The 115,105-nt window shown below is 68.0% G+C and carries 96 protein-coding genes, 3 tRNA genes and 2 riboswitches (2 of these 101 cut by a window edge); of the genes, 37 read left to right on the top strand and 62 right to left on the bottom strand.

All coding sequences use genetic code 11. From position 1 onward, the window contains the following. From J2X01_RS03395 to rpsB, 5 genes are all read right to left on the bottom strand, one after another. Positions 1-17, bottom strand: partial view of a phosphatidate cytidylyltransferase gene (locus J2X01_RS03395; protein WP_310050566.1) — the start only. The gene continues 904 nt to the left of window position 1, outside the view; the window shows 17 of its 921 coding nt (coding positions 1-17); the start codon lies at positions 15-17; its stop codon lies off the left edge, out of view. Continuing rightward, positions 17-574 carry a ribosome recycling factor gene (gene frr / locus J2X01_RS03390; protein WP_310050565.1) on the bottom strand — a complete coding sequence of 186 codons (558 nt, stop codon included), beginning with the start codon at positions 572-574 and terminating at the stop codon, positions 17-19. The genes J2X01_RS03395 and frr overlap by 1 nt, the downstream gene beginning before the upstream one ends. A gap of 109 nt (positions 575-683) precedes the next feature. Beyond that, entirely contained in the window at positions 684-1,421 is a 738-nt protein-coding gene (gene pyrH, locus J2X01_RS03385) for a UMP kinase (RefSeq protein ID WP_310050562.1), read from the bottom strand. A 184-nt stretch (positions 1,422-1,605) separates the two neighbouring features. Further along, positions 1,606-2,442: a translation elongation factor Ts gene (gene tsf / locus J2X01_RS03380; protein WP_310050560.1), complete on the bottom strand. Its 837-nt coding sequence runs from the start codon at positions 2,440-2,442 to the stop codon at positions 1,606-1,608. A gap of 160 nt (positions 2,443-2,602) precedes the next feature. Then, on the bottom strand, positions 2,603-3,502 hold the full coding sequence (gene rpsB / locus J2X01_RS03375; RefSeq protein ID WP_310050558.1) for a 30S ribosomal protein S2: 900 nt from the start codon (positions 3,500-3,502) through the stop codon (positions 2,603-2,605). A gap of 528 nt (positions 3,503-4,030) precedes the next feature. Here rpsB and J2X01_RS03370 point away from each other — a divergent pair. Further along, complete coding sequence (locus J2X01_RS03370) at positions 4,031-4,687, top strand: M23 family metallopeptidase (RefSeq protein WP_310050556.1); 657 nt, start codon at positions 4,031-4,033, stop codon at positions 4,685-4,687. Between the two features lie 97 nt (positions 4,688-4,784). On the opposite strand, the gene J2X01_RS03365 is transcribed toward J2X01_RS03370, so the two are convergent. The 6 genes from J2X01_RS03365 to J2X01_RS03340 all read right to left on the bottom strand — a co-directional run bounded on the left by J2X01_RS03365 (position 4,785) and on the right by J2X01_RS03340 (position 10,122). After that, positions 4,785-5,975, bottom strand: coding sequence for an acyl-CoA dehydrogenase family protein (locus tag J2X01_RS03365; RefSeq protein WP_310050554.1), 1,191 nt, complete (start codon positions 5,973-5,975; stop codon positions 4,785-4,787). A 207-nt stretch (positions 5,976-6,182) separates the two neighbouring features. Then, positions 6,183-6,256 (bottom strand) — tRNA-Ile (locus J2X01_RS03360). Between the two features lie 81 nt (positions 6,257-6,337). Continuing rightward, entirely contained in the window at positions 6,338-7,534 is a 1,197-nt protein-coding gene (locus tag J2X01_RS03355) for a glycosyltransferase (RefSeq protein WP_310050553.1), read from the bottom strand. A 95-nt stretch (positions 7,535-7,629) separates the two neighbouring features. Further along, the gene (locus J2X01_RS03350) at positions 7,630-8,535 is read right to left on the bottom strand and encodes a DMT family transporter (protein WP_310050551.1); all 906 of its coding nucleotides are present in this window, start codon (positions 8,533-8,535) and stop codon (positions 7,630-7,632) included. Further along, complete coding sequence (locus J2X01_RS03345) at positions 8,535-9,170, bottom strand: CDP-alcohol phosphatidyltransferase family protein (RefSeq protein WP_310050549.1); 636 nt, start codon at positions 9,168-9,170, stop codon at positions 8,535-8,537. Before J2X01_RS03345 ends, J2X01_RS03350 begins: the two co-directional genes overlap by 1 nt. A 55-nt stretch (positions 9,171-9,225) precedes the next feature. After that, entirely contained in the window at positions 9,226-10,122 is an 897-nt protein-coding gene (locus J2X01_RS03340; protein ID WP_310050546.1) for a phage holin family protein, read from the bottom strand. A 203-nt stretch (positions 10,123-10,325) separates the two neighbouring features. Here J2X01_RS03340 and J2X01_RS03335 point away from each other — a divergent pair, with 203 nt between their 5' ends. Then, positions 10,326-11,549 (top strand): multidrug effflux MFS transporter, encoded by a 1,224-nt coding sequence (locus tag J2X01_RS03335; RefSeq protein ID WP_310050545.1) that lies wholly within the window; start codon positions 10,326-10,328, stop codon positions 11,547-11,549. Between the two features lie 337 nt (positions 11,550-11,886). Next, complete coding sequence (locus tag J2X01_RS03330) at positions 11,887-12,294, top strand: hypothetical protein (protein ID WP_310050543.1); 408 nt, start codon at positions 11,887-11,889, stop codon at positions 12,292-12,294. 76 nt (positions 12,295-12,370) lie between these two features. Here the strand turns inward: J2X01_RS03330 and J2X01_RS03325 are convergent. The 7 genes from J2X01_RS03325 to J2X01_RS03295 form a co-directional block, all read right to left on the bottom strand. Beyond that, positions 12,371-12,443: transfer RNA gene (locus J2X01_RS03325), tRNA-Asn, on the bottom strand. 135 nt (positions 12,444-12,578) lie between these two features. Next, positions 12,579-12,651 (bottom strand) — tRNA-Asn (locus J2X01_RS03320). A 122-nt stretch (positions 12,652-12,773) separates the two neighbouring features. Beyond that, positions 12,774-14,735: a DNA primase gene (gene dnaG, locus J2X01_RS03315; protein WP_310050541.1), complete on the bottom strand. Its 1,962-nt coding sequence runs from the start codon at positions 14,733-14,735 to the stop codon at positions 12,774-12,776. A 73-nt stretch (positions 14,736-14,808) separates the two neighbouring features. After that, a complete protein-coding gene (locus J2X01_RS03310) occupies positions 14,809-16,098 on the bottom strand; it encodes a deoxyguanosinetriphosphate triphosphohydrolase (RefSeq protein WP_310050539.1) in 1,290 nt (429 codons plus the stop codon). Next, positions 16,091-17,269: a tRNA dihydrouridine synthase DusB gene (dusB, locus tag J2X01_RS03305; protein ID WP_310050537.1), complete on the bottom strand. Its 1,179-nt coding sequence runs from the start codon at positions 17,267-17,269 to the stop codon at positions 16,091-16,093. The genes J2X01_RS03310 and dusB overlap by 8 nt, the downstream gene beginning before the upstream one ends. Positions 17,270-17,333: 64 nt before the next feature. Next, positions 17,334-18,713 (bottom strand): YibE/F family protein, encoded by a 1,380-nt coding sequence (locus J2X01_RS03300; RefSeq protein ID WP_310050535.1) that lies wholly within the window; start codon positions 18,711-18,713, stop codon positions 17,334-17,336. Between the two features lie 144 nt (positions 18,714-18,857). Beyond that, the gene (locus tag J2X01_RS03295; RefSeq protein WP_310050532.1) at positions 18,858-20,231 is read right to left on the bottom strand and encodes an FAD-binding oxidoreductase; all 1,374 of its coding nucleotides are present in this window, start codon (positions 20,229-20,231) and stop codon (positions 18,858-18,860) included. Between the two features lie 250 nt (positions 20,232-20,481). Here J2X01_RS03295 and J2X01_RS03290 point away from each other — a divergent pair, with 250 nt between their 5' ends. Next, the gene (locus tag J2X01_RS03290; RefSeq protein WP_310050530.1) at positions 20,482-21,240 is read left to right on the top strand and encodes an alpha/beta hydrolase; all 759 of its coding nucleotides are present in this window, start codon (positions 20,482-20,484) and stop codon (positions 21,238-21,240) included. Beyond that, positions 21,240-22,079: a DUF1295 domain-containing protein gene (locus J2X01_RS03285; protein WP_310050528.1), complete on the top strand. Its 840-nt coding sequence runs from the start codon at positions 21,240-21,242 to the stop codon at positions 22,077-22,079. Before J2X01_RS03290 ends, J2X01_RS03285 begins: the two co-directional genes overlap by 1 nt. A gap of 89 nt (positions 22,080-22,168) precedes the next feature. Here the strand turns inward: J2X01_RS03285 and J2X01_RS03280 are convergent, their stop codons facing one another. The 3 genes from J2X01_RS03280 to J2X01_RS03270 all read right to left on the bottom strand — a co-directional run bounded on the left by J2X01_RS03280 (position 22,169) and on the right by J2X01_RS03270 (position 25,759). Further along, positions 22,169-23,188 carry a GNAT family N-acetyltransferase gene (locus J2X01_RS03280; RefSeq protein WP_310050526.1) on the bottom strand — a complete coding sequence of 340 codons (1,020 nt, stop codon included), beginning with the start codon at positions 23,186-23,188 and terminating at the stop codon, positions 22,169-22,171. A gap of 2 nt (positions 23,189-23,190) precedes the next feature. Further along, complete coding sequence (locus J2X01_RS03275) at positions 23,191-24,576, bottom strand: glycine--tRNA ligase (protein WP_310050524.1); 1,386 nt, start codon at positions 24,574-24,576, stop codon at positions 23,191-23,193. 208 nt (positions 24,577-24,784) lie between these two features. Beyond that, on the bottom strand, positions 24,785-25,759 hold the full coding sequence (locus tag J2X01_RS03270; RefSeq protein ID WP_310050522.1) for a DMT family transporter: 975 nt from the start codon (positions 25,757-25,759) through the stop codon (positions 24,785-24,787). A 33-nt stretch (positions 25,760-25,792) separates the two neighbouring features. Between J2X01_RS03270 and J2X01_RS03265 the strand changes: the two genes are divergently transcribed. Then, positions 25,793-26,029, top strand: a complete 237-nt coding sequence (locus tag J2X01_RS03265; protein ID WP_310050520.1) for an RNA-binding S4 domain-containing protein — start codon at positions 25,793-25,795, stop codon at positions 26,027-26,029. A 45-nt stretch (positions 26,030-26,074) separates the two neighbouring features. Here the strand turns inward: J2X01_RS03265 and J2X01_RS03260 are convergent, their stop codons facing one another. Continuing rightward, positions 26,075-26,734: an alpha/beta hydrolase gene (locus J2X01_RS03260; RefSeq protein ID WP_310050518.1), complete on the bottom strand. Its 660-nt coding sequence runs from the start codon at positions 26,732-26,734 to the stop codon at positions 26,075-26,077. A 70-nt stretch (positions 26,735-26,804) separates the two neighbouring features. Between J2X01_RS03260 and J2X01_RS03255 the strand changes: the two genes are divergently transcribed. The 3 genes from J2X01_RS03255 (at position 26,805) to J2X01_RS03245 (ending at position 29,421) form a co-directional block, all read left to right on the top strand. Then, a complete protein-coding gene (locus J2X01_RS03255; protein ID WP_374724923.1) occupies positions 26,805-27,680 on the top strand; it encodes an SGNH/GDSL hydrolase family protein in 876 nt (291 codons plus the stop codon). A gap of 27 nt (positions 27,681-27,707) precedes the next feature. Continuing rightward, positions 27,708-28,829: a winged helix DNA-binding domain-containing protein gene (locus J2X01_RS03250; RefSeq protein ID WP_310050516.1), complete on the top strand. Its 1,122-nt coding sequence runs from the start codon at positions 27,708-27,710 to the stop codon at positions 28,827-28,829. A 100-nt stretch (positions 28,830-28,929) separates the two neighbouring features. After that, positions 28,930-29,421 carry a hypothetical protein gene (locus J2X01_RS03245; RefSeq protein WP_310050514.1) on the top strand — a complete coding sequence of 164 codons (492 nt, stop codon included), beginning with the start codon at positions 28,930-28,932 and terminating at the stop codon, positions 29,419-29,421. A gap of 93 nt (positions 29,422-29,514) precedes the next feature. Here J2X01_RS03245 and J2X01_RS03240 read toward each other — a convergent pair whose 3' ends face one another. Further along, complete coding sequence (locus J2X01_RS03240) at positions 29,515-30,999, bottom strand: CoA-acylating methylmalonate-semialdehyde dehydrogenase (protein ID WP_310050513.1); 1,485 nt, start codon at positions 30,997-30,999, stop codon at positions 29,515-29,517. Between the two features lie 93 nt (positions 31,000-31,092). Continuing rightward, positions 31,093-31,995, bottom strand: a complete 903-nt coding sequence (gene mmsB, locus J2X01_RS03235; protein ID WP_310050511.1) for a 3-hydroxyisobutyrate dehydrogenase — start codon at positions 31,993-31,995, stop codon at positions 31,093-31,095. 165 nt (positions 31,996-32,160) lie between these two features. On the opposite strand from mmsB, the gene J2X01_RS03230 reads away from it, so the two are divergent. Further along, positions 32,161-33,060 (top strand): LysR family transcriptional regulator, encoded by a 900-nt coding sequence (locus J2X01_RS03230; protein ID WP_310050932.1) that lies wholly within the window; start codon positions 32,161-32,163, stop codon positions 33,058-33,060. A 114-nt stretch (positions 33,061-33,174) separates the two neighbouring features. Here the strand turns inward: J2X01_RS03230 and J2X01_RS03225 are convergent, their stop codons facing one another. From J2X01_RS03225 to J2X01_RS03215, 3 genes are all read right to left on the bottom strand, one after another. Next, positions 33,175-34,554 (bottom strand): MFS transporter, encoded by a 1,380-nt coding sequence (locus J2X01_RS03225; protein ID WP_310050509.1) that lies wholly within the window; start codon positions 34,552-34,554, stop codon positions 33,175-33,177. 181 nt (positions 34,555-34,735) lie between these two features. After that, positions 34,736-35,905 (bottom strand): homoserine O-acetyltransferase MetX, encoded by a 1,170-nt coding sequence (metX, locus tag J2X01_RS03220; RefSeq protein WP_310050508.1) that lies wholly within the window; start codon positions 35,903-35,905, stop codon positions 34,736-34,738. Positions 35,906-35,915: 10 nt separating this feature from the next. Beyond that, a riboswitch (SAM riboswitch) is annotated at positions 35,916-36,031 on the bottom strand. A gap of 122 nt (positions 36,032-36,153) precedes the next feature. Then, complete coding sequence (locus J2X01_RS03215) at positions 36,154-37,470, bottom strand: bifunctional o-acetylhomoserine/o-acetylserine sulfhydrylase (RefSeq protein WP_310050507.1); 1,317 nt, start codon at positions 37,468-37,470, stop codon at positions 36,154-36,156. A gap of 64 nt (positions 37,471-37,534) precedes the next feature. Further along, positions 37,535-37,650, bottom strand: a riboswitch (SAM riboswitch). 199 nt (positions 37,651-37,849) lie between these two features. Here J2X01_RS03215 and J2X01_RS03210 point away from each other — a divergent pair. Beyond that, positions 37,850-38,488 (top strand): VOC family protein, encoded by a 639-nt coding sequence (locus J2X01_RS03210; protein WP_310050505.1) that lies wholly within the window; start codon positions 37,850-37,852, stop codon positions 38,486-38,488. Between the two features lie 112 nt (positions 38,489-38,600). On the opposite strand, the gene J2X01_RS03205 is transcribed toward J2X01_RS03210, so the two are convergent. Further along, on the bottom strand, positions 38,601-39,374 hold the full coding sequence (locus tag J2X01_RS03205; RefSeq protein WP_310050504.1) for a CPBP family intramembrane glutamic endopeptidase: 774 nt from the start codon (positions 39,372-39,374) through the stop codon (positions 38,601-38,603). 41 nt (positions 39,375-39,415) lie between these two features. On the opposite strand from J2X01_RS03205, the gene J2X01_RS03200 reads away from it, so the two are divergent. Further along, the gene (locus J2X01_RS03200; RefSeq protein WP_310050503.1) at positions 39,416-40,096 is read left to right on the top strand and encodes a histidine phosphatase family protein; all 681 of its coding nucleotides are present in this window, start codon (positions 39,416-39,418) and stop codon (positions 40,094-40,096) included. An 8-nt stretch (positions 40,097-40,104) separates the two neighbouring features. Here the strand turns inward: J2X01_RS03200 and J2X01_RS03195 are convergent, their stop codons facing one another. The 6 genes from J2X01_RS03195 to tdh all read right to left on the bottom strand — a co-directional run bounded on the left by J2X01_RS03195 (position 40,105) and on the right by tdh (position 48,513). Next, complete coding sequence (locus tag J2X01_RS03195; RefSeq protein ID WP_310050501.1) at positions 40,105-41,541, bottom strand: DUF2252 domain-containing protein; 1,437 nt, start codon at positions 41,539-41,541, stop codon at positions 40,105-40,107. 258 nt (positions 41,542-41,799) lie between these two features. Beyond that, positions 41,800-43,773, bottom strand: a complete 1,974-nt coding sequence (locus J2X01_RS03190) for a phenylacetate--CoA ligase family protein (protein ID WP_310050500.1) — start codon at positions 43,771-43,773, stop codon at positions 41,800-41,802. Between the two features lie 67 nt (positions 43,774-43,840). Further along, positions 43,841-45,052 carry an imidazolonepropionase gene (hutI, locus tag J2X01_RS03185; RefSeq protein ID WP_310050499.1) on the bottom strand — a complete coding sequence of 404 codons (1,212 nt, stop codon included), beginning with the start codon at positions 45,050-45,052 and terminating at the stop codon, positions 43,841-43,843. Between the two features lie 11 nt (positions 45,053-45,063). After that, complete coding sequence (locus tag J2X01_RS03180; RefSeq protein WP_310050498.1) at positions 45,064-46,176, bottom strand: NAD(P)/FAD-dependent oxidoreductase; 1,113 nt, start codon at positions 46,174-46,176, stop codon at positions 45,064-45,066. Positions 46,177-46,209: 33 nt separating this feature from the next. Then, positions 46,210-47,418, bottom strand: coding sequence for a glycine C-acetyltransferase (locus tag J2X01_RS03175; RefSeq protein ID WP_310050497.1), 1,209 nt, complete (start codon positions 47,416-47,418; stop codon positions 46,210-46,212). Between the two features lie 48 nt (positions 47,419-47,466). Next, on the bottom strand, positions 47,467-48,513 hold the full coding sequence (tdh, locus tag J2X01_RS03170) for an L-threonine 3-dehydrogenase (RefSeq protein WP_310050496.1): 1,047 nt from the start codon (positions 48,511-48,513) through the stop codon (positions 47,467-47,469). A 161-nt stretch (positions 48,514-48,674) separates the two neighbouring features. On the opposite strand from tdh, the gene J2X01_RS03165 reads away from it, so the two are divergent. Then, positions 48,675-49,583 carry a LysR family transcriptional regulator gene (locus tag J2X01_RS03165; RefSeq protein ID WP_310050495.1) on the top strand — a complete coding sequence of 303 codons (909 nt, stop codon included), beginning with the start codon at positions 48,675-48,677 and terminating at the stop codon, positions 49,581-49,583. A gap of 3 nt (positions 49,584-49,586) precedes the next feature. On the opposite strand, the gene gatB is transcribed toward J2X01_RS03165, so the two are convergent. The 4 genes from gatB to J2X01_RS03145 form a co-directional block, all read right to left on the bottom strand. Continuing rightward, the gene (gene gatB / locus J2X01_RS03160) at positions 49,587-51,092 is read right to left on the bottom strand and encodes an Asp-tRNA(Asn)/Glu-tRNA(Gln) amidotransferase subunit GatB (RefSeq protein ID WP_310050494.1); all 1,506 of its coding nucleotides are present in this window, start codon (positions 51,090-51,092) and stop codon (positions 49,587-49,589) included. Continuing rightward, a complete protein-coding gene (gatA, locus tag J2X01_RS03155) occupies positions 51,092-52,666 on the bottom strand; it encodes an Asp-tRNA(Asn)/Glu-tRNA(Gln) amidotransferase subunit GatA (protein WP_310050493.1) in 1,575 nt (524 codons plus the stop codon). Before gatA ends, gatB begins: the two co-directional genes overlap by 1 nt. A gap of 4 nt (positions 52,667-52,670) precedes the next feature. Beyond that, entirely contained in the window at positions 52,671-52,967 is a 297-nt protein-coding gene (gene gatC, locus J2X01_RS03150; protein WP_310050491.1) for an Asp-tRNA(Asn)/Glu-tRNA(Gln) amidotransferase subunit GatC, read from the bottom strand. A gap of 160 nt (positions 52,968-53,127) precedes the next feature. Continuing rightward, the gene (locus J2X01_RS03145; protein WP_310050490.1) at positions 53,128-54,591 is read right to left on the bottom strand and encodes a CitMHS family transporter; all 1,464 of its coding nucleotides are present in this window, start codon (positions 54,589-54,591) and stop codon (positions 53,128-53,130) included. A 157-nt stretch (positions 54,592-54,748) separates the two neighbouring features. On the opposite strand from J2X01_RS03145, the gene J2X01_RS03140 reads away from it, so the two are divergent. Beyond that, on the top strand, positions 54,749-56,470 hold the full coding sequence (locus J2X01_RS03140) for a sensor histidine kinase (protein WP_310050488.1): 1,722 nt from the start codon (positions 54,749-54,751) through the stop codon (positions 56,468-56,470). Then, positions 56,463-57,134, top strand: a complete 672-nt coding sequence (locus J2X01_RS03135) for a response regulator (protein ID WP_310050487.1) — start codon at positions 56,463-56,465, stop codon at positions 57,132-57,134. Before J2X01_RS03140 ends, J2X01_RS03135 begins: the two co-directional genes overlap by 8 nt. 89 nt (positions 57,135-57,223) lie before the next feature. Here the strand turns inward: J2X01_RS03135 and J2X01_RS03130 are convergent, their stop codons facing one another. The 12 genes from J2X01_RS03130 to J2X01_RS03075 all read right to left on the bottom strand — a co-directional run bounded on the left by J2X01_RS03130 (position 57,224) and on the right by J2X01_RS03075 (position 68,470). Continuing rightward, positions 57,224-57,607 carry a RidA family protein gene (locus J2X01_RS03130; RefSeq protein WP_310050486.1) on the bottom strand — a complete coding sequence of 128 codons (384 nt, stop codon included), beginning with the start codon at positions 57,605-57,607 and terminating at the stop codon, positions 57,224-57,226. 102 nt (positions 57,608-57,709) lie between these two features. Continuing rightward, positions 57,710-58,231: a hypothetical protein gene (locus J2X01_RS03125; protein ID WP_310050485.1), complete on the bottom strand. Its 522-nt coding sequence runs from the start codon at positions 58,229-58,231 to the stop codon at positions 57,710-57,712. A gap of 89 nt (positions 58,232-58,320) precedes the next feature. After that, on the bottom strand, positions 58,321-58,824 hold the full coding sequence (locus J2X01_RS03120) for a GNAT family N-acetyltransferase (RefSeq protein ID WP_310050484.1): 504 nt from the start codon (positions 58,822-58,824) through the stop codon (positions 58,321-58,323). Between the two features lie 106 nt (positions 58,825-58,930). Then, positions 58,931-59,767, bottom strand: a complete 837-nt coding sequence (locus J2X01_RS03115; RefSeq protein WP_310050483.1) for an inositol monophosphatase family protein — start codon at positions 59,765-59,767, stop codon at positions 58,931-58,933. Continuing rightward, a complete protein-coding gene (gene ligA / locus J2X01_RS03110) occupies positions 59,764-62,061 on the bottom strand; it encodes an NAD-dependent DNA ligase LigA (RefSeq protein ID WP_310050482.1) in 2,298 nt (765 codons plus the stop codon). Before ligA ends, J2X01_RS03115 begins: the two co-directional genes overlap by 4 nt. 105 nt (positions 62,062-62,166) lie before the next feature. Next, on the bottom strand, positions 62,167-63,120 hold the full coding sequence (locus J2X01_RS03105; RefSeq protein WP_310050480.1) for a zinc-binding dehydrogenase: 954 nt from the start codon (positions 63,118-63,120) through the stop codon (positions 62,167-62,169). A gap of 255 nt (positions 63,121-63,375) precedes the next feature. Continuing rightward, entirely contained in the window at positions 63,376-64,368 is a 993-nt protein-coding gene (locus J2X01_RS03100) for a PP2C family protein-serine/threonine phosphatase (RefSeq protein ID WP_310050479.1), read from the bottom strand. Beyond that, positions 64,365-64,490, bottom strand: coding sequence for a hypothetical protein (locus J2X01_RS03095; protein ID WP_310050478.1), 126 nt, complete (start codon positions 64,488-64,490; stop codon positions 64,365-64,367). Before J2X01_RS03095 ends, J2X01_RS03100 begins: the two co-directional genes overlap by 4 nt. Positions 64,491-64,601: 111 nt before the next feature. Next, entirely contained in the window at positions 64,602-65,978 is a 1,377-nt protein-coding gene (locus tag J2X01_RS03090; RefSeq protein ID WP_310050476.1) for an adenylate/guanylate cyclase domain-containing protein, read from the bottom strand. Then, positions 65,968-66,576 carry a PH domain-containing protein gene (locus J2X01_RS03085; protein WP_310050475.1) on the bottom strand — a complete coding sequence of 203 codons (609 nt, stop codon included), beginning with the start codon at positions 66,574-66,576 and terminating at the stop codon, positions 65,968-65,970. Before J2X01_RS03085 ends, J2X01_RS03090 begins: the two co-directional genes overlap by 11 nt. Beyond that, on the bottom strand, positions 66,569-67,507 hold the full coding sequence (locus tag J2X01_RS03080) for a biotin--[acetyl-CoA-carboxylase] ligase (RefSeq protein ID WP_310050474.1): 939 nt from the start codon (positions 67,505-67,507) through the stop codon (positions 66,569-66,571). The genes J2X01_RS03085 and J2X01_RS03080 overlap by 8 nt, the downstream gene beginning before the upstream one ends. A gap of 72 nt (positions 67,508-67,579) precedes the next feature. Continuing rightward, complete coding sequence (locus J2X01_RS03075; protein WP_310050472.1) at positions 67,580-68,470, bottom strand: SDR family oxidoreductase; 891 nt, start codon at positions 68,468-68,470, stop codon at positions 67,580-67,582. A gap of 269 nt (positions 68,471-68,739) precedes the next feature. Here J2X01_RS03075 and J2X01_RS03070 point away from each other — a divergent pair, with 269 nt between their 5' ends. The 4 genes from J2X01_RS03070 to J2X01_RS03055 all read left to right on the top strand — a co-directional run bounded on the left by J2X01_RS03070 (position 68,740) and on the right by J2X01_RS03055 (position 74,133). Then, entirely contained in the window at positions 68,740-70,323 is a 1,584-nt protein-coding gene (locus J2X01_RS03070; RefSeq protein WP_310050471.1) for an acyl-CoA carboxylase subunit beta, read from the top strand. Further along, positions 70,320-70,565: an acyl-CoA carboxylase subunit epsilon gene (locus J2X01_RS03065; protein WP_310050468.1), complete on the top strand. Its 246-nt coding sequence runs from the start codon at positions 70,320-70,322 to the stop codon at positions 70,563-70,565. Before J2X01_RS03070 ends, J2X01_RS03065 begins: the two co-directional genes overlap by 4 nt. A gap of 116 nt (positions 70,566-70,681) precedes the next feature. Next, positions 70,682-72,376, top strand: a complete 1,695-nt coding sequence (locus tag J2X01_RS03060) for a DUF885 domain-containing protein (protein WP_310050467.1) — start codon at positions 70,682-70,684, stop codon at positions 72,374-72,376. Positions 72,377-72,654: 278 nt separating this feature from the next. Then, positions 72,655-74,133 (top strand): dicarboxylate/amino acid:cation symporter, encoded by a 1,479-nt coding sequence (locus tag J2X01_RS03055; RefSeq protein WP_310050465.1) that lies wholly within the window; start codon positions 72,655-72,657, stop codon positions 74,131-74,133. A 104-nt stretch (positions 74,134-74,237) separates the two neighbouring features. On the opposite strand, the gene J2X01_RS03050 is transcribed toward J2X01_RS03055, so the two are convergent. After that, complete coding sequence (locus J2X01_RS03050; protein WP_310050463.1) at positions 74,238-74,798, bottom strand: hypothetical protein; 561 nt, start codon at positions 74,796-74,798, stop codon at positions 74,238-74,240. Positions 74,799-74,973: 175 nt separating this feature from the next. Here J2X01_RS03050 and J2X01_RS03045 point away from each other — a divergent pair, with 175 nt between their 5' ends. Then, entirely contained in the window at positions 74,974-75,711 is a 738-nt protein-coding gene (locus J2X01_RS03045) for a TetR/AcrR family transcriptional regulator (RefSeq protein ID WP_374724922.1), read from the top strand. Between the two features lies 1 nt (position 75,712). Next, positions 75,713-78,253, top strand: coding sequence for an MMPL family transporter (locus J2X01_RS03040; protein WP_310050461.1), 2,541 nt, complete (start codon positions 75,713-75,715; stop codon positions 78,251-78,253). A 139-nt stretch (positions 78,254-78,392) separates the two neighbouring features. Here the strand turns inward: J2X01_RS03040 and J2X01_RS03035 are convergent, their stop codons facing one another. Then, positions 78,393-79,850, bottom strand: coding sequence for an HNH endonuclease (locus J2X01_RS03035; protein ID WP_374724921.1), 1,458 nt, complete (start codon positions 79,848-79,850; stop codon positions 78,393-78,395). Between the two features lie 368 nt (positions 79,851-80,218). Between J2X01_RS03035 and J2X01_RS03030 the strand changes: the two genes are divergently transcribed. The 3 genes from J2X01_RS03030 to J2X01_RS03020 all read left to right on the top strand — a co-directional run bounded on the left by J2X01_RS03030 (position 80,219) and on the right by J2X01_RS03020 (position 83,675). Further along, positions 80,219-80,896: a Maf family protein gene (locus tag J2X01_RS03030; RefSeq protein WP_310050458.1), complete on the top strand. Its 678-nt coding sequence runs from the start codon at positions 80,219-80,221 to the stop codon at positions 80,894-80,896. 124 nt (positions 80,897-81,020) lie between these two features. Then, entirely contained in the window at positions 81,021-82,874 is a 1,854-nt protein-coding gene (locus tag J2X01_RS03025; protein ID WP_374724920.1) for an acetyl/propionyl/methylcrotonyl-CoA carboxylase subunit alpha, read from the top strand. A 69-nt stretch (positions 82,875-82,943) separates the two neighbouring features. Continuing rightward, entirely contained in the window at positions 82,944-83,675 is a 732-nt protein-coding gene (locus J2X01_RS03020) for a glutamine amidotransferase (RefSeq protein ID WP_310050456.1), read from the top strand. A gap of 161 nt (positions 83,676-83,836) precedes the next feature. On the opposite strand, the gene J2X01_RS03015 is transcribed toward J2X01_RS03020, so the two are convergent. Beyond that, positions 83,837-85,249, bottom strand: coding sequence for an MFS transporter (locus J2X01_RS03015; protein ID WP_310050454.1), 1,413 nt, complete (start codon positions 85,247-85,249; stop codon positions 83,837-83,839). Between the two features lie 336 nt (positions 85,250-85,585). Here J2X01_RS03015 and J2X01_RS03010 point away from each other — a divergent pair, with 336 nt between their 5' ends. From J2X01_RS03010 to J2X01_RS03000, 3 genes are read left to right on the top strand one after another with little or no spacing between them, the layout of a single operon-like run. Beyond that, positions 85,586-86,974: an MFS transporter gene (locus J2X01_RS03010; RefSeq protein WP_310050923.1), complete on the top strand. Its 1,389-nt coding sequence runs from the start codon at positions 85,586-85,588 to the stop codon at positions 86,972-86,974. 1 nt (position 86,975) lies between these two features. Further along, positions 86,976-89,204 carry a molybdopterin oxidoreductase family protein gene (locus J2X01_RS03005; RefSeq protein ID WP_310050452.1) on the top strand — a complete coding sequence of 743 codons (2,229 nt, stop codon included), beginning with the start codon at positions 86,976-86,978 and terminating at the stop codon, positions 89,202-89,204. Next, positions 89,201-90,757, top strand: coding sequence for an FAD-dependent oxidoreductase (locus J2X01_RS03000; protein WP_310050450.1), 1,557 nt, complete (start codon positions 89,201-89,203; stop codon positions 90,755-90,757). The genes J2X01_RS03005 and J2X01_RS03000 overlap by 4 nt, the downstream gene beginning before the upstream one ends. A gap of 657 nt (positions 90,758-91,414) precedes the next feature. On the opposite strand, the gene J2X01_RS02995 is transcribed toward J2X01_RS03000, so the two are convergent. Continuing rightward, positions 91,415-91,768, bottom strand: a complete 354-nt coding sequence (locus J2X01_RS02995; protein WP_310050448.1) for a hypothetical protein — start codon at positions 91,766-91,768, stop codon at positions 91,415-91,417. Between the two features lie 163 nt (positions 91,769-91,931). Here J2X01_RS02995 and J2X01_RS02990 point away from each other — a divergent pair, with 163 nt between their 5' ends. Together J2X01_RS02990 and J2X01_RS02985 are read left to right on the top strand one after the other, a co-directional pair. Continuing rightward, complete coding sequence (locus J2X01_RS02990; RefSeq protein WP_310050447.1) at positions 91,932-92,585, top strand: hypothetical protein; 654 nt, start codon at positions 91,932-91,934, stop codon at positions 92,583-92,585. Positions 92,586-92,627: 42 nt separating this feature from the next. Continuing rightward, positions 92,628-93,320: a hypothetical protein gene (locus tag J2X01_RS02985; protein WP_310050446.1), complete on the top strand. Its 693-nt coding sequence runs from the start codon at positions 92,628-92,630 to the stop codon at positions 93,318-93,320. A gap of 27 nt (positions 93,321-93,347) precedes the next feature. Here J2X01_RS02985 and J2X01_RS02980 read toward each other — a convergent pair whose 3' ends face one another. The 3 genes from J2X01_RS02980 to J2X01_RS02970 all read right to left on the bottom strand — a co-directional run bounded on the left by J2X01_RS02980 (position 93,348) and on the right by J2X01_RS02970 (position 96,157). Then, positions 93,348-93,887: a flavodoxin domain-containing protein gene (locus J2X01_RS02980; protein WP_310050444.1), complete on the bottom strand. Its 540-nt coding sequence runs from the start codon at positions 93,885-93,887 to the stop codon at positions 93,348-93,350. Between the two features lie 110 nt (positions 93,888-93,997). Further along, entirely contained in the window at positions 93,998-94,723 is a 726-nt protein-coding gene (locus tag J2X01_RS02975) for a hypothetical protein (RefSeq protein ID WP_310050443.1), read from the bottom strand. A gap of 18 nt (positions 94,724-94,741) precedes the next feature. Further along, positions 94,742-96,157: an NAD(P)H-quinone dehydrogenase gene (locus J2X01_RS02970; protein WP_310050442.1), complete on the bottom strand. Its 1,416-nt coding sequence runs from the start codon at positions 96,155-96,157 to the stop codon at positions 94,742-94,744. A gap of 105 nt (positions 96,158-96,262) precedes the next feature. Between J2X01_RS02970 and J2X01_RS02965 the strand changes: the two genes are divergently transcribed. After that, complete coding sequence (locus tag J2X01_RS02965; protein ID WP_310050440.1) at positions 96,263-97,081, top strand: purine-nucleoside phosphorylase; 819 nt, start codon at positions 96,263-96,265, stop codon at positions 97,079-97,081. A gap of 20 nt (positions 97,082-97,101) precedes the next feature. On the opposite strand, the gene J2X01_RS02960 is transcribed toward J2X01_RS02965, so the two are convergent. After that, complete coding sequence (locus tag J2X01_RS02960; protein WP_310050438.1) at positions 97,102-97,584, bottom strand: RrF2 family transcriptional regulator; 483 nt, start codon at positions 97,582-97,584, stop codon at positions 97,102-97,104. Between the two features lie 129 nt (positions 97,585-97,713). On the opposite strand from J2X01_RS02960, the gene J2X01_RS02955 reads away from it, so the two are divergent. Next, the gene (locus J2X01_RS02955) at positions 97,714-99,459 is read left to right on the top strand and encodes a phospho-sugar mutase (protein ID WP_310050436.1); all 1,746 of its coding nucleotides are present in this window, start codon (positions 97,714-97,716) and stop codon (positions 99,457-99,459) included. Between the two features lie 18 nt (positions 99,460-99,477). Here J2X01_RS02955 and nirD read toward each other — a convergent pair whose 3' ends face one another. Beyond that, positions 99,478-99,855: a nitrite reductase small subunit NirD gene (gene nirD, locus J2X01_RS02950; RefSeq protein ID WP_310050434.1), complete on the bottom strand. Its 378-nt coding sequence runs from the start codon at positions 99,853-99,855 to the stop codon at positions 99,478-99,480. A gap of 269 nt (positions 99,856-100,124) precedes the next feature. Between nirD and nirB the strand changes: the two genes are divergently transcribed. The 6 genes from nirB (at position 100,125) to J2X01_RS02920 (ending at position 107,148) form a co-directional block, all read left to right on the top strand. Next, positions 100,125-102,827, top strand: a complete 2,703-nt coding sequence (gene nirB, locus J2X01_RS02945; RefSeq protein ID WP_310050433.1) for a nitrite reductase large subunit NirB — start codon at positions 100,125-100,127, stop codon at positions 102,825-102,827. A 2-nt stretch (positions 102,828-102,829) separates the two neighbouring features. Further along, positions 102,830-103,864 carry a uroporphyrinogen-III C-methyltransferase gene (gene cobA / locus J2X01_RS02940; protein ID WP_310050432.1) on the top strand — a complete coding sequence of 345 codons (1,035 nt, stop codon included), beginning with the start codon at positions 102,830-102,832 and terminating at the stop codon, positions 103,862-103,864. 5 nt (positions 103,865-103,869) lie between these two features. Further along, positions 103,870-105,039, top strand: coding sequence for a uroporphyrinogen-III synthase (locus tag J2X01_RS02935; RefSeq protein ID WP_374724931.1), 1,170 nt, complete (start codon positions 103,870-103,872; stop codon positions 105,037-105,039). A 148-nt stretch (positions 105,040-105,187) separates the two neighbouring features. Beyond that, on the top strand, positions 105,188-106,048 hold the full coding sequence (locus J2X01_RS02930) for an FAD-dependent oxidoreductase (protein WP_310050431.1): 861 nt from the start codon (positions 105,188-105,190) through the stop codon (positions 106,046-106,048). A gap of 87 nt (positions 106,049-106,135) precedes the next feature. Continuing rightward, positions 106,136-106,864: a deoxyribose-phosphate aldolase gene (deoC, locus tag J2X01_RS02925; protein ID WP_310050430.1), complete on the top strand. Its 729-nt coding sequence runs from the start codon at positions 106,136-106,138 to the stop codon at positions 106,862-106,864. Positions 106,865-106,917: 53 nt separating this feature from the next. After that, positions 106,918-107,148 carry a hypothetical protein gene (locus J2X01_RS02920; RefSeq protein ID WP_310050428.1) on the top strand — a complete coding sequence of 77 codons (231 nt, stop codon included), beginning with the start codon at positions 106,918-106,920 and terminating at the stop codon, positions 107,146-107,148. 52 nt (positions 107,149-107,200) lie between these two features. Here J2X01_RS02920 and J2X01_RS02915 read toward each other — a convergent pair whose 3' ends face one another. The 3 genes from J2X01_RS02915 to J2X01_RS02905 all read right to left on the bottom strand — a co-directional run. Beyond that, positions 107,201-108,037 (bottom strand): metal-dependent hydrolase, encoded by an 837-nt coding sequence (locus J2X01_RS02915; protein ID WP_310050427.1) that lies wholly within the window; start codon positions 108,035-108,037, stop codon positions 107,201-107,203. Between the two features lie 3 nt (positions 108,038-108,040). After that, the gene (mfd, locus tag J2X01_RS02910; RefSeq protein WP_310050425.1) at positions 108,041-111,715 is read right to left on the bottom strand and encodes a transcription-repair coupling factor; all 3,675 of its coding nucleotides are present in this window, start codon (positions 111,713-111,715) and stop codon (positions 108,041-108,043) included. 191 nt (positions 111,716-111,906) lie between these two features. After that, positions 111,907-115,105, bottom strand: the 3' portion of a protein-coding gene (locus J2X01_RS02905; protein ID WP_310050423.1) for a peroxidase family protein. It continues 1,853 nt past the right edge of the window; only the last 3,199 of its 5,052 coding nucleotides appear in the window; its start codon lies beyond the right edge, outside the window; the stop codon is at positions 111,907-111,909.

Below are 115,105 nucleotides of genomic sequence, written 5' to 3'. Positions count from 1 at the left end.
CCCTGTTCGTGCGTCATCAGACCTCGAGCAGCTCGGCTTCCTTGCGCTTGAGCAGCTCGTCGATCCCGTCGACGTGGGCCTTGGTCATGGCGTCCAGTTCCTTTTCGCCACGGCTGCCCTCGTCCTCGCCTGCTTCGCCGTCCTTGACCAGCTTGTCCAGGGCTTCCTTGGCCTTGCGGCGGATGTTGCGGATGGAGATCTTGGCATCCTCGCCCTTGGTCTTGACGATCTTGACGTATTCCTTGCGGCGCTCCTGCGTGAGGTCCGGGATGGTGATCCGGATGACGTTGCCGTCGTTGGAAGGGTTGGCCCCCACCTCGGAGTCGCTGAGGGCACGTTCGATGTCGCGCAGCGCGGTCTTGTCGAACGGCGTGATGAGGATGGTGCGCGCGTCCGGGATGGCAAACGAGGCCAGCTGCTGCAGCGGCGTCGGCGAACCGTAGTAGTCCACCAGGACTTTGTTGTAGAGGCCCGGGTTGGCGCGGCCGGTACGGATCGAGGCGAAGTCTTCCTTGGCTACTTCAACCGCCTTGTCCATCTTGTCCCCGGCTTCGAGCAAGGTTTCTTCGATCACGGTCTCTCCTCAGAAATTGGTGCACGCGCTGGCGGGCACGGTCATGGTTGCGTTCCGCCGGGTCCCGGCTTCGGGGTGCGGAACTGTCCTGAAAACATCCTAGCCGCTGCTAAGGGGTGACGACGGTGCCCAGGTCCTCGCCCCGGATGGCCCGGGTGACGTTGCCTTCGCCTTCCATGCCGAACACCACCATGGTGAGGTTGTTGTCCTTGCACATGGTCATGGCGGTCTGGTCCATCACCCGGATGTCGCGGCGGAGGGCCTCGTCGTAGCTGAGGTGGTGCAGCTTCTCCGCGTTGGGATCCAGCTTCGGGTCGGCTGTGTAGACGCCGTCGACCCCGCTCTTGGCCATCAGGACGACGTCGGCGTGGACCTCCATGGCGCGCTGGGCGGCCACCGTGTCCGTGGAAAAGTACGGCAATCCGGCTCCGGCGCCGAAGATGACGACGCGGCCCTTTTCCATGTGCCGGATGGCGCGGCGCGGAATGTACGCCTCTGCGACCTGGCCCATGGTGATGGCACTCTGGACGCGGGTTTCGACGCCGGCCTGTTCCAGGAAGTCCTGGAGGGCCAGGCAGTTCATGACGGTTCCGAGCATGCCCATGTAGTCGGCGCGGGAACGGTCCATGCCGCTCTGCGACAGCTCGGCGCCGCGGAAGAAGTTTCCGCCGCCGACGACGATCGCAACCTCGACGTCGGGGACTGCTGCGGCGATCTGCTTGGCCACGCCGCGGACGGTATCAGGGTCAACGCCCAGTTTCCCGCCGCCGAAGACCTCGCCTGAGAGCTTCAGCAGAACTCGGCGCCGGCTCTTCTTTGGCTGGGCTGAAGTGGTGACGGTTTCCATGGTGCCTTCCCGTTGGTGAACTCTGAGCTAGGTTATCGTGCCTGGGACCAAAGGCGTCATTCCGCCCGGCCCCGGGTCAGCCCCGGGAACATACCCCGGCGCCGGCCCGCGTGCATGCAAAAGGGGCGGCCACCGCAGTGACCACCCCCTTAGCGTGCCTGACTACTGTCTGACTGGTGCCTGACTAGGAACCGACGCGGAAACGCGTGAATGCGGTACCCGTGACGCCGGCCTCTTTGAGGACCTGCGCGACCGACTTCTTGGCATCCTTGGCGAATGCCTGGTCGAGGAGAACCTCACCCTTGTAGAAGCCCGTGACACGGCCTTCCACAATCTTGGTCATTGCTGCTTCGGGCTTGTTTTCAGCCTTGGCGGTTTCCTCCGCGATGCGGCGCTCGGACTCGACGAGCTCGGCCGGAACGTCCTCACGGGAGAGGTAGTTCGGCGACATCGCAGCGATGTGGACGGCGACGTCGTGGGCTGCGGTGGCAGCCGCTTCGCCTTCGCCGTCAACAGCGAAGAGCACACCGACCTGGGCCGGGAGATCCTTGGAGGTCTTGTGCAGGTAAGCGTCGACCGTTGCACCCTCGATGCGGGAGATGCGGCGGACAACAACTTTCTCGCCCAGTACGGCGCCCTCTTCGACGACGACCTCGGACAGCGGCTTGCCGTCGACCTCGGTGGCCAGCAGGGTCTCGAGATCGGCAGCGCCGGACTCGACTGCAACGGCCAGGACCTTGTCGGCGAGCTGGATGAACTTGTCAGCCTTTGCGACGAAGTCCGTCTCGCAGTTGACTTCAATCATCACGCCAACGCCGCCGTCGACCTTGGCAGCAACCAGGCCTTCTGCGGTGGAGCGGCCTTCGCGCTTGGTGGCGCCCTTGAGACCCTTGATGCGGATGATTTCGATGGCCTTCTCGGCGTCACCGTTGGCTTCGTCAAGAGCCTTCTTGACATCCATCATGCCGGCGCCCGTGCGCTCGCGCAGAGCCTTGATATCAGCGGCAGTGTAGTTCGCCATGTGAACCCCTCTGTCTAGAAAATTTATGTGGTGTACGGACCGACAGGACGGCCAGCTCACCGGCGTGAGCGGCCATCCTGTCAGTTCCCCTGCACTGCGTTGAGCGTGCGGGGAGATCCGGATTTATTTGTCAGCTGAGAAAAGCAGACCTACGGTCTGACTACTTTGCTTCGCCGGCGGCGTCGTCGGCAGCCGGGGCAGCCTCGGCAGCTGCCGGAGCTTCCTCTGCAGCGGCGGGTGGTTCAACAGCCGCCGGAGCAGCCTCAGCGGCGGGAGCTGCAGCAGCTTCAGCCTTGCTGCCTTCGAGGAGCTCGCGCTCCCACTCGGCGAGCGGCTCTTCCGGAGCTTCCGTGGTGCCGGTGGCGCGCTGGTTGCGGGCAATGAGGCCCTCAGCAACGGCGTCAGCGACAACGCGGGTCAGCAGGTTGACGGAGCGGATGGCGTCGTCGTTACCCGGGATCGGGAAGTCGACTTCGTCCGGATCGCAGTTGGTGTCCAGGATGGCCACAACCGGGATGTTCAGCTTCTTGGCTTCGTCGACAGCAAGGTGTTCCTTCTTGGTGTCAACGATCCACAGCGCGGACGGCGCCTTGGTCAGGTTGCGGATACCACCGAGGTTGGTTTCCAGCTTGGTGAGTTCGCGGCGAAGGAGCAGCAGTTCCTTCTTGGTGTAAGCCGAACCGGCGACGTCGTCGAAGTCGATCTCTTCGAGTTCCTTCATGCGCTGGATGCGCTTGGAGACCGTCTGGAAGTTGGTCAGCATACCGCCGAGCCAACGCTGGTTGACGTACGGCTGGCCGACGCGGGTGGCCTGCTCGGCGATGGATTCCTGCGCCTGCTTCTTGGTGCCGACGAAGAGTACGGTGCCGCCGTGGGCAACGGTGGCCTTCACGAACTCGAAGGCGCGGTCGATGTAGGACAGCGACTGCTGCAGGTCAATGATGTAGATACCGTTGCGCTCCGTGAAGATGAAACGCTTCATCTTCGGGTTCCAACGGCGGGTCTGGTGTCCAAAGTGGACGCCGCTGTCAAGCAGCTGGCGCATAGTTACGACGGGCATGCCGACGCTCCTTCCGGCAGGTCATTCATGAGACAGCCCATGGACTGTCTTACCCTGCCAATAGTTGACGGTTGATTAGCAACACCCAGGCGGGCGATGCTCCTGGCATCCACTGCGCTTCTTCACCGCACCATAGGTCCGGACCGAAAGAGGCGCAGTCCTCCCACTCTGAAGAGTTGAAGCTTCGAATGAGGAGGGCTGGATACGCGTAGTCAGCCGCTGCTCCCCCGCACCCCTGAATGAGGCGTGCCGGCTTAGACAATTACCTTGCTCGCACAAAGACAGTGATCAAGCGTGAGGGCACAGCAAACTGCTCCACCCAGTGTACTACAGGGCCCGTGCCGGAATGCACGGATTCCGGGAGCCACCGGAGGGGCCCGCCAGGGCTTTTTGGGTGCCCGTACCGACGGCTTTGCGGGAGTGGCCACCCGGGCCGCGAACCCGGGCTCCGTCCCCCGCTGCCCACGGCTATCCACATAGCCCGGGGCGATGCTTCCGACGATCCGGCGACGGCGGCAGGCTGGGTCCATGAAGTCTTTGGCGTCGATTTCCACCCTTGTTGGCGCGCTGCTCCTGGCACTCGCCCCCGTCACGGCGTCCGCCGGTCCCGGCCAGGCGGGTCGAGCCCCGGCCGGCGTGGCGTCCGGGGCGGCGACTGGGCCGGCGACTGGGCCGGCGGCCGGGCCGGCGGCCGGGCCGGCGTCTGGGCCTGCGGCCGGTCCGGCGTCTGGGCCGGCGGCAGGCGCCGGCACCGAGGCTGGCGCCTGGAGCTGGCCGCTGAATCCCAGGCCCGCCGTGGCGCGGGCCTTTGATCCGCCGGCACGGCCCTGGCTGAGCGGCCACCGGGGTGTCGACCTCCGGGCAGCGCACGACGGCGTCCCGGTCACCTCGCCGGCGGCCGGCACGGTGAGCTTTGCCGGCGTCGTGGTGGACCGCGCGGTCATCACCGTTGATCACGGCAATGGCTTGCGGAGCAGCTTCGAGCCGGTGCGCAGCGATCTCGGCGCCGGGGCCGTCGTGGCGGAGGGGGATGTCCTCGGCTGGATCCAGCCCGGCCACTGCGGACCGGCGCACTGCGTCCACTGGGGTGTTCGCCGCGGGGACGTGTATCTGAATCCGCTGGGCTTCGTGACGGACCTGCGGCCCTCCGTCCTGCTTCCGCCCCGGGATCCCGCACCCGGCTAGGGGCGGGGAGGGCAAATCGGGATGAAGGGCCGCGGGCCGTTCTGCCGGCCGCCGGGCGCTGGCGTCTTGGGGCCGCCTCGCGCTTCGACGGCCGTTCCTAGACGATCGCGGAGATTCCCGTGATCGCCCGGCCGGCGACGAGGGTGTTGATCTCGTGGGTGCCCTCGTAGGAGTAGATGGCCTCGGCATCCGAGAAGACCTTGGCCATCTCGTAGTCGGTCACGATCCCGTTGCCGCCGAGGATGCTGCGGCCCAGGGCAACACTCTCGCGCATGCGGGCAGTGGTGAAGGCCTTGGCCAGCGCGGACTGCTCGTCCTTGGCCTGGCCCAGGTCCTCCAGTTGGGAGAGCCGGACCATCATGCCCATCGAACTGACGGCATTGCCCAGGATCTGCACGAGCTGGTGCTGCACGAGCTGGAAGGAGGCGATCGGGCGGCCGAACTGGCTGCGCTCCACCGCGTAGCGGCGGGCGACGTCGAAGGCCGCCAGCTGCTGGCCGACTGCCTGCCAGGCGACGGCCAGACGGGTGACCTTGAGGACCTTGTTCGTGTCGCGGAAGCTGTTGGCGTGCGCGAGCTTGAAGAACTCCGGCACGACGACGTTGTCGAGCGTGATGTCCGCGTTCTGCACGGTCCGTAGCGAGATCTTGTTCTCGATCTTGGTGGCGCTGTAGCCCTCAGTGCTGGTGTCGACGAGGAAACCCTTGACCTGGTTGTCGGCGAGGTCGCGGGCGTAGATGACGACCCAGTCGGAGAACGTGGCGTTGCCGATCCAGCGCTTGGCGCCGTTGAGGATCCAGCTGCCGCCCTCGCGGCGTGCGGTCGTGCGGGTTCCGCCGGCGACGTCGGAACCGCCCAGGGGTTCGGTGAGTCCGAAGGCGCCGATTTTCTTGAGCGAATAGATGTCCGGGAGCCAGGCTTCCTGCTGCTCCTCGGAGGCGAGAGCTTCGATGGAGCCGGTAAAGAGCCCGTCGTGGACGCCCATGAAGGTGGCGATGGAGGTGTCCGCGCGCGTTGCTTCAGCGTGCAGGATTCCCGCGAAGAGGTTGGAGTAGCCCTGCCGCCTGACCGGGCTGACCAGGTCGATCTCGGCAAGCTTCGGAATCAGCTCCATCGGGAACTCGCCGCGGTTCCAGCAGTCGACTGCGATGGGTTTGACCTCACGGGCCAGGAATTCGCGGACCTCGGCCAGCCGGTCCTGTTCTTTGCCGCTGAGCAGCTGCTCGAAGGCGAAGAAGTCGCCGTCGGCGTACGGGAGGTTGTTGATGTCGATGTCAGCTTTGGACATGGTGTTCCTTCACGTGTGATCAGCAGCGGCCGGATCGACGCGGGGTGTCCAGCCGGCAAAATGTTACTGACCAGTAACTTACCTTAATTAGCGGGAACCCCGCAACTGGTGGAGGGCTTCGGCGGGACAACACAAAGGAGCCGGACCGACGTCGAACGTCGGCCGGCTCCTGTGGATGCGGATCCAGACCTGGATACCGCAGGAATGTAGGGCTACTCGGACTTGAACCGAGGACCTTAGGATTATGAGTCCCGCGCTCTAACCAGCTGAGCTATAGCCCCGTGGGCCCGGAAACCGTTTGCGGCCCGCGGGGCCGGATGGTTTCCGGGCGAAAATCACTCTAACAATACTAGTGGCCGGAATCAGACGACGAGGTCGTCGTAGCTCGCGCCGCGGTAGAGATCCTCAAAGGCCTGCAGCGTGCGTCCGATGCTGTGGCTCTCCACGATCCCCCGGCTTGCCTTCCCCATCGCTTCCAGCTCGTCCGAGGGGAGCGAGAGCACACGGACCATTTTGGCCGCTAGATCGTCGCTGTCATTGGGCGTGAACAGGTAGCCGTTTTCGCCGTCGCGCACCAGGTGCGGCAGCGCCATGGCGTCAGCAAGCAGCACCGGCGTGGACGCGGACATCGCTTCAAGCGTCACGAGCGACTGCAGTTCGGCCGTGCCAGGCATGCAGAACAGGTCGGCCGCCAGGTAGGCCCGGCGGAGATCGGCGTCGTTGGCCAGCCCCAGGAACTTGACCCGGTCCTGCAGACCGAGCCGGTCAACCTGCGCCTCGAGGGCCGGCCGTACTTCGCCGCCGCCGACAACCTCCAGATGGACGTCCAGCTGTTTGGGCGTCTTGGCGATGGCGTCGATCAGGACATCGATGTGCTTTTCCTCGGCGAGCCGGCCGACGAACAGGACGGTGGGGCTCGGGTGTCGCTCTAGTTCTTCGCCGGGATTGAGTTCGTAGGCCGCGGAGTCGATGCCGTTGGAGAGCGGCAGGACTTTCCGGAGGAAGGCATGCTGGTGCATGGCATTGGCCGCCAGCGGCGTGGGGGTGGTGACGACGTCGGCCTGGCCCATGACCTTGCCCATGTCCTTCCAGGAAATCCGTCCCACGATGTCCTTGAACCACTGTGGGAAGGGCAGGAAGGGGTTCAGGTTCTCAGGCATGAAGTGGTTGGTCGCCACGATCCGGATGCCGCGTTTGACGGCCTCATAGAGCACGTGCTCGCCGATCATGTAGTGGCTCTGGATGTGGACCACGTCGGGCTGGATCCGGTCAAACAGCAGGCTGATTTCCTTCTTGATCTCCCAGGGGAACGTGATCCGGAAGTACTCGTGGGTGGGAACTGAGTGCGAGCGGATCCGGTGGACGGTGCCTTCGTCGCCGAATTCGGTGTAGCTCTTGCCCTTGTCCGGGCGGCAGGCCAGGACGTGGACATCATGTCCGCGCTCCCGCATGCCCTTGGCCAGGCGGTAGCTGAACATGGCGGCACCGTTGACGTGGGGCGGGTAAGTGTCCGCGGCAATCAGTATGGTCAGAGGGTGCTGGTTGTCGGGCATGGTCACGTGGAGTGCTCCTGGTGGTCACGGTGCGGGCAGCTGGGACGGTGGTGGCCGTCGGCGCAGGCCTGCCAGGCCTACTGCTGAGGTCTGGTTTTGTCCTATGACACCCGGCCCGCGGCCTTCCGCGCGTCCTTCTTGCGCTTGGTGACTTCGGGATGGTGTCTGGACAAGGCGATCACTCCCACGATAGCAAGCGATCCGGCCGCCCCCATCGCAATCGCCGTCACGGCGTGGACATCGGGGCGAAGTTCGCCAAGGATCGTGATGCCGATCGCGATGCCCACCATCGGGTCGATCACCGTTAGCCCGGCAATCACTAGGTCCGGCGGCCCACCGGAGTAGGCGTTCTGCACGAACCAGGAGCCAAGGCCGCCGGCGGCCGCGATGGCCACTACCGAATACCACGGCACATTCAGCACGCCCAGTCCGTTCGGATCCAGCAGGTGCTTTCCGATGATACGGGTCAGGACGGCGACAAACCCGAACAGAATGCCCGCGCCCAGGATATAGATAAAGGCGCTCATCCGCTGCCTGAAGACCACAGCGAGCGTTCCGAACAATCCGACAGCCAGGGCCAGCAGCAGCACAACGGTCAGTTCGTCGGAGGCGCTGACCTGGTGGTTCTCCTGGGTCACGTTGACAGCCAGCACCACAAAGAGGGCGGAACCGGTGACGCAAGCGGAAATGGCAACCACCGTGGCCCGGTTGATGCTCAGCCCCTGGTCCTTGGCGTTAACGATCGTGGTGATGACGAGCGCGATTGCACCGATCGGCTGGACCACGGTCAGGGGTGCCAAAACCAGGGCGACAGAGTTCAACGCCATGCCCGCACACAGCAGCACCAGACCGAACACCCAGCGGGGGCTCCGGAGCAGGCGGACCATTCCGTGGCTGCTGAGCGCGAGTCCCCCGGTGTCGGCCTTGACCGCGCTGCCCTGGCGCTGGGCACCGAACGCGAGACAGAACGCGCCCAGCACAGCAAGCAGTACGGCGAACCACACCATCAGCGGGTACCGCCGTCGACGTCGACCGTGGGGTCCTTGAGCTGCCGGCCCTTGTGGATGATGGCCCGGAAGTAGTTGTAGCCAGCGATCCAATGTCCCACGAGCCCCAGGCCGAGGAATATCCAGGCGGCCACGAAGTACGCCTCGGCGCCAGGAACCTGGAGTTTCGACAGTACAAGCAGCGGTGTGCCGACCAGCAGCAGTGCAGTGCGGATTTTGCCGATCCTGCTGACCGGCAGATCGGGATGGCCGTGGAAGTAGTGGAGCGACAGTGTGAGCAGGATGGCGTCCGGCACGAGCAGCGCCGCCAGATACCACCATTCCAGGACGCCGGCGATCACCAGCGTGACAGCGACCGCAATCAGCGACAGCCGGTCCGCGATGGGATCCATAACCCGCCCGAGATTGGACATCTGGTCGAACCGGCGGGCGACGTAGCCATCCACCCAGTCGGTGCTGCCCATAATGGCCAGGACGAGGGCGGCCAGGCCGTATTCCTGCCGCCCGAGCACGAGCCAGATGAACAGGGGGACACCGAGGAACCGCACCACGGTCAACACGTTGGGGATAGTGACGACCCTGTCGTTGTGGATCTGGGCCCGACCAGGCCGGGAACCAGCGCCGATAAACTTCATCCAGTCCCCCTTTCCGTGGCCGGCAACGCTCGGGCGCCGCAGTTCAGCGGGCTGCCTAGCCCTTGAGGAGTTTGCGCAGCAGGAACACGAGCGCGGCGGCCGAGGCGGACAGAGCCACGAGCGGTTTCCAGCGCTCGCCCAGCTGGCCGGCCATGCCTGCACCGGCGCTGTCCGCAGCGGTGCCGGCCGACGCCAGGCGTTTCGTGGTGCGTCCGGCCGCGGACCGGAAACCTGCCACCTTGTCGTTGAACTGTTCCTTGCCGCCTTGCAGCTTGACCTGGGCTGCAGCCAGCAGGGTCTGCGCCTGGGTCTTGACGTCCAGCTCCTCGTCGAGTTCATCGCGGACACCGGTGAGGTGGGTGCGGCGCTCGTCCAGCCGGCGTCGCAGTTCAGCTTCGGTGGGCGGCGGACCGAAGTCCGGCTCGGCGGCCTTCTTGGCTTCCTTCTCGGCTTTGGCCTTCGCGGCGGCCTCTGCCTTGGCGGCCTTGGCGGCCTTGTACTGCTCGGAGTCAGGATCCAGCACGGCGGGATCGAAGGCGGAGCCCTCCTTGGCGATGCCAAGGTCGTACTTGAGGCCGCGGATGGTGTCTTCCGGAACCAGCGGCATGGCCTTCTTGAACTTGCCGACGCCCAGCAGGCCGCCGATCAGGGCGATCAGCAGGAAGACTCCGCTGACCAGCAGGGCCGCGAGCCAGGCGGGCATGATGGTCGCGAGGCCCATGATGGCGGCGACGATGAGGCCGACGACCAGGAAGGCCACGAAGGCGAGCGCGACGCCGAGAAAGGCGGCGGCAACGCCGACTTCCATGCCCTTGCGCTTGATCTCGACCTTGGCGAGGGCAATCTCGTCGCTGAGCTGCCGCGGGGCGAGTTTGACGATCAGTTTCAGGGTCCTGGGCAGCGCGGCAATGCGCAGCCCCCCGCTTGTCCCGCCGCTGTGACGTCCGCTCATCGGTCCCGCCTAACTGGTTACATCTGTGATTCCGCTTCCGCGGGCTTGCCGGTCTGCGCAGCCTCACGCACACCCCGGTGTCAAAACTACCATTCAGGCTCCGCGGCGGCGCCGGTGGCGGGCTGTGGCGCGCTGTGGCGCGCTGTGGCGCGCTCCTCGGCGCACACACGGCTGGCTTGATGTGAGCCCTAGGATGGACCTCTGTGACGACACCAATCAATCCCGGCGATTCCCTGAGCCGGCGCAGGAGGCTCCTCTACATTCTGCTGCTGGGCGCCCTGACGGCCCTGGGACCCTTCACCGTGGACCTGTACCTTCCGGCCTTCCCGGCGCTGGAAGAAAGCCTGGGCGTCTCGGAGGCGGCCGTGCAGCTGACACTGACGGGCACCACGATCGGCTTTGCGCTGGGCCAGCTGGTGGTGGGCCCGCTCAGTGACAAATTCGGCCGGCGGATGCCGCTGATCCTGGCGACGGCGGTGCACATCGTGGCCTCCCTCGGGGCGGCGCTGTCGACCGACATCGCGACGCTGGGCTTCTTCCGGGTGCTGATGGGAATCGGCGCCGCGGGAGGCAGCGTGGTGGCCATGGCCATGGTGCGGGACCTGTTCAGCGGTTTCGCTATGGTGCGGATGTTCTCCCGGATGGCCCTGGTCAACGGCCTGGCGCCCATCCTCGCTCCGGTGATCGGTTCGCAGCTGTTGCTGTTCATGCCGTGGCCGGGGATCTTCTTCTTCCTGGCCGGCTACGGGACGTGCGTCCTCATCGCCGCGGTGTTCGTGGTGCGAGAGACGCTGCCCCGAAATCTCCGTGGGAAAACCGGGCTGACCACCCGCCAGCGATACGGCGTCCTGTTCCGGGACCGGATCTTCGTTGGCCTGCTGCTGGTGGGCGGGATGAACTTCGCCGGACTGTTCACCTACCTTTCTGCATCGCCGTTCTTGTTCCAGGATGTCTACGGCTTCAGTCCGCAGCAATACGGCCTCCTCTTCGGGGTGAATTCCCTGGGCATTGTCGCGGGGGTGCAGACGAGCTCACGGCTCGTCCACCGGATCCCGCCGCAATGGATCCTGGCCTGCTCCACTGCGTGGATGTTCCTCATGGCCGTGCTGATCGTGATTTTCGACCAGCTGGGCTTCGGGCTGTGGGGCGTGCTGGTGCCGCTGTGGTTCTACATCCTCGGGGCGGGCCTCACGTTCCCCTGCGTCCAGGTGCTGGCGCTGGCCAAGCACGGCGCGCAGGCCGGCACCGCCGCTTCCCTGCTCGGCGCGGCCACGTTCTTGATGGCCGGCCTCATCTCCCCGGTGGTGGGCTGGTTCGGCGTCGGTTCCGCCACCCCGATGGGCGCGGTCCAGGCCGTGTGCATTTTCCTGGCCGCGGCTGCCCTGTGGCTGGTCGTCAGGCCCCGCACGGTGCCGCCGATCCAGTAGCCCGCCTCCCGCACGGCCCTCCCCTTGGGGACATGCCCAGTCTTCCCGGGGGGACATGCCCAGCCCCCGGGCCAGGACCGGGCATAGTGGCACCAGGTCCACGCGCCAACCCGAACAGGGGGCATGTCCCCGCGGCAGGGCGGGAAGCATGCGGCGCACCCGGGAGGACATGCCCAGCCCCCGCAGCCAGGACCGGGCATAGTGGCACCAGGTCCACGCGCCAACCCGAACGGGGGGTATGTCCCCCCGGCAGGGCGGGAAGGGTGCGGCGCACCCCGGGGGCGCTGCCGGCCGCTGACCCTGTTCCCGTCCCACCACGGGCGATAAAGTTGTAGTTGTGCCGCACTGGAAGGATCACCCACCCCTCCCGGCCACGTGGCAGCGGTCTGACGCCGGTATCCTGCCCCTGTGGTGGGACCGCCTGTGCAGCCAGACCAGCCAGCAGTCGGCGGCACTTTTCGCGGCCGGCCTGTTTACCGAGGACCGCCGGCGCCCGATTGCCCAGTGGTACAACGCGGCCACAGACTCGGCCCTGCTCGTCGCCCCGGAATCATCCCCCGAGTGGCCCGTGCAGCGCTTCGGCATCTTCTATGCCCCGCCCGGCGGCGGCTTCACCCAGGTCCACTCCGCCCCGCACGAGTGGCACCCGCGCGAACCCCGTAAGTCCCCCACCGAACGTGAAGCCTTCCAGGCAGCCGTGGCGGAGGCCGAGCGGTTCCTGCAGGTGGAGATGTACTTCGTTTGAAAAGTTGATGAGACGCCGTAAGAGGGCATAAAAAAGGTCCCGCACCGGGTTCATCACCGGGTGCGGGACCTGTCCGCTCCTCCTGCTGGACTTGAACCAGCAACCCTTCGATTAACAGTCGAATGCTCTGCCAATTGAGCTAAGGAGGAATGAAGCAGGTATGACATTAGCAAAGGTTTCCCCGCTTAGGAAATCGGCCCGTCACCCGCCCCTCGAATCCCAGCTATACCCCGCATGGGTATAAAAAAGTCCCCGTCCCGGTGACCCGGAACGGGGACTGCGCGCTCCTCCTGCTGGACTTGAACCAGCAACCCTTCGATTAACAGTCGAATGCTCTGCCAATTGAGCTAAGGAGGAATGAAGCGGATATAAGCCTAACAAACACCCGGCCGGGAAGTGAAATTGGCCCCCCGGCCGGCCCCTGACGGGACAACCGGGACAAGACAGGACAACCAGTGCCGGACCACCCGGCCTGCCCGTCAGGCCTCCGAGCGCAGGGACCGCCGCTGCATTTCCAGCTGCATCAGCTCGCGGTTCAGCCGCTGGAACTCCTCCGGGACGGCAGACGCGTCCAGGCGCTGCAACTGTCCCATTTTTTCAGCCTTGACCCGGGTGATCTGCAGCTCGAAAAGCCGCGCCAGAATGTCCCGGCAGTAGCGCAGCACACCGTCGGCGGTGTTGGCCGGCAGCGGCACAACCGCGAGCTCGGACACGAGCGGGCGCAGCGGCTCGGGAACCTCCTGCAGCAGCTGCTCCACCCAGCGCACCGGGTCTCCCGCAAACGCCAGTCCGGTGGCGCGGATGGCCTCGTGGACGGCCAGGTACGCCGGCGTCGAGAACCTCGCTTCGGAGAATCGCTGCCAGGTCTCACCTTCGAGCATCGCTGGCTGCTGCAGGGCAACCTCGAGCGCCTGCCGTTCCATCGCGGCCACCGGGTCGCGCGGGTCGGGCCGGTTGAAGGACAGCAGCCCTGCCGACGGCGGCAAGGGTGCAACTCCCGGGGCGGTTCCCCCGCCGGTCCGCGCCGCGTATCCTGCGCCCGGGACGCGGCCCGGGCCGTTGCCCTGCACCTGGTGTTGGCCGGAACCGGGCGCGCCCGACGGCGACTGGGCCGCACGTTTGGCGGCTGCACCGACCGCGCGGCTGACTTCCTCGACCGGCATCCCCAGCCAGCCGGACAGTTCGCGGGCGTAGCCGGGACGGATGCCGGCGTCGCGGATCTGGGCGACGACCGGGGCGGATTCCCGCAAGGCGGCGATCCGGCCCTCAACGGTGTCCAGATCGTGCCGTTTCAGCGCGGCCCGGATGGCGAACTCGAACAGCGGGCGCCGGGAGCTGATCAGGTCCCGGACGGCGGCATCGCCCTTGGACTGGCGCAGCTCGCAGGGATCTGCCCCGTTGGGCTCCACGGCCACGTATGTCTGCGCGACGAAGCGCTGGTCCTCCTCGAAGGCGCGGAGGGCAGCCTTCTGGCCGGCGGCGTCGCCGTCGAAGGTGAAGATGACCTCGCCGCCGCTGCCGTCGTCGGAGAGCAGGCGGCGGGCAATCTTGATGTGCTCGGTGCCAAAGGCCGTGCCGCAGGTGGCGACCGCCGTCGGGATCCCGGCGAGGTGGCAGGCCATCACGTCGGTGTAGCCCTCCACGACGACGAGCTGCCGGTCCTTGGCGATGTTGCGCTTGGCGAGGTCGATCCCGTATAGGACCTGCGACTTCTTGTACAGCGCCGTCTCGGGGGTGTTCAGGTATTTGGGGCCCTGGTCGTCCTCGTAGAGCTTGCGGGCACCGAATCCGATCGTGTCCCCGGCGATGTCGCGGATCGGCCAGATCAGCCGGCCGCGGAATCGGTCGTAGATTCCCCGGCCGCCTTCAGAAAACATCCCGGTCAGCTTGAGCTCGGGATCCGTGTAGCCCCTCCCGCGGAGGTGCTTGAGCAGCGAGTCCCAGCCCTGCGGGGCGTAGCCGACGCCGAACTGATCGGCGGCGGCGCGGTCGAAGCCGCGGTCGTGCAGGAAGTTTCGGCCTTCGGTGGCCCCCGGGGTGAGCAGCTGGGCGCGGAAGAACTCGTCCGCGATTTTGTGCGCGTCGAGCAGGCGCTGCCGCCGGCCGACCTCCTCGCGGTTCGGGCCGGAGCCGCCGTCCTCGTACCGGAGCTCGAAGCCGATCCGGGCGGCCAGTTTTTCCACGGCCTCGTGGAACGAGGTGTGGTCCAGTTTTTGCACGAAGGAGATGACGTCGCCGTCCTCGCCGCAGCCGAAGCAGTGGTACCGGCCCACCTGGGGCCGGACGGTGAACGAGGGCGAACGCTCGTCATGGAAAGGGCACAGACCTTTGTAGGAGCCCAGTCCGGCGACCTTGAGGGTCACGTAGCCGTCGACGACTTCCTTGATGTCCGTGCGCTGGCGTACTTCGTCGATATCTTCGCGTTTGATCAGGCCAGCCACAGTGCCATCCTAGTACCGCGCCCCGACAGGACAGGCGCAAAACAGCACACTGCGGGCAAGGTCACCGCGCCCGTCACCACAGCGATGGAAGGCTGCCCACGAGCCGCTCGTACATGGCCAGGGCGGAGCCGTCGGTCAGCGACGCGACCTGGTCGATCACAACGCGCAGCCGCGCGCCATCGTCCTCCGCGTCGCGCCAGTCGGCCGCGAACATCGGCTCCAGGTGGCGGTCCCCGGTGGCGCTCAGGGCTGTGACGAGGGCGTGCAGGACCTCGCGCTGGCGTTCGTAGATGGGTTGCCGGTGCTCCGTGGTCATCACGAAGGTGGTGGCCAGGCCCTTCATCACGGCGATTTCCATCACGGTCTCGTCCGGAACGATCAGTTCGGCGTTGTAGCGGGTCAGATTCTCCGGGCCGTACACCGCGCGGGTGGACGCCAGCGCACTCTGGCAGAACCGGCCGATCAGCTGGCTGGTCATGTCCTTGAGTGCTGCCATCGATTTGCGGCTGCCGTCGGCCTCGCGGACCCACACGCTGGTGGCTTCCAGCCGGGCGAGCGCAGCGTCGATCGCGGCAGGGTCGTTGTGCGGCAGATACCACTGCTTGGCATAACCGACCACGCGGGCACGGTGGTCCGGATTGTCCATCCAGCGGAGCTGGAAGTGCCCGGCGACGATCGCGTCCTCGACGTCGTGCACGGAGTACGAGATGTCATCGGCGAGGTCCATGACCTGCGCTTCGAGGCAGGAGCGCCGCCCCGGCGCGTTCTCGCGGATCCAGTTGAAGATCGGCAGGTCATCCTCGTAGGCGCCGAACTTGCTGGTCCGCTCGCCGTGGATGATGGGGGCGTTCTCGGCCGACCACGGGTACTTCGCGGCGGCGTCGAGGCTGGCCCGGGTGAGGTTGAGCCCGGCGGGACGCCCGTCGGGGGCAAGGACCTTGGGCTCGAGCCGGGTCAGCAGGCGCAGGGTCTGGGCGTTTCCCTCGAAGCCTCCGATCGCGTGGGCGACTTCATTCAGGGCCGATTCGCCGTTGTGCCCGAAGGGCGGGTGGCCGAGGTCGTGGCTGAGGCAGGCGGTGTCCACGACGTCGGGGTCGCAGCCCAGGGCACGGCCCAGCTCGCGGCCCACCTGTGCCACCTCGAGGCTGTGGGTGAGGCGCGTGCGGACGAAGTCGTCGGTGTCCGGCGCCACGACCTGGGTTTTGGCGCCGAGCCTGCGCAGCGCCGAGGAGTGCAGCACCCGGGCGCGGTCGCGTTCGAAGTCGGAGCGGTAGGTGGACTTGGGCGGCTCCTCCACCCAACGGGCAGTGTCGCGGCCCACATACCCGTCCAGCACGGGGGCGGTGGTCCTGGTTTCAGCCACCGGACACGTCCAGTTCCGCGTGGCAGATCTCGCGCGCCTGCTCGGCGTCCATGGTGCGGTCCTGCAGCCAATCCTTGGGCAGGGCCACCTTCTTCGGCGAGCCCGCGCGGCCGCGGGGGCCTTCGGCGTCGCCCCCGGGGTAGGGCGAATCCAGGTCCAGCTGGTCCAGGGTGCCGCGGAGCACCTCGAGGCTCGTCACCATCGCCAGCTTGGTGCGCAGTTCGCTGCCGACCACATAGCCCTTGAAGTACCAGGCCATGTGCTTTCGGATCTCCCGCAGGGCCTTGCCCTCGTCGCCGAAGGTTTCGACCATCAGTTCGGCGTGGCGGTAGACGCTCTCCGCGACCTTCCGCAGGTCCGGCGTGTGCCGCTCATGGCTGCCTTCGAAGGCCGCCATGAGGTCGCCGAACAGCCACGGGCGGCCCTGGCAGCCGCGGCCCACCACAACACCATCCACCCCGGTCTCGCGGACCATGCGGATGGCGTCCTCGGCGGACCAGATGTCCCCGTTGCCGAGGACCGGGATGTCGGGGAGGGCTTCGCGCAGCCGCGCGATCGCGGACCAGTCGGCCTGGCCCGAGTAGAACTGCGCCGTGGTGCGGCCATGGAGGGCGACGGCGGCGACCCCGGAATCGCGGGCGATCCGGCCGGCGTCGAGGTAGGTGAGGTGGTCCTCGTCAATCCCCTTGCGCATCTTGATGGTCAGCGGGATGTTGCCGTTGGAGGCTTCCTTGACCGCGGTCCGGACAATCGAGGTGAACAGGTCGGTCTTCCAGGGCAGCGCCGAACCGCCGCCCCGCCGGGTCACCTTGGGCACCGGGCAGCCGAAGTTGAGGTCGATATGGTCCGCGCGGTCTTCCTCGACGAGCATCCGTACGGCCTGGCCGACAGTGACGGGGTCCACACCGTAGAGCTGGACGGACCGGACCTTCTCATCGTCGTCGTGCGCGATGATCCGCAGTGATTCCGGCGTGCGCTCCACGAGGGCGCGGGACGTGACCATCTCCGCGACGTACAGGCCGCCACCGTATTCACGGCAGAGCCTGCGGAACGCGGAGTTCGTGATGCCCGCCATGGGAGCGAGGATCACCGGCGTGTCCACCGTCAGGGGGCCGAGCTTCAGGGGCGGGAGTTCCAGCTTGGGCGCGGGAGGGGTAGCTACAACAGTCACCCGTTTATTGTCTCAAAGCCGGGCAAATCGGCCCGATCCGCGCCTGCTATGTGGAAACCCCGCGTCAGGCCCGTACGGCGGCGCGGCGCCCGCGGCGCCCGGACGGCGCGTCCCTGTCGGCATCGGCGGGGCCGGCGGCGTCGTCCTCCAGCCGTGGCGCGGCGTCGGCGGACCCCATCCCGGCGGGCCTGGTTCCGGCTGCCTTCAGGCCCGTTGCCTTGACCACCAGCACCGCGATGAGGGTGGTGACCGGGATCGCCAGGACCAGCCCGACGGAGCCAACGAGGGTGCGGATCACTTCCTCGGAGAGCTCGGCGCTGGTGAGGGCATCACCGAGCGGCCGCTCATAGAGCATCACCAGGATCAACACCGGCAGGGCCGCACCGGCGTAGGCGAATGCGATGGTGTACACGGTGGAGGCGATGTGGTCCCGGCCGATCCGCATGGCGGAGGTGAAAAGCTGGCGGGCGGACGTTTCCGGGGCCAGTTCCCAGAGTTCCCAGACCGCCGAGGACTGTGTAATGGTGACGTCGTTAAGCACGCCCAGGCCGGAGATGATCAGGCCGCACAGGATGATGCCGGAGATGGAGATGTTGTCGGAGATGTTCGCGAGGGTGGCGGAGTCGTGGCTGCCGACGCCGGCGAGGTTGGCGGCGTCGGTGGCCCAGGCTGCCAGCAGCGCGGTAATCGCGAGACCGAACATGGTGCCGAGCAGCGCCGTCGAGGTCCGGGCAGAAAATCCGTGGGCGAAGTACAGCACGCCGATCATGATCACGGTGGACCCGACCAGTGCCAGCAGCAGCGGCGGCTTGCCCTCCACCAGCCCCGGCAGCATAAAGGCCACCAGCACGCCGTAGGCCCCCACGAGTCCGATCAGCGCCCGCAGCCCGCGCCAGCGCGCCACGGCGATCACCACGACGGCGTAGAGCACGGCCAGGAAGGTGATTGGCAGGGTCCGGACAAAGTCGACGAAAACATACGCCGGCGTGCCCTGGGATTCGGCGCCCTGGACCTTGGAGAGGTTCAGGTAGCGGATGTTGTCGCCGACCTTCACGCCATGGGATTTGGCGACGTCGGGGTTGATGACCACCTTGACCGGGCTGCCGCCCTTGTCCGGATCCGTGAACGCAAAGATGCACTCCGATCCTTGTTGCGGTGCCGCATCTGCCCCGGTCTGCGGGACGGCGTCCATGCAGCTTCCGGTGACCACACGCTGGATCTTCCCGGTGTCGAACGTGACTCCGGGCGCGGCCGCGTAGGGGCTGGCGAGCGTGATCCCCTCCTTGCTGCCCGAAGGCCACAGCAGGGCCATGGCCACGAGGGTCAGCAGCGTCAGCGGGATCAGGATGGCAGCCAGGATGAGATTGGCCTTCTTGCGCGCCGCGAGCGCCTGGGGCGTCGGATCCGCGTGTCCTTGCGGGGTGTGTGAATGTCCGGCGCCCATCAGCAGTTCAACCTCATGCCGAAGACTTTACGGCGTTTTGTGGAGCCGTTATGACCCGGCAGGCGACAGCAGGCGCCGGTATGATGCACGACGCCGGGACGGGCCCCGGTGCCCCCGGTGCCCGTCCCGACCACGCTCGTCCAGTCAGACCGGGGTGATGTTCTGGTTCACGTGGAAGAGGTTCTGTGGATCGTACTTGGCTTTGATCCCGCTCAGGCGGTCGTAGTTTGGCCCATAGTTCTCCGCGACCCGGGACCGGTCGTCACCATCCATGAAGTTGATGTAGCCCGCAGCCTCCGAGTAGGGCTGCAGCGCCGCCGCGTAATCCCGCACCCAGGCGATGTTCGCTTCGGTGTCCCCGGGGTCCTCCCAATGGCAGGCGATGACCGGGGAGAACTTGGCGTTCCGGTTGGGGAAGGCTGTGTCCTTTACGCCCACCCGGTGCACCGCTCCGTCGATCGGGTAGATGTGCACCGCGGTCTGGACGCTGGGCACCCGGCTTCCGAAGTCCAGGTGGGCGTTGATCGCTCCGTCGCTGAGTTCGGGAAGGAAGGCCGCCTTCCAGTACGCCAACAGCCCCTTGGGGTACAGTCCGTCGAAGGCCGAGTTCAAGGCCGGATAGGGCATCGGCCCCACCATGGACCCCACCACCGGAGCGACGTCGAGGAACGGCTGCCAGCGGGCCGGCCCTTCGGCCGGGTCGCCGGTCCACATGCCGACCACAACGCAGACCGGTTTCCCGTGCCACTCTTCCGGAAGGAAGGGAACCGGCGGCCCCTGGTGGAAGGCGAGGAAAGCGCCCAGCTCTTCGGGGGCTGAAGCCAGGTGCTCACGGTAGAACTTCGCAACGGTTTCGGCGTGCTCCACCGGATAGATGACGATGCCGGCATGGACCATGTCCACCGGATGCAGGCGGAATTCCAGCGAGGTCACGACGCCGAAGTTCCCGCCGCCGCCCCGCAGCGCCCAGAAGAGGTCGTCGTTCTCTTTTTCGCTGGCCGTGAGGAACTTCCCGTCCGCGGTGACGACGTCGGCCGAGAGCAGGTTGTCGCAGCTGAGCCCGTACTTCCGGTCCAGATAGCCGATGCCCCCGCCAAGGGTCAGGCCTGAGACGCCGGTTGAACCGACGATTCCGCCGGTGGTCGCCAGCCCGAAAGCGTGCGTGGCGTGGTTGAAGTCGGCCCAGGTTGCGCCCGCCTCGGTCCTCGCCGTGTTGTTGGCCGGATCGACCCGGACCCCTCTGGTGTTGGCGAAGTCGATGACCAGCGCGTCGTCCGCAGTGCCAAAGCCCGGCCCGCTGTGGCCCCCGCCCCGGACGGCGAGGGCCAGGGAGTTGTCCCGGGCGAAGTTGACTGCGGCCATGACGTCCGCCACCTGGGACACGCGGACCACCGCTGCCGGCCGCTTGTCAATCATGCCGTTCTGCACGGCCCGCGCCTCGTCGTAGTCCGCATCGCCAGGGGTGATGACCCGCCCGCGGACCTGCTCGCGCAGGCTATCGAAGCTGATTCCGTTCATTTTCTGTACCGTCGATTTCGTCGTGGTTTCCGACCCGGACGGTGAACTGCGCTCCCAGCCGGCATGGCGCCCGGAGGTTTACGAGCACAGGCTTACTCCTCCGCCCTTGCCCCGTCAAGAGGATCCGGGCGGCGCCGTCGGTACACGCCTGCCATCCGCCCCCAATCTTTCGGGCCCGCCGCTCCGAATGTTCACTGCGGGCACTGCGCCCTATGTTGGAATTGACGGACAAGATGTGGAGGATACGCCAGTGGCCATACGCAAGATCGACGACCGCGAACCTCAGCCGGCGGGTCCCGGCGCGGACGCCATGGCTGTCTTGAGCATTGCCGGGGCCAGCGGGGTAACCCGGGGCGTGGTCCTGGTCCTGCACGGCGGACGCTCCAACAGTTACGAAGCCGTCCGCGGCGGGCACCTGAGTCCCGCGCGGATGCTGCCCTTCGCCCGTGCCCTCCGCAGTGTCGGCGGACCCGACGGGCTGGCCGTCTGGACGCTCCGGAACCGGTACCGCGGCTGGAACGGTAAGGACATGTCCCCCGTGCAGGACGCCCGTTGGGCGCTCTCCCACATCAGCCGCGAACACCCGGGGGTCCCTATTTTTCTCCTTGGCCACTCGATGGGCGGCCTGACTGCACTCTGCGTCGCGGACCATCCCGAGGTGCAGGCCGTCGTCGCCCTCGCGCCCTGGCTCGATGCCAAGACCCCGGTGAAACCCCTGGCCGGTCGACGGATCCTGATTGTCCATGGCACCGGGGACCGCTGGACCAGCCCCGCGAACTCGCTCGCCTACGCCCGCCGGGCGCACGGTGTCGCGGAGTCCGTGGAGTACGTCGCGCTCAAGGGGGCCGGACACTTCATGGTCCGCCGCGTGGGCCTGTGGAACTCTCTGGCCAACGGATTCATCCTCGAGGCCTTCGCCCGCAGCACAGGGCGGGAACTCCGGGGCAGTCCGGACACGTTCCGCAGCCTCGTTCCCTCCTCCGGCGCCGGCCTCCCGGTGGTGCTGTAATGCCGGCGTTTCCACTCAATGCCTTCCTGGCCAGCCTGCCGTGGGTGGTCGCGGGCCTCATGGTGCTGCTGGCGTTGACCTTTGCCGTTGCCGTCCGCCAGAGCCGCCACTCGGTCATCGACACCGTCTGGGGCCTCGGCTTCGTCGTCGTGGCCGCCATCTCCTGGCTGCTCTCGGCCGGACACGGCGACGACGGCCGCAGGCTGTTGCTGCTGGGGCTCGTGGCGGTCTGGGGCATCCGGCTGGCCCTCCATATCGGTCTCCGGTCCCGCGGCGGCCACGAGGATCCGCGGTACGTGGACATGCTCTCATCCGCCCCCGGGTCGCGGAACGTGTACGCCCTGCGCAAGGTCTACCTGCCGCAGGGCGTGATCCTGTTCTTCGTCTCGCTCACAGTCCAGGTGGGGATGTTCAGCACCGGAAGTGTCGGCTGGCTGGCCTGGCCGGGCGTGCTGCTCTGGATCGTCGGCTTCGTCTTCGAAACCGTCGGCGACTGGCAGCTGGGGCAGTTCAAGGCCGATCCGGCCAGGCGCGGCACCGTGCTCAACACCGGGCTCTGGCGCTATACCCGCCACCCGAACTACTTCGGCGACGCGGCCGTCTGGACCGGGCTTTTCCTTATCGCGGCCGATTCCTGGCCCGGGGTGCTGACGGTCCTTTCCCCGGTCCTGATGATCTGGCTGCTCGCCGGCAAGTCGGGCAAGCCGCTCGCCGAGAAGGCCATGTCCGCCCGCCCCGGCTATCAGGAGTATGTGGAATCCACCTCGGGCTTCCTGCCCCTGCCGCCCCGCCGGCCAGGCGGGCGACAGCCAGGCGGACAGCAGGCCGGCGGGCGCTGAGAAGCGCCCGGCCAGTAGCCCGCGGCCAGCCTTAAACGCCGCCGGCCCGCAGTAGTGGACTACTGCGGGCCGGCGGCGTTTACAGGTGCCTAGGCCGGGTCGGAGACGACCAGGGTCTCGGCGCCCTGGCGGCGGGCCCGTCCGCTCTCCAGCAGGGGGTCGACGACGGCGCACAGCGCCTCCATCGAGTCGTCCAGTTCCAGCACCACGGGATGCTGGAACGCAATCAGCGCCAGCAGATCCCGGACGGCGGCCCGGGCTTCGTCCGCCGCGAGTTGGGGCTCGTGGCCCACGAACACGTCGGTGGGCTGGCCGGAGGTGGCCGTGTCCTCCCCTGCAGCCTTGTCCCCCGCGGGGCTGGGCGCGGGGGCAAGCCCGGCGTAGCTGATGGCGAAGGCCTGGAGCTGGCCCTTCTTGCTGGCCGGCACGCCCTGGCCGAAGGCGCTGGCTTTGGGCGCCCGCAGCACAATCGCGCCGTGGGCTCCGCTAAGTTCGTCCAGGAACAAACGCTGGACCGTGGCGATGCTGAGCTCACCGGGGCTGTCCCAGGAGTGCACGGCCGTGTAATAGCGGCCCACGACGTCGCTGAGTTCCACCGAGCCGGTGGCAAGGTCCTCGACCTGCTCGGAGGCGGCAGCTTCCGAACCGTCGCCGAAGACGGGCAGCTTGAGCGCCCCCGGCTCGACAACGACCAGGCGGGAGCGCTGGATCGGGGCCAGGCCCGCCGCCTCGGCGAAAGCCGCGCCGGGAGTGCCTGGCTCCACCTTGGTCCGCAGCCGGGAGACACCCGACGGCGACTGCGCCGCCTCATGCCGCAGCATGGTCAGCAGCGTGGAGCCGACGCCGGTGCGGCGGTGCTGCCGGTCGACCTCGATGTAGGCCCAGAGCCGCTGCGGGTGCAGCGACGCCTCATGGATCACACCCGCCGCGACCGGGATGGCCACGCCGTCGACGACGTCCTCGGCCACGATGCACCGGCGCCACGGCGCGTTGCCCGAGGGGGCCAGCGTGCCGCGGAACTGCCGGGCCTGCTCGGTTTCGGGCCCGCCCCAGATTTCAAGCAGGGCGAGATCATCGCCGTCGCGCCATTCACGGTATGCAATCGCCACGATCAGGCGCCGATCAGCCGTGCGGCCAGGTAACCCTCCACCTTGTCCAGGGACACGCGGTCCTGGCTCATGGTGTCGCGTTCGCGGATCGTGACGGCCTGGTCGTCCAGCGTCTCGAAGTCCACGGTGATGCAGAACGGGGTGCCGATTTCGTCCTGGCGGCGGTAGCGGCGGCCGATGGCGCCGGCGTCGTCGAACTCGATGTTCCAGCTCTTGCGCAGCTGGGCGGCGAGGTCCTTGGCCTTCGGCGACAGGTCCTCGTTGCGGCTCAGCGGCAGCACGGCTGCCTTGACCGGCGCCAGGCGCGGATCAAGCTTGAGCACGGTACGGATGTCCACGCCGCCCTTGGCGTTGGGGGCCTCGTCCTCGGTGTACGCGTCGATCATGAAGGCCATGAAGGAGCGGGTCAGGCCGGCGGCGGGCTCGATCACGTACGGGGTGTAGCGCTCGTTGGTGGCCTGGTTGAAGTAGCTCAGGTCCTGGCCCGAGGCCTTGGCGTGGGTGGACAGGTCGAAGTCCGTTCGGTTGGCGATGCCCTCGAGCTCGCCCCACTCCGAGCCGTGGAAGCCGAACCGGTATTCGATGTCCGTGGTGCCCTTGGAGTAGTGGCTGAGCTTGTCCAGAGGGTGCTCGAAGAAGCGGAGGTTGTCTTCCCGGATGCCCAGGCCGGTGTACCAGGACATCCGTTCCTTCATCCAGTACTGGTGCCACTGCTCGTCGGTGCCGGGTTCGACGAAGAATTCCATTTCCATCTGCTCGAACTCGCGGGTGCGGAAGATGAAGTTGCCCGGGGTGATCTCGTTGCGGAAGGACTTGCCGATCTGGCCGATGCCGAACGGGGGCTTCTTGCGGGAGGTGGTGAGCACGTTGCTGAAGTTGACGAAGATGCCCTGGGCCGTTTCCGGCCGCAGGTAGTGCAGGCCCTCGTCGCTGGCCACCGGGCCGAGGTAGGTCTTGAGCAGGCCGGAGAATTCCTGGGGTTCGGTCCATTCGCCGCGCGTGCCGCAGTTCGCACAGGCGATGTCCTTGAGGCCGTTCTCGGCGGGACGGCCCTTCTTCTCCTCGTATTCTTCCTCGAGGTGGTCCGCGCGGTAGCGCTTGTGGCAGGAGAGGCACTCGACGAGCGGGTCGGAGAACACGTCGACGTGGCCTGACGCTTCCCAGACCTGGCGGGGCAGGATAACGGAGGAGTCCAGGCCGACGACGTCGTCACGGCCGCGGACGACGGACTGCCACCACTGGCGCTTGATGTTTTCCTTGAGTTCGGCCCCAAGGGGCCCGTAGTCCCAGGCAGAACGCGAGCCGCCATAGATTTCACCGGCCTGGAATACGAAACCCCTGCGCTTGGCGAGGGAAATGATCTGGTCGAGGACGGATTTTGCTGCCATGGGAACTAACTCCACTTTCTACAGGGCCGCTGGGTGCGGTCCGCGGTCTCAGCCCCGGAACACCGGCTGGTTGCCGGACGGGGCACTGCCAATACGCAAGACTTAAACACAAATAAACTGCACGCACACGGCAAAAAGCCGCGGCTCATTGGGGCGGTGCAGGAAGTGCGCCTCCTAGCCTACCGGCCTGCCGGCTTCCGGTGCTGCTTCAGCGGCCCCGTCCCAGGGCGCCCCTGGGCCAGGGCAGGCTCGCGAGCACAATCGCGGCCAGGGTCAGCAGTGTCCCGAGCACAGTGGGCAGCGCCACCACGGTACCGGGGACCGGGAACACCACGTCCAGCCCCAGTGAGCCCAGCAGCTGGCCCGCGATCATGCCGAGTCCCGTTACCAGGACGCCCAGGCTGCGGACCAGCAGCGCTCCGACGCCGATGAAGACACAGCCCATGGGCCCGCCAAGGTAGTACCACCACTCCGCCGGCAGCGGGTTGCCGGGTCCCGCGACGGCGACCCTGACCAGCCAGGCGGCCCAGAGCATGACCGCACCGGCGACGAAGTTCATCAGGGTTGCGGCGATGGGTGTGCCGTAGTGCACGGCGGCGGTACCATTCATGGCCTGCTGGAAGCTCATCAGGAAGCCGGCCAGCAGCGGGAGGAGCACCGGAACCAGGAGCTCCGCCGGGGCCGAACCGCCGGCGGAGAGGCGCGGCGATACCGCCCAGGCGACGGCGGCGACGGTCAGGATGCTGCCGATCACCCGGATGCCGGTGATGGATCTCCGTCCGGCCGGGCCGATCCCCAGCCGGTCCACGAACAATCCGCTGAGGGTCTGTCCCGTCACGGTGGCAACGGTAAACAGGGCCACACCCAGCAGGCCCACCGTGAACGACTGTGCAAAGACGAAGAACCCGCCGATGCAGCCGGCGAGCACGTAGTAGGGCGGGAAGCGGCGTTCCCGGACGGCCGGCAGGATCTGCCGCAGCCCGGACCGGCCTCGGGGCAGCGCCAGCGAAATCACCACCATCAGCACCAGTCCTGTGGTGAAACTCACCACCGCGGCGGCGATTCCATCCGCGAGCGCCACCCCCAGCGCGCCGTTGATCCTGCCCTGCACCGGCATCAGCAGCCCTGCGGCCACGGCGAGGGGCAGCCCCGCGAGGAACGGAAGCCGGGGCTTGTGCGTCATTGCTGCCACCTTACGTCAGGCATCATTACTGGTATGAGCAACCCGGAAATTGAAGAGGTCCCCATCCGCGACGACATGATCCGGCTCGGTCAGCTGCTGAAGCTCGCCAGCCTGGTCGAGGACGGGGTGGAGGCAGCGGAACTGATCAAGGGCGGCCTCGTCAAGGTCAACGGTGAGATCGACGAGCGCCGCGGCCGCCAGCTCCACCACGGCGACACCGTCACCGTGAACGGCCGTACCGTGCGGATCAGCACGCCCGCCGGGGCCTGACTGCGTCCCGGCGCGCCGGGCGGATGGCCGCCCGGCGTCGTGGGCCTATTTGTTCAGCACCTCGTGGGTGAGGAACTCCGAGACGTGCCCGATTTCCTGCTGGTTGATGCCGTGCCACATGCCGGTGTAGAGCACCTTGGTGAGCTTCACGTGCTTCCGGGCCCAGCCCATCGTGTACTCGACCTTGTCCGGCGTGATCACCGGATCCTGCTGGTCGCGGCCCCAGAACATCGGCACCGTTTCCTCCAGTTCGGCCAGTTCGGCGTCGCGGAAATCTGGGTCACCGACGGCGTCGACCGCAAAACCCGAGAGACCGACGACGGCGGCATAGTCCGCCGGCCGCCGCCGCAGCAGCGTGGTAGCCAGGGCCATCCCCATCGAAAAGCCGAGCAGCGTCACGGACGGGTGGTTCGGCCTGACCGTGTCGAGCCAGCCCTCCACATATGAGGCGGCGTTCTTGACGGAGTCGAGGGTGTAGTCGACCGAGGCTGTCAGCGGGAACCAGGTGAAGCCTGCGCCGGAAACCATCGGGGCGCGCACCGAGGCCACCGTGAATTCCTGCGGCAGCAGATCCGCCAGGCTCAGGAGGTCCGTTTCGTTGGCGCCGTAGCCGTGCAGCAGGACCAGGAGTGGCTTTCCGGCGCGCTCCTGCTCGGGCTTGGACCATAGGACAACGGGGGCAGGGAAGGCAGCGGCTTGAGTCATGGCTCCATTCTTACAGTTACCCGGAGGTAACAACTTACGGTGGCGTAGCGTTGCGGGAAGAGTGCAGGATATGAAGGTGAGCGAAACCGAAGCCATGGAGAATTCTCCAGACAACGCCGTCACCCACCCCTGGACCCGTTACGTGGCCATGGGGGACTCCTTCACGGAGGGCATTGGCGATCCCGAGCCGGCGAGTCCTGGGGGCCACCGGGGCTGGGCGGACCGGGTGGCGGAGGAGCTCAGCCGCGGCCACCAGGACTTCGCCTACGCCAACCTGGCAGTCCGGGGCCGGCTCCTGCAGCAGATCGTGGACCAGCAGCTGGCGCATTGCCTGTCGCTCCGGCCGGATCTTGTGACGCTGTCCGCCGGCGGAAACGATCTCATCCGCCCCGGCGGGGATCCGGATGCCCTGGCCGAGAAGCTGGACTCGGTGGTGCAGATCCTCACCCTGGCCGGCGCCACGGTGGTCCTCTTCAACGGTCCCGACACCGGTTCCTCCGTGCTGGGCCGGGTACGGAGCAAGGTGGCCATCTACAACGAGAACCTCCGCACCATCGCGGCCCGCCACGACGCCGTCATTGCGGACATGTGGTCCCTGCGGCAGCTGAATGACCCGCAGATGTGGGATGCGGACCGCCTGCACTTCTCGCCGCTGGGCCATCACACCATCGCGGCCATGGTCCTGGATGCCCTCAACGTCGAGCACACGCTGGAACCGCTCTCGCCCAAGCCCCTGCCGCAGCGCAGCTGGCGGCAGGCGCGGTCCGGTGATCTGGTCTGGGCCCGGGAGTACTTCGTTCCCTGGGTGGTCCGCCGGCTGCGGAACCGGTCCTCGGGCGACGGCGTCACGGCCAAGCGTCCGCTTCCGGGACCGGTCTTCGGCCCCGGGGTGCCGCTGGGCTCGGGCGAGGGGCCGCCCGGCGCCGAAGAGCCGGTGCGCTCCTGACCCCGCAGCTGCGTCCAGGCTGACCGGATGGACCCGGGCGACGTCGTGCGGCTGCGGCTCCACGGCCAGCGGCTGCGCGAGCCTTTCGCGGCGACCGCGGAGGGCGCACTGAAGAACCTGCTGGCCGTGCAGTCCCAGGAGTTCGCCTACGCCCGCTGGTCGCTGGCCCAGCGCTCTGTGGGTGCCTCTGCCGCGGCAATCGAACAGGCGGTCTCCGACGGCACCATCCTGCGAACACACATCCTGAGGCCCACGTGGCACTTTGTGCACCGGGACGATCTGCGCTGGCTGCTGGCGCTCTCCGCACCACGGCTGCATCAGGGGAACGCGGGAATGTACCGGAAGACGGGGATCGACCCCGCCGAAGGCGCGAAGAGCAACCGGGTGCTGGCCGCCGTTGTGGCCGGCGGTGCCCATAAGACCCGGGAACAGCTCGCCGAAGCCCTGCGGAATGCCGGGCTGGCGTCCGGGGGCCTGGGGCTGGCCTACCGGGTGATGTTCGCCGAGGCGAGCGGTGTGCTGGTCAGCGGCAGCCCGGTGCGGACCGCGGGAGGTTCGCTGAAGCAGCGCTATGCGCTCTTTGAGGAGCGGGTTCCCGCCGCACCGGCCGGGCTGATGGACCGGCCTGCCGCGCTGGCCGAGCTGGTCCGGCGGTACTTCGCCAGCCGCGGCCCGGCCACGGAGAAGGACTGCGCGGACTGGTCGGGACTGACCCTGGCGGACGTCCGGGCAGGGCTGCGGCAGGTGCTGGACAGCACTCCCGGGACGCTCGAAACCGTACGGATCGACGGCGTGGAATTCCATTTCAGGCCGGAGCCGGCCGGCACCGCGGCAGCCGGCGGCCCGCCCCGGATCGACCTGATCCAGTGCTACGACGAATACGTGATGGGGTACTCCACGTCGCGGCACTACCTGGGCGGAGCAGCCCCGTTTGCCCCGGTGGCCGGCGAACCGGCCCATCTGGTCCTGCAGGACGGCCGGCTGGCCGGAGTCTGGCGGCACCGTTTCACCCGCGGCCGCTGCGAACTGGATATCCGCCTGCAGGCCCGGACTGATCCCGCCGCGGAAGCGGACCTGGAACCCGGGATCAGCCGGGCGGTGGTGTCGTACGGCAGTTTCCTGGGGATGCCCGCCGACCGCATCCGATGACGCAGCCGCTGCCCCGGGGCACCGGGGAACGGGGAACCGGGCACGACCGGCGGGGCGGGCGCGTTAAGCTGTAGAGACACTTCCTGAGAGGCCCGGTACCGTGAACAGTCTGTTCTTTTGGATCATCGTTCTGTCATTCCTGATCCCGATGGCGATGCGCTACTACAAGAAGTCGGTGCGCGGCCGGAACCAGAACCAGGGCATGCCCGGCGGCTTCCCGGGCCCGTACGGGCAGTTCCCAGGCGACACTCCCGGAAACGGCGCCGGCAACTACCCCGGCCCGCAGAACAGGCAGCCGCGGGACGGCTTGACGCAGCGGGACTATTTCGGGGCGTTCGGCCAGCTGGGCGCTCCCCAGCAGCCCGCTCCCCCGGTCCCCTACGAGGACAGCCCGGGCTACCCGGGCAAGCAGCCCCAGCCGTTCCAGCAGCAGGACGCGCCGCAGCCGTCGGGCCCGGCGGTGCCTGCTCCGCCGTCGGCGCCGCAAGGCTTCCGGGCGCGGAAGCTCGCGGACCTGGACCAGCGGTACAGCGACGGCCAGCTCACTATGGAGGACTACATGGCCCAGCGCGCGGAGATCATGAAGGGCTGATCCACCCACCCACCACTAGCAACGCGGGGTCACTTCGCGCCCTCCGGGATGGGCGCGAAGTGACCCCGCGTTGCTGTGTTGGGGGTTGCCGGGTCAGTCGACCTGGGGGAAGCCCAGGTCGATCACGGAGGTGGACGGGTCCGGCCAGCGGGTGGTGACTACCTTGCCGCGGGTGTAGAAGCGGATGCTCTCCGGCCCGTACATGTGTGTGTCGCCAAACAGCGAGTTCTTCCAGCCGCCGAAGGAGAAGGTCCCCACCGGAACCGGGATCGGCACGTTGACGCCCACCATGCCGGCCTCGACGTCGAACTCGAACTGCCGCGCGGCACCGCCGTCGCGCGTGAAGATCGCCACGCCGTTGCCGAACTCGTTGTCATTGACGAGCTTGACGGCGTCGGCGTAGGTCTCCACCCGGACCACGGAAAGGACCGGACCGAAGATTTCGTCGTCGTAGACCTTCATGCCGGGCTTGACGTGGTCAACCAGGCTGACGCCGATGAAGAAGCCGTTGGAGTCGAACTGCTGGTCCCGGCCGTCCACCACAACGGTGGCGCCCTCCTCGGCCGCTCCGGCAACGTAGGAGGCGACCTTGTCGCGGTGCCCGGCGGTGATGAGCGGGCCCATCTGCGACGCCGGGTCGGTGCCGGGGCCGATCTTCAGCGTGCCCATCCGGGTGGTGATCGCCTCGACGAGCTCATCGGCGATGTTCCCGACGGCGACCAGGACGCTGACGGCCATGCAGCGCTCGCCGGCGGAGCCGTAGGCGGCGGAGACGGCCGCGTCGGCGGCCATGTCCAGGTCCGCGTCCGGCAGGACCACCATGTGGTTCTTGGCGCCACCGAGGGCCTGCACCCGCTTGCCATGGTCGGCGGCGCGCTTGTAGATGGATTGGGCAATCGGCGTCGAGCCGACGAAGCTGATCGCCTTGACGTCCGGGTGTTCGAGGAGCACGTCGACGGCTTCCTTGTCGCCGTGGACAACGTTGAGGACACCGGCGGGCAGGCCGGCCTCGGCAAAGACCTGCGCGATGAAGATGGCCGCGGAGGGGTCCTTTTCGCTGGGCTTGAGCAGCACGGTGTTGCCACAGGCCAGGGCGCTGCCGATCATCCACAGTGGCACCATGGCCGGGAAGTTGAACGGCGTGATGCAGGCGACCACCCCGACCGGCTGGCGAACGGAGTGGACGTCGACGCCGCCGGCCACCTGCTCCGAACGTTCGCCCTTGAGCGCGTGGGACAGCCCGGTGGCGAATTCGATGTTCTCCAGGCCGCGGGTGATCTCACCCTCGGCGTCGGAGAGAACCTTGCCGTGTTCGCTGGTCAACAGGGCGGCCAGTTCCGGCCGCCGCTGCATCATCAGTTCACGGACCTTGAAAAAGATGTTGGTGCGCTTGGCCAGGCTGGTGGCGCGCCAGCCGGGCAGGGCCGCGCGGGCGGCACGGATGGCCTCCTCAACGCGGTCTGCCGAGGCCAGCGCAACCTCCTTTTCCTGCTCGCCGGTGGCCGGATTGAAGACGGGACCGTAGCGCTCGGCGTCGGAAATCAGGGCGCCGTTGATGAAGTGCGGAATGCGTTCCATGGTGGTTCTCTTTCGTGGGGAGCTGTTCGGGGCCGCGGTGCGCGGTGGGGTGCTGGGAAGGACGGTTATCTGGCGGCGTCGCCGGGGACGCGACTACGTGGCGCTGTCCAGGGTGCCGTCGACCAGCTTGACGATCGCGGAGCAATCCATGCCCGCCTTCCCGGAGTCGATGAGGCGCTGGAAGAGCTGCTGGACGTGCTCGCCGATTTCCAGCGGGGTGCCGGTGTCCCGGGCCGCGCTGATGGCGAGTCCGATGTCCTTGTTGGCCAGTTCGGTGGTGAAGGTCGGCGCGAAGTCGTTGTTGGACGCCGCGGTGGGGACCACGCCGGCCACCGGGTACCAGGTGCGGAGCGCCCAGCTGTCGCCGGAGGAAACGGACGCGATGTCCCAGAAAACCTGCTTGTCCAGGCCCAGCCGGTCGGCCAGCACAGCGCCCTCAGCCGTGGAGGCCAGGTTGATGAACAGCATGAGGTTGTTGCAGATTTTCGCGGCCTGGCCGGTGGTGGCGCCGCCGGTGGGGATGATGTTTGCCGCCATCGGCCTGATGTATTCGGTGGCCTCGGCCACGGCGCCGGCCTCGCCGCCAATCATGAAGGTCAGGGTGGCGGCCTTCGCGCCGCTCATCCCGCCGGACACCGGGGCGTCGACGAAGCGGAAGCCGGCGGCAGCCGCGGCGTCGTGCAGGGCCTGGGCGGAGGCGATGTCGATCGTGGAGGAGTCCACCAGCAGGGTGCGCGTGTCCGCGTGGGCCAGGACGCCGTCCTCGCCGAGGTAGACAGCGCGGGCGTGCTCGCCCTTGGGGAGCATGGTGAAAACGACGTCGGCGCCGGCAACGGCGTCGGCGATGCTTCCGGCGGGCTTCACGCCGCCCGCCTCGGCGGCGGCAACGGCCTCGGCGTTGAGGTCGAAGCCGCGGACCTCGTGGCCGGCCGTGGCAAGATTTACCGACATGGACCCGCCCATGTTCCCCAGTCCGATCCAAGCGATTACTGCCATGGCATAAGCTCCTTTGCTTTGCGTCGTGCGGTGCGTGCTGCTGTACCGGCCGTTCGCCGGACTTCCGTGTCCAGCATCACACCCTGTTACAGTGCAATCAAGGGAAAAAACTACAGATGGCATGTGCATGGATGCACATGCCTTTGAAGGAAGGTCATTGTGGACTTGAGACGGCTTCCTCGTCCGGACGATCTGCTGATCCTGCTGACCGTGGCGCGGCTGGGCCGGTTCAACGCGGTGGCCGAGACGCTCGGCACCACCCACACCACCATTTCCCGGCGGATCCTTGCCCTGGACAAGCAACTGGGCGGGCGCACACTCGAACGCAGCCCGCACGGCTGGGAACTGACCGACCTTGGCAACGAGGCAGTGGCAGCCGCCGAGGCGATCGAGGGAACCCTCGGGGCGCTCGCGAACCGGATCACGCAGTCCGACGACGCCCTCTCGGGCCTGGTCCGGATCAGCACACCCGACGGCTTCGGCGCCGGGTTCGTTGCGCCGGCCCTCGTGCGCCTGCAGCGGGCGCATCCGTTGCTCAACGTCGAAATGCTCAGCGCCACGCGCAAAGTCAGCCAGAACCGGTCAGGCGTGGACCTCGAAGTGGTGGTGGGGAACCTGGACGTCAGCAACGCGCAGACGATCTTCCTGTCCAACTACTTCCTCCGGCTGTATGCGAGCCCGCAGTACGCCGAGGACCGCGGCCTGCCCCTCACCCTCGACGACGTCCGGCAGCACGGCTTCGTCTCCTACGTGGAGTCCGCGCTCCAGGTCGCCGAACTGGGACACCGTTCCACCCAGCTTCCCGTCCCGCGGTCCAGTTTCCAGGCCACCAGCATTTTCGCCCAGCTGGAGGCCGTCCGCCGGGGAGCCGGGATCGGCCTGCTGCCCAACTTCCTGGTGGTCGGCGACCCCACGTTCCTGCCGGTGCTGCCGGACGACTTCCAGCGGCAGCTCCCCATCTGGGCGGTGGCACGCTCGGAATCGTTGCGCTCGGCCCCGGTGCAGGCCGTGCTCGAGGCGATCCGGATCGAGATTGCCGACCGCCAGGCCGTCCTGGCAGGCTGAGCCGTCCTGGCCGGCTGAGCCTGCTCAGCCGGCGGCGCAGGAACGGCAACAGCCCGGGTCCCGCACTGCGGGGCCCGGGCTGTTGCCGTTGGATTCGTCGCTACTTCTTGCCGGTTACTTTTTGTTTGCGGCGAGGAGATCGGCCGTGCCCCGGGCATCGGCGGCGTCGACGTCGTGCAGGGAGATGCCGCGGGTTTCCTTGAGGAAGAACACAGCCACCATCGTGACCACACAAGCGCCGAGGAGGTAAATCGCCACCGGCACGGAGGACTTGTACTGGCTCAGCAAGGCGACGGCGATGATCGGAGCCAGCGAACCGGCCACGATCGAAGTGACCTGGTAGCCCAGCGAGACACCGGAGTAGCGCATCCGGGTCGGGAACATTTCGGCCATGATGGCCGGCTGGCCGGCGTACATGAGGGAGTGGAACAGCAGGCCGATGGTGATCGCGGCGAGGATGACGAGGTCGTTCTTGGTGTCCATCATCGGGAAGGCGAAGAAGCCCCAGGTGCCGCCGAGGACAGCGCCGGCCATGTAGACCGGTTTGCGGCCGACGTTGTCCGAGAGCTTGCCGACCATCGGGATCACGGCGAAGTGGACCAGGTGCGCAATGAGCAGCAGCAGGAGGATGCGTGAGGTATCCGTCTGGACAATGATCTTCAAGTAGGTAATCGAGAAGGTGACCACAAGGTAGTAGAGGATGTTCTCCGCGAAGCGCAGACCCATGGCGGTGAAGACGCCGCGCGGGTAGCGGCGGAAGACTTCGGCGACGCCGTAGCCCTTGTTCTCAACGGTGACCTCTTTGCGGGCCTCCAGGAAGATCGGGGCGTCCTGGACCTTGGTGCGGATGTAATAGCCGACGATCACGATCACGGCGGAGAGCCAGAAGGCCACACGCCAGCCCCAGCTGAGGAACTCGGCGGAGGACAGCGTGGCGGACAGGGTGAACAGCACGCCGGTGGCGAGCAGGTTGCCCATCGGGACGGCCGACTGCGGCCAGGAGGACCAGAAGCCGCGGGACTTGCTGGGGCTGTGCTCGGCCACGAGGAGGACGGCGCCGCCCCACTCACCGCCGACGGCGAAGCCCTGGACGAAGCGCAGGAAAACCAGGAGGGCCGGGGCCCAGTAGCCGATCTGCTGGAACGTCGGGAGGCAGCCCATCGCGAAGGTGGCAACACCGACAAGGATGATGCTGAGCTGGAGCAGCTGCTTGCGGCCGAACTTGTCACCGAAGTGGCCGAACACGATGCCGCCGATCGGGCGGGCAACGAAGCCGACGGCGTAGGTCACGAAGGCGGCGATGATGCCGTCGAGCTCCGTGCCGGAGTTCGGGAAGAACAGCTTGCCGAAGACGAGGGTGGCTGCGGAGGCATAGAGGAAGAACTCATACCATTCCACGACGGTGCCGGCCATGGAGGCCGTTACTACCTTTTTCAGGCCGGACGATTTGACGTCTTCCTCGTCCGGGCGCCTGGCGGCTTTTTGCGTACTCATTTCGACTCCTTCGGTGTCGTCGTCGACACCCTATGGACCTTTGGGCAATGGACGCGGCGTGATTTGTGACACGCGGCATCATTCTCAATGAGTATGGGCGTTCCAGCCCTAGGCCTCAACGGCCATTAGTGCAGAGCGCATCTGCAAAAATGCACACCAGGCGCCGTTTTTGATCGGCAGACTAGCCGAAGAAGTGCTGCCGAAGCTGGCTGGTGAGCTGGCCGATCTCGGTCAGGAAGCCGTCGTGTCCGATCGGCGCCTCGATGGTATGCACGGCAACCTCGCCCGGCAGGGCCTCGGCGAGCGCGTGGGACTGGGCAGGGAAGTACAGCCGGTCGGAGTCGACGGCCGCCACGATGAATTCTGCCGTGGCCGGAGCCAGCGCCTCCGTGAGTTCGCCCCGGCCCCGGCTGATGTCATGGCTCATGAGCGCCTCGGTGATGGCGATGTAGCTGTTCGCGTCGAAGCGTCGGACCAGTTTGTTGCCCTGGTGGTCGAGGTAGCTCTCGACCTGGTAGCGTCCGCGCCCGGCGAGGGATCCCGCTTCCAGCGGAGCCTCGGAGTCCTGGGCGTTCCGGCCGAACCGCCCGTCGAGCTCTGCGGCCGAGCGGTAGGTGATGTGGGCAATCCGCCGGGCCAGGGCGAGGCCGGCTTCCGGTTCCGGACCGCCGTAGTAGTCCCCGCCCTTGAAGTTGGGGTCCTGCCGGATGGACAGCGTCTGGGCCTGGGCGAAGGCAATCTGTTCGGCGGTACTGCTCGCCCCGACCGAAATCACCGCGCAGCGCTGCACGCGTTCCGGATAGCTGACGGCCCACTCCAGGGCACGCGCCCCGCCCAGCGAGCCGCCGATAACGGCGAACCAGCTGCGGATGCCCAGCGCGTCCGCCAGCCTGGCTTCGGCTTCGGTCGTGTCCCGGAGCGTGACGAGCGGGAACCGTGATCCCCAGGGTTTTCCGTCGGGAGCCGTCGACGAGGGCCCGGTGGAGCCGTAGCAGCCGCCGAGGATGTTGATCGAGATGACGAAGTACTTCTCGGTGTCCACCGGAGCACCGGGGCCGGCGAGCTGCTCCCACCAGCCGGGCTCGTCGCTGGCGCCCCGTGTGACGTGGGTGTCCCCCGTCAGCGCATGCTCGATCAGGACCGCGTTGGACCGGTCCGCGTTCAGGGTCCCCCACGTCTCGTAGCCGAGGGTGACATCCGGCAGCCGGGCGCCGGATTCGAGTTCCAGGTCGCCGATCCGGAGATACTGGACCGTGCCGTCCGGGACAGCGGCCGGGTCAGCCGGGACCGGGGCATGGGGGTGGGTGGTCTTGCTTACTGGTGCACCCTGGCGGGCGGCGGCAATCGTCATCTGGTACCTCACTTCGCGCTTGCCCACCGTCAGTTGACCGGCGGGCCAGGTCTTCACCCGGGGCACCCCGCCGCAAAAGGAGGGTTGCCGGCCAGCAAGCCGGGGCTGTCGCTGGCGCTCATGACCTTTATTGAGTCTACGAAATGCGGCGGCCCGGTGGCGAAGATTGTGACGCCCGTGTGACTCCCCCGCGTTTGAGGGGCCCGACGCCCGGGCAACAAAGCCGGAGCGCCGGGCGCCGGTGATGCTCAGGCGGTCTTGGCCGCGCGGAATCCGGCGTCAAGATCGGCAAGGATGTCGTCGATGTGCTCGAGGCCTACCGAGAGCCGCACGAGACCGGGGTTCACGCCGGCGACAGCCTGCTGCTCCGGGGAGAGCTGGCTGTGCGTGGTGGACGCCGGGTGGATGACCAGGGAGCGCACGTCGCCGATGTTGGCCACGTGCGAGTGCAGTTCCAGCGCGTCAACGAAGCGCTTTCCGGCCTCGGCTCCTCCGGCGATGTTGAAGGAAACGACGGCGCCGGTCCCCTTGGGCCCGTACTTGCGGCCGCGCTCGTACCAGGGGCTGGAGGGCAGCCCCGCGTAGGCGACGGATTCGACGTCGTCCCTGGCCTCCAGCCATTGCGCCACCCTGGTGGCGTTGGCGACGTGCCGCTCGACGCGCAGGCTCAGGGTTTCGATGCCCTGGGCGATGAGGAAGGCGTTGAACGGGGAGACCGCCGAGCCGAGGTCGCGCAGCAGCTGGACGCGGGCCTTGAGGATGTAGGAGAGATTGGCGCCGAGTGCACCGTCCGCGCCGAGGTCGCGGGCGTAGACGAGGCCGTTGTAGGTGGGGTCGGGGGTGTTGAAACCGGGGAAGCGCGCCGGGTCCTTGCCGAAATCGAAGTTGCCGGAGTCCACAATTACGCCCGCGATCGCCGCGCCGTGGCCGCCCAGGTACTTCGTGGCGGAGTGCACGACGATGTCCGCACCCCACTCGATGGGCCGGATCAGGTACGGGGTGGACAGCGTGTTGTCCACGATCAGCGGGACACCGGCCTCGTGCGCCACCTCCGAGATGCCCTCGATGTCCAGCACGTCCTGGCGGGGGTTGGAGACGACTTCACCGAAGAACAGTTTGGTGTTGGGCTGCACGGCGTCACGCCACTGCGCCAGGTTGTCAGGGTCCGCGACAAACGTGACGGAGATGCCGAACTTCTTCAGGGTGTGCGCCAGCAGGTTGTACGTACCGCCGTAGAGGCTGGGGCTGGCCACCACATGGTCGCCGGCCTCGGCGACGTTGAGGATCGCGAAGGTCTCCGCTGCCTGCCCGGAGCTCAGCAGCAGTGCCGCGAGTCCGCCTTCCAGGCTGGCCACCCGCTGTTCCACGGCGTCCTGGGTGGGGTTGCCGATCCGGGTGTAAATGGGAGCCAGTTCGGCCAGGGCGAAGCGGTTGGCGGCGCTTTCAGCGCTGGGGAAGACGAACGACGTCGTCTGGTAGATGGGCAGCGAGCGGGCGCCGGTGGCGCTGTCCGGCTCCTGGCCGGCATGGATCTGGCGGGTTTCGAAGGACCAGGCATTGGACATCGGGACACTCCTGACGGGACTGGGCACAGGCACACCCGGAGCTGCTTGGCCCGGGTCGGCACTGGCGCCGCGCTTGCCCTCCGGCGGGCGCCGGAAGGCCAGGTCTTCACCCGGGGCACCCCACCGCGATACGAGGGTTGCCGGCCAGCAAGCCGGGGCTCTGCGCTGGCACTCATGACCTGCGATCAGTCTAGGAAGCGGTGCAGGGCTGTGAATAGCTTTGTGACGAAGATGAAGTTGGACGGCCGGGAGCGGGCCGGCGCCGGGTCACGCCGTTGACGAGGAAAAATTCCCCTGTCGGAACCGTGGAACGAGACATCCCATCACGGTAAGGACACCCTAAGCTGAGAGCCGCATCACAAAGTGCCAAGATGATGGCATGCGCATGGATCACGTCTCTTACGCCTGTGAACAAGATGGCCTCGCTGCCACCACCAAACGAATTGCGTCTGCCCTCGGCGTCGAAGCCGTGAAGGGCGGAGTACACCCCCGATTCGGGACCCGCAACATGATTATCCCGCTCGCGGGCCACAAGTACCTCGAGGTCGTGGAGGTCCTGAACCACCCGGCCTCGGACAAGGCACCCTTCGGCCAGGCCGTCCGCGCCCGGTCCGAAGCCGGCGGCGGCTGGATGGGCTGGTGCGTCGAAGTGGACGACCTGGCCCCGTTCGAGGAGCGGCTCGGCCGCGCTGCCGTCAACGGCAACCGCAAGTTCCCCGACGGCCGCGAACTGGTCTGGAAGCAGATCGGAATCCTTGGGCTCATCGCCGATCCCCAGGTCCCGTACATGCTCAAGTGGGAAGGCGATCCGGAACTCCACCCGTCGAAGGCCTACGAGAGCAACGTCAAGATGTCTGCCCTCACGATCGCAGGCTCCGCAGAACGCGTCACCGAATGGCTCGGTGTGCCGGTCGAAAAGCCGCTGGAAGACGTGGCCGTGAACTGGCTCGCTCCCCGCGGGACCCCCGGCATCCTCTCCGTCACGTTCGAGACCACCACCGGAGCCGTCACCATCTGACGATTCACCGCCCAACACTTCGGCCGCCATCAGCGGGTGCCAATGACGTCACCCACCGATGGCGGCCGAAACTTTTTAACGCCTGCCGGCCGGCCGCATCGGCCGCACCGGCTCAGCCCAGGCCGATGGCCTTGCCGAAGAGGCTGAAGCCGACGAACGCCACGATATCCAGCACGGCGTGGGCGATCACCAGCGGCATCAGGCGCCGGGTCCGGGTGTAGGCCAGCGCGAAGATGACGCCCATGATGGCGTTTCCGATGAACGGACCGAAGCCCTGGTAGAGGTGGTAGCTGCCGCGCAGCATGGCACTCGTGAAGATGGCCAGCGGCAGGCTCCAGCCAAATTTACCGAGGCGGTCCAGCAGGTAGCCGACCACAATCACTTCCTCCACGATCCCATGCCGGATGGCGGAGAGGACCAGCACCGGCACCGTCCACCAGTACGCGTCCAGTGCGCTGGGGATGATCGCCGTCGTGATGCCGAGCGTCCGGCCGGCGGCGTAGAGGCCGAGCGAGGGGATTCCGATCAGCGCCGCCAGGCCGAACCCCTGGAGCAGGTCCCTGCCGGGGCGGGCAAAATTGAGCCCCAGTTTCTGGAACGCCGTGACGGGCCGGCCGGACACTCCGGCTGGCCGGTGTTCGGTCAGGAAATACAGCGCAAGGACTACCGGCACGAGGGCGAAGAAGATATCCAGCAGCTGGTAGGTGAGATCAAAGTATTCCCGGGGGCTTTGCGACCGGTTCAGCGTGGACGTGCCCTCCGCCAGCGGCGCCCGGGTCATCTTGTCCAGCAGCTGGACGACCGAGTACACAGCGGACTGCCCCAGGGACAGGCCCAGGACAATCCAGACTTCCAGCTTCAGGCGGCGGCGGGCGGGAACGAGCATGTTCCTATCTTGCCCGGAGTTGCCGCTTATGCTTGGGGTTTATGAGTGCGCCCGGGAAAATCATCATGATCCGGCACGGCCAGTCCGCCGCCAACGCCGACACTTCGATCTACAACCGGGTACCTGATTACCGGATCCCGTTGACCGAACTCGGCCTGGAACAGGCCCGGGCCGCCGGCGAGCAGGTCCGCCGGCTGCTGGACGGCCGGCAGGTCTGCGTGTATGTTTCCCCCTACCTGCGTGCCTACCAGACCCTGGAGGCGCTCAACCTCGGCCCGCTGGTCGAGCGCGTGATCGAGGAACCGCGGCTGCGGGAGCAGGACTGGGCCAACTTCCAGATCGCCGGCGAGATCGAGGACCAGAAGGAACTACGCAACGCTTACGGCCACTTCTTCTACCGCTTCCGGGAAGGCGAGTCCGGCTCCGACGTCTATGACCGGATCTCCTCGTTCATGGAGACCCTGCACCGGCACTGGTCGAGACCCGACTACGCCCCCAACGCGTTGTTTGTCACCCACGGGCTGACCATGCGGCTGTTCTGCATGCGCTGGTTCCACTGGTCGGTGGAGTACTTCGAGTCCCTCAACAATCCGGACAACGCCGAGGTCCGTACCCTGCACCGCACCGAGAACGGCAAGTACGAGCTGGACAAACCGTTCAGCCAGTGGGAGGCCCGGCGCGTGGATGAGACCGTACTGGACGCCCCGCCGATGTTTTTCTAGCTGCCTGCCTAAACGTCTTCGGCTGCCTCCAACCGGCCTGAACGAACGGCCTCGGCGAACGCCTCGTAGTCCTGTTCGTTCTGGTCGGCGTAACGCTCGGAGAAGTCGGTGATGGAGCGCTCGAACTTGTCGCTCTTGCCGAGGTAGGCGGCGATCGCGACCGGGTCACCGGACCGGGCGTGCGCGCGCGCCAGCGTCCATCCGCAGGCGTTGGCATAGAAGGTCATGCCGAGCGGTTTCATCCCTTCGACAACGGCTGAACCCTTCATGTCACGCAGTTGGCGCCAGTACAGGTACCGGTTGTCCTGCACCCCTTTGGTCCACCCCAGGAAGATGTCGCTCGCGGCCTGCATCATCCGCTGCCCCTGCACCACGCGCTCGCCCGGCTGCTTGAACTTGCTCTTCGGCAAGTGGTCCTCGAGCACGGATTTCGTGGCCTCCTTGACCTGGAGGAACAGGGGATCCTCTTGATCGCGGCCCTGGAGCAAGGCGATGAACGCCCGCGTGCCGACACTGCCGACGCCCACGACCTTGCGGGCGACGTCGATGACTTCGAAGCGCTCCAGCAGGAGACGTCGGTCGTCTGGCAGGTTGGTCCGGTAGGAACGGAGCAGCTCACGAACCGCGTGCTGAAGCTCATCTGCAGACATGCCGAATGATTCACCCAGCTCCCGTGCTGGGATGACGATCGGTGGTTGACTGACAATCCGGTACTTCCCGTCGACGAGTTCGGCGAGCTTGGAGAGTGCCTGCAGGCTGTCCCGGGTGTGGGCCTTAGCAACGTTCTGCCGGGCCGTCTTGACCATACCCTGGGCAGCCTTTTTGAGGGCCTTCCCCTTCTGGGTTGCCACGGCGAGATCGATGGCCTCCATCAGTTGCTCCTCGGACAGGCGGGCGTACCAGATGTCCAGGGTGCGCATTTGCGCGAACTCGGCCATCGCTTCGCGGTAGGCGCGCACCGCGGTGAGAGTCGCGTCGCGCGTTTGTTCCTTGGTGAACGCGTTGTTCCGCGCGGCGATCGTGAAACTCGCGGCCATCCTCTTGACGTCATACTCGAACGGGCCGGGGAGTGTCTCGTCGAAGTCGTTCAGGTCGAACAACAGGTTTCGCTCTGGCGAGGCGAAGACTCCGAAGTTGGACAGGTGGGCGTCGCCGCACAGCTGGACCACCAGGCCGGCCCGCGGTGTGTCTTTCAGATCTGCGGCCATGATTTTGGCCGCACCCCGATAGAACGTGAACGGTGAGACCAGCATCCGGCCGTGACGCACCGGCACCAGGTCCTGTTCCCGGGTGAGATTCTGTTCCTCGAGCAGCGCGACCGGATCGGGGCGGTCGGGCGCAGGAACCCAGCCGGTGTGGCTGGAGACGGGCGCCTTTTTCCGGTATTTCTTGCCCTTGTCGACACGTTCCTCAACGCTCGGGTGCTTGACTTTGGTCGTGGCCATTATCGGCGACCTCCCACTTACGTCAGGGTACCGCCACCGGCACCAGGAGCCCCGGGGTCAGTCCGTGCTGAGCGCGCAAAACGCGCCTTGATTCAGTGCCCAATCGGAATGGCTGCCTCGGTACATACCGTGCGACCATCAACAATGCGATTGTGGCCCCGCTGCTGCCAATCGTCAACGCGCTGCTGCAGCAGGGCGACCGGATCAGGCCGTGCGGCGGGGGCCGGCCTGCCGGGAGTGGCGAGTGTGCGTTGCCAGCTAGGGGTTGGCTTTCTGCGGGGACTTTTCGGTCCGGAGCTCATCGCCGTGGGCGATGAGGGCGTAGATGATGAGCACGTCGATGGCGATGACGATGAGCGACCACCACGGCTGCACGGGCACGAGAAGCAATTGAACGACCGCGCTGAGGATCGCCAGGACGACACCGACGACGCGCGCCCACGTTGCGCCGGTCAGGATCGCCAGGGCGGTGAAGATTAGGAACACTCCGATGAACAGATTCCACCAGCCCCACGCGGTCACATCGAAGAGGAAAAGGCTGCCGCGAGCCACGAGATAGTACGTGTCGGATCCGGTTAGCGCGACGACACCTTGGATACCGCTGAAGATGCCGTTGACGAGTATAATGATTCCGGCGAATTTGGCCCACCCGGCCCAGCCAGTCGATGCGACGGGTTGATTGACAGTGCTCATGATGCCGACCGCTTTCCGTTGAAGGTGCTGCCGCCGGCCCACCGGTCGACGCAGTCGTGTCGTGGCGCTTTTACGGTACCGATCATCTTCCTCCCGCACCTCATCCTCCGGGGGTGACGGCTCCTCCAGCGGTGACGGCCCAGATCGAGGACAGCCGGACCAGCCCGGCAGCCGGGCGATCACCTGCCGGAACTTCCCGCTCGGGCCGGACTGTTCCGGCGGCTCCTCCGCACGGACGACGTCGACGTTCCCCAGTCCCAGCCCGGCGAGGTAGGCCAGCAGCTTCGCGGCGGCGGCGGCCCACACCGTACCGGCATCGGCCCCGGGTTCCGGGTCGAGCCGGAGCCGGATGGTCGCCGGTCCGGTCTGGACCAGCTGGCTGCGGTGCAGCCCCGGCGTTTCGTCGACGACGGACCCGATCGCGAGCGGAAGGACCCGCACGGCGGTTCCGCCGGCGCCGAGGAGCCGGAGGACGTCGTCACGGCGGCCTGCGACCTGGATGGCGGGCAACGGGCTGCCGCATTCGCAGGGGCCGGACTTGGCCAGCACGGAGTCGCCGAGGTCGTAGCGGATCAGCGGCTGTACCAGGTTGGCAAGATTCGTCAACAGTACGGTGTGGGACGGTTCCCCCGGAGGCGCGGGCCGGTAGTCGGCGTCGACCGGCTCCAGGATGACCCAGTCGCTGTTGACGTGCAGCCAGCCGCGGCGGCACTCCAGCGCGATCGGAGTGAACTCGGAGGCGGCATAGACGTTGCGGACCTCGCCGCCCAGCGCCGCAGCCAGCCGCGCCCGGTCGCCCGGGGACTCGCCGCTGGACTCCACAATCACGGGGCGGATGTGCAGCCGGCCGGCTGCCTGCTCTTCGGCCAGGAGCTCGAGCGCGCTGGGGTAGCCGACCAGTAGGGCCGGATCGAAGTCGTTGAGTGCCGACACCAGCCGGTCCAGGGGCTGCTGCACGGAGAAGATCCGGTACGCGCGGCGGCGGAAGCGGCTGCGGCGCCGTTCGGACTCGAGCCACACGACGCCGGCGAAATGGCCGCCGGTGCCCACCACCAGGGCAGTATGGAGTCTCCGCCGCAGCATGGCGAGCAGCCGGCCTGCGGTCAAGGTGGTCCCGACGATCCGGATGCCGTGCGCCCGGTAGCGTGCGACGGCGGCGCGGTCGTGCACGAACAGGCCCGGATGTCCTGTGGTCCCGGAGCTCGCAAAGACGACATACCTTCCCAGGTAGCGGCTCCCGACCAGGGCCGGATCGGCGACGAACGCCTCAACATTCGCCCGGGTGACGGCCGGGTCGGTCACCCAATCGTCGAAGCGTGCCATCAGCTGCGGTTTGCTGACCGGCGGCAGGTCCTGGAGCCGGACACCCGCGGGCGGCAGTCCGCGGTACAGCTGCCGGTAGAACGGTGAGCTGGTGCGGGCGTGGGCCACGAGGGCGGCCAGCCGGGCGTCCCGGCGCCGGGCCAGGGCACGGGGGCCGCCGCGCGTGGCCCGCCAGAGATCAACCATGGTGCCCAGTTCCCCGGCGTATCCGGCCACGGCGTCCTTGCCTCCTGTGCTGAAAAGCCGTACTGAAAACCAGTGCTGAAATCCGGTACCGGGAACGTCAGCGGGCGCGGACGCCCGCGCGCCAGACCGCGTGGGTGAGCGGGACGCCGGGCCGGTAGGCCAGGTGGGTGGCCGAGGGCGCGTTCAGCAGGTGCAGGTCCGCGCGGTGGCCGACGGCGATCGAGCCGACGGCGCGTTCGCCGTCGGCGTCGTTTCCGGACTCCCGGCCCAGGGCCAGCGCGCCGCCGAACGTCGCGGCGCGCACCGCCTCATGGACACTCAGGCGCATCTGCAGCACGGCAGTGGTGACGCAGAACGCCATGGAGCTCGTGTAGGAGGTGCCGGGGTTGCAGTTGGAGGCCAGCGCGAGCTGCACACCGGCGTCGAGCAGTTCCCGGCCCGGTGCCAGCGGCTGTCGGGTGGACAGATCGCAGGCCGGCAGGCAGGTCGCGACGGTGCCCCGCTCCCCCGCGCCGGCCGCCGCCTCCCAGCCGGACCAGCTGTCGGCGAGGGCGTGGACGTCCGAGCGGGAGAGGTGGTTCACGTGGTCCACGCTGGCTGCGCCGAATTCCACCGCCAGCCGGACGCCGGGGCCAACGCCCAGCTGGTTGCCGTGCACCCGCAGCCCCAGTCCGGCGTCCCGGCAGGCCTGGAGCACGCGGCGGGACTGGGCCTCGGTGAAGGCGCCCCGCTCGCAGAAGACATCGGCCCAGCGCACGAACGGCCGCACGGCCGAGAGCATGGGACCGCAGACCAGCTCCGTGTACTCCTCGGCGTCCATCCCGGCCGGCACCAGGTGCGCGCCAAGGTAGGTGACCTGGTCAACCACGGTGGAGGCGATCCGGGCGCTGCGGGCCTCGTTTTCAACGTCCAGGCCATAGCCGGTCTTGGTCTCGAGGTATGTGGTGCCCTGCGCGACAGCTTCGGCCACCCGGCCCATTGCGAGCCGGGTGAGGTCGTAGTCGCTGGTGCTCCGGGTGGCAGCCGTGGTGACGGCGATCCCGCCGGCGCTGTAGCTCTCCCCGGCCATCCGGGCCTCGAACTCGGCGGTCCGGTCGCCGGCGAAGATGAGGTGCGTGTGGGAGTCGACCCAGCCGGGCAGCAGCGCACGTCCGCCGGCGTCGACGGCCTCGTCGGCGGCCGGTGCGTCCGCTGCCGGCCCGAGCCAGGAGATCCGTTCGCCCTCGATCACCACGGCCGCATTCTTCAAAACCCGGTGCTCCGGGTCCTGGGTCATCAGCTCGGCGATGTTGGTGATCAGAGTGCTCATGAGTCCATTCTTCAGCGCCGGATGGACCAGCGCGTCGCCGCCAGCGCCTCCGCTGTCCGGGATGCCGGACCCGTGGCCGTAGCCGTTCCGGCGTCCTGTCCGGCGAGGATGAGGCCGGCTGCCAGCTCGGCAATGCCGGAGGAGGTCTGGAAGCCGTAGCCGCCCTGTCCGGCGAGCCAGAAGAACCCCGGAGCCTCGGCGTCGAACCCCACCACCGGGATACCGTCGGCTGCTTCCGTCCGTAACCCGGTCCAGGCCTCTCGGACACCCCGGATACCGAGGGTGGTGAGGGTGTTGAGCCGGGCAATGAGCGCCTCGATATCCCCGGGGTACGGCTGCGCGTCCTCGGGCCCGCTCGGTAGGTGTTCCGACGGCGAGATCAGGACCTGCTCGCCGTCCCGCCGGAAATAGAACGAGTCGTCGGCGGCGGCCACCATGGGGCTGCCCTCCGGAAGGGGATGCTCGACGTCGACAATCGCCGCGGTGCGCCGGTAAGGCTGCAGCTGGACCTTCTCGACGCCGCTGAGCACGGCCAGTTCGTCGGCCCAGGCGCCGGCGGCGTTGACCACTACTGCAGCCTGGAAGCCTTCCTGCCCGGCGCCGAGTTCCCAGCCGGAGCCGAGGCGCTGGGCCGAGTGGACCCGGGCGCCGGTGATGATGTCCACGCCGCCGGCCTCGGCACGCCGTCGGTGGTCCTCGAGCAGCAAGGGCGCGTTGCAGGCGAAGGAGCCGGTGTCCAGGCCGGCCGCGGTGAAGGAGTCCGGGACCAGTGCAGGGCAGAGTTCCATGGCCTCGGCGTGGCTGATCGGCCTCATGTGGCCGCTGGCCTGCTCCCGGACCGCGGCTTCGTCGCCGATCAGCATGAAGCCGCGCGGCGAGAGCACCGGTTCCGGCCGGGACGCGTCCTGGGCGGAGATCAGTTCGAGGGTCCGGAGCGTGAGCTCCTGGACCACGGCAGGGCCGTAGCTGGGGATCAGCTGCCGGGCCGAGCGCGCCGAGGCGTGGTACGCAAGGGTCTGCTCGGCTTCCACCAGGGCAACGCTGCATTTCCCGGCGAGGGCTGAGGCAAGGGACAGGCCGGCGATACCGCCGCCGACTATCACGACATCGTAATTAGCTGACATGGTCCCATCCTTGCAGACTGGGCCGCGTTCTGCTCAGCCGGCCACGGCGGCGCGGCTGCGCACGAAGGCCTGCACGCAGGCCTCCACGTCCTCGGCGCTGTGCGCGGCGGAGAGCTGGACGCGGATCCGGGCCGCGCCCTTGGGCACCACCGGGTAGCTGAAGGCGGTGACGAAGACGCCGTTGTGCAGCATCGCATCCGCCACCTTGGCGGCCATCACGGCGTCGCCGAACATGACCGGGACGATCGCGTGCTCGCCGGGGAGCAGCTGAAAGCCTTCCTCGGACATGCGGCTCCGGAACAGCCCGGCGTTGGCGAAGAGCTTGCTGCGCAGTTCGCCGGAGTTCTCCACGAGGTCCAGGGCTTTGAGCGTCGCCGCGACGATGGCCGGTGCCAGCGAGTTGGAGAACAGGTAGGGGCGGGCCTTCTGGCGGAGCATGGCAACGACCTCGCGGCGGCCGGAGACGTAGCCGCCGGAGGCACCGCCAAGGGCCTTGCCGAAGGTGCCGGTGTAGATGTCCACCCGGTCCGTGACGCCGGCGTGCTCGGGGGTGCCCGCACCGCTGGAACCCATGAAGCCCACGGCATGGGAGTCATCCACCATCACCAGCGCGTCATATTTTTCCGCGAGGTCGCAGATCGCTTCCAGCGGGGCGAGGAAGCCGTCCATCGAGAAGACGCCGTCGGTCACGATGACCATGCGGCGGGCCGGGTTCTGCTGCGTGGTGGCTTCGATCAGCTTGGCTTCCAGGTCGGCCATGTCCTGGTTGGCGTAGCGGAAGCGCTGGGCCTTGCAGAGCCGGATGCCGTCGATGATCGAGGCGTGGTTGAGAGCATCGGAGATGACGGCGTCCTCCGGGCCGAAGAGCGATTCGAACACACCGCCGTTGGCGTCGAAACAGCTGGAGAACAGGATGGTGTCCTCGGTGCCGAGGAACCTCGAGACACGTTCCTCCAGGGCCAGGTGCAGGTCCTGGGTGCCGCAGATGAACCTGACGCTCGCCATCCCAAAGCCGCGCTCATCCATCGCGGACTTGGCGGCGGCAATGATCTCCGGGTGGTCCGCGAGGCCCAGGTAGTTGTTGGCGCAGAAGTTCAGCACCTCCGCGCTGTCCCCGCCGATCTGCCCGGCCTTGATGTGGTTGCCCTGCGGCGAGTCAATGTGCCGCTCGGTCTTGAACAGGCCGGCGCCGCGGATCTCATCCAGTTCGTGCTGCAGCTGGTCCTTGATGGCTGAATACATGGGTTGCGCTCCTCAGCGGGTGGGTCGGTGGTCCGGTTCGGCGGCGGGTTAGAAGCAGGTCCAGTCGAGGACGACTTTGCCGCCCACCCCGGCGCGGGCAATGTCGAAGCCCTTCTCCCAGTCGGTGGCGGGAAGAGTGTCCGTCACGACGGCGGAGATGTTGGCGTGCAGTACCGGGCTGGAGGACAGCATGGCGCTCATGGCATACCAGGTCTCGAACATTTCGCGGCCATAGATGCCCTTCATGGTGAGCATGTGCGTGACCACTTTGCCCCAGTCGATGTCGATGGACTGGCTGGGCAGACCCAGCATCGCGATCCGGCCGCCGTGGTTCATGTTGTCGATCATCTCAGGCAGCGCCGTGGGGTGTCCCGACATTTCCATCCCGATATCGAATCCCTCGCGCATGCCGAGTTCGCGCTGGGCGTCCTTGACGCGCATCTTCGAGACGTCGATCGCGAGGTCGACGCCGAGTTGGCGGGCCAGGTCCAGCCGCGGGGCGGAGACGTCGGTGATGGCGATCTTGCGGGCGCCGGCGTGGCGGGCGACGGCGATCGCCATCAGCCCGATGGGTCCGGCGCCGGTGATCAGCACGTCCTCGCCGACGAGGGGAAAGCTGAGCGCGGTGTGCACGGCGTTGCCAAAGGGGTCGAAGATGGCGCCGAGTTCCGGCGTGACGGAGGGGTCCTGGTGCACCCAGACGTTGGTTTCGGGGATCACGACGTACTCGGCGAACGCGCCGTCGCGCTGGACGCCGACGCTGACGGTGTTGATGCACATCTGCCGGCGGCCGGCGCGGCAGTTCCGGCAGATGCCGCAGACGATGTGCCCCTCGCCGGAGACGCGGTCGCCCACCTTGACGTCCAGGACGTCCTCGCCGATCCCGACAACCTCGCCGTAGAACTCGTGGCCGGCGATCAGCGGGGCGTTGATGATGCCCTGCGCCCAGGCGTCCCACGACTGGATGTGCAGGTCGGTGCCGCAGATGCCGGTGGTCATGACCCGGATCAGGACGTCGCCCGGGCCGGTTTCCGGCTCCGGACGGTCCACGAGTTCGAATCCTGCGTGGGCGCCGGCCTTATAGAGAGCCTTCATGGGCCTTCCTAACTGTGCCATTGGTCGGGCACGCTGAGATCCGCTGCCGGGGACAGCTCGTGTGGGACAACTCACCCCATTACAGCCGCTGCAAAGCGTTAGCACAACCGGATTTTTCTCAATCGACGATTTAGCATTATCTTGCGCTTAGACTGGTCGGCATGGAAATCCACCAGCTGGAGATGCTCCGCGAACTCGGGGCCCTCGGCAGCGTCAAGGCCGTCGCCGAAACCCTGCTCGTCACGCCCTCGGCGGTATCGCAGCAGCTGGCAGCGCTGCAGAAATCCGTGGAGGTGCCGCTCACCCGCAAGGAGGGCCGGAACCTGGTCCTGACCGAGGCCGGGCAGGTGCTCGCGGACGCCGGGGCCGCCGTCGTCAGCGCGATGGCGGACGCGAAGACGGCGATCGGCGCCTACCACGGCTCCCCGGTGGCGCCGGTGACGCTCAGCGGTTTCCATAGCGCCGGGCAGGCCTTGTTCGCCCCGCTCGCGCGGCAGCTGGCCGGGCCGGGGCAGCCGCGGATCCTGCTCTCCGACGAGGACGTGGCCCAGCAGGACTTCCCGGCGCTGACGGCCCGGTATGACCTGGTGCTCGCGCACCGGATGGACCACAGCCCGCGGTGGCCCGAGGAGCGCGTCGCGGTGATCCCGCTCGCGCACGAGCCGCTGGACGTCGTGCTGCCGGCCGGGCACCGGCTCGCCGGCCAGCCTGCCGTGACGGCGGACGACGTCGTCGGCGAACCCTGGGTGACGAGCCGCACCGGCTACTCCCCCGCGGACGTGCTCTCCGCCGTCGCGGCCGTTTCCAGCCGCGAACTGAACATCGTCCACCGGATCAACGACTACTCCACGGTGGCGGCGCTGGTGGCGACCGGCAGCGTGGTCGGGCTGCTGCCCCGGTACACCGCGCGGCCGGTGCTGAACCCCGGGATCGTGCTCCGGCCGCTCGAAGGCATCAGCACCCGGCGGCGGATCGACATCCTGGCCCGGCCGGAGAATCTTAAACGCAGATCGGTCATGATGGTCTGCGAAGCGCTGCAGACCATCATGACCGATTTAGTGGCTAGCTAGGGGTTAGCCTTCGACGCCGAGGCGTTCCAGGATCAGCTCGCGGACCCGATTTGCGTCGGCCTGGCCGCGGGTGGCCTTCATAACGCCGCCGACGATCGCGCCGATCGCCTGGAGCTTGCCCCCGCGGATCTTGTCCGCGACGCCGGGCTGCGCGGCGAGGGCCGCGTCGATGGCTTCGAGCAGGGGGCCGTCGTCGGAGACCACGGCCAGGCCGCGGTTCGCCACGATGTCCGCCGGGGTGCCTTCGCCGGCGAGCACGCCGTCGAGGACCTCGGTGGCCATCTTGTTGTTGATCTTGCCGTCTTCGACCATCTTGTTCAGTTCCACGATGGTCGCCGGTGCGACGCCGAGCTGGCCGGGATCGACGTCGGCGTTCTTGGCGCGTCCGACGATTTCGCCCATCCACCATTTGCGGGCCACCGTGGCGGTGGCGCCGGCGGCGATGGTTTCCTCAATCTCGTCCATCACGCCGGCGTTGACGACGTCACGGAATTCCAGGTCGGAATAGCCCCAGTCGGCCTGCAGCCGCTTGCGGCGGGCGGCCGGCGGCTCGGGCAGCGTGGCCCGGAGTTCCTCGACCCACTCGCGCGAGGCGACGATCGGCACCAGGTCCGGTTCCGGGAAGTAGCGGTAGTCGTCGGCGTCGGACTTGGGCCTGCCCGAGGTGGTGGAACGGGTGTCCTCATGCCAGTGGCGGGTTTCCTGGATGACCGGCTCGCCGGAGTCCAGCACGGCGGCGTGCCGCTGGATCTCGTAGCGGACGGCATGTTCGACGGCGCGCAGCGAGTTGACGTTCTTCGTCTCGGAGCGGATGCCGAAGCGTTCGCGGCCGTGCGGACGGAGCGAAACGTTGGCGTCGCAGCGGACGTTGCCGCGTTCCATCTTGGCGTCGGAGACGCCAAGGTTCTTGACGATCTCGCGGACTGCGGCGACGTAGGCCTTGGCGAGTTCGGGCGCGCGGCTGCCGGCGCCCTCGATCGGCTTGGTGACGATCTCGACGAGCGGCACGCCGGAGCGGTTGTAGTCCACGAGCGAGTAGTCCGCGCCCTGGATGCGGCCGGTGGCGCCGCCCATGTGGGTCAGTTTGCCGGCGTCCTCCTCCATGTGCGCGCGCTCGATTTCGACCCGGAACACGGTGCCGTCCGAGAGCTCGATGTCCAGGTAGCCGTCGTACGCGATGGGCTCGTCGTACTGGGAGGTCTGGAAGTTCTTCGGAGTGTCCGGGTAGAAGTAGTTCTTCCGGGCGAAGCGGCAGGTCTCGGCGATCTTGCAGTTGAGCGCCAGTCCGATCTTGATCGAGGACTCGATCGCGGTCCTGTTCACCACCGGCAGCACGCCGGGCATGCCCAGGTCCACCTCGTTGACGTTCGTGTTGGGCTCGTCGCCGAAGACGTTCGGGGCGGAGGAGAACATCTTGGTTTTGGTGTTCAGCTCCACGTGGACCTCGAAGCCCAGGACGGGATCGTACTTCTCCATCGCCTCTTCGAAGCTGAGGGTTGCGTCAGACATTAGTGGGAACCTCCGTGGCTCGCGACGGTGTTGGCGGCGTCAGTCAGTGAAGGGGCCGTCAGTGAAGGGGCACGGTCCAGCAGCGGGCCGCCCCACTGCGCCTCAAGCAGCGATTCGAGCACCGCGCCGACGCGGTACAGCCGGGCGTCCTGGCGGGCCGGGGCCAGCAGCTGGACGCCGACCGGCAGTCCGTCCTCGTCGGCCAGTCCGCCGGGCAGGGACAGCCCGGGGACGCCGGCCATGTTGGCGGGGATCGTGGCGACGTCGTTGAGGTACATCGCCAGCGGGTCGTTGAGTTTCTCGCCGAGCTTGAACGCCGTGGTGGGCGCCGTCGGGGAAATCAGCACGTCGGCCTTGGCGAACGCGGCCTCGAAGTCGCGCTGGATCAGGGTGCGCACCTTCTGGGCCGAACCGTAGTAGGCGTCGTAGTAGCCGGCGCTCAGCGCGTAGGTGCCGAGGATGATGCGGCGCTTGACCTCGTCGCCGAAGCCGGCCGCGCGGGTGGCGCCCATGACGCGTTCAATCGTCATAGGGCCGTCTTCGGGCAGGACCCGCAGGCCGTACCGGACGCCGTCGAACTTGGCCAGGTTGGAGGAGGCCTCCGAGGGCATGATCAGGTAGTAGGCGCCCAGGGCGTACTTGAAGTTGGGGCAGGAAACCTCGACGATTTCGGCGCCGGCGCTCCTGAGCAGCTCCAGGGATTCGTTGAAGCGGTTCTCGACGCCGGCCTGGTAGCCCTCGCCGTGGAGTTCCTTGATGATGCCGATCTTCATGCCGTCCACGTTGCCGATCGACGCGGCGGCCACGAGGTCCTCCAGCGGGTCCGGCAGCGAGGTGGAGTCGTGCGGATCGTGCCCGCCGATGACCTGGTGCAGCAGCGCGGAGTCCAGCACGGTGCGCGAGACCGGGCCGATCTGGTCCAGCGAGGACGCCATCGCGATCGCGCCGTAGCGGGAGACGCCGCCGTAGGTAGGCTTGACGCCGACCGTGCCGGTGACGGCGCCGGGCTGGCGGATCGAGCCGCCGGTGTCGGTGCCGAGGGCCAGCGGCGCCTCGAAGGCCGCGACGGCGGCGGCGGAACCGCCACCGGAGCCGCCGGGGATCCGGTCCAGGTCCCACGGGTTGTGGGTGGGGCCGTAGGCGGAGTGCTCGGTGGAGGAGCCCATCGCGAATTCGTCCAGGTTGGTCTTGCCCAGGATCGGCATCTTCGCGGCGCGCAGGCGCTTGACCACGGTGGCGTCGTACGGGCTGTGCCAGCCTTCGAGGATCTTCGAGCCGGCCGTGGTGGGCTGGCCGATGGTGACGATCAGGTCCTTGACGGCGATCGGGACACCGGCGAGGGTGTGCAGCTCTTCGGCCGCGGCGCCGCCGGCGGTGCGGATCGCGTCCACCTCGGCGGCGACGGCGAGCGCCTCGTCCGTGTTGACGTGCAGGAAGGCGTGGACCTTGCCGTCGACGGCGGCGATACGGTCCAGGTGCGCCTGGGTGACCTCGACGGCGGACACTTCGCGGGCGGCGAGCTTGCCGGCGAGCGCCGCGGCGGAGGAGCGGATCAGTTCGTTGTTCTCAGTCATGTGCTTAGCCCTCATCCAGGATTGCCGGGACCTTGAAGCGGCCTTCGTACGCGTCGGGGGCGCCGGTGAGTGCCTGCTCGGCCGTGAAAGTGTGGCCCACAACGTCCTCGCGGAACACATTCGTCAGCGGGATTGGATGGGACGTGGCCGGAACGTCATCACCGGCGGCTTCACTGACGGATTTCACTGAATCGACGATGACGGCGAGTTCGCCGGCCATCCTGTCCAGCTCTTCAGCACTCATCTCGATGTGCGCGAGACGCGCGAGATGCGCGACGTCGTCGCGGTTGATCGCAGCCATGGATCTCCCCTGCAAGTTCGGATTATTTTCCGTCCCAGTCTACGTGGGTTCGCCTGCTGTTACTTCCCGGCACCATGCCAAACAACGCGGGATCACCTGCGGCCCATCCGGAGGTCCGGAATGGGCCGTAGGTGATCCCGCGTTGCTGTTGGTGGGGTGGTTAGCCGATACCGATGGCTCCGGTGAGGACTCCTACTCCGAGCATGACCAGGGAGATGACCGCGGTGCGCCAGAGGACCTTTTTGTGGTGGTCGCCCAGGTCCACCTTGGCGAGGGAGACCAGCAGTAGGATGGCCGGGACCAGGGGGCTCTGCAGGTGGAAGGGCTGGCCGGTGATGGAGGCGCGGGCCATATCGACGGCGCTGACGCCGTAGTGGGCCGCCGTCTCGCTGAGGACCGGCAGGACACCGAAGTAGAAGGCGTCGTTGCTCATGAAGAACGTCATCGGGATGCTCAGGACGCCGGTGATGATGGCCATGAACGGCCCCATGTCCGCCGGGATGATCTGGACCAGCCATTCCGACATTGCTTTAACCATGCCGGTTCCGTTGAGCACACCGGTGAGGACCGAGGCCGCCATGACCATGCTGACGACGGCGACGATCGAGGGGGCGTGGGCGATCAGTTGGGCACCCTGGTCCTTGACCTTGGGGAAGTTGACCAGGAGGGCGATGGCGGAGCCCACCATGAACACGAACGGGAGCGGGATGATGTTGGCGACGAGCGTCACCATGACTGCAGCCGTCAGGCCGAGGTTGAACCAGAACAGCTTGGGACGCAGGGTCTTTCGGTTGGGATCCAGCGCGGTGTCGGCCATGGCGGTGTCCTGGTCATCGACGAGGACTTCAGTGCGCTCCAGGACGGCGACGGAGGAACCGCCGGCAGGACCGGAGACCCGGGGGCCAGAAACCCGGGGGCCGGTACCCTTGCGGCCGAAGCCGAATCCGAAGCGGCCGGTGCCGCCGTCGGACATCCCGGCGTCACCCGTGCCCCAGATTTCCGGGGCGACGGCGTGGAGGCGGTTGCGTTCCTGCAGGCCGAGCAGCCAGGAGAAGACCAGCACCACAATGAGGCCTGCGATGAGGGACGGGACCATGGGAACGAAGACGTCGTTGACGTCGAGCTTCAGCGCGGTTGCGGCGCGGGCGGTGGGGCCGCCCCACGGGAGGATGTTCATGGTGCCGTTGGCGAGGCCCGCCACGCAGGTCAGGACGACGGGGCTCATCTTGAGCCGCAGATAGACCGGCAGCATCGCCGCGGTGGTGAGGATGAAGGTGGTGGAGCCGTCACCGTCGAGCGAGACCGCGGCGGCGAGGATTGCCGTGCCGAGGACCACCTTGGCGGGGTCGTTGCCGAGCTTGCGCAGGATGAACCTGACCAGCGGGTCAAAGAGCCCGACGTCGATCATCAGGCCGAAGTAGATGATGGCGAACATCAGCAGCGCGGCCGTGGACGTCATGGACTTCATGGAGTCCATGACCATGGTCCCGATGCCGAGGCCGGCGCCGGCGAAAAGCCCGAAAATTGTGGGAACGATGATGAGCGCCAATACGGGCGTCAACTTCTTCGTCATGATCAGCACCATGAATACCGCGATCATGGCGAATCCTAGTAATACCAGCACGGCCGGCTCCTTCTTCGTTGAATCGCACCACCCCGGTGTGATGCGTACTACAGACGTTAGAGTGGCGTCCGTCACGGCTGGGCCTTTGCCTCCTTTGATTGGCATACTGCTTATTGGACGCATTTTGCGCATTGTGCTCACAGCTGAGGGAGGACCGATGAAGGGAAGATCCCGCCGGACTCCGCTGCGCTTCTCCACCCAGACCCTGCTGCTCCAGCTGGGGGTTGTGGCGCTGGTGGTGCTCCTGACCAGCGCCGTGCACGTCTGGCTCACCTACGAGCGCCTCGGCCGCGAGGCGGAGAACCAGGCGCTGACCCTGGCCCGGACCGTGGCCTCGGACCCGGACGTGCGGGCGGAGGTCCAGCGGATCAGCGCCCAGCCTGGCACTCCCCCGGCCGCCGAGCTGCTGGCCGGCCCGCTGATGGCCGCCGCCGAGGGGGCCCGCACCCGCACCGGCGCCCTGTTCGTGGTCATCACGGACGAAACCGGCCTGCGCCTGGCGCACCCCGATGCCGAGCGGCTCGGTGAACGCGTCAGCACTGACCCGTCGGAGGCGCTGGCCGGCAAGGAAGTCACCACCCGGAACACCGGCACCCTCGGCCCCTCCGCCGGGGCCAAGGTTCCGGTGTTCGCCCCGGACCCGGGCACCGTGGTGGGCGAGGTCAGCGTGGGCTATTCCACCGAGTCCATCGGCCAGAGCCTGGCCCGGGACGTTGTCCCGATCGCCCTGACCGCCGCCGGCGCCCTGCTTGTGGGCGTCCTGGCCTCCTTCCTGCTCCGGCGCCGGCTGCAGCGGCTGACCCTGGGGCTGGAACCGGAGGAAATCAGCACGCTGGTCCACGACCAGGTGGCAGTACTGCAGGGCGTCGCCGACGGCGTGATCGGCGTCGCCGCGGACGGCAGGATCAGCGTCTTCAACGCCGCCGCGCGCCGCCTGCTGGGGCAGCCGGACCTCACCGGAACGCCGTGGGCCGATGCCCCGGTGCCGCCCCGCCTGCTCGCCCTGACCAGGGCCGATGCCGCGGAAGGGGACGCGGTGGAACTCGTCGCCGGCGGGCGGGTGCTGGTGGCGAGCGCCCGCAAGGCGCTGCACGGCCGCGAGGACCTGGGCTGGGTTGTCATGCTGCGGGACCGGACCGAACTCCAGCAGTTGACCCGCCAGCTCGACGCCGTGGGCACCATGTCGACCGCGCTCCGGGCGCAGCGGCACGAGTTCGCCAACCAGCTCCACACCATCGCCGGCTTCATGAGCATCGGCCAGCACCAGCAGGCCCGCGACTACTTGGCCAGGCTGGCCGCCACCGGACCGCTGAAGTTCCCGGTGGACCAGGCCGAGCTGCTCCAGGACCCGTACCTGCAGGCCTTCCTCGGTGCCAAGGGCGTGGAAGCGGACGAACGCGGGGTGACCCTGCGGCTGGGCCCGGAAACCCTGGTCCGGGGCCAGGTCACCGAGCCGCAGGAAGTCACCACGGTCCTCGGCAACCTGATCGACAACGCCGTAAACGCCGCCGTCGCGGGCTCGGCGCCGGACCGCTGGGTCGAGGTGGAGGTGCTCGACGGGCCCGGCAGCCCAACGGCGGGCGGCACGCTGCACATCGTCGTCGGCGACTCCGGCGACGGACTGCCTGGCGCCGGGGCGGGCGGCGAGGACGCGGTGTTCGCGGAAGGATTCACGACGTCGGAACGCCCGGCCCGGGCGGGAGCAGGCCAGGGCCTGGGACTGGCGCTGGCGCGCCAGTTGGCGCGCCGCCGCGGCGGGGACGTGCGTGTGCTGGACCCGGGTTCCCCCGGCGGGCCCGGCGCAGTGTTTATGGCGACCCTGCCGGGGACAACGGTGCCCAATGAGACAAAGCCCAACGAAAGGGACAACGGTGTCTGAAGACTTCAGGGTGTTGATTGTGGACGACGATTTCCACGTCGCCAAGCTGCACGCGGCCTATGTGGACTCGGTGGCCGGATTCCTGGCGCTGCCCCCGGCCGGTTCGGCGTCGCAGGCGCTGCAGGCGATCCACAGCCTGCGACCGGACTTGGTGCTGCTGGATGTCTACCTGCCGGACGCTTCCGGCCTGGACCTGCTGCACCAGCTGGATGTGGACACGATGATCCTCAGCGCAGCCTCGGATACGGCCTCGCTCCGGCTCGCGTTCCGGCGCGGGGCGCTGGGCTATCTGCTCAAGCCGTTCACGGCCGAATCGCTGTCCCAGCTGCTGCGCTCCTATGCGCGGTACCGGCGGATCCTGGCACAGCCGGGAAACGTCGGCCAGGAAACCGTGGAACGGGCCAAACGCGCGCTCATCCCGGGGGACGTCATCGCCTCGGCCAGGCCCCGGTCCGCCACCGAGGCCGCCGTGCTGGAATCGCTGGAACGGGGCGGGCAGTATTCGGCGGCCGAGGTGGCCACCCGGGTGGGTGTTTCCCGGGCCACGGCCCAGCGGTACCTGTCAGCGCTCGCCGACGACGGCGCCGTCGACATCCAGTTGCGCTACGGCACCACCGGCCGGCCCGAGCACCGCTACGGGCTGCCGCCGGGGGCAACCGTCTGAGCCGCCCGCCCCAAACATCGCGGGGGATCACAGTCACCTACGGCCCATCGGGGACCTCCGGATGGGCCGTAGGTGACCCCACGTTCTGGTTAGCTGGTGCTTTTCTGGGCCACGAGTTCGATTTCGACCAGCATCTTGGGGTCCAGGAACGGGAGCACGTGGACCAGGGCCAGGCTGGGCCGGATCTCGCCGAAGACTTCGCCATGGGCGCGTCCGGCTTCCTCCCACTGGCTGATGTCTGTCAGGTACAGCTTGGACTGCACAACGTCCGCGTAATCGAAGCCGGCGTCGGCCAGTACGGTGCCGAGTTTGTCCAGGATGAAGCGGGTCTGGGTGTAGAAGTCCGCGCCGACCACGCCATCCTCGCCGCTGGCGGCGGTGGCGGAGATGTAGAGGGTGTTGTCCACCTGGACAGCCCTGGAGTAGCCGACCTTCTGTTCCCAGACGGAACCGGTGCCGAATGTTTTGCGCATGGAGATGCCTTTCGTAGTGTGGCGTGGAGTCGGCACCACTTTAGGGCGGCGGACGCCACCGCCGGTAAACCGGCGGAAATGTGTCAGCCCGGACGCCCCCGGCTAACCGCTGATATCCCGGCTTATCCGGAACGCGTTGCGGCGGGCGTGCTCGTGGACGCGGCTCAACGCCTCAATCTGCGAGCGGGCCTCGTCGCCCAGCTTCACGAACGTTCCGCGGTCCAGCCCGAGGTCGGGAGCGAGCTCCTCCAGGGTCTGCCAGCCGCCGAGTTTACCCAGGATCGCCGCGCGCATCAGCTCGGACTCCAGCACCATGGTCATCGGGGAACGCCGGACAATGCGGCCGTTGAGTTTCAGCCGGCCCACACGTTCGGCCAGCCACGCTGCCGCCTGCCGGTACGGCCGCTGCCGTACGCCAAGGTCGTGGATCAGGCCGCGCAGAAAGTCCCGCTCCCGGCGGATCTCCGCGCTGACGCGCGCGATATCGGCGGAAACCGGTGTGTCGGCGAAAGCCTCTGCCATCCGCTCGATCCGGGCCAGCCCCGCGGTAGCCCCGGTCAGATGGTCCGACAGATATAGGCCCAGGAGCTGTGCGTCGATCGAGCCGGGAATGTGCGGTGCCATGGAGCCTCCAGGGTGTGCCGGTTGCCTGAGCGTGTCGGTTGAAAAACCTTACCGCACGCCGGTTGGCGGTCCGCGGGTGTCCCCGGGGCTTAGAGCTGCTGGCGGTAGACCAGCAGTTTGATGTCGGTGTCCGGCACGATCCAGTCGCGCTCGGGGGCCCGCTGGAAGCCGGTCTTGAGATAGAGGCCGTGGGCACTTTCCCAGGTAAGGCCCGTGGTCAGGGCCACGGCATGGATCCCGGGCAACGAGCGGGCGTGTTCCAGGATGGCGTGGACCATGGCCCTGCCGGCGCCGCTGCGCTGGACGGCCGGGTCCACTACGAGCATCCGGAATTCCAGCTCGTCGCTCCGGGCGATGTCCGCATAGGGTTCGCCGGCGACGGCAAGGGTCACTGAACCGACGATCCGGTCCTCCCGCTCCGCCACCCAGATCGTGGCCTTCGCGGCCCGGCGGGCCACGTCCTGGATCTGCCGCATATACGGGTGGTCGGCGCTCTGAAAATAGCCCGCGGCCAGGTACGCGTCCCGGGTGATGCGCGCGATGGCGTCGAAGTCAGCCGGAACGGCGGGGCGGATGAGGATCTGCGGATGCACCTGCCCATGGTACGGGCGCGCGCCGCCGGGAGGCCCCCACATGGGGGCTTTCCGTGACCGAACTATCAGAACAGGCAGGCCGGTACCAGCGGTCCGCCCGGTTCGTTCAGAGCGGGAACTTGCCCGAGAGTTCCAGCGTCCCGGCGCAGGTCCAGGCGGCGAGTCGTTCGTCGTCGGACGGGCCGCCGGCCAGCGGGCTGGTCAGCCGCGGGCGGCGCACCCAGCAGCCGGCCTCCTCGGCGATCAGGGCGCCGGCGGCGAAGTCGTGTTCGTTGAGGCCGCGTTCGCCGTAGGCGTCGTGGGTGCCGTCCGCCACGAGGCAGAGGTCCAGGGCGGCGGAGCCCAGGCGGCGGACGTCGGCGAAGCCGTCCATGATGCTGCCCAGTCCGGCGGCCTGTTCCGCCCGGACGGCCGGGTCGTAGCTGAAGCCGGTGGCCAGGATCAGCCCGGTGCGCCCCGCAACCGGGCCGGACAGCGGCGTCACCCGCCCCGCTTCCTCCAGCCAGGCCCCGTGCCCGCGCAGCGCGTAGTACGTCCGGCCCAGGGCCGGGGCGTTGACGACGCCGGCCAGCCAGACGCCGTCGGGGTCCGCCACCGCGACGGAGGTGCCGTAGTAGACGATGTTGCGGATGAAGTTGGTGGTCCCGTCCAGCGGGTCGATGGACCAGCGGTAGCCGCTGGGCGTCGCCGGCAGGACCGTGCCGCCCTCCTCGCCGGTGATGGTGTCGAACGGCCGCGCCGCGGTGATGACGTCCCGGACGGCGGTTTCCGCGGCGAGGTCGAACGCCGTGACCCAGTCCCCGGAGTCGCCCTTGTTACTGACGTCCAGTTCGGCCGCGTTCCGGCCTGCCAGCACCGCAGCCCCGGCCGCCGCGGCCCGCTGCGCGAGTTCCAGCAGCCCGGCGGCGGGTCCGGCGGTCGGGCCGGGCGCATCGGCGGTCATTCGGTCACGACTTCCTGGTGGTCCTCTTCGGCATCCTCAACAGCGCCGTCGCCCGCGTCATCCCCGGCCTCCGCGGGTTCCGCGGAACGGTCCGCCGAAGCGTCCGCGGGGCCGTCTGCGGGGCCGTTGGCCAGCAGGGCCCGGAAGCCGTCCTCGTCCAGGACCGGCACGCCAAGCTGTTCGGCCTTGTCCAGCTTGGTGCCCGCGTTCTCGCCGGCCACCACGTAGCTGGTGTTCTTCGAGACCGAGCCGGCTGCCTTGCCGCCGCGGACCAGGATCGCTTCCTTCGCCTCGTCCCGGCTGAAGCCCTCCAGGCTGCCGGTCACCACGATCGTTAGTCCTTCCAGGGTCCTGGGCATGGACTCGTCGCGCTCGTCCTGCATCCGGACGCCGTCGGCCGCCCAAGTGTCCACGATCTCGCGGTGCCAGTCCTCGGTGAACCACTCGGTCAGGGCGGCGGCGATCACCGGGCCGACGCCGTCGACGTGTGCGAGTTCCTCTTCGGAGGCCTGCCGGATCGCGTCCATGCTGCCGAACGCCGTGGCGAGGGCACGGGAGGCCCGGGGTCCGACGTGCCGGATGGACAGCGCCACCAGGACGCGCCAGAGCGGCTGCGTCCTGGCTTTCTCCAGTTCGCGGAACAGCTTCTCGGTGGTGGCCGTGGGCTTGGAGGGCGTCTTGGCGGTGCCCTTGCTGTAGAAGTACGGCACCAGCTCGAACTCGCCGGTGGCCACACCTTTGGACCGTTTTTCCCGCCGGATGCGCACGACGGCGAGGTCTTCGGGCTTGAGCCTGAACAGGTTCGCCTCGGTGGTCAGCGGTGCGGTCTCCGGCTCAGCCGGCTGGGTCAGGGCGATCGCGGCTTCCCAGCCGAGGGCCTCGATGTCGAAGGCGCCGCGGCCGGCCAGATGGAACACGCGTTCGCGCAGCTGCGCCGGGCAGGACCGGGAGTTGGGGCAGCGGATATCCACGTCCCCTTCCTTGGCCGGCGCCAGGGGTGTGCCGCAGGCGGGGCATTCGGTGGGCATCACGAAGTCGCGGACCGGCGGGTCCTGGATGTCCCGGAGGGCCAGGACCGGCCCGACGATTTCGGGGATAACGTCACCGGCCTTGCGGAGCACCACGATGTCGCCGATCTTGACACCCTTGGCCTTGACGACCTCCTGGTTGTGCAGGGTGGCCATCTCCACGGTGGAGCCAGCCACCTTGACCGGTTCCATCACGCCGTACGGGGTGACACGGCCGGTGCGGCCGACGTTGACAGCGATGTCCAGCAGCTTGGTGTGGACTTCCTCCGGCGGGTATTTGTACGCGACGGCCCAGCGCGGAACCCGGGTCGTATAGCCCAGGGCCCGCTGGGTGGCGAAATCGTCGACCTTGACCACAATGCCGTCGATTTCGTGGCTGAGGCTGTGCCGCTTGTCGCCGTAGCGGGTGATGAATTCCAGCACGTCCCTGAGTCCGGGCAGGACCTCGAAGTAGGGGCTGGTGGGCAGCCCCCACTCGGCGAGCTGCCGGTAGGTGTCGGACTGGCTGACTGTGCCGAGTCCTTCGCGGGCGCCGATGCCGTGCACGTACATCCGAAGTGGGCGCTTGGCGGTTTCCGCCGGGTCCTTCTGGCGCAGCGAGCCGGCCGCGGCGTTGCGGGGGTTGGCCAGGGGCGCCTTGCCGGCCTCGATCAGCGCCTCGTTGAATTCGGCGAAGGCCTGGGACGGGATGAAGACCTCGCCGCGGACTTCCATCTCCGCCGGGAAGCCGGCGCCGCTGAGCTGCTGCGGGATCTCCTTGATGGTGAGGACGTTGTGGGTGATGTCCTCCCCTGTCGTGCCATCGCCGCGGGTGGCGGCCCGGATCAGCGTGCCGTCGCGGTAGAGCAGGTTGACGGCGAGGCCGTCAATTTTGAGTTCAGTGAGCCAGGCCGGCGTCCCGTTGCCGAGTTTGGCGATGTTGGCTTCCGCCTTGGCGATCCAGGCTTCCAGCTCCTCGAGGGAAAAGACGTCCTCGAGGCTGTACATCCGCTGCAGGTGTTCGACGGCGGCAAAGGCGGCGGACACTTCGCCGCCCACCTCCTGGGTCGGGGAATCGTTCGCCACGAGTTCCGGGTGCATGGCCTCGATGGTTTCCAGCCGCCGGTACAGTTCGTCGAACTCGGCGTCCGAAATGATCGGCGCGTCCTCCTGGTAGTACGCGAAGCGGTGCTTGCGGACCTCCTCGACCAGGACCTCGTACTCTTCGCGCACGGCCTCGTTGGGGGTTAGTGTTTCGGCGCCTGCTGCAGTGTTCCCTGTGCTCACAGACCTATCCTGCCCTAGATCACCGACAATGTCCGGTCAGGATCCGGGTGCCGCCGCGACACCCGGATCCAGCGGGCACTGCAGCGGCCACCGGAGCCAGGGGTCTTACCCGTAGATGGCGATGAACCGGCCGACCACGCCGCCGGCGCGCAGCTGGTCGATTGCGCCGGGGATCTCCGCCTGCGTGATGAGGTTCATGGGCGGGTTCAGCTGGCCGGACTTCATCAGCTCGTAGATCCCCTCGAGGTCTCCCCGTGTGCCGGACTTGGAGCCCTTGATGGTGAGCTGTTTGATGATCAGCGGGTAGGTGTTGATGGTGGACTCGAGCCGGCCCATGCCGACCTGGACGAGGGTGCCGAACTCGGCGAGCGTCTCGATGGCGGCCGAGGTGGTGGTGCCGAACCCGGCGTAGTCGACGATGAGGTCGAGGTTCTTGTCCTTGAACGCGTCGATCGAGTCGGCGACGCCGGCGAGGCCGATCTCGTCGGCAAGCTTCTGCGTTTCCGGGTTAACCTCCGCCCCGTACACCTCAGCGCCGGCCAGCACGGCCACCCGGGCGCCGATGTAGCCGAGTCCGCCGAGTCCGATCACACCGACCTTCATGCCGGCCCTGGCGCCGCCGACGGTCATGATGGCGTGGTAGGAGGTGAGACCGGCATCGGTCGCCATCGCGCCGAGCTCGAACGTGACCTCGTCGGGAAGCCTGACGAGGTTGTCCGCGGTTGCCAGGAGCCTGGGGCCGAAGCCGCCGTCCCACTTGCCGTAACCGATGGCATCGCCGTCGCTCATGACCGGGGCGAGGCCCACCCGGTCCCCGACCTTCCACTGCTCCATGCCTTCGCCGACTTCGGTGATAACGCCGGCGTTCTCGTGTCCCATGGTGCGCGGGAGGTGCGGGAAGAGCGGCATCCAGCCGGCGTCGTCGAGCGCGGTCACGTCGGAGTGGCAGACGCCGGCGGCCTTGACTTCGACGACGACCTGGCCTGGACCCGCGTGCGGCTCTGCGACCTCGTTGAGCTCCAGCGGCTTGTTCGTGCCGGTAAACTGCCATGCCTTCATGCGTTGTCTCCTTGGGTGTGTTGGACCATGGAATATCGGCGCCGGCATAGCCTCGGGGACCCGTGCCGGACGTAATACCGGCACTCTACGCCGGATACAAGGCAGGCCTGGTGTGCCGGGGAAACTCCCGGGGAACTGTCCCTGAACGAGCCGTGGCCCGCGACGGCGCCGGAGCGGCCTCCCCACCCCCGATGCCCTATCAGTTGTTGCCCTTCTGAGCGTCGGATAGGGACAACAACTGCAAGGTCAACAGGATCAGTCGGTGTCCGGCGCCGCAGCCGGCGCGTCGGCGGCCGGTTCCCCGGCGGCGGTCCCGGACCCGGAAACCAGCTCCCCGTTGGGGGCGAGGTCCAGTGCCTCGGTCCGGGGCAGGGCGTCCTCGACCTCCGCCGCGGCGGCGCGGCGAGGGGCTGTCAGGGCGGCACCGTCGTCGTTGCTGACGTTGCTGGCGTCCAGCACGATGCAGGTGACATTGTCCCGGCCGCCGCTGCGCAGGGCCGCCTGGATCAGTTCATCCACGGCAGTCTGCGGGTCCGTCCGGGAGCGCAGGATGTTGGAGATTTGGTTGTCGTCGAGTTCACCGTTGAGCCCGTCGGAGCAAACCAGGATCCGGTCGCCCTCCTCGATGGGCAGCAGCCAGTAGTCAGCCTCGATCTCGTCGCCGGAGCCCAGCGCACGGGTGACGACGTGCCGCCGCGGGTGCACGGCGGCCTCGGCAGGGCTGATCTGCCCGGCGTCGACCAGTTCCTGGACCTCAGAGTGGTCGACGCTGACCTGGCTGAGCTTGCCCTGGCTCAGCCGGTACGTCCGGGAGTCGCCAATGTTGAGAACCAGCCAGTACGGGACGCCCGTCTGCTCCACCACCACAACGCCGGAGAGGGTGGTCCCGGCCCGCGAGCCCGTGGCCTCGCGGATGCGCTCATCGGCCATCAGGAGGTATTCCTGCACGACGCCGGCGGTGGCGTCCCGTTCCCCGCTCGCCAGCTGCGGGATTTCGGCGAGCGTGCCCACGCAGATAGCGCTGGCGATTTCGCCGGCCTCATGCCCGCCCATGCCGTCCGCGACAGCGAAGACGGGATCTGCGGCGATGAAGGAATCCTCGTTCATCTCGCGGCGCAGGCCGCGGTCCGTGCCGTAGCCGCAGCTCAGCCGCAGGCTGGAAGCTGCGCTGGGCGGACTGCCCGGCGACGGGGCCGGGGCACTGTCGGAACTGGCTGGGGGTGGAACGGCGGCCGGCTGGGGATTCATGCCTGTCCTAGGTGGAAGGAGCGGTTACCGAAGTGCACGGTCACCGGCGGCAGCCAGCCCAGCGCCGCGGCGCCCAGACGTTTTCCGGCGCCAGCGGGTACCGGTTCAAGCTTGCTCGGCATGGCCGGGCCTCCCCCTTGTCCGCGGACCGTGGCCGGACGGCTGTGTAAGGGGGATACTACCGGGGATCAGGCCGGCCTGCCCGACCGCGGGAGTCGCGCCGTCGGGTGCCGTTAATCCAGGACCAGCCCGCGGCCGCTGCCGCGTTGCAGCTCCACCGGGTGGATTTCGCCGAAGCCGCGGACATCCTCAGCGGGACGCGGAAGCAGCACGAACCGTTCGTCGTGTTCCAGCGCGGACGCCGTCATGGAGTCCACCAGCACGGTCCCCGGATCGGCCAGCGCCGTGAGCCGCGCCGCCAGGTTCACCGTCGGACCGTAGATATCACCGAGCCGGGAAAGGATGCGGCCCCAGACCATGGCCACCCGTGCCTGCGGCAGGATCTCATCCTCGGTGAAGGCCTGGCACAGGGCGAGGGAGATTTCGGCGCCGGCCGCTGGAGTCTCGGCGATATACAGCACTTCGTCACCCACGGTCTTGACCAGGCGTCCGCCGCCCACCGAGATGATCTCGGCGCACTTGTTCTCAAAGCGCTGGACCAGTTGGGCGAGGGTCTTTTCGTTCATCCTGCGGGACAGGCTGGTGTAGGAAACCAGGTCCGCGAATCCCACCGCACGTGCCAGCGGCAGCGGGGCGTCGTCCTCGTCGCCTTCACGGCCCTCCTCGCTGGACGCCAGCCCGGCCTCGGCGCGCACGGCCAGGCGCTGGACGCCGGCGTTGAGCTGGCGGCGCCAGGAGTAGAGCAGCATTTCCTCCATCGCGTCGACGAGGGACGGCAGTTCACTAACCAGGCGCTTGCGGGCGACTGCGTCAGTGACGCCCTGCTGGTGGACCATGTCCTCGACAAGTGCTTCGATCTGCCAGACCACCATGCGGTCCGTCATCTGGCCGATGGCGCGGGTGACGGAAATCGCGGCTTCCTCGGTGAGCCTGCCGGACCGGACCTGGTCCACGACGATAGTCAGCGCAGCCTGGTCGCGTTCAGTGAAGGCAACGTCCTCGTCGCCGATGTTGGGAAAGCCCAGGGCCCGCCAGAGTTTGCGGGCGGAGAGCAGGGACAGCCCGGCGCCGGCGGCGACTTCGCGGCGACGGAGCTTGCGTTCCCCGCCGAGCAGCCGCTGCTCCAGCGCCTTCAGTGCGATGCGTTCGGCGGACAGGGTGCCGGTGGGAGGCGCGACGGCGGCGGACTGTCCGGCTCCGTCCGGACCGGCGTTGGAGTCGTCGTTGGAGTCGGACTCGGAGTCGGAGTCGCCCGCGTCGTCGGCGTCAGACCCGGCGTCGGGCGCTTCCACCGTGACATCGGTGTCCGCGGAATCGGGCAGCCATGCCTCGGAGTTGGCGGCGCCGTTCGAAGCGTCCCCTTCTTCCCTGTGGGCCACCGAGTCGAGGACGGCTTCCTGGAGGCTGGCGGTCTCGACGACGGCGTCCGGAACCTGTGACGGTTCCTCGTCCAGGAGTCCGGTGTCCTGGTGGACGTTCTCAGCGCTCATCTCTTCCACCTTCTCTCGTGTCCCACGGCCGCGCCGCATCGGGGTTGTGCATCATGCCCTCGGAGCCCGGGACCCCGTCGCGCGGGAGATCGTTGATGGCGTCGAGGATGAAGTTTCGGAACGTCGCGACCTCCGGAACGTCGGGCACCACCATGCTGGTGGGGTACCCGGTCTCCAAGGATATATTCCCGGAGCGCAATATGCGTTGTAGCAACGACTGATGGATCACCACATTATGGACGATGTGCAGGGAAACCTGCTGGTCGCGCCGCCGCAGCATACCGTACCGGGTCACCAGGCGCTGACTCGTCAGGGTGTACTTTGTAGCGTGCCAGGTCATGACCCGGGGCAGGCAATAACCCAGCAGCACCCATGCCGCCAGCGCAATGCACACACCGATCAGCCAGGGCGTCCACTCCTTGGCCGACCCTTTGATCAGCGGGATGAGCTGCGCCGGCCCGCCCTTCACGATCCAGGCGCTGGCATAGGCGGCCAGCGCCGGAACCAGGATAAACATCAGCGCCGGGACAATGAGGGTCCTGGGCTGCGGCCGGGTCACCACAATCACTTGCTCGCCCGGGAGGAGCTCTTTACGCATAACCGCTTTCGGCGCCCGGATGCTGGCCCTCGCCGCTTTCCGTGCCGGGGGGCGTCCAGGGACGCAGGTGCACCACATCGCCGGCCGTCACGACGTGCTCATGTCCGCCGGAATCCACCACCAGGAGTGAGCCGTAGTCATCCAGGCGGGTGGCGTGGCCGATGATCTCGTGGTCGCCGGGCAGCTGGGCGCGGACCTGCTTGCCCAGCGTCGTCAGCACGTGCTCGACCCGCTTGTGCAATGAAGGGCCGCCCGCCATCCCGGCGGCGGGATCGCCGTCGGCGTCGCAGAAGCTGCGGTAAAGCGTGGCGAACCGGGACAGGTAGCTCTTCAGCAGCTCGGTCCGGTCCACCGACGTCGGGTGTTCCAGCAGGACGGAGGTGGCGGTGGGCACCGGAAGTTCGGCCTCGGTGAGGGTCACGTTCAGCCCGGTCCCCAGCACCACGGGCGGCACGGCGCCGCCGGCCATCGGGCCCAGCTGGGCGAGGATGCCGGCGATCTTCCCGCCGCGGACCAGGACGTCGTTGGGCCACTTCAGCTCGGCCGGAATCCCCGCGGTCTCCAGCAGGGCCTCGCGCAGGGCCAGCGCCGCGAGCAGCGACAGCCAGGAATAACTCTGGGTCGGCAGCGGGCGACCCTCGGCGTTGACCGGGCGGAGCACCAGCGAAACGGAAACGGCGCTGCGGGCGGGAGCCTCCCAGTGGCGGTCGAGACGGCCGCGGGCGGCGCTCTGGTATTCGGCCGTGAGCACGGTGAGATCCGGATACGCCCCGGGATCCTCGGTGGCGCCGCGGAGCAGATCAGCGTTCGTGGAACCCGTAGATTCCACCACCGTGAGCCGCGGAATGCCGTGGGCGGAGAGGAACTCCCCGGCGTTGAGGGCGTTCACGTCAAGGGGCGGTCGGTCCTGGGCTTCCTGCGCGGCTTCCATGCAATGAATCCTACCGAGTCAGCGCGCTGTCGGCTCCGGTCCGGCCGCCGCCGGCACGGACGCACCGGAAACTCAGAGGAAGATGTCAGGGATCAGCCGGTCTTCCGGGGCGCCCAGGCTGTACGGGGTGAAGTCCGTGACGCCGGCGGCGGCGAGCACCTGCTCGTCAGTGTAGAAGTTGCCGCTCCGGCTGCCGGAGCCGGGCGTTGCATTGCCGTTGGTCAGTACGGCATGGGCGGCGTCCGCCATGATTTCGGGGCCGCGGGCGCCCTGGACGATCCTGTCACCGCCCGGCATGTTGCGGATCGCGGCCGTGTTGATCAGTGTGCAGGGCCACAACGAGTTGACGTGGATGCCGTCGACTTTCAGTTCCTCGGCCAACCCCAGGGTGGTCAGGCTCATGCCGTACTTCGCCATCGTGTACGCCAGGTGCATTCCGGCCCACTTGGGATCCAGGTTCAGCGGCGGGGAGAGCGTCAGGATCTGGCCGGCGCCGGATTCCCGCAGCGCGGGCAGGGCGAGCTTGGAGAGCAGGAACGTGCCGCGGACATTGATGTCCTGCATCAGGTCGTAGCGCTTCATGTCGACGTCGTCGGTTTTGGACAGGTCGATCGCGGAGGCGTTGTTGATCACGATGTCGATCCCGCCGAAACGGTCGATGGCCGCGTCCACCGCGCCCGCAATGTCCTCGTCGTTGCGCACATCTCCGACCAGCGGCAGGGCCTTCCCGCCGGCTGCCTCGATCTGTTCGGCCGCAGAGTAGACCGTGCCTTCCAGTTTGGCGTGCGGTTGCCCGGTCTTGGCCAGCAGGACGATATTGGCGCCGTCGCGCGCGGCGCGGGTGGCGATGGCCAGGCCGATGCCGCGGCTTCCCCCGGAGATGAGGATGGTGCGGCCCTGGAGGGAACCGGCGGCCTGGTAGGGCCCTGCAGCGGTGCCCGAAGCATCATTGCTCGAAGTCATGAGGACACTCTAGCCGAGTTATGTTACCGGCGAGTAACAATGGTGCGACCGGCCGCCGCCGGCGTCGACCGTGCGGTGCCGGCGAGAGTTGGGGCGAATATTGTAGGTTTTCTACAGCGGCATGGGCGTTTGGCTTCACTAGACTTGCCCTCAAGGCCCCGCTTTTGTGGATACCAGCTAAAGCGCCCTGCGGACAGGGCCGGCGCACCAGAGCACCAACAGCACCACACGATTCAGCAGAACATCAGCCACAGAGCCGGAGACACTTGATGAGCCACGATCTGACCACGACCGCGGGGAAGATTGCCGACTTCCGCGACCGCCAGGCCCGTGCTGAGCAGCCCTCCGGCCCGGAAGCGATCGAGAAGCAGCACTCCCGCGGCAAGAACACGGCCCGTGAGCGGATCGACCTGCTGCTGGACGCCGGCTCCTTCGTCGAGTTCGACGCCCTGGCCGTGCACCGCTCCACCGCCTTCGGCATGGAGAAGAAGAAGCCGCTGGGCGACGGCCTGGTCTCGGGCTACGGAACGGTGGACGGCCGTCCCGTCGCCGTGTACAGCCAGGACTTTTCCGTTTATGGCGGCTCGCTGAGCCAGGTCAACGGCGAGAAGATCGTCAAGGTCCAGGAATTCGCGCTGCGCAACGGCTGCCCGGTGGTCGGCATCCTCGACGGCGGCGGCGCCCGCATCCAGGAAGGTGTCGCCTCGCTGGCGATGTTCGCGGATATCTTCCGCAACAACGTCCACGCCTCCGGCGTGGTCCCGCAGATCTCCCTCATCATGGGCCCCTCCGCCGGGGGCGCGGCCTACTCCCCCGCACTGACCGACTACGTGGTCATGGTGGACAAGACCTCGCACATGTTCATCACCGGCCCGGACGTGATCAAGACCGTCACGGGTGAAGACGTGGACATGGAAACCTTGGGCGGTGCCCGCCAGCACAACGCCACCACAGGAACCTCCACCTACCTCGCCTCCGACGAGGCCGACGCCATCGAGTTCGTCCGCGAGCTCCTGGACTTCCTGCCCTCCAACAACCTCGCCGAGGCCCCGGTGCTGGAGCATTCCCAGGAGCTGGAGCTCGACGCCGAGGATCTCGCCCTGGACACACTGATCCCGGACTCGGCCAACCAACCGTACGACATGCGCAGGGTCGTCGAACAGCTCGTGGATGACGCGCACTTCCTGGAGATGCAGTCCCTCTTCGCGCCGAACGTGATGATCGGCTACGGCCGCATCGAGGGCCACACCGTGGGCATCGTGGCCAACCAGCCGATGCAGTTCGCCGGCACGCTGGACATCGCCGCCTCGGAGAAGGCCGCCCGTTTTGTCCGGCACTGCGACGCCTTCAACATCCCGATCATCACGCTGGTGGACGTGCCCGGCTTCCTGCCGGGCAAGGACCAGGAGTTCCAGGGCATCATCCGCCGCGGCGCCAAGCTGCTCTACGCGTACGCCGAGGCTACCGTGCCGAAGCTGACCGTCATCACCCGCAAGGCCTACGGCGGGGCGTACATCGTGATGGGCTCCAAGAAGCTCGGCGCGGACCTGAACCTGGCCTGGCCCACCGCCCAGATCGGCGTCATGGGCGCCCAGGGCGCGGTCAACATCCTGTACCGCCGCGAGCTCGCCGCGGTCGCGGCGGACGGCGGCGACGTCGAGGCCAAGCGCTCCGAGGTCATCCGGCAGTACGAGGAAGAGCTGCTCAACCCGTACCAGGCCGCCCAGCTCGGCTACGTGGACGCGGTCATCGCCCCCTCCGAGACACGGGTGCAGATCATCAAGGGGCTGCGTGCCCTGCGGGACAAGCGCGCCAGCCTGCCCGCCAAGAAGCACGGGAACATCCCGCTGTGATCCCCACCCACCCCCCAGTTGAGCCGGCGGCGACACCGCCGGCCGAGCAGCCTGTGCTCGCCGTCATCAAAGGCGAGCCGACGCCGGAGGAACTGGCGGCGCTGGCCGCCGTCGTGCTGTCATTGGGCAATGGGGAAGCTGCCGCGCCGGAGAGCCCCAGCGCCCGGCACTGGATCCGCCGGCAGCAGCTGCAGCTGGCGCCGAAGCCGGGCCCCGGCTCGTGGAGGCGCAGCCGCGGCTGACGCACCCGCACCGCGGAGTGTCGGGCTGCTGTCCTGACGATCGTCCTGCCGGATGTCCCGCGCGAAAAGTGCAGCAACCCTTTCATAACGGCCGGCGCCCGGCTAGTGTCTTTCGGGTGACTACCGAAACCACTGAACAGACTGCCCCCGGGCGCCCGCACACCGCCATCGACGCCGTTGCCGATGCCTTCACGGACACGCTGATCCGGCTTAACCCGAGCTTCGCCACCGAACTCGGGCTCCCCGGGCACGAGACCGAATACCAGGACTTCTCCCCTGCCGGGCTCAAGGAGTTCGCGGTTGCCGCGCGGGAGGCGCTCGCCGCGCTGAAGGGCCTGGAGCCGGCGGACGACGTCGACGCCGTCACCCTCGATGCCATGCGCGAGCGCCTGGGCCTGCAGCTGGAACTGCACGAATCCGGCTGGGACCTGGCCGAGCTGAACAACATCGCCTCCCCCGCGCAGGAGATCCGCGCAATCTTCGACCTGATGCCGATGGACACCGCCGCGCAGTGGGACCACATCGCGGGCCGCGGGCACAATGTCCCCGCGGCCCTGGACGGCTACATCGTGTCGCTGCGTTCCGCCAGGGACGACGGCAGGGTTGCCGCCGCGCGCCAGGTGAAGATCGTGATCGAACAGACCACCAGGCACGCCGCGGAGGACGGCTTCTTCGCGAAGCTGGCCGCCAACGCCAAAACGGCTGACGGCCAGCTGCCCCCGGACGTGCAGTCCAGGCTCGACGCCGGTGCCGCCGCCGCGCGCACGGCGTACTCCCGGCTGGCCGGCTTCCTGGAGTCCGAGTTGCTTCCCGTCGCCCCGGAAAAGGACGCCGTGGGCCGCGAGCGCTACTCGCTGGCGTCCCGCGCCTTCCTGGGCGCCACCGTGGACCTCGAGGAAACGTACGCCTGGGGTGTGCAGGAACTCGACCGCCTGATCGCCGAACAGGAGCGCGTGGCCGGGGAGATCCGGCCCGGCGCCACAGTCGAGGAGGCCAAAGAGGTCCTGAACAACGATCCCGCACGGCAGCTCAAGGGCACCGACGCCCTGCGGGCCTGGATGCAGGAGCTCTCCGACAAGGCGGTTGCCGACCTTGCGGGCGTGCACTTCGACATCCCGGACGTCATGAAGACCCTGGAGTGCAGGATTGCCCCGACCGACGAGGGCGGCATCTACTACACCGGGCCTTCGGACGACTTCAGCCGCCCGGGCCGCATGTGGTGGTCCGTGCCGCCGGGCGAGGACACCTTCACCACCTGGGCCGAGACCACCACGGTCTACCACGAGGGTGTCCCGGGCCATCACCTGCAGGTGGCGACCGCCACCTACCGCCGCGAGCTGCTCAACAAGTGGCGCCGGAACGTCTGCTGGACCTCCGGGCACGGCGAGGGCTGGGCGCTCTACGCCGAGAAGCTGATGCAGGAACTGGGCTACCTCAAGGACCCGGGTGACCACATGGGCATGCTGGACATGCAGCGCATGCGGGCCGCCCGTGTGGTGTTCGACATCGGTGTCCACCTGGAGCTGGAGGTGCCCGAGCGTTGGGGGTCGGGCATCTGGACTCCGGAGAAAGGGTACGGGTTCCTCAAGCAGAATCTCGCAATCAGCGAGGGCCAGCTCAACTTCGAGTTCACCCGCTACCTCGGCTGGCCGGGCCAGGCGCCGTCGTACAAGGTGGGCCAGCGGCTCTGGGAGCAGATCCGCGCCGAGCTCGAATCCCGCCCTGGGTTCGACCTCAAGGCCTTCCACACCAAGGCGCTGAATATCGGCTCCGTGGGCCTGGACACCCTCAAGCGTGCGCTGCTGGAGTAAGGCGGGCCTGGTGCGGCGGCACGGCCGCCTTCCTCCGCGCGCTGCTCCTTCGTCGCTTTGACGCACGCTTCCGGAAGACTGCCGCGCCGCCGCTGCCGGATGCCGACCTCCGGGCCTCACCGGGGAGACAATCGCCACACTGGCGTGTGGAATAACTTCACATAGTCCTTATGTGACGCCGAATTCCGGGGATTCCGCGCAGGATGCCCGTTTGTGACGGCGTCATATTTCTCAACATCCGTTCGCCGTGATAGTGGCACTGGTCCTAGCGTGTTCCGGTGAGCACTCAGACAAGCACCCCCGCACCGGCCGGAAAGACCGGCTTCCAGCTGCCCAAGTGGGCCGGTTCGTTCGGCTTCCAGATCATCGCCGCCCTGATCGTGGGCCTGGGGCTTGGCCTCCTGGCCAAGTACACGGGCAGCACCAAGGCGAGTCCGAACGCCCTCGGCGCCACGTTGCAGACCATTGGCTCGAGCTACGTGTCGCTGCTGCAGACCGCCGTTGCGCCCCTCATCTTCACCGCCGTCGTCAGCTCCATCTCCAACCTGCGCGCCGTCTCCAACGCCGCCCGGCTGGCCTGGAACACGCTGTTGTGGTTCGCCATCACGGCGCTGATCTCGGTGCTGATCGGCATCGGCCTCGGCGTGCTCCTGCAGCCCGGCGCCAACACCGGCATCACCCAGGAGGCCAAGTACGCCGGCAAGTCCGGTGACTGGTGGGCCTTCCTGACCGGCCTGTTCCCGAAGAACTTCCTCGGCCTCGGCGCCAGCACAACCGTCACGGACGGTGTCGCCACCACTTCGGTGAGCTTCAATGTCCTGCAAATCCTGGTGATCGCGGTCGCCGTCGGCATCGCAGCGCTGAAAGTGGGCAAGGCCGCCGAGCCGTTCCTGAACCTCAATGCCGCCGCCCTCGCCGTGATCCAGAAGGTCCTCTGGTGGATCATCCGGATCGCCCCGATCGGCACCGTCGGCCTGATCGGCAACGCTGTGGCCATCTACGGCTGGGACACGATCGGCTCCCTGGGCAAGTTCACCTTCGCCATCTACGTGGGCCTGGCCCTCGTGCTGTTCGTGGTCTACCCGGCCCTGGTCCGCTCGCACGGCCTGTCTGTCAAGCAGTACTTCTCCGGCGTCTGGCCCGCCGTGCAGCTTGCATTTGTCTCCCGCTCCTCGGTGGGCGCCCTGCCGCTGACCCAGCGCGTGACCGAACGCAGCCTGGGCGTCCCCCGCGCCTACGCCTCATTCGCCGTGCCGCTGGGCGTGACCACCAAGATGGACGGCTGCGCCGCGATCTACCCGGCCATCTCCGCGATCTTCGTGGCGCAGTTCTTCGGCATCGAGCTCGACTTCACCCAGTACCTGCTGATCGCCCTCGTGTCCGTACTCGGCTCCGCCGCGACCGCGGGCACCACCGGCGCCGTCGTGATGCTGACCCTGACGCTCTCCACGCTGGGACTGCCGCTGGCCGGCGTCGGGCTCCTGCTGGCGATCGACCCGATCCTCGACATGGGCCGCACCGCCGTCAACGTGGCCGGGCAGGCCCTGATCCCCACTATCGTGGCCAAGCGCCAGGGCATCCTCGACGAGTCGCTGTACAACGCACCGCGCAACGGTGACCCGTTCAGCGACGAAGTCGATAACACAGTCGATAACACAATCGGCAACACAGCCGACGCCGGTTCCGCCGCCGTCGATCCCTCCGCTGCCCCCGCTGCGTCGCCGGACGGCCGCGAACTGGCCGCAGCCAAGGCTTAACGGCCCGCAGCAACCAAAGCTGACGAAGTCCCCGGGAAGCTCCCGGGGACTTCGTCAGTTAATCCGCGTCTAATCCGCGTCCGGAACGGCCCGGCGAAAGGTGCCTAGTGTCCGCCGCCGCCAATCACGCCCTTCTCGACGGCTTTGGCGACGGCGTCTGCCTCGGCCTGGGTCAGCGTGCCGTCGGTGACAGCCTTGTCCAGCCTGGTCTTCAGCGCGGCGGCGCGGTCGGCCTGGGCCGCGGTCCGCAGTTCCTCCAGGGCAGCGGTGACCTTTGATTCCTCAATTCCCAGCGACGCCGCGAGCGACTTGGCCAGCGCCGCGTCCATCGTGGCGCGGTCCGGCCTGGTGCCTTCGGCTGGCGGCGTGGTCGGTTTGTTGGCTTCGCGGAAGGCCTGCAGGGCCTCGGTCACCTTGGCCTCGTCAACGCCGAGCTTGGCAGCCAGTTCGGCAGCCTGGGCGGCGCCGCGCTCCCCGCCGCGGCCGGGCCCGTGGCCGCTGCGCATGCCCTGACCGTCGGTGGTGCCGGGCGTCGCTTCCGCCGAAGCGCTGGGGCTAGGGGTGGGGGTGGTGGATGCTGACGCCATCCCGGTAACTCCAAGGCCGGCACCCAGGGCCAGGGCCCCGGCCGAGATGGCGAGCGTTATTCTCTTGGTGCGTGACATGTGCTGTCTCCTGGTCTGCAGCATGCTGACGGCTGCGATTGGTGGGTGTCTCTTCCAAGACGTGGTTCCAGTTTCCGCCGGCCGCTTCAGCGAGAGCTGTTCGGAACCTTTCATCTTGCTGTGAAGGCCCGCAGGAAAATTGCCCTGCGTGCAAACATGCACGTAGTGTAATTGGGTGTCCGCTCTCCCTTCCCCACGCGCTGCCACGCCCCCGGCACCCGCTTCCCCGCCCGAGGCGCCGTCGCGCCGTGAGCTGAACAAGGCGGCCACGCGCCAGGCCATCACCGATGCCGCCCTGGGGCTCCTGCGCTCCAATGGCCCCGGCAACTTCACGGTCGAGGACATTGCCGACGCCGCCGGCATCTCCCGCCGCACGTTCTTCAACTACTTCGGCAGCACCGAAGCTGCCCTTGCCGCCGTCACGTTCGGTTTCCTGGACAAGGCGCTGCAGCAGTTTCGGCTGCGGCCGCCCGGGGAACCCTTCCTGGAATCGGCCCGGGCGGCCCTCGTCCAACTCGCAGATCCGATGACAGTGGCCCCGATGGCCGAGCTGTACAGCCTTGGCCAGGCCAATCCGCAGCTCAGCAGGTCCGAGCTGGAAGCCTGGGACCACTGCACGGCGGAAATCATTTCCGCGGCCCGCGAGCGCTTCAGCGGCGGCGTCGGCGTCGAACTCGACGAACTGTACCTCCGGGCACTGGCCGGCTCCGTCATCTCCTGCGGCAAAGCCGCCATGGATGTCTGGTTCGCACGATGCGGCGGATCCCTCACGCCGGAATCCCTCTCCACCCTCCGGCAACTCCTGATCGATTCCATGAGCCTGCTGGGCTCAGGGTTCGCCCGCCCCAACACGGTCCAGGCCAGCGCCCCGGCCGGCAACACCACCACCACCCCTTCCCCAGATCGGCACTGACATGGCCCTACTGCTCTACCGCCTCGGCAAGTTCTCCTACCGCCACCGCTGGCTCGTCGTCTCGCTGTGGCTTGCCGTCATGATGGCCGTCGGTGGCGCGGCCGCCGCCTTCCACGGCACCCTGTCCAACAATTTCCAGATCCCGGGCACCGAAACCCAGCAGATGGCGGACAAGCTCAAAAAGGAGCTTCCCTCCTCCTCCGGCGGCTCCGCCAGCGTGGTGTTCGAAGCCAACGACGCCCAGTTCAGCCAGGCCGGCCAGGAAGCCGTCACCGCGGCGCTGACCAAGCTCAAGACCCTCCCTGACGTCCAGGGCACGGTTAATCCGTTCACAACCCAGGCGCAGCTGGAGACGGCCGCCGCAGACCTGGCTGCCGGGAAGGCCCAGTCTGCTGCCGGCAAGGCCCGGCTGGAGACGGCCGCGGCCGAACTCGCCGCAGGAAAGGCCCAACTGGACGCCGCCGAACAGCAGATGACGGCGGCGGGCCTGCCGCCGGCTGCGATCGAGGCGCGGCTCGGCCAGCAGAAGGCAGCCCTCGCCGAGGGCCAGGCAAAAATCGACGCCGGCACCACGGAACTGGCAGCCGGCGAGGCGAAACTGGCCCTGGGCACACGCCAGCTGGAGGCCTCGAAAGGACTCCGCTTCGTCTCCGAGGACGGCAGGGCCGCGATCGCGCAGGTCCAGTTCAGGACCTCCATCAACGGCCTCAAACCGGAGGTCCGCCAGGAAGTCCAGGACATCGTCAAGGAGGTGTCCGCCGCCAACGTCACCGCGCTGCCCAGCAAGGAAATCAGTGAGGACATCTCCGAGATCTTTGGCACCGCCGAGATCATCGGCATCGCGGTGGCAGCCCTGGTTCTGATCATCATGCTCGGCACGCTGATCGCCGCGGGACTTCCGCTGCTGATGGCCGTCGTCGGCGTCGCCGTCGGTGTGGGTGGCACGTTCGCCCTGAGCGGCGCCACAGACATGAGCTCCATCTCCCCGATGCTGGCGCTGATGCTCGGCCTGGCCGTGGGTATTGACTACTCCCTGTTTATCGTGAACCGGCACCGCGTCCAGCTGCTCGCCGGCATGGACGCCGAGGAGTCCGTGGCGCTGGCCACCGGCACGTCCGGCAACGCCGTGCTGTTCGCCGGCCTGACCGTCATCATCGCCCTCGCGGCCCTTGTCGTGCCCGGGCTTCCGTTCCTGGCCGTCATGGGCCTCTCAGCCGCCGCCACTGTGGCCGTCGCCGTCGTCGTCGCCCTGACCCTGACGCCGGCCATCCTCTCCCTCGTGGGGCGGAAACTGATCTCCAAGCGGGCCTGGGCCAAAGCGGAACAGCACAACGCCGCGCCCGGCCACGAAACCGAGGACCGCGCCCAGGACGAATACCGCAGCAGCCACGGCTGGGGCGGCATCGTCACCAACCACCCCTGGCTGGCACTGCTGGCCGGAGTGGCGCTGCTGGGTGTCGTGGCGCTGCCCGCCAGCCAGCTCAGGCTCGCCCTGCCGGACGCCAGCTCCGAGCCTGTGGCCTCCCAGGCATTCCAGGCCTACGACGTCACCAAGCGGAGCTTCGGCGAGGGCATGACCGGCCCGATCATTGTGGTGGGCGACCTCCCCGAGGGCTTGAGCGAAGCCGAGGCCCAGGCCCGGCAGTTCGACGTCGCCGACATCCTGCGCGAAACCGGGAACGTCACCGCCGCAGTGCCGCTGGCCCTGAGCGAGGACCGCCGCACCGCGGTGTTCCAGGTCATCCCGAACGAAGGCCCGGCCAGCGCCAGCACGGTCCAGGTGGTCTCCGAACTCCGCGCCGAAAAGGGCCAGATCCAGGACTCCACCGGCGTGAGCATCGGGCTCACCGGACAGACCGCCGGCAACGTCGATGTGTCCACTAAACTCGGCGACGCACTGCCGCCGTACCTGGCCATCGTGGTGGGCCTCTCGCTGATCCTGCTGCTGCTGGTGTTCCGTTCCATCTGGGTGCCGCTGCTGGCGACCGGTGGATTCCTGCTCTCACTCGCCGCCGCCTTCGGCGCCGTCGTCGCGGTCTACCAGTGGGGCTGGCTCGGGGGCATCTTCGGCGTGGAGAACCCTGGCGCCGTGCTGAGCTTCCTGCCGATCATCCTGATCGGCGTGCTGTTCGGCCTGGCCATGGACTACCAGGTGTTCATCGCATCCGGCATGCGCGAGTCCTACATGCACGGCGAGTCGGCCAAGCACGCGGTCCGCTCAGGCTTCAGCCACGCCGCTGCCGTGGTCACCGCGGCCGCGATCATCATGGTCAGTGTGTTCTCGGGCTTCATTTTCTCGCACCTGAACATGGTCCGGCCGCTCGGCTTCGCGATGGCCTTCGGTGTGCTCATTGACGCGTTCGTGGTCCGGATGACGATTGTCCCGGCCGTGATGTACCTGCTCGGCGAGAAGGCCTGGTGGCTGCCGCGCTGGCTGGACCGCATCCTGCCGGATGTGGACGTTGAAGGCGCGAAGCTGCGCCAGCCCGTGGCTGCGGTCGCGGGTTCTGTTGCGGAACCCGCCGAGGCTGCCGCCCGGTAGCCCGGCCCGGCTGCCACGAAGAGTCCGACAGGCCGCCCGCTGATCACTTCGATCGGCGGGCGGCTTTGTTGTGGGCAGCTTGGGGGTATTCCTCAAACTGCGGGGCTGTTGGCTACGTGCTCCCATCGCGGCTGCTCGCTCAGGCCGCCAGCCGGGCGTGCTGGCGGGCACGGACGAGAATTTTGGCCCGGTGGCGGAGTTCGCGGTGGTGGTGGTGCCGGTTGGGAGCCACCGGTTGGTCCGGCGCCGTTCCGCTGACCCTGGTTCCCGGTAGTGGGGGTGCATTTGATTGGTAGGTGTGGCCGGTGGGGGTGGTGATGTCGATGGTGTGTCGGGGGCCGGGGCGGGGTTGGGCGTTCCAGCCGGGGGTTTCTTTGGTGTGGTTGCAGGCTTCGCAGAGGCCGGCGCCGTTGTTTTGGTCCGTGGTGCCGCCGCGGTGCCAGGGGATGATGTGGTCCAGGTGCCGGATCGGGGCGTCGCAGTAGGGGGTGCGGCAGGTGTCGTCGCGGAGGTGCACGAATCGCCGGAGGCCGGGCGGGAAGAGCCGGGCGCGGGAGTCCATCGCGGTGAGCTCTCCGGTGCCGGGGGCGGTGTAGAGCCGGCGGAGCCAGACGTTCAGGGCCTGGTCCTGGCCCTCGTCCGGGTCCGCCTGGTTCGGGTTGTTGTCGGGAACGAGGAGTGCGCGGGCGTGGCCGGCGGGGATGATGCCGTAGCCGGGGAGCCGGGCGGGTTCGCTGTCGCCCTGGAAGAGGGTGCGGTCGGTCATGACGAGCTGGATTTCGATCCCGGTGATCCCGCCGGGGGTCCCGGTGGTGCGTTCGACCAGGGTGTCGGCCATGAGCTGGCCGCGGGTGCGGGGGTCCCCGGTGGCCCGGAGGGTGTCGGCGTGCCGGGTCAGGGCGGTGTGCACGGCGACGCCGGCGGCGACGGGCAGCAGGGCGGTGAGGTAGCACATGGTGTCCGGGGCCGGGCGGAGGCTGACGTGCCGTTCGGTCGCGGCGTGGCCGGCGCGCTGAGTGACCGAGCGCGGGTCGCGGCGGTACGCGGCGGCCCGCGCCGCGGCAATGAGGCCCCGGTCCCCGGTCCCGTCGAAGGTTCCGGTGTCGGGGGCGAGGTCGGCGTCCACGGCGGCCCGGTCCGCCGCGGACAGGCACGCGGTTTCGCGCACCAAAAGGGTGGCGCGCCATTCGTTGAGCTGGCCGGCGTCCAGGGCCGCGAGGGTGTGCGGCATTTCGGTGACGAGGGCTTTGGCCAGGCCCAGGAGCCGGCCGCCGCGGGCCGGGGATTCCCGCCTTGCGAGGGCGAGCTGCGCGGCGACGCCGGCGCCCAGCTCCGCGGCCGGCATCCCGGCGTCGGCTTGTTCGCGGCGCTGGAGCAGGTCGAAGTCGACCGCGAGCCGTGCCTGGCGGGCCGACAGGGCAGACTTCCGGTCCTCCAGGGCCCGGATTTCAGCAATCAGACGCGCACCGTTCAGCTCAGGCACGTCGCCGTACAGCGCTATGCCTGCATCTTCCGTTGCCGGTCTCTTCCCGCAACCTGGGGCGCAGTCGCACCCGACTGCTGCCAGAGCGGCCGCGGCTGACTGGGTTCCGTCCATGGCTCAAGTGTCCCGGAGGGCTAAGACATTATTGGCGGCCGCCTGAAGCCGGTCGACCGCTTCGGCGGGCGTAGGGGATGTCCCCATACCGGACGTAGCTATCGGCACACGACTAAGAACCGCCGCCACCTCAAGACGGGTCCTGACAGTGGCCAACGCGGCGCTCAGCTCCTCCAACCGCCGCCAGGCTTCAATCAGCCGTGCGCTGCTCGCGGGCAAAGTATCCTCCGCACGCGCGCGGCCGCACATCGCCAGCACGCTGCGGAGTTTGTCTTCCGGTCCCTGGTTCGCGTCCATGAACCAGCTCTCCCAGCGACCTCTGACGAAAAGGCACGGCGACGGCGAGCCCCAGGAACTAGGCTGGTGCGGTGACCCGCCTCATTCTTGCCTCCCAGTCCCCCGCCCGCACCAAGCTGCTGACCGATGCCGGCATCCGGCACGAGGTCCTTGTCTCCGATGTGGACGAGGACGCCGTGCAGGCCCGCTACGGCGTGACCGACCCGCACGACACCGCCCTGCTGCTCGCCCGGGCCAAGGCTGAGGCCGTCGCCTCGCTGCCCGAAGCTGACGGGGCCCTGGTGATCGGCTGCGATTCGGTGTTCGAGTTCGACGGCGAGGCGCACGGCAAGCCCTACACCGCCGAGGTCGCCAAAGAGCGGATGCTCCGGATGAGCGGCAGCAAGGGCGTGCTGCACACCGGCCACTGGCTCGTCGACTGCCGGGACACCGAGGATACCGACGAATCCGGGGCGGCCGGCTCCGGCGCAACCCTCGGGCACGTCACCTCCGCCGAGGTCCACTTCATGGAGATGAGCGCCGAGGAGATCGACGCCTACATCGCCACCGGCGAACCGCTGCAGTGCGCTGGCTCCTTCACAATCGACGGCTACGGTGGGGCCTTCATCCGCAAGGTCGACGGCGACCCGCACGCCGTCGTCGGGCTGTCCATTTCGACTCTCCGCGGGCTGCTGGGCCAGGCGCGGGTGGGCATCACGGAACTGTGGACCACTGGTGCCGCGGATCCCGCCTTGCTCCGGGCCGAGTGAGCCAATTCGCAGACTTTTGTAGCAACCCTACAAAGAGCGGGCGCTTTTCGCGCGGAATCCGCAAGTAATATCGGCGGAACCCACAAAACCGCGCTAGGCTCCCTGAAGGAAAGAAGGAGACGCCTTGTCAGCAAATTCGGAGCAGTCCGCAAACACAGTGCAGCGATCAGCCCCAGAAGGCACCGCTGTTGCAACCCGCCGGATGAGCAAGGTGCTGATCGCCAATCGCGGCGAAATCGCGGTGCGGATCATCCGCGCCGCGCGCGATGAAGGCCTCGCCTCTGTGGCGGTCTATGCGGACCCGGACCGCGACGCGCTGCACGTCAAGCTCGCCGACGAGGCCTTCGCCCTGGGCGGCAATACCGCGGCAGAGTCCTACCTCGTGATGGACAAACTGATCGAGGTAGCCCATCGCTCCGGCGCCGACGCCATCCACCCCGGCTACGGATTCCTGGCCGAGAACGCCGAGTTCGCCGCCAAGGTGATCGACGCCGGCATCACCTGGATCGGGCCCTCCCCCGCGGCGATCTCCGCCCTGGGCGACAAGGTCCAGGCCCGCCACATCGCCGAAAAAGTCGGCGCACCGCAGGTCCCGGGCACGGCCGACCCCGTGGAGTCTGCCGAGGAGATCCTCGAGTTCGTGGACAAGTTCGGCCTGCCGGTCGCCATCAAGGCGGCCTTCGGCGGCGGCGGACGCGGCATCAAGGTGGCCCGCACCCGCGAGGAAATCCCCGAACTGTTCGAATCCGCCGTTCGTGAAGCCGTCGCCGCCTTCGGCCGCGGCGAGTGCTTTATCGAGCGTTTCCTGGACGCTCCGCGCCACGTCGAGACCCAGTGCCTCGCCGACGCGTACGGCAACGTCGTCGTGGTCTCCACCCGCGACTGCTCGCTGCAGCGACGCAACCAGAAGCTCGTCGAGGAAGCACCGGCGCCGTTCCTCACTGAGGAGCAGAACCGGCGGCTCTACGAATCCTCCAAGGCCATCCTCAAGGAAGCCGGCTACCTCGGCGCCGGCACCTGCGAGTTCCTCGTCGGCCAGGACGGCACCATCTCCTTCCTCGAGGTCAACACCCGCCTCCAGGTCGAACACTGCGTCTCCGAGGAAGTCACCGGAATCGACCTCGTCCGCGAGCAGTTCCGGCTGGCCCGCGGCGAGGAACTCGGCTACGGGGACCCCGAAGTCCGCGGCCACTCGATCGAATTCCGCATCACCGGCGAGGACCCGGGCCGGAACTTCATGCCGGCCCCGGGCACGATCACGCGGCTGTTGAATCCCACCGGCCCCGGCATCCGGATCGACTCCGGTGTGGAGCAGGGCGACGTCATCAGCGGCAACTTCGACTCGATGCTCTCCAAGCTGATCGTCACCGGCGCCACCCGCCCGCAGGCCCTGCAGCGCGCCCGCCGCGCGCTCGAGGAGATGGTCGTCGAGGGCATCCCCACCGTCATTCCGTTCGACCTCGCCGTCGTCACCAATCCCGACTTCGCGCCCGCCGAGGGCCCGTTCAAGGTCCACACCCGCTGGATCGAAACGGCCTTCGTCAATGACATCCCCGCCTGGACGCCGACCGGCACCGAGACCGACGCGCCCGACGCCGGCGAACGCCAGCGCGTCGTCGTCGAGGTCGGCGGCAAACGCCTGGAGGTCATCCTCCCGGCGTCGCTGGGCACCGGCAGCGGCGCAGGTGCCGCCAAGCCGGCCAAGGCCAAAAAGCGTGCCCGCAGCGGCGGCGCCGTGGCGGCGGCCAGCGGCAACGCCCTGACCTCCCCCATGCAGGGAACCATCGTGAAGGTGGCCGTGGGCGAGGGCGACCTTGTTGCCGAGGGCGACCTCGTCGTCGTGCTTGAAGCGATGAAGATGGAGCAGCCGCTCACCGCACACCGCGCCGGAATCGTGATCGGACTGTCCGCCGCTGCCGGCGAGACGGTCTCCGCGGGCGCGATCATCGCCCTGATCGAGGACGAGGCAGCCGAGTAGCCGCGGCCCCGCGGCGGGACGCGGGCGCGCCTCTGGCGCCCCCGCGTCCCACCCGTGCAAACTGGGTCCGTGAAGCCATTTCTGCTACTCGCCTCCCGGGCCGAGGACGCCGCCGCCGAGGACGAATACGAGGCCTACCTGCGCTACGGCGGGCTCGAACCCTCCCAGCTGAGACGCATCCGGATGGAAGCCACCCCGCTACCGCCGCTTGAGCTCTCCGACTACTCCGGCGTGATTGTCGGCGGGAGCCCGTTCACGTCCAGCGACCCTGCCGAGGACAAAAGCGACGTCCAGCACCGGGTGGAGCACGAGCTGGCGGCACTGCTGGACCGGATCGTGCCTGAGGACTTTCCCTTCCTCGGAGCCTGCTACGGGGTCGGCACGCTGGGCCGGCACCAGGGCGCCGTAATCGACCGGACCTACGGCGAAGGGCTCGGCGGCGTGACCATCAAGCTGACGGACGAGGGGCTGGTGGATCCCCTCCTGCGGGGGCTGCCGGAGAGCTTCACGGCCTTCACCGGCCACAAGGAAGCCTGCACCGTCCTGCCCTCCCATGCCGTGCTCCTGGCCAGCTCCGCTGCCTGCCCGGTGCACATGTTCCGGATCAAGACCAACCTCTACGCCACCCAGTTCCACCCCGAGCTCGACGCCGAAGGCCTCGTCACCCGGATCGATATCTACCGCAATGCCGGCTACTTCCCGCCGGAATCCGCCGACATGCTGATGGAGGACGCCCGGACCTTCACCGCCACGGAACCGATGAAGATCCTGCGGAACTTCGTCGAACTCTACGCGCACTAAAACCGACGCCCCTGCCGGTGCTGGCGCTCCTGCCCAGTTGCTTTACGGCACACCCATGCCGGACACGGAAATGCCCGGCGTGTTCAGCGAACACACCGGGCATTTCCGTCAGCAACTGGGCAGGAGCGGCAGGAGCGTCGGCCCCGTCCGCGAAGAGGGCGTCAGGCCACGTTGTTGGTGTAGTCCAGGTCGCGGGTTTCCTTGCTGACGAAGAGTGCGATCAGCGTCAGCACGGACATGATGGCGAGGTAGACGCCGACCAGCACGGGGCTGCCCTTGCCCAGCTCCCAGAGCCACACGGCGATGAACGGAGCCACTGCCGCACCCAGGATGCTGGAGAAGTTATAGCTGATGGCTGAGCCGGTGTACCGGACGTTCGTCGGGAACAGCTCCGGCAGCAGCGCACCCATGGGCCCGAAGGTCAGGCCCATCAGGGAGAAGCCGATGATCAGCAGGGCCATCGTACCCACGAAGCCTGCGCTGAACAGCGGGACGAAGAGCAGGCCGAAGGCGAAGATGCCGAATGTCACGGCGATCAGCATCTTGCGGCGGCCGTACTTCTCAGCCAGCGGGCCGGAGACCAGGGTGAAGATGCCGAAGAACACAACGCCGACAATCAGCATCCAGAGGAAGTCGTTGCGGGTGTAGCCCAGGCCGGGGACGAACGCGGCGGCGGCGGCCTCCGTCATCGGCTTGCCGGCCTTCTCCGCTGCAGCCTTGGCGGCGTCCAGGCTGGAGGCACGGGTGCCGAAGGTCAGCGTGAACGTCGTCATCAGGTAGAAGAGCACGTAGGTGGCAAGCATGATGAACGTGCCCAGGATCAGCTTGCGCCAGCTGGTCTTGAAGACCCGGGCGAGAGGCAGCTTGGCGACTTCGTTGGATTCGATGACCTTGGTGAAGGCGGGGGTTTCGATGAGCTTGAGCCGGACGTACAGGCCGATGATGACCATAACGGCGCTGAGCAGGAACGGCACGCGCCAGCCCCACTCCATGAAGGCCGCCGGCGACAGCGTGTAGCTGAAGACCAGGAAGATCACGTTGGCGATGATAAAGCCGATCGGGGCTCCCAGCTGCGGGAAGGTGCCGTAGATGGCGCGCTTGTTCGCCGGGGCGTTCTCGGTGGCCAGCAGTGCCGCGCCGCTCCATTCGCCGCCGAGGGCCAGGCCCTGGAAGAAGCGCATGACGACCAGCAGGGCCGGAGCCCAGAATGCCCAGCCCGGGACCAGCGCCGTCGGGAGGCAGCCGATCAGGAAGGTGGCAATACCCATGGTCAGCAGCGACGCCACCAGGGTGCCCTTGCGACCGAACTTGTCACCGAAGTGGCCGAAGACGATGGACCCGAGCGGGCGGGCGATGAAGGCGACGCCAAACACGGCGAAGGAACTGAGCAGCTGGGTGGTCTCGTTCTGGTTCGGGAAGAACAAGGAGGGGAAAACGAGCACAGCGGCGGTGGCATACACGTAGAAGTCGTAGAACTCAACGGTGGTGCCGATCAGGCTGGCGACGATGACGCGGCCGCGCGAGTTCACCGGTTCGGCGGACCCCTGCTTCGAAAGGTTAACAGCGGATGACATGTAGTAGCGCTTTCATTCAGGCCGGACCGAGGTTAATTGAGACCGTCCGGATGAGGATAAGTAGGATTACATATTAGTCCCGGCGTCCATTCAATGGACGAAAGTTCCACTATGTGGACACCTGGAACTGTCTCATGTGCTGGTCATCACACTACGCCTCATTGTCGCCCCCTCACTCCGTCACAAACGCGCCGATAGGCAAACGTCACAGCACGTTAACAAACGGCGAGGCTCCCGGAAACGCAGCTTCCCTAAGTTGGAGGGACAACACCCCCAAAGGAGGTCCCCGTGACTGCTGAACGAACCGCAAGCGCCGATACCGGCGTTTCCCCCGGCATTTCGCCCCGTCTCGACGCCGGCACCACCCTCGGCGGCCCCGCCCTTGAATTCCGCCCCGGCCGCTGGATCGCCAACTGGGATGCCGAGAACAAGGAACAGTGGGAGTCCGCGGGCCGTTCCATTGCCAGGCGCAACCTAAACTGGTCCATCTTCGCCGAGTTCCTGGGTTTTGTGGTCTGGCAGCTCTGGTCGATTGTGGTGGTCCAGCTGCCCGCGGCAGGCTTCACCTTCACCACTTCGGAAATTTTCTGGCTGATCTCGATGCCCAGCCTGGTCGGCGCCACCCTCCGGATCCCCTACACCTTTATGGTCCCCCGCTTCGGCGGCCGCAACTGGACCATCGTCTCGGCCCTGCTGCTGCTGATCCCCTCGATCGGACTGGCCATGTGCGTCTCCAACCCGGAGACCCCGTTCGGCACCATGCTCCTTGTTGCAGCCCTCGCCGGATTCGGCGGCGGCAACTTCGCCAGCTCGATGGCCAATATCACCTTCTTCTACCCGGCCCGCGAAAAGGGCTGGGCGCTGGGACTGAACGCCGCCGGCGGCAACCTTGGTGCCTCCGTCGCACAGCTGGCCGTTCCGATCGCCATCACCCTGCTGGCCGCCGGCACGGTCAACCTGCCCGTGGCCGGACTCATGTGGGTCCCGCTGATCCTGCTCGCCGCGTTTGGCGCCTGGAAGTACATGGACAACCTCACCAGCGCGAAGGGCGACGTGGCGGGCTCGCTCGCCGCGCTCAAGGAACCGCACCTGTGGATCATGGCGCTGCTGTACATCGGCACCTTCGGCTCGTTCATCGGCTTCGCCGGCGTGTTCCCCAAGCTCATCAAGGACTACTTCCCGGCGTTTTCCTCCATCGGTGTCGGCACCGTGGCCTTGTCCCTCGCCTTCCTGGGCCCGCTGGTCGGTTCGCTGGCCCGCCCCTACGGCGGCCGGATGGCGGACCGCATGGGCGGCGCCCGGATGACCGTCACGGCGTTCGCCGCGATGGCCGTCATCACCCTGACCATGGTCTGGACGCTGCCACTAAAGAACTTCTGGCTCTTCCTGGTCCTGTTCCTGATGCTCTTCACCGCCAGCGGCTTCGGCAACGGCGCTACATACCGGATGATCCCGATCATCTTCGCCACCTCCAGCCGGGCAGCAAAGTCCGGCGCCAGCACGGTAACCACCCAGCGGCTCGCCTCCTCGGCCCTCGGCCTGATCTCGGCCATCGGCGCCTACGGCGGCTTCGTCATCCCGCAGGTGCTCAACGCCTCCAACACTGCCAGCGGCTCGTACACCCCGGCCTTCTACGGCTTCGTCGGGGCCTACATCCTGATGCTGGCCGTGTGCTGGTTCTGCTATATCCGCAACGCCAACCGAAACGCGATGGGACACGTCTAACATGACCAAAAGCGCCGACACGCACTGCCCATACTGCGCGCTGCAGTGCGCCATGACGCTGAAGTCCCCAGCGGCTCTGACCCCGGCTCCCCAGCCGGGGTCAGACCCCGTGCCGGCCACCGCCGCCGCCGTCCGCGAGGCGCCGGTCGCCCTCCTCGACGTGACCGGCCGCGACTTCCCCACCAACCGCGGCGGACTCTGCCGCAAGGGCTGGACCTCGGCGTCGCTGCTCAACCACGCCGGCCGTGTCACCGAACCGCTGCTCAAGGGCGCCGACGGCGTCCACCGCCCGGTCAGCTGGGACAAGGCCCTGGAACTCATCACCGCCGCGGTCAAGGACACGCGGGCCCGTTACGGGGCCGACGCCGTCGGGGTCTTCGGCGGCGGCGGGCTCACCAACGAAAAGGCCTATCAGCTGGGCAAGTTCGCCCGGCTGGCCCTGGGCACGTCGCGGATCGACTACAACGGCCGGTTCTGCATGTCCTCGGCCGCCGCCGCCGGGATGCGCGCCTTCGGCCTGGACCGCGGCCTGCCGTTCCCGCTGGCGGACCTCGATTCCGCCAGCACCATCCTGATGCTCGGCTCCAACGTCGCCGAGACCATGCCGCCGTTCGTGCAGCACCTGCAGGGCGCCCGCGACGCCGGCGGCCTGATTGTCGTGGACCCCCGCCGCTCCGCCACCGCGGCGTTCACCTCCGACGGCGGCGGCCTGCACCTGCAGCCGCTGCCCGGCACCGACCTCGCCCTGCTGCTGGGACTCTCCCACGTCGTGATCCATGAGGGCCTGGCCGACGCCGGCTACATCGAGGCCCGCACCGCCGGCTACGACGCCCTGGTCCGCAGCGTCGCCTCCTACTGGCCCGAACGCGTGCAATCCCTCACCGGCGTCCCGGCCGGACTGCTCCGCGACACCGCCCGCCGGCTCGCCGACGGCGCGCGCCGGGGCGGCAGCTACATCCTCACCGGCCGCGGCGTGGAACAGCACGTCGACGGCACCGACACCGCCACCGCCGCCATCAACCTCGCCCTGCTGCTGGGCCTGCCCGGCTCCGCGCGCAGCGGCTACGGCACGCTCACCGGCCAGGGCAACGGCCAGGGCGGCCGCGAGCACGGCCAGAAGGCGGACCAGCTCCCGGGCTACCGCAAGATCACCGACCCCGCCGCCCGCGCCCACATGGCCGCCATCTGGGGCGTGCCGGAATCGCTGATCCCCGGCCCCGGCCTCCCCGCCGTCCAGCTCCTGAAGTCCCTGGGCCAGTCCGACGGCGTCCGGTGCCTGTTCGTGCACGGCGCCAACGTGGCGGTTTCCGCGCCGGACGCCAACGCCGTGATCGCCGGCCTGCGGAGCCTGGAATTCCTGGTGGTCTGCGATTTCTTCCTTTCCGAGACCGCCGCGGAGGCGGACCTGGTCCTGCCGGTCACCCAGTGGGCCGAAGAGGAGGGCACCCTGACCAATCTCGAGGGCCGGGTACTGCGCCGCCGCCGCGCGATCGCTCCCCCGCCCGGAGTGCGCAGCGAGCTGTGGATCATGACCCGGCTGGCCGAGGCCTTGGACGCCCCCTCGACGTTCAGCGAGGACCCGGAGACCGTCTTCGAGGAGCTCCGGCGAGCGTCCGAAGGTGGCCTGGCTGACTATTCGGGGATCGACTACGCGATGCTGGACCGCGGCGAGGCGGCCTACTGGCCCTACCCCGCCGGCAGCACCGGGACCCCGCGGCTGTTCCGGGAGTCCTTCGCCCACGCGGACGGGCGGGCCGTGTTCACACCGGTGACGCCCCGCCGTCGGGCTTCTTCCCCGCCCGCGGAGGTGGCGGACGGCGCCGGGCCATTCGGAACGCCGATGACCCTGATCACCGGGCGGTTGATGGAGCATTACCAGTCCGGCGCGCAGACCCGGCGGGTGGCCGCCCTGGCCGCGGCCCAGCCCGAGGCGCGGCTGCAGATCCACCCGGCAGCCGCCGCCGCGCAGGGCATCGCGGCAGGCGACTTCGTCTCGATTTCCAACGGGCGCGGCGAGGTTTCCTGCCGCGCCGAGCTGAGCACGGACATCCGGCCCGAAACGGTGTTCCTGCCGTTCCACTTCCCGGAACTGGAGAGCGCCAACCGCCTCACCGAGGCGGCCACGGATCCGATCTCCGGAATGCCGGAGTTCAAGTTCAGCCAGGTCTGGGTCCGGGCCGGCGCCGCCAGCCACCGTGCCAATGAACTGCAGAAGGAAGGTGCGTCATGACTGAACGCATTGTTGTTGTGGGCTTCGGGCCGGTGGCCGCGCGCCTGGTCGACGAGCTGCTGCCGGCGGTCCGCAGCGGACTCGCGCACCTGACGGTGATCGGTGAGGAGGCAGAGGCCGCGTACAACCGCGTGCTCGTGGCGGATCTCGGGGTCGGCCGGACCACGGCGTCGGCACTGGCCCTGTCCGATGCCGCCGCACTGGTTGCCGACGGCGTCGACGTCCGGCTGGGCGTCCGGGTCCGCCGTGTGGACCGCGCCCGGCAGCAGCTGATCCTCAGCGACGGCACCTCCCCCGGTTACGACCGGCTGGTCTTTGCCACCGGCAGCCGCCCGGTGATCCCCAACCTCACCGGACTCAACCCCGACCCGGCTGCTCCGGTGCTGCCTGCCGGCGTGACTGCGCTGCGGGACCTGCGCGACGCCTCGGTGCTGCGGGCGGCGGTGGCCGGCGGCAAGCGCGTGGTGGTCCTCGGCGGCGGCGTGCTGGGCCTGGAGACCGCCCTCGCCGCGGTCGAGGAAGGCGCCACGGTGACCGTGGTGCACAACGGCCCACATCCGCTGGGCCGCAATATCGACCGCGGCGGCGGCGCGGTGCTCGCGGCGTCATTGCGGAACTGCGGCGTGCGGGTGGCCGGTAACGCCCGTTCCACCGGCGTGGAACACAACGCTCCCGACGGCGGCTTCTCCGCCCTGCTGCTCGATGACGGCTCCGCGATCGACGGCGACCTGCTGGTGCTCTCCTGCGGCGTCCGGCCGCGGACCGAGCTCGCGGAAGGTTGCGGACTCTCGACGGCGGCCGGGATCCTGGTGGACCACATGCTCCGGGCACACCATGAGCCGCATATCTTCGCCATCGGGGACTGCGCCGAGGTCCGCTGCCCCGACGCCGAGTGCGTGCAGTGCCGGACGGCGCGCGGTCCGTCGGGGCTGGTGGGCCCGGGCTGGCGGCAGGCCGATTGGCTCGCGGAGTATTTGATGCTGTTGGCCGCTGGATCTGCCGACGCTGAGTTGCTGCCGGTGCTGGCGCCGGAGCTGCCTGGCGTGATCGTGCTCAAGGCGCGCGGCATGAACATGGCCGTAGCCGGGGACAATGCCGCAGAACCGTGGGACGAGGAGGCTTTGACCGCCGGTGCCGTGCATGGCCGGGCCAGGCTGCAGGTCGCGCAGTGGGCGGATCCGGAGCACGGCCGCTACGTAAAGATGACCACCCGCGCCGGGGTGCTGGAGGGTCTGGTGGCCGTGGGGATGCCCCGCTCGGCGGCCGAGCTCGTGCAGCTGTTCGAGCGCGGCGCCGAACTTCCGGCGGACCGGTCGCTGCTGCTGCGCCTGGACGGCCCGGACCAGGCGGCCGCCGCCGGCGCCGCCGACCCGGAACGCACCGTGTGCCGGTGCGCCGGCGTCAGCGGGACCAGGATCGCCGCCGCGGTGACCGACGGCTGCGGGACGGTGGCCGAGGTTTCCGGGGCGACCCGGGCCGGGACGGGCTGCGGCGGCTGCCATGACGACATCCGGGGGCTTATCGAAAAGCACTTTCAGGGGGCCGTAGCCTAACGGCCGAGCGGCTCACAACTTTGGAAGGCCGGAAGCCCCGGCGAGACATCGCGGGTCAACGCCGGTTGCGCTGTCATCAAGCGTGACCATACTGCGGGCGTTTTTGACAAGCGTTAGGGAATCTCCTGGATTTTGAGAGGGGTAAGGAATCCCGCCTTAAGCCTTCTGCGCCGGCGGCACGAAGACGATGATTAGGTTTATCGACCTCCGCCGGCCCTCGATTCGATCGGAGAGGATCATGATCAAGGCCTTGCTGTGCATGCTGAACATTCAGCACGATTGGCATACTGAACACGCCGACGATGGCGCCCTATATAGGCGCTGCAAGCGTTGCGGCAAAGACGACGACCGCGGAGGCGGCGGGACCGGTACCTTCGGCGCATGGGCCGGCTAGGCTGGGATGGGCTCGGACGTCGCCTTATCGCGAGACGCTTCCAACCTCGTAGCACCTCGGGCCCATCCGCAGCACGTGCCCCACACTATCGTCCAGCGAGCCTCAGTCTTCCTTGGGCGCATGGCCCAGGCCGCGCGGCACCAGGAATGCCTTCAAGGCAGTAAAGCCGAGCAATACTGCGGCACAGTTCGGAAGGCGGAATAGCCTTCTCCGCCGGACACCGGCGCGCTACCCCTTGGTTGACCCCCGGCCGGGCGGGGGTTTTACTGCGCTGCGTTGTCGAACGTCTTCTGCCACTGGGCATGCTCGCGGTCGGCGTCCAGCCGGCGGCTGGCAGTCCACCGGGGCAGGTAGTCGGGCGCGGGCAGCTCGCGGGCAGGCTTGGGCGTGGGCGCAGGCCGAGTCTGGACGGCTCTGGCCACCGGCCGCGTCTGGACGGGCCTGGCCACCGGCCGGGTCTGGATGGGCTGTCGGCGGTAGTTCGGCTTCGCGTCGGCCACCGTCCAGTTGATCACGGCGCGCATAATGACCACGAGCACCCAGAGGCCGAGCCCAGCCAAGATGTATTGCCAAAGCAAGACCAGTAGCAGGATGGCTAATAGCACGAAAATAACCATGGCGCCACTATTGCACATGCGACACGCCCGGAGAAAGAGGTTTTATTCCCCGAATGTCAGATGCCCGCACTCCCCTCCCTCTGGATGGGCCTTTCTCCCCTTGGCACATCCACGGGGCGGGGGATGCAATGGACCTAGACTCCGTTCATCCGCAGGAGGCACCATGAATGTCCCGGTCATTCTTGCAGTCGGCGCGATTGTTGTGTTCGCCGTCGTGATGGTCCTGACGAGGGACAAGGACCCGCAGCAGCGGGCCACAACACTGACGCGCACCGCTGCGGCCATCATGGCCGTGTTCACGGTCCTCGCGGGAATCTTCATCGTCGGCTACGCCATGCAGGACCCGGGCGGAAATGCCGGGCTGCTGATAACACTCGTGTGGGCGGCTCCGATGCTCATCCTCGCGCTCGCGGCCTGGTTCTGGCCGGCGCCCACCGCTCCGCTGCTGATCGCCCTCACGGCCTCCTTCGTCGCGGCGTGCGTGTGGCTGGCCTTCGACCCCGCGGCCCTGCGCAACTTCGTCAATGAGAACGGACCCGCCATTGCCGTCAGCGTCGTGGCGCTGGCGTTCCCGGCCGCAGTGCTCGGCCTGAAACGGACCGCGGTGGCTGGCTGGCTGCTCGTGGCCCTGGGCGCGCTGCCGCTCCTGATCACTGTCATCGCGAGGTCCGGACCGGTCGGATGGCTCGCCGCAGCCAGCGTGGTCCCCCTGATCGCGGGGATCAGCTATCTTGTTTCCGCCCGAATGGTGGCTGGAAGCACGGCCTCGGGGAACCACCCGGCTGCCACCCGGCAACGGCCGGACCCTACCGCGTAACGCGAATCGGACCACGGACAAACGGCGGGTAGCATCGGGGCCATGAGCGCCGACGACGACGACATCACCGAAGAACTCCTGGTCCAGGCCGACAAGCTGACCGGGCTGAGCCTGGAACTGCTGGGCCTCGATCCCCACCCGGATGACATGACCCCGGAGCAGCTGCTCCAGTTCGATCCGGACGACCTGGACGAAATGGCCGCCGTTTCACCCCAGGACCGCCAAAGGGCCGTGAGCCAGACACGCCTGCTGGCAGGGCTGCTGTGGAACTCGTCGAGCATTCTGATCGACCAGCTCTTCCGCGATCTCGGCACGCTGAGCGGGCTGGAGGCCGTCACGCCGTCCGACATCGCCGGAACCTCTGTGCTGTCCTCGCTGCCGCCCCAGTTCGCCTCCAGCTACGACGCGAAGTTCATCCAAAAGTTCATCGTCGTCGCCGCCGACGTCACGGCGGCCTTGGTCCGCGGCTGGATCGCCCCCGGATGCCTCGCCGCCGAACTCGCCGTCCGCTGCCTGCTCGACCAGGCGGAAATCACCGAGGACATCTACGAACTCGACCTCGCGGAGGACTGGCGGGCACAAGTTGAGGAACTCCTATTGGAGGATGCGGACAGTGAGGCGCTCTACTCGGACAGCCTCGATGTACTCGAGGACGACGCCGACAGGCTGGGCTTCGAGTACTGGTTTCAGCCCTACAACGCTTGGGATACGGTTCCGCCCTACGCCTGCTCCTGAGTCCGACACCGCAGTCCTGCAACCGCCCTAGTGTGACGGGGCAGCCAGTCCCGCCAGGAAATCCTCCGTGAACCGCTGGACGCCGTCCCACTCGGTATAGACGTAATCGCGGGACGTATCCAGGTCAGCGGAGCCCTTGTCCTTGGTGATTTTCTTCATGAGCTGGCGTTTCAGGAAGTTGTAGTGGGTGTACAGCAGCGCGCCGGCGAACAAGCCGACGTGCGCGGGCCGCCACCCGGTCTCTTCCTCGAACTTCTCCACGTAGCCCTCCGCGCTCTCCTCATCCCCGTGGGCGGCCAGACTGACCGAAACCAGGGCTGACGGCAGGCGCTCGAGTTCGCCGCGGTTCTTCTTCACAAAATCGGTCACAAACCCCTCGTGCTTGCCCATGTGCACCGACGCCGCCACGATGACGCCGTCGTAGCCGGCCGGAAGGGTGTCCCCGGAGTGCTTGAGGTCCACCGTGTCCGCCTGATGCTCATGGGCCCGGATCAGCTCTGCGATGTACTCCGCGATCTGGGCTGTCTGTCCTTCAACGCTCCCGTAGGGGAGATAGATCTTGGCCATGGTCCACTGTGTCCCCGCGGCGCAGTGAGGAAGTAGGGCCGAACGTCCCCGTCGTCCCGAAAGCGCACCGCGCCCTTGACGGCGGCTGCCGCCTGGTCCTCCGCAGCGGCTCAGTGCTCCGCGGCGAGGTGCGTGGCGGCGTCGAAGGGATCGAACACTGACGAGCCGATCATGAAGATGCCACGCTGCGGGATCCAGAAGTCCGCGAGCCGGTCCTGGACGGGCAGGGCTGAGATCTGTCCCAGGCTGTGCCCGTGCAGCCGGGCTGTGCTCTCGCGGACAAACCACATCCGCTGCGGGCGCGCCCCAAACGTCTGGCCGTTGGGGACCTTGCCGGTCAGCCCGATGTGCCCCGCCCCCAAGGCCGGGCCGGCGACAGCGCCCATGGCGCGCAGGAACCTCCGGCTGCGCCACAGCCGGTCCGGAACTGCCCCGGACACCGCGGACATGAGCCGGGTGACCGGTGTGGCTGCCAGGGTCAGGTCCCAGCTCAGGTCCACCCCGCCTCCGACGTCCACGCTGAAGGAGTACCCGTCCCGCCACCGGATGGAAATCCCGCTCGTCGAGGCCGATCCGAGGGCGCTGCCGAAGTAGCGGGGGCAGGAGGACCCGGGGTCGGCGGTGCTGTGCATTGTCCATACGCCTGCAGGGTCGCGGATCCAGACCGAGCTGTAGCCCGGCCCGACGGAGGAGGCCGCAAAATGCCGCAGGGCCAGGATGTAGCCGGAACTGAACGGAACGCCCATCACGCCGTAGCCGGCAAAGCGTTCTTCCGGGCCGGAGGGCAGCGCCGGGTTCTTCTCCACGGACTCAATAAGGGTGCGGGGACTCTGCATGGCTACGGCCTCCGTTTTCTACATGTGGACGTGCAGGCGCCGGGCCGCTTCGGAAATCGAACCGCTCAGTGACGGGTAGACCGTGAAGGTGCTGGCGACGTCGTCGACGTGCAGTTTCTGCGTGACTGCGAGGGAGATCGCGAAGATCAGCTCCGAAGCATTCGGACCCACCACAACGCCGCCGATCACGGTTCCGGAGCCCTTGCGGGCGAAGATCTTGATGAAGCCGTCCCGGTGGTTGCGCATCTTGGCGCGCGCATTGCTGCGCAGCGAGAGCTTCACAACGTCGGCCTGATACTTGCCGGAATCGATTTCGGCTTCGGAGACTCCCACGTTCGCGATCTCCGGCGAAGTGAAGATGTTGGACGCGACCTGGTGCAGCTTGAGCGGCATCACACTGTCGCCCAGGAAATGCGCGATCGCGATCCGGCCCTGCATCGCGGCCACCGAGGCGAGCGCCAGCACACCAGTGCAGTCGCCGGCGGCGTAGATGTTCGGCGCGGTGGTGCGGGAGACGCCGTCGACCTTGATGTGGCCGCTCTCGGTGAGCGCCACGCCGGCCTCCTCGAGGCCGATCCCGGCGGTGTTGGGGATCGAGCCGACGGCGACCAGGCAGTGGCTGCCGGTGACCTGGGAGCCGTCGCCGAGCGTGACGATGACGCCGTTCTCGGTGCGTTCCACGGTCTCGGCGCGGGCGCGGGACAGCACCTTGACGCCGCGGCGTTCGAAGACGCCTTCAAGGACCTCGGCGGCGTCGGTGTCCGAGCCGGGCAGCACACGGTCGCGGCTGGAAATCAGGGTGACCTTGGACCCGAGGCCGTTGTAGGCGGAGGCGAACTCGGCGCCGGTCACGCCGGAGCCGACCACGATCAGGTCCTCGGGGAGCTCGTCCAGATTGTAGATCTGCGCCCAGTTCAGGATCCGCACGCCGTCGGGGCGGGCGGTGGGCAGTTCGCGGGGGTGCGCACCGACGGCCAGCAGGATCGCGTCCGCCTCGATGACCTCGGTGCCGTCGGCGGTGAGGACCTCAATCGTGTGGCTGTCCAGCATCTTGCCGGAGCCGATCATGATCCGGACCTCCTGGTTCTCCAGGCCCTTCTGGATGTCGGCGGACTGCTGCCGGGCCAGCCGCAGCAGGCGGTCGTTGATGTGCTTGAGGTCCGCGCGCATGGTCGGGGTGAAGTCGCCGCCGTCGACGTCGAACTTGACGCCGAGCTCGCCGGCCTCAGCGACGCGGGTCATCAGGTCCGCCGTCGCAATCAGGGTCTTGGAGGGCACGACGTCGGTCAGCACCGCGGAACCGCCGAGGCCCGCCCGTTCGATGATGGTGACCGTCGCGCCCAGGGAGGCGGCGACCATGGCTGCTTCGTAGCCGCCGGGCCCTCCGCCCAGGATTGCGATGCGGGGTGAGCTGAAATCGGGATGCGTAGTCACAATCAGCCATTGTCCACCATCCGGACGGCACCACCAAGAATTTGGGCCCGCACCACTGCGCGTGCGGTGCTGGGCAGGACGCCGCAGGCAGGATAACTTGTACCGGTGAGTACAACAGACTTCCTGACCACGGACCCCTTCGACGCCGCCCGGGCCGCCGCCGACTACATCGCGGCGGAGACGGGCGTCGCCGCCCACGACGTCGCCCTGGTGCTCGGCTCCGGCTGGGCCGATGCCGCCGACCTGATCGGTGAGACCACGGCCACGCTCTCCGCGGACGAGGTTCCCGGCTTCTCCTCCCCCTCGGTGGTGGGACATGTCGGCACCATCCGCTCCGTGCTGACCAAGGAGGGCAAACGCGCCCTCGTCCTGGGCGCCCGCACGCACTACTACGAGGGCAAAGGCGTCCGGGCCGTCGTCCACGGTGTGCGCACCGCCGCGGCGGCCGGCTGCAAAACCCTCGTCCTGACCAACGGCTGCGGCGGCCTCAATGAGGACTGGGCGCCCGGCACGCCCGTGCTGATCAGCGACCACATCAACCTCACCGCCGCCTCACCGCTCGAAGGGGCCACCTTCGTGGACCTCACCGACCTGTATTCCTCGCGGATCCGCGGCCTCGCCCGCGAAGTCGACCCGTCGCTGGAGGAGGGCATCTACGCCCAGTTCACCGGCCCGCACTACGAAACCCCCGCCGAGGTGCAGTATGCCAAGCGGATCGGCGCGAGCCTGGTGGGCATGTCCACCGCGCTCGAGGCCATCGCCGGCCGCCACGCCGGCATGGAGGTCTTCGGCATTTCGCTCGTGACCAACCTTGCCGCCGGCATCAGCCCGGTGCCGCTGAGCCACGGCGAAGTCCTCGAGGCCGGCCAGGCTGCCGGCCCGCGCATCTCCAAGCTGCTCGCGGAGATCATCGCGAAGCTCTGAGGCCCCGGCTCCCGGCGGGCTCAGCGCCCCGCAGTGAGGTAGCGCACGGCCTTGACCTTGTCCTGCGGGAATCGCCGTTCCATCGAATCGGCGATCCCGGCAATGGTCTGCCGGGCCAGTGCCTGCCGCCAGACGAGTTCGGCCTGGCGCATGGTCTGCGAAATGAGGCAGGTCCTGACGAAGTTCTGCTCCGTGTCGGCACCCGGGACATTGCCCAGGATCCCGTCGCAGCGAAACACCGGGTCGGGGCCCTCCAGGGCCAGGACGATATCGAGGACGGTAACGTTCTCCGGCCGGCGGGCCAGGTGGAACCCGCCCCGCGGACCCGAGACCGAGCCCAGGATCCCGGCACGGACCAGCGACTGGAGCTGCTTGTTGAGATAGGCCCCTGGGAGCTTGTAGTACTCCGCCAGCCGGGCACTGTTGACCGCTTCCCCGGCCGGCGTCCACGACATATTGACGCAACTGTGCACGGCCCATTCCACCCCACGGCCCAACTTCATATTCCAGACGCTACGTGTCCGGAAAATTGCCTGTCAAGGGCTGGCGGCAGGACAGCTGTGATCGATCTGTACGCGGGCTCGCGCCGGTGGGGGGAGGCATCAGCCGCGAATGACGCTAGTTTGGTTCCTATGACGTCTTCTGATGCCGAACTCACCCGCCTGCTCGGCGAAGCCCGGACCTGGGCCGCCCAGGACCCGGATCCCACCACCGCCGCCACCCTGTCCGAGCTGGTCCGCCTCACCAGTGGAGGCGTCGCAGCGGCCCGCCAGGAGCTCGCCGACAGCTTCAGCGGCACCCTGCAGTTCGGCACCGCAGGCCTGCGGGCAGCCCTCGGCCCCGGCCCGAACCGGATGAACCGCGTGGTGGTGCGCCGCGCCGCCGCCGGCTTCACGGCTTTCCTGACCGACGCCGTCGCAGCGGCCGCCCCCGGTACCCGGCCACGCGCCGTCGTCGGCTATGACGCCCGCTACAACTCCGGGATTTTCGCCGAGGAAACCGCGGCGATCCTCACCGCCGCCGGTGTTGAGACCTTCCTGATGCCGGCAGCCCTGCCCACCCCGCTGCTCGCCTACGCGGTGCGGGCGCTGGAGTGCGACGGCGGCGTGATGGTCACCGCCAGCCACAACCCGCCGCAGGACAACGGCTACAAGGTCTACCTGGGCCGGCACGCCGTCGAGGAGAGCGGACGCGGCGCGCAGATCGTGACTCCCTACGATGCCCTGATCGCGGCGAAAATCGACACCGTCGGCGAGCTGTCCGGCATCACCCTTGCCACCGAAGGCTGGACAGTGCTGGATCCGTCCATCGCCGGCGACTACGAGGCCGCCGTCGCGGCCCTTGCCATGCCGGAGCACTTCCCGGCCCGCGACCTCAAGATCGTGCTGACCCCGATGCACGGCGTGGGCGGCGACACCGCGGTCGCGGTCCTGCACGCGGCCGGCTTCGCCGACGTCACCCTGGTCAGCGAGCAGGCCGCACCGGACCCCGACTTCCCCACCGTGAACTTCCCGAACCCGGAAGAGCCCGGCGCCCTGGACCTGGCGCTCGAAACCGCCGGCCGCGTGGATGCGGACATCGTGATCGCCAACGACCCCGACGCCGACCGCGCCGCGGTGGCCGCGCAGGATCCGGACACCGGGGCCTGGCGGATGCTGCGCGGCGACGAGGTCGGTGCCCTGCTCGGCGCGCACGTCGTGGCGCGGCTGGCGGCCGGCGGCAGCGCAGAAACCACGGCAGGGGGGTTCGCGAACTCGATCGTGTCCTCGCGGCTGCTCGCCCGGATCGCCGCCGCGGCGGGCTACGCCCATGAGGAAACCCTCACCGGCTTCAAGTGGATTGCCCGGGTTCCCGGGCTGCTGTACGGCTACGAGGAGGCGCTGGGCTACTGTGTCGCACCCTCGCTGGTCCGGGACAAGGACGGGATTTCCGCGGCAGTGCTGATCGCGGAACTCGCAGCGGCAGCGAAGGCCGACGGCAAGACCATCTTCGATACGCTTGACGCGCTGTACCTGGTGCACGGGCTGCATGCCAGCGACCAGCTCAGCATCCGGGTCGCGGACCTGGGCCTGCTGGACGCCATGATGAACCGGCTGCGCGTCAGCCCGCCGGAATCCTTTGGCGGTTCCGCCGTCGAAACCGTCACGGACCTCGCCGAGGGCAGCGCCCAGCTGCCGCCCACCGACGGCCTGCTGTACCTCACCAAGGATCTCAGCCGCATCATCATCCGCCCCAGCGGCACCGAACCCAAGCTCAAGTGCTACCTGGAGGTCATCCGCAGCGTCGGTTCCGCCGCTGAACTGCCGGCGGCGCGGCAGGAGGCACGCGCCGCGCTCGACGGCGTCCTCGCGGACGTCCGCGAGGCGCTGGGGCTGTAGCCTTCGGGGCCTCCGGCCCTACAGCTCGACCTCAATGTACCCGCCCACAATCCGGGTACCGAAGGTCGGGAGGCGGAGTCCCGGCGTGCCCAGGCACTCCCCCGTACCCAGGTCATAAACCTCTTTGTGCAGCGGCGAGGCCAGCGTCGGGCGTGAGCCGCGGGACCCGGTGATGCCACGGGCCATCACATGCGCACCGGTGGCCGGATCCTCCTGGCCGACGGCAAAAACCTCACCGGACACGGTGCGGAACAGCGCCACCTGGCGCCCGGCGATCAGCGCGGCCTCGCCCCAGGCCGGTTCCAGGTCCTCCACGGCGCACACGCGGTGCCAGCCGGTCCCATAGCTGGGGTGTTCAACAAAGCTCCGTGCTGCGCTCTCAAGTACGGCAGTCATTTCGGCCCCTCTCTGATACATCTCTTCCGGGCTCAGCCGCTCCTGCGGCCACATACCCAAGCTAGGTCCGCGGTGTAACGGCCGCGTGCATTAAATGTGTCCGGCTCGTAAAAGAGACCTCACGCCGCCGGAAACGCGTTCGTGATGCAGAAGTTAAGATCACGAAACATAAGGGAAACTGAAGCGAAACTGCGCTTGCCTAGTCTGGATGGACACCTCGATTGAGAAGGCCGCAGAGCACCGACTGCGGCCACTGCGAAAGGCCCACCGTGACCGGACAGACTTCAAGCCCCCAGAACCAGGACGCAGAGCGCACCACAGCACCGCGCCGCATCGTGGTTGCCGGCGGCGGCCCTGCCGCCCACCGTTTCGCCGACGCCATGCACGCCCGGGGCCTGGACGGCTGGAACGTCACCGTCCTCACCGAGGAAGCGCACCTCCCCTACGACCGCGTCGCGCTGAGCAAAGCCCTCACCGACGCCGACGTCGACCTCACCCTGGGTGCCGCCTCGATGTGGGACCACGAGGCTCTCACGCTGCGGACCGGCGAGCGCGTCACCGGCATCGACATCGCGGGCAAGGCCGTGACCACAGCGGCCGGCACCGTATACCCGTATGACGAGCTGGTCATCGCCACCGGCTCCGATGCCGCCCGGCTGCCGATCCCGGGCTCCGAACTCACGCACGTCTACCGCACGCTGGAAGATGTCTGGGCCATCAATAAGGCGATTGCGGACCTGGCGGAGAAGCTGGGCCGCAAGGTCAACGCCGTCACGATCGGCGGCGGCCTGCTGGGCCTGGAATCCGCCGCCGGCACCGAGCAGCTCGGCGCCACCCCGATCGTCATCAACGGCTCCCCCTGGCTGATGAACACCCAGCTCGACGAAGGCGCCGGGCAGGCCCTGGGACGCCTGATCGAAGCCAAGGGCTTCACCGTCCACGGCGGGGTGTTCCCCTCCGAAGTCCTGTCCGACGACGACGGCCAGGTCACCGGGGTGCTGATGGCCGACGGCCGCATCGTCGACGCCGACCTCGTGATCGTCGCGATCGGCGTCAAACCCCGTGACGAGCTGTTCCGCACGGCCAACGGCCCGGAGATTGAGGGCACCGCGCCGCTGTTCGACCTCGGCCCGCGCGGCGGCGTCGTTATCTCCGACGGCTGTGAGACGCAGGTCCCCGGCATCTGGGCGATCGGCGAAGTCGCCAACTTTGGCGGCATGTGCCTGGGCCTCGTGGCTCCCGCGAACACCATGGCGGAGATCGTTGCGGACCGGCTGCACGGCGGCGACGCGACCTTCCCGGGTTTCGACACCGCCACCAAGCTCAAGCTCTCCGGCGTCGACGTGGCCAGCTTCGGCGACGCCTTCGCCCGGACCGAGCGCGCGCTGGAAATCGTCTACGCCGACCCGGCCCGCGGTGTCTACCAGAAGATCGTCACCACGGACGATGCCAAGACCCTGCTGGGCGGAATTTTCGTCGGGGACGCCGCCCCGTACACGTCGCTGCGTCCCATGCTGGGCCGCGAACTGGCCGCCGAACCCGGCGCCTACCTCACCGCGGCCGGCGGCGGCGACGCTCCGGACACGGAACTCCCGGATGACGCCATCCTGTGTTCCTGCAACAACGTCTCTGCGGGGACCATCCGCGACACCGTCAACGGCTGCGGGGCCTGCGACGGCAACGCCCCGGTCCAGGAACTCGGGGATCTGAAGGGCTGCACCCGCGCCGGGACCAGCTGCGGTTCCTGCGTGCCGATGCTGAAGAAGCTGCTGGAAACCGAACTGACCAAGTCCGGCGTCGCCGTCTCCAAGGCCCTCTGCGAACACATCGAGCTGTCCCGCCAGGAACTCTTCGAAACCATCCGCGTCCTCGAACTCAGCTCCTTCGAGGAGGTCATGGCCAGATACGGCACCGGGGCCGGCTGCGACATCTGCAAGCCGACCATCGCCAACATCCTGGCCAGCCAGAACAGCGCCTACGTCCTGGACGCCGGCCGCGGCACCCTGCAGGACACCAATGACCGCGCCCTGGCCAACATGCAGAAGGACGGCACCTACTCGGTGGTCCCGCGGATCGCCGGCGGCGAGATAACGCCCAAGAAGCTCGGAGTGATCGCCGCGGTCGCCGAGCAGTACGGCCTCTACACCAAGATCACCGGCGGCCAGCGGATCGACATGTTCGGCGCACGGCTGGAGCAGCTGCCGGAAATCTGGAAGCTCCTCGTGGACGCCGGCTTCGAATCCGGCCAGGCCTACGGCAAGTCCCTGCGGACCGTGAAGTCCTGCGTCGGCTCCACCTGGTGCCGCTTCGGGGTCCAGGACGCCGTCGCCATGGCCATCGCGCTGGAGCTGCGCTACCGCGGCCTCCGCAGCCCGCACAAACTGAAAATGGGTGTTTCCGGCTGCGCCCGCGAATGCGCCGAGGCCCGCGGCAAGGACGTCGGTGTGATCGCCACCGCGGACGGCTGGAACCTGTACGTCGGCGGCAACGGCGGGGCCACCCCGGCGCACGCCCAGCTGCTGGCCAAGGACCTGGACGACGAAACCCTGATCAAGTACATCGACCGCTACTTCATGTACTACATCCGCACCGCCGACCGCCTGCAGCGCACCGCGCGCTGGCAGGAGGAGCTCGACGGCGGCATCAAACACGTCGAGGACGTGGTGGTGCACGACACCCTGGGCATCGCCGAGGACCTTGAGGCCGCCATGGCCAAGCACGTTGACACCTACGTCGACGAATGGGCCGACACCCTGAAGGATCCCGAGCGCCTGCGCCGCTTCCGCTCCTTCGTCAACGCCCCGGACCAGAAGGACGATTCCATCACCTTCGTCCCCGACGAGCGCGGCCAGATGCGCCCCGCCACCGCGGAGGAGAAAGGTGCCGTGCTGATCGCCTCCAGCATCCGGGTCCGGCCCTCCGACGCCCCAGCCTCTGCCCAGGAACGCCCCGCCCAGGAAAGTAAGGTCTGACCATGCAGCTCAGCATCGATCTCAGCGGACGCGATGTCCTCGTCACCGGCTCGGACGCTGCCGCGCACCAGGCGGTCCGCCGCTACCGGGCCGCCGGCGCCGTCGTCTCGCGGCTCAGCAGCCCGGGCGGCGCCCGCCACGACGGCCCCCTGCCGGAACGCCCGTTCCTGGTCGCCGCCGTCGACGACGGCCAGCCCGGCTGGGAAGCGCTGCTGGACCGCTGCCGGGAAACCGGCATCCCGGTCGCCGCCGAACCCGCAGCAGGCCCCGGCGGCCACGTCACCCTGGTCGGCGGCGGACCGGGGACCACCGAACTGCTGACCGTCGCCGCCGTCAAGGCCCTGCGCGACGCCGACGTGGTGTTCTACGACCGGCTGGCCCCCTACCAGGAGCTGCCCGCCCTGAGTTCGGCCGAGCTGGTGGATGTGGGCAAGCGCCCCGGCCACCACCCGGTCAGCCAGGCCGGCATCGAGGCGCTGATGGTGGAGGCCGCGCTGGCCGGGAAAAACGTCGTGCGGCTCAAGGGCGGCGACCCGTACGTGTTCGGCCGCGGCGGCGAGGAAGTGGCCGCCTGCGTCAAGGCCGGCGTGCCGGTCCGCGTCATCTCCGGTGTGACGAGTGCCATCTCCGTTCCGGCCGCGGCCGGGATCCCGGTCACGCACCGCGAGGTCAGCCACCTGTTCACCGTGGTCTCCGGCCACGCCCCGCTGACCGAGAAGGAACACCGGCACCTCGCCGGGCTGGGCGGGACCATCGTGGTGCTGATGGGCATCGGCACACTGCACCAGCTCGCCGCCGGGCTGCGCCGGGCCGGGATGCGCGCGGACATGCCAATGGCCGTCGTCGAGCGCGGTTACCGTCCTGGGCAGCGGACCACCATCGCCGAGCTGGGCACCATCACGACGGCGGCTGCGGAGTGCAGCAACCCGGCTGTGCTGGTGATCGGCGACGTCGTCCGGGTCGCCGAGGCCAACCGGGGCTGCGCCGAGGCGGAAGCCGAACTGGACCGCCTGGCCGCGTCCCTGATGGGGGCGTGAGCACCGTGAGCGCGCTCAACGCCACAGCCCCGGCGGCGCTGCCCGCCCCCGATCCGGCACCCGAGGCCGTGGCGGAAGCCGCGGAGCTGCCGCTGGAGGGCTTCCGGATCGGGGTGACCTCGCACCGCCGTTCACAGGACCTGATCGAGGCCCTGGAGCGGCGCGGCGCCGAGGTGCTGCACGCGCCGGCGCTGAAGATCGCCCCCGTGCAGGAGGACCTGAGCCTGATCGAGGACACGCGCGCCATCATCGCCGCGCGCCCCGAGCTGTGCATCGCCACCACGGCCTACGGCATGCGGCGCTGGTGCGAGGCCGCGGACACCTTCGGGATCGGCGAGCAGCTGCTGGAGACCCTCGGCGCCACCCGGATGTTCGTCCGGGGGCCCAAGGCCCGCGGCGCCGTCCGCGCGGCCGGCCTGGCCGACGTCGGGATCAGTTCAGACGAAACCACCGCCACACTGGTGGACATGCTCCTGGCCGAGGGCGTGCGCGGCAAGACCGTCGCGGTGCAGCTGCACGGCTACACCGACGTCCGCCAGCTCGAACGCCTCCGGATGTCCGGCGCCACGGTCCTGACGGTCACTCCGTACCGCTGGGTCAAACCCGACGGCGCGGACCGGCTGCCCCGCCTGATCGAAGCCGCGTGCAGCGGCGACCTGGATGTGCTGACCTTCACGAGCGCCCCCGCGGTGGATGCGATGTGGAGCACCGCGCACGAGATGGGCCTGTACAAGCAGCTCGTGGAGAGCCTCAAGACCACCGTGGCCACCGCCGTCGTCGGCCCCATCACGGCCCAGCCGCTGATCGACGCCGGGCTTCAGCCGCTGGTCCCGGAGCGGTTCCGGATGGGCGCCCTGATCCGGCTCGTGGTGGAGCACCTGGCCCTCAACCACGTCCGCCGCCTGGACACCGTGTCGGGGCACGTGGAACTCCGTGGACGCTCGCTGCGGATCGACGGCGCGGCCGTGGAACTGGCGCCCGCACCGCTCCTGCTGCTGCGGGCGCTGCTGGGCGCCGGCGGCGCGGTACTGTCCCGCGAATCGCTGTCCGAGCTGCTGGAACTCCGCGGTTCGGTCCATGCCCTGGACATGACGGTCAGCCGGCTGCGCTCCGCCCTGCCGGACGGCCGACTGGTGGAAACCGTGGTGAAGCGCGGCTACCGGATCCGGGTGTGACCCACGCCATTACTGGCGGGTAAACATTGGCGAACGGGCGGCGAAAATCCCGCAACACCGGGGAAACACGCCGGAAAGATCACCCGCCTACGCTGGGTTCATCAAGCAGACCGGCCACACCACGGGCCACCAGCGAAAGGGCCTCACCATGTCCGCCACTCCCACCGCTTCCGCCGATTCGCAGACCCGGCCCCGCATTGTCATTGCCGGGGCCGGCCCTGCCGCGCAGGAACTCGTCCGCCAGCTCGTCCGGACCCCGTTCGCCGGCGGGATCACAGTGCTCAGCAACCGGGACGACGCCCCCGAGGAGCTGCTGGAACTCGCCGCGCTCCCGCAGGTTTCCGTCCGCTTCGGCCAGCCGGCGAGCTACATCGACCCGGACAGCCGCTACGTCACCACCGCGGACGGCCTGGAATTCAGCTACGACCAGCTGGTCATCGCAACCGGGTCCTCCCCCGCCGGCGCACCGCTGGCCGGGGAAGGCCGGTGCCTGAGCTACTCCACGATCGACGACGCCGCCGGGCTGGGCGAAGCCGTCAAGGATGTCACCCGCGTCCTGGGCCGGCGGCCGCTGGGTATCCTGGTCGGCACCGGCACGGCCGCGGGCCAGGCAGAGGCCGTGCTGCGTGCCCGCGGTGTCCGCCCCATCCGCACCTCACAGCGGCCGGCCGCCGTCGTTCCCACCCTCGCCGGTTCGACGCTCGCCGCCGCCGGGATTGTGTTCGAGGACGGCTCCAGCATGGCCGGGGACCTGGTGGTCCTGGCCGAGGAGCCGATTGCCCGCGACGCCCTCGCGGTCAGCGCCGGACTGAACACGGCACGCCACGGCGGGATCGTCATCGGCCGCGACTTCCGCACGTCCGTCTCGGGAATCTGGGCCATCGGGGACGCTGCCGTGTTCGACGGCGTCCGCCTGGGACTCCTCGTGGCCGCGTCCTCTGCCGCGTCCGTCTGCGCCTCCCAGCTGCTCCGGGCGGGAATGGCGGAGCCCCTCGCGGAGGCCGCCTGACCTGTCGCCCGAGCCGTGCGCGGATACCCTTCGGCGGCCGGGCCGTTGTGGCAAGATGGACACCTGAGAAGCCACGAAGGGATCACCATGAGCAACGACGCCGCCGCGACTGCCGGCAATGCCACCCCCGCTGCCCCGGACTCCGGGCAAAACATTGCCTCCTGCATCGACCACACGCTGCTCAAGCCGGAGGCCAGCGAAGCCGAAATCCTCAAGGTCTGTGCCGAGGCCGCCGAGTACCGGTTCAAGTCGGTGTGCGTCAACCCGATCTGGGTCAAGACCGTCAAGAAGGCCCTGAAGGGCTCCGGCGTGCTGACCTGCTCCGTCGTCGGTTTCCCCCTGGGGGCCACCCCGAGCGACGTCAAGGCCTTTGAGGCCCGCGGCGCGGTCCTGGACGGCGCCGAGGAGGTCGACATGGTGGTCAACATTGCCGCGGCCCGGGCCAACGACAAGGGCGCCCTCATCGATGACATCACGGCCGTCGCCGACGCCGTCCACGACGGCGGTGCCATCCTGAAGGTCATCATCGAAACGGCACTGCTGGATGACGCCCAGAAGGTGCTGGCCTGCGAGGCCGCCGTGGCCGCGGGGGCCGATTTCGTGAAGACCTCCACCGGCTTCAACGGCGGCGGGGCCACCGCCGCGGACGTCGCGCTGATGCGCCGCACCGTCGGCCCGGACCTCGGCGTCAAGGCCTCGGGCGGCGTGCGTTCGCTCCACGATGCACAGGCTATGATTGCTGCAGGTGCAACACGTATTGGCGCCAGCTCCGGCATCGCGATCGTCAAGGGTGAACAGGGTTCCTCCGCGTACTGATCCGCTCCGGCAGCCGCCACAGTTTTGAGCCCCACGGGGCCGAGGAGGAACGAATGTCCAGCAAGACCACCACCGCCACGACGCCGCAGAACGAGAACAGCCTCGGCTCCAGCATCATCCTGTTCGCCCTGATGATGGTCCTCTTCTTCGCTGCGCTTTACTCGCTGAGCTTCCTGACGCTGAGCAACCCATGGCCGATGGCCGTCTGCCTCGGCCTGTTCGCCCTGGCATTCTGGATCCCGCAGACCATCACCGGCCGCTCGGATTCCGCCGGCGAGTTCTAAGCACCAGCTACGCAACTGACTGAAGCTCCGGATCTTCCGGAGCTTCAGTCAGTTAACCCCCCGCGGCGAGCAGCGCGTAGAGGCTGTGGATCCAGCCCGCCCCGAGGGCGGCGGCGGCCGGCCAGTGCACTTCGGCCAGGGCCAGCGCGGCGCCGAACATCCCGATCATGGCGTAGGCGCTGACCGGGATCAGCACGAACCATTCCCGCCGTGACCCGGCCCGGCCCAGCAACGGGATGGAAAACGCCCCGTTGGCCCGCCAGATGTTCTTCACCAGCGGCAGTTTCCGCAGGAACTTCGGCGGCTTGATCACCACCGGCCAGAGCAGCGGCACTCCCCCGGTGGTGATCATGTCCCCGACAATGTGTACCAGCACGCCGGTCAGCATCGAGACCGGCAGCCAGGTCCACTGGTGCGGCGCGAACCAGGTCACAAGTCCGGCCATGGTCAGGGCGAAGACCCAGTTGCTGATCCAGCCGTACTTCGGGAAGAGCTTGAGGGCTTTGGCTGCGATGTTGATCATGAACATGCACAGCAGCCCGGCGCCCACCGACAGCAGACCCCAGTCGGTCTGCAGCTGAAACTGCCCGGCCAGCGTCGCGAGCAGCACAAAGAACGCGGTGCCGAGCAGGGAGTGCGTGCCCTGCCGGTGGCCGCCGGAGATGTTCTCGATGCCGACGGCGATCACGTTCGACAGCGGCGGCAGCGAGTGGGCCACCGTGCTGGAGCGGTGGTCCCAGTCGCAGACCAGGGCCGTCCCCGCCGTCGCCATCCCGCCGATCACAATCCCGGTCGCGTCCAGCGGATACCAGCCCAGCGCGTACGGACCGGTCGAGGCAATCGCCACCCACGCCGCGGCTCCCGACGCGGCGTGGTGTCCTCCCATCATGCTTTAGTTCCCGGCCGGTGAGGCAGACACAGCGGCATCGGAAAAGATGTTCCGGATGACCCCGTTGGCCCACTCGAGGATCTCGGCGTCCTGCAGGTCCCGGCCGCCGATCCGGGCGGTTTTGGGCTTCGGAATGAGCACCGCGTCCAGGGCAGGTTTGGACTGCGATCCGGGGTACATCCGGGTGAGCCGCATGAGCTTGGACTCCGGCAGTTGCGCCGGGGAGAACTTGATGAAGTTGCCCTGCAGGGCAACGTCGCTGAGCCCGGCCTCGCGGGCGCCCACCCGGAACCGGGCGACGTCGATCAGGTTTGTGGCGGGCAACGGCAGTTCGCCGTACCGGTCCACCAGCTCGGCGAGGACCTCGTCGATCGCCTCGTAGGTGATGGCGCCGGCGAGCTTGCGGTACGCCTCGAGGCGCAGTCGTTCGCCCGGCACGTAGTCGTGCGGCAGGTGCGCGTTGACCGGCAGCTCAATCTTCATCTCGGCGGCCTTCTCCTCCGCCTCGCCCCGGTACTCCGCAACGGCCTCGCCGACCAGCCGGATGTAGAGGTCGAAGCCGACGCCCTGGATGTGGCCGGACTGCTCGCCGCCGAGCAGGTTGCCGGCGCCGCGGATTTCGAGGTCCTTCATGGCCAGCTGCATGCCGGCGCCGAGCTCGTTGTGCGTGGCGACGGCCTTGAGCCGTTCCAGGGCCACCTCGCCCAGCGGCTTCTCGGACGGGTACAGGAAGTAGGCGTAGGCGCGTTCCCGGCCGCGGCCCACCCGCCCGCGCAGCTGGTGCAGCTGGGAGAGTCCGTACTTGTCCGCCCCGTCCACGATCAGGGTGTTGGCGTTGGAAATATCCAGCCCGGTCTCGATGATGGTGGTGCAGACGAGGACGTCGAAGCGTTTCTCCCAGAAGTCCACGATGATCTGCTCGAGCCGGCTCTCGGACATCTGCCCGTGCGCCACCTCCACCCGGGCCTCCGGCACCAGTTCGCGGATCTTCGCCGCGGTGCGGTCGATCGTGGACACCCGGTTGTGCACGAAGAAAACCTGGCCTTCGCGCATGAGTTCGCGGCGGATCGCCGCGGAGGTCTGCTTGTCCGTGTATGGGCCGACGTATGTCAGCACCGGGTGGCGCTCCTCCGGCGGGGTGGCCAGGGTGGAGGTCTCGCGGATGCCGGTCAGCGACATTTCCAGGGTCCTTGGAATCGGGGTGGCGCTCATGGCGAGGACGTCCACGTTGGTGCGCATCTTCTTCAGCGCTTCCTTGTGTTCGACGCCGAAGCGCTGTTCCTCGTCCACGATCACCAGGCCGAGGTCCTTGAAACCGAAGTCTTTGGACAGCAGCCGGTGCGTGCCGATCACCACGTCCACGGAACCGGACTTGACCCCGTCGGCCGTCTCCTTGGCCTCCTTGCTGCCCTGAAAACGGGACAGCGGCTTGACCACCAGCGGGAAGCCGGAGAACCGTTCGGTGAAGGTTTCGTAGTGCTGCTGGGCGAGCAGTGTGGTGGGCACCAGCACAGCAACCTGTTTACCGTCCTGGACGGCCTTGAACGCGGCGCGGACCGCGATCTCGGTCTTGCCGTAGCCGACGTCGCCGGAGATCAGCCGGTCCATCGGGATCTCCCGCTCCATGTCGGCCTTGACCTCGTTGATGGTGGTCAGCTGGTCGGGGGTCTCCACGTACGGGAAGGCCTCCTCCAGTTCCCGCTGCCACGGGGTGTCGGGGCCGAAGGCGTAGCCGCGGGAGGCCATCCGGGCCGAGTACAGCCGGATGAGTTCGCCGGCGATTTCCTTGACTGCCTTGCGGGCCTTGGACTTGGTGCTGGCCCAGTCCGCGCCGCCCATCTTGCTCAGCGCCGGGGTGTCCCCGCCGACGTAGCGGGTGACCTGGTCAAGCTGGTCGGTGGGGACGAAGAGCCGGTCCCCCGGGGCCCCGCGTTTGGACGGGGCGTATTCCAGGACCAGGTACTCGCGGACCCCGTCCCCGCCACCGGCGACCCGGCGCTGGATCAGTTCGACGAACCTGCCGATGCCGTGCTGTTCGTGCACCACGGAATCGCCGGCCACAAGCTGCAGCGGATCCACGGCGTTCCGCCGCTTGGACGGCATCCGGCGCATGTCCTTGGTGGAACCGGCGGAGGTCCTCCCGAGCAGGTCCGCCTCGGTCAGCAGGGCAAGCTTGAGCGGCTCCAGGACAAAACCGCGGCCGACGGCGGCCGTGGTCACCTCGATCAGCCCGGCCTGCGGGTCGTCGTCGAGGGAGTCAACCCGGGCGCAGGGGATGTCGTTGTCGTGGAAAAGTTCGGCGAGCCGCTGGGCCGGGCCGGGGCCTTCGGTGACAACGACGATCCGCCACTGTTCGCGCACATGGGAGCCGATGAAGGCCATCATTTCGGCGACGTCGCCCTGGTAGCCGCGGGGTTCGCGGGCGTGCAGGTTGAGGACGTCGACGTCGGGCAGCAGTTCCTCGTCGCTGGCCAGCGAGGTGATCGACCACCAGGACACCTCGTGCTCGAGGGCCGCGGTGCGGGTTTCGGTCAGCGATCGGAAGCTGGCCGAGTGCAGGGCCGCGGACGCCGCCGAACTTAAATCCAGCGGTGCCGTACCGCCGTCGGACGCCGTGGACCAGGCCGCTTCAAGGAACTCCTCGTTGGTGGCGGCGAGGTCGTGGGCGCGGGTCCGGACCTTTTCCGGTTCGATGACGACGGCCATCGAACCGGCCGGGAACTGGTCCAGGAAAGGCACCATGGCGTCCACCAGCACCGGGGCCAGGGACTCCATGCCTTCGACGGCGATGCCGCCGGCGATCTTCTCCAGCATGTCCGCGGCGGCCGGCAGCTGCGATTTCAGCGTCGCGGCGCGGGACATCACGGAGGGCGTGATCAGGATTTCGCGGCACGGCGGGGCGTGCAGTTCGGCGGGGTGGTGCACACCTGGCGCGCTCAGCGAGCGCTGGTCGGCGACGGCGAACCAGCGCATCTGCTCCACTTCATCGCCGAAGAACTCGACCCGGATGGGGTGGTCCTCGGTGGGCGGGAAGACATCCAGCATGCCGCCGCGGACGGCGAACTCGCCGCGGCGGGTGACCATGTCAACCCGGGCGTAGGCGGCGTCGGCGAGGCTTCTCACGACGCTGCTGAACGGGGCCTCCTGGCCGATCTTCAGGGTGACCGGGACCAGCTCGCCGAGGCCCGCCACGATCGGCTGCACGACGGCCCGGACCGGGGCCACGACGACGCGCAGCGCGCCGCCCGTGGAGGATTCGGGGTGGGCGAGCCGGCGCAGCACCGACAGGCGCCGGCCCACCGTGTCCGAGCGCGGGGAGAGCCTCTCGTGCGGGAGCGTTTCCCAGCTGGGGAACTCGGCGACGGCGTCGGCCGGGAGGAAGGCGCGCAGCGCTTCGGTCAGGTCCTCGGCTTCACGGCCGGTCGCGGTGATGGCCAGCACGACCGGCACCAGGCTGCTGCCGTTGCCGGTGTCCGCTGCTGTGTCCTCCGCTAGCGCAGCCAGTCCGTCCGCCATTTCCGCGAGCAGCGCGGAGCGCAGCCCGGCGGGGGCGCTGATCTGGTAATCCTCGCTGCGCCCGGCGAAACCGCGGGCGGCTTCGGCCCGGACCCGGGCGTAGTTCCGGTCGTCGGCGAGGACACGGCGCAAACCGGTGAGTGAGGGGCCGTTGAGGCTCATGGCTGTAGCTCCTGAAAGGGATCACGGGGATGCAGGCAACACGAATAGCCGGAATTCGCGAGAATCCCGGGTAACCCAAGCCTACCGCGCAGCCCGGACGCCTCCGGGCTGCGCGGGGCCGGAGGGCAAAGGGAAGGTCCTCCGCTTCCCTGACGGGATGCGGAGGACCTTCCGTTGGATGAAGCCGGCGGCTACAGGATTGCCGACATGGGGCTCCAGCCTGCCCCGAGGTCGATGCGGGTGAACCAGTCACCGGCACCGTTGTTCGGGTAGAGCCAGAGCTGCCCGCTGGTGTCGCGGGCAACGACGTCGGGCCGGCCGTCGCCGTTCATGTCGCCGGGAGCGGTGATGGCGGTCAGGGAATTCCAGCCCGCCCCGAGGCTCTCCCGCGTGAACCACTCGTTCTGCCCGTTGCCCGGGTAGAGCCAGAGCTGGCCGCTGTTGTCGCGGGCGATCAGGTCCACCTTGCCGTCGGCGTTGAAGTCCCCGGGGGCCACGATGGAGCTCATGACGTTCCAGCCGGCGCCCAGGTCAACGCGGGCGAACCAGTCGCCGGTCCCGTTGTTCGGGTACAGCCAGAGTTGACCGCTGCTGTCCCTGGCGATCAGGTCCGCCCTGCCGTCCGCGTTGAAATCACCGGGGGCCACGATGGAGGTCATGACGTTCCAGCCGCCACCGAGGTTCTGCCGCTGGAGCCAGTCGCCGGTCCCGGTGCCCCGGTAGAGCCACAGCTCCCCGTTGGTGTCCCGGGCGATCACGTCCGCCTTGCCGTCAGCGTTGAAATCTCCCGCGCTGACGATTGACGTCATCACGTTCCAGCCGGCGCCGAGGTCGATCCGGGTGAGCCAGTCACCCGTTCCCGTCCCCGGGTAGAGCCAGAGCCGCCCTGAGGCGTCGCGGGCGATCAGATCGGTCTTGCCGTCGCCGTTGAAATCGTTCAACCGCATCGACGACGCCGGCACCGCCGGAGTGACCTCATTCGAGGCCGCGGACCGGGGGCTCGTGCCGACGCCGTTGACCGCTTCAACCTGGAAGTTGTAGGCGGTGCCGTTGGCCAGGCCCGCCACCACGAGGTTAGTCTCGGCGGCGGCAATGCCTTCGATGGTGTTGATGACGGTGTCTCCGGTGCGGACCAGGACGTTGAGCGTGTCGGCACCGGCGGGTGCCGTGAAGCTCACGGTCGCGGTCGTGTTGCCAGCAACTGCGGTGGGCGTAGCCGGAGCCGCCGGTGCCTGGGCAACGGTGGCGGCCACGTCGATCGTCTGGTCGGAGAACCGCAGCTTTTCAACGTTGGTGATCCGGTCAGTGCCGTCTTCAGCCCTGCCGCCGACGTGTGCCACGGTGGTGACGCCGCTGTTGTCGGTGGTGATGTTGTACTCGGCCATTGCGCCGGAGAACACGGCCGTGTCGACATCGGATTCGCCCGGGCTGGAGAGGATCTCCCGGACGATCTTCACATTTCCGGGATCGATGGTGCCGGCCATGATGTCGGCCTGGAGTTCGGTCAGCGTCGTGACGGTCCGGGTTTCCGCACCCTGGCCGTTAACAACACTGAGCCGGACGTTGAGCCACTTGTCGCCGTCGATGATGTCATCGGCGCCGTTGCCCCAGATCTCGTCGCTGCCGGAGCCGCCGATGATGATGTTGCCGGCACCGAACGTGGTGGCACCCGCCGGCAGCAGGTCCGCGAGGCCGCTGATCCTTGCAATGCCGGCCGCGTCGAGTTCGTTGCTCAGGCCTTCGACGTTGACTTCGGTGTTGGGAACGGACGGCACCTCGTCGTCGCCGCGGAGCACGTCATCCTTGTCCCAGCCGGAGAGGGCTTCGACCAGGAGGAAGCGGTCCTTGAGGGCGTTGGGCCCGTCGACGATGATCTGGCGCATATCCGAGTCGGCCGGTTCGATCGAGCGGGCGTGTGTCACCCAGTCAAAGCCGAAGACACCGTGGTTGCGTTCGATGCCGGGGCCCGCGACCATCACGTCGTCGCCGCCTTCGGCGTCGTAGTCGTCTTCACCGGAATCGCCGATCAGGACGTCATGGCCCGGAGCGTTGATGTCGTCGAAGAACGGTGCGCCGCTGTCACCCTGCAGCAGGTCGTTGGCGTTTCCGCCTTCCTGCCAGTCATCGCCGCCGCCGCCGAACACTGCGTCCGGTCCGTCGCCGGAGAGGACCAGGTCGTTGCCTTCGCCCGCGAACGTTTCGTTGCCGTTGAGGCCGCCGTTGGAGAAGTCGTCGCCCTCACCGGACATGATGATGTCCAGGCCCGGTCCGGCGTCGATCGCGTCGTTGCCGGGTCCGCCCTTGAGAACGTCGTCACCGTGCGAGTCGGTGATCCGGTCATTGCCGTCGCCGCCGAGGACGACGTCAGCGCCGTCGTTGCCTTCGATGATGTCGTTGCCGTTGTTGCCCCAGACGGTGTCGTTGTCGATGCCGCCCCAGATCCGGTCTGCCGCCAGCGCGGGGTCCGCGTTGTCCCGCCCGTTGAACGTGGACTGGGCGTTGAGCCCGGGGCGGTCCACGGAGTTGCTGACGCGGTACCGGATGGTGCCGTCCGCCATCCGCATCAGGAGTGCGGCTTCGTCGCAGGACGAGGCCGGATCATCGGCAACCGAGTTTCCGGTGGTTGCGGTGATGTTGGCCATTTCGAACTCGCAGTCCGCGACGCCGAACACATCGGCCTTGAGGGCGGAGGCATCGGTGTTGCGCATGATGAGCTCGGACAGGGAGTTGCCTTCCAGCTGGGTCCGCAGGTTCAGGCCCGAGGTGCGGGAAAGGTAGTACAGGCGGTCCCCGTCCTGGAGGTCCGTCATCTGGCGTTCAAAGATGTAGTTGAATGTCGAGCCCAACAGGCCGCCGAAGAGGTTCTGGTACTCGGCGAGACCGCCGACCCAGAGGTCAACGTTGTCCAGCCCGCTGGCCCTGTCGGCCCAGGTGCCCGTGCTGTTGACGAACTCGAAGGAGTCCGTGGGAGTCAGTGCGTCCGCCGTGTCCATGTCGAACAGCCGCTGGGCGGCCGCCCGCTTGTCAACGATCGACGTCGCGGCCGTGATCGTGTCGTGGGTGCCGTAGGCGGCCATGAAGTTCACCACGGAATCCGGGTGTTTGAGGTTCTGGCCAAAATCCACCCAGCTCGTGTACGGCTTCAGCGAGGACTCGCCGGTGCTCGTGTACAGCTGGGAGCGGAAGTTGTTCAGGGACGGGATGCCGGTATCGCGGCCGCGGGCCAGGTTCAGCGAGGCAAGGTCCAAGGGCAGGCCAAGGACGTTGTTCCGCAGGGTGTCGGTCACGAACTCGTCGAGTTCGGCACCGACCTGGTCGGTCATGCCCATCGCGATGGCCCCGGCGGCCTGCTTCGGGTCCAGGGTGCCCGCCGTGCTGGCGTAGAACGCC

The organism is Arthrobacter ginsengisoli (assembly GCF_031456935.1).
Classification (GTDB): Bacteria; Actinomycetota; Actinomycetes; order Actinomycetales; family Micrococcaceae; genus Arthrobacter; species Arthrobacter ginsengisoli.
Note: the sequence above shows the minus strand (reverse complement) of the source record. Positions and strands in the feature narration are given on the sequence as shown.

Bases quoted from the DNA above. Each gene is read 5' to 3' on its own strand.
- J2X01_RS03270 (WP_310050522.1), bottom strand. From the start codon at position 25,759: ATGACGCACAAGCCCCGGCTTCCGTTCCTCGCGGGGCTGCCCCTCGCC.
- J2X01_RS03250 (WP_310050516.1), top strand. From the start codon at position 27,708: ATGGACCCGGGCGACGTCGTGCGGCTGCGGCTCCACGGCCAGCGGCTG.
- J2X01_RS03000 (WP_310050450.1), top strand. From the start codon at position 89,201: ATGACTGAACGCATTGTTGTTGTGGGCTTCGGGCCGGTGGCCGCGCGC.
- tsf (WP_310050560.1), bottom strand. From the start codon at position 2,442: ATGGCGAACTACACTGCCGCTGATATCAAGGCTCTGCGCGAGCGCACG.
- J2X01_RS03215 (WP_310050507.1), bottom strand. From the start codon at position 37,470: ATGTCCAATGCCTGGTCCTTCGAAACCCGCCAGATCCATGCCGGCCAG.
- J2X01_RS02990 (WP_310050447.1), top strand. From the start codon at position 91,932: ATGAATGTCCCGGTCATTCTTGCAGTCGGCGCGATTGTTGTGTTCGCC.
- J2X01_RS03365 (WP_310050554.1), bottom strand. From the start codon at position 5,975: ATGTCCAAAGCTGACATCGACATCAACAACCTCCCGTACGCCGACGGC.
- J2X01_RS02995 (WP_310050448.1), bottom strand. From the start codon at position 91,768: ATGGTTATTTTCGTGCTATTAGCCATCCTGCTACTGGTCTTGCTTTGG.
- J2X01_RS03015 (WP_310050454.1), bottom strand. From the start codon at position 85,249: ATGTCATCCGCTGTTAACCTTTCGAAGCAGGGGTCCGCCGAACCGGTG.
- J2X01_RS03125 (WP_310050485.1), bottom strand. From the start codon at position 58,231: ATGGCACCGCACATTCCCGGCTCGATCGACGCACAGCTCCTGGGCCTA.
- J2X01_RS02930 (WP_310050431.1), top strand. From the start codon at position 105,188: ATGTCCGCCACTCCCACCGCTTCCGCCGATTCGCAGACCCGGCCCCGC.
- J2X01_RS03105 (WP_310050480.1), bottom strand. From the start codon at position 63,120: ATGAAGGCATGGCAGTTTACCGGCACGAACAAGCCGCTGGAGCTCAAC.
- J2X01_RS03090 (WP_310050476.1), bottom strand. From the start codon at position 65,978: ATGAGCGCTGAGAACGTCCACCAGGACACCGGACTCCTGGACGAGGAA.
- J2X01_RS03095 (WP_310050478.1), bottom strand. From the start codon at position 64,490: ATGCCGAGCAAGCTTGAACCGGTACCCGCTGGCGCCGGAAAACGTCTG.
- J2X01_RS03080 (WP_310050474.1), bottom strand. From the start codon at position 67,507: ATGGAAGCCGCGCAGGAAGCCCAGGACCGACCGCCCCTTGACGTGAAC.
- J2X01_RS03370 (WP_310050556.1), top strand. From the start codon at position 4,031: ATGAAGTCTTTGGCGTCGATTTCCACCCTTGTTGGCGCGCTGCTCCTG.
- J2X01_RS02975 (WP_310050443.1), bottom strand. From the start codon at position 94,723: ATGCAGAGTCCCCGCACCCTTATTGAGTCCGTGGAGAAGAACCCGGCG.
- J2X01_RS03050 (WP_310050463.1), bottom strand. From the start codon at position 74,798: ATGTCACGCACCAAGAGAATAACGCTCGCCATCTCGGCCGGGGCCCTG.
- J2X01_RS03140 (WP_310050488.1), top strand. From the start codon at position 54,749: ATGAAGGGAAGATCCCGCCGGACTCCGCTGCGCTTCTCCACCCAGACC.
- J2X01_RS03115 (WP_310050483.1), bottom strand. From the start codon at position 59,767: ATGACCGCCGATGCGCCCGGCCCGACCGCCGGACCCGCCGCCGGGCTG.
- J2X01_RS03200 (WP_310050503.1), top strand. From the start codon at position 39,416: ATGAGTGCGCCCGGGAAAATCATCATGATCCGGCACGGCCAGTCCGCC.
- J2X01_RS03275 (WP_310050524.1), bottom strand. From the start codon at position 24,576: ATGGCAGCAAAATCCGTCCTCGACCAGATCATTTCCCTCGCCAAGCGC.
- J2X01_RS02980 (WP_310050444.1), bottom strand. From the start codon at position 93,887: ATGGCCAAGATCTATCTCCCCTACGGGAGCGTTGAAGGACAGACAGCC.
- J2X01_RS03265 (WP_310050520.1), top strand. From the start codon at position 25,793: ATGAGCAACCCGGAAATTGAAGAGGTCCCCATCCGCGACGACATGATC.
- J2X01_RS03005 (WP_310050452.1), top strand. From the start codon at position 86,976: ATGACCAAAAGCGCCGACACGCACTGCCCATACTGCGCGCTGCAGTGC.
- deoC (WP_310050430.1), top strand. From the start codon at position 106,136: ATGAGCAACGACGCCGCCGCGACTGCCGGCAATGCCACCCCCGCTGCC.
- J2X01_RS02920 (WP_310050428.1), top strand. From the start codon at position 106,918: ATGTCCAGCAAGACCACCACCGCCACGACGCCGCAGAACGAGAACAGC.
- tdh (WP_310050496.1), bottom strand. From the start codon at position 48,513: ATGAAGGCTCTCTATAAGGCCGGCGCCCACGCAGGATTCGAACTCGTG.
- J2X01_RS03100 (WP_310050479.1), bottom strand. From the start codon at position 64,368: ATGAATCCCCAGCCGGCCGCCGTTCCACCCCCAGCCAGTTCCGACAGT.
- J2X01_RS03180 (WP_310050498.1), bottom strand. From the start codon at position 46,176: ATGTCAGCTAATTACGATGTCGTGATAGTCGGCGGCGGTATCGCCGGC.
- J2X01_RS03130 (WP_310050486.1), bottom strand. From the start codon at position 57,607: ATGCGCAAAACATTCGGCACCGGTTCCGTCTGGGAACAGAAGGTCGGC.
- pyrH (WP_310050562.1), bottom strand. From the start codon at position 1,421: ATGGAAACCGTCACCACTTCAGCCCAGCCAAAGAAGAGCCGGCGCCGA.
- J2X01_RS03225 (WP_310050509.1), bottom strand. From the start codon at position 34,554: ATGAGTACGCAAAAAGCCGCCAGGCGCCCGGACGAGGAAGACGTCAAA.
- J2X01_RS02985 (WP_310050446.1), top strand. From the start codon at position 92,628: ATGAGCGCCGACGACGACGACATCACCGAAGAACTCCTGGTCCAGGCC.
- gatB (WP_310050494.1), bottom strand. From the start codon at position 51,092: ATGTCTGACGCAACCCTCAGCTTCGAAGAGGCGATGGAGAAGTACGAT.
- J2X01_RS03350 (WP_310050551.1), bottom strand. From the start codon at position 8,535: ATGGTGTGGTTCGCCGTACTGCTTGCTGTGCTGGGCGCGTTCTGTCTC.
- J2X01_RS03040 (WP_310050461.1), top strand. From the start codon at position 75,713: ATGGCCCTACTGCTCTACCGCCTCGGCAAGTTCTCCTACCGCCACCGC.
- J2X01_RS03205 (WP_310050504.1), bottom strand. From the start codon at position 39,374: ATGCTCGTTCCCGCCCGCCGCCGCCTGAAGCTGGAAGTCTGGATTGTC.
- J2X01_RS03085 (WP_310050475.1), bottom strand. From the start codon at position 66,576: ATGCGTAAAGAGCTCCTCCCGGGCGAGCAAGTGATTGTGGTGACCCGG.
- J2X01_RS03195 (WP_310050501.1), bottom strand. From the start codon at position 41,541: ATGGCCACGACCAAAGTCAAGCACCCGAGCGTTGAGGAACGTGTCGAC.
- J2X01_RS03260 (WP_310050518.1), bottom strand. From the start codon at position 26,734: ATGACTCAAGCCGCTGCCTTCCCTGCCCCCGTTGTCCTATGGTCCAAG.
- J2X01_RS03075 (WP_310050472.1), bottom strand. From the start codon at position 68,470: ATGACTTCGAGCAATGATGCTTCGGGCACCGCTGCAGGGCCCTACCAG.
- J2X01_RS03165 (WP_310050495.1), top strand. From the start codon at position 48,675: ATGGAAATCCACCAGCTGGAGATGCTCCGCGAACTCGGGGCCCTCGGC.
- J2X01_RS02960 (WP_310050438.1), bottom strand. From the start codon at position 97,584: ATGAAGTTGGGCCGTGGGGTGGAATGGGCCGTGCACAGTTGCGTCAAT.
- J2X01_RS03340 (WP_310050546.1), bottom strand. From the start codon at position 10,122: ATGAGCGGACGTCACAGCGGCGGGACAAGCGGGGGGCTGCGCATTGCC.
- J2X01_RS03295 (WP_310050532.1), bottom strand. From the start codon at position 20,231: ATGAACGGAATCAGCTTCGATAGCCTGCGCGAGCAGGTCCGCGGGCGG.
- J2X01_RS03285 (WP_310050528.1), top strand. From the start codon at position 21,240: ATGCCGGCGTTTCCACTCAATGCCTTCCTGGCCAGCCTGCCGTGGGTG.
- mfd (WP_310050425.1), bottom strand. From the start codon at position 111,715: ATGAGCCTCAACGGCCCCTCACTCACCGGTTTGCGCCGTGTCCTCGCC.
- metX (WP_310050508.1), bottom strand. From the start codon at position 35,905: ATGACGATTGCCGCCGCCCGCCAGGGTGCACCAGTAAGCAAGACCACC.
- J2X01_RS03175 (WP_310050497.1), bottom strand. From the start codon at position 47,418: ATGTATTCAGCCATCAAGGACCAGCTGCAGCACGAACTGGATGAGATC.
- rpsB (WP_310050558.1), bottom strand. From the start codon at position 3,502: ATGCCCGTCGTAACTATGCGCCAGCTGCTTGACAGCGGCGTCCACTTT.
- J2X01_RS02955 (WP_310050436.1), top strand. From the start codon at position 97,714: ATGACGTCTTCTGATGCCGAACTCACCCGCCTGCTCGGCGAAGCCCGG.
- J2X01_RS03255 (WP_374724923.1), top strand. From the start codon at position 26,805: ATGAAGGTGAGCGAAACCGAAGCCATGGAGAATTCTCCAGACAACGCC.
- mmsB (WP_310050511.1), bottom strand. From the start codon at position 31,995: ATGGCAGTAATCGCTTGGATCGGACTGGGGAACATGGGCGGGTCCATG.
- J2X01_RS03345 (WP_310050549.1), bottom strand. From the start codon at position 9,170: ATGAAGTTTATCGGCGCTGGTTCCCGGCCTGGTCGGGCCCAGATCCAC.
- hutI (WP_310050499.1), bottom strand. From the start codon at position 45,052: ATGAGCACTCTGATCACCAACATCGCCGAGCTGATGACCCAGGACCCG.
- nirD (WP_310050434.1), bottom strand. From the start codon at position 99,855: ATGACTGCCGTACTTGAGAGCGCAGCACGGAGCTTTGTTGAACACCCC.
- J2X01_RS03070 (WP_310050471.1), top strand. From the start codon at position 68,740: ATGAGCCACGATCTGACCACGACCGCGGGGAAGATTGCCGACTTCCGC.
- J2X01_RS03210 (WP_310050505.1), top strand. From the start codon at position 37,850: ATGCGCATGGATCACGTCTCTTACGCCTGTGAACAAGATGGCCTCGCT.
- J2X01_RS03300 (WP_310050535.1), bottom strand. From the start codon at position 18,713: ATGGGCGCCGGACATTCACACACCCCGCAAGGACACGCGGATCCGACG.
- J2X01_RS03240 (WP_310050513.1), bottom strand. From the start codon at position 30,999: ATGGAACGCATTCCGCACTTCATCAACGGCGCCCTGATTTCCGACGCC.
- J2X01_RS02915 (WP_310050427.1), bottom strand. From the start codon at position 108,037: ATGATGGGAGGACACCACGCCGCGTCGGGAGCCGCGGCGTGGGTGGCG.
- J2X01_RS03035 (WP_374724921.1), bottom strand. From the start codon at position 79,850: ATGGACGGAACCCAGTCAGCCGCGGCCGCTCTGGCAGCAGTCGGGTGC.
- gatA (WP_310050493.1), bottom strand. From the start codon at position 52,666: ATGACTGAGAACAACGAACTGATCCGCTCCTCCGCCGCGGCGCTCGCC.
- gatC (WP_310050491.1), bottom strand. From the start codon at position 52,967: ATGGCTGCGATCAACCGCGACGACGTCGCGCATCTCGCGCGTCTCGCG.
- cobA (WP_310050432.1), top strand. From the start codon at position 102,830: ATGCAGCTCAGCATCGATCTCAGCGGACGCGATGTCCTCGTCACCGGC.